The following is a 95589-nucleotide window of genomic DNA, read 5'->3' on the forward strand; positions in this document are numbered from 1 at the left end:
ACTGCGGATTTGATGGGGAAGATGGCTACCGGGCTGGCGAACGATCTGGCCTCGACCCTGTTGATGGCGACCGACACGCCGGTTCTGTGTGCCCCTGCGATGAATGTGCGCATGTGGGACCATCCGGCGACGCAGCGCAATTTAAAACAATTACAGGCCGACGGCGTCCGTTTTGTCGGCCCGAACGAGGGTGATATGGCTTGCGGCGAATACGGCCCCGGCCGTATGTCCGAACCGCTTGAGATCGTCGCAGCGATTGAGGCGGAACTGGGTCAGGGCCCGCTTAGCGGTAAGCGCGTGCTTGTGACCTCGGGGCCGACGCATGAACCGATTGACCCGGTGCGTTATATCGCCAATCGCTCGTCTGGGGCGCAGGGTACGGCGGTGGCCCGGGCGCTTGCTGCACTGGGCGCTGACGTGGTCTTTGTCACGGGCCCAGCGGATGTTCCGCCGCCCCCAGGGGTGCAGGTCGTGCAGGTCGAAACCGCGCTGCAAATGTCGGACGCCGTCAATGCCGCACTGCCGGTGGATGCAGGCGTGTTCGCTGCAGCTGTCGCGGATTGGCGGGTCGCCAGTGCCTCGGACAAAAAGCTGAAGAAAAGCCGCGATGGGATGCCAGCGCTGGAGTTTGCCGAAAATCCCGACATCCTAAAACGCGTATCGCATATGAAAACCGGTCGCCCGGCGCTGGTTGTGGGATTTGCCGCCGAGACGGACAATGTGATCGAACATGCCACCGCCAAACGGGGGCGTAAGGGCTGTGACTGGATCGTGGCAAATGATGTCAGCCCGGCAACCGGGATCATGGGCGGGTCCGAGAATGCGGTGATCCTGATCTCGGATGATGGGGCTGAGGAATGGCCGCGCATGGGCAAAGATGCAGTGGCCGAGCGTTTGGCGACCAAGATCGCCGACGCTTTGACGAGCTAGACAAGAGGAACGGTGATGGTTGCAATTCGTGTGATCCGCGAACAGGGCGCTGACCCCTCAGTACCCTTGCCGTCTTATGAAACCGCGGGGGCGGCTGGTGCGGATGTGCGGGCAAACCTGCCCGGCGGTGCGTCAATCACGCTTGAACCGGGCCAACGCGCCCTGGTGCCCACTGGTCTAAGGATCGAAATTCCGCAGGGGTTCGAAGTTCAGGTGCGCCCCCGTTCGGGTCTGGCGCTGAAACACGGGATCACTCTGCCCAATACGCCCGGTACGATCGACAGCGACTATCGCGGCCCATTGGGTGTGATCGTCCTGAACGCAGGTCAAGAGGCGTTCGAGATCACTCATGGCGAACGCATCGCGCAACTGGTCGTAGCCCCGGTCGTGCAAGCTGCGTTCGAAGCGGTTGATATGCTCAGCGACACGGCGCGCGGGGCGGGTGGTTTCGGCTCGACCGGGCGCGGCTGATGCTTCTGGTCGGGATTTTAGCGGCTGGTCTGTGGGGCATCGGTTATCTGGCTGGTGTATCGAGAACGGCCCGCACGACTTCGGTGGCCGTGCTGCTTCTGGGTGTGATTACGGCTCAATTGCTGCTGCCTGATGGGCATCCGTTGCGTCAGGCGACCGGCGGTTCTGCGGCGATGTGGCTGATACTGGCGGGTACGGTGCTGCTGGTACTGGTTTACGGACGTGTTCTGAAAGCGTTGCGAAACCGCGCCGCGCCAGCCTCAGCCAAGGAGCCCGCAATGCCATCCGACCAGTTTTCTGAGACCGAACTTGAGCGCTATGCCCGCCATATCGTCCTGCGTGAGCTGGGCGGGCCGGGACAGAAAAAGATGAAACAGGCACGGGTTCTGGTCATCGGTGCTGGCGGTCTTGGAGCACCTGCGTTGCAATATCTGGCTGCCGCCGGGGTGGGGACAATCGGCGTAATTGATGATGACGAGGTTGAAAACGCCAATCTGCAACGGCAGGTTATCCATCGCGACGCAGATATCGGCATGCCCAAGGTCTTTTCGGCCCAACAGGCGATGCTGGCGCAGAACCCCAATGTGGTTGTTCTGCCATATCACCGACGCCTGACGGATGAAATCGCCACTGAACTGTTTGCCGATTTTGACCTGATCCTTGATGGCACCGATAACTTTGACACCCGCTATCTGGCAAACCGTACTGCTGTCGCGCTGGGCAAGCCGCTGATCTCGGGCGCGCTGTCACAATGGGAAGGCCAGCTCAGCGTCTTCGACCCGGCCAATGGTGCGCCCTGCTATCAATGTATCTTCCCCCAGGCTCCGGCCCCCGGTCTCGCCCCCTCCTGCGCCGAGGCTGGTGTGATTGGCCCGTTGCCCGGCGTGGTAGGCTCGATGATGGCGGTCGAGGCGATCAAGGTAATCACCGGGGCGGGGCAAGCCCTGCGCGGTGAGATGCTGATCTACGACGCGCTATTTGGTGAAAGTCGCAAAATCACCCTATCACGCCGGGAAGATTGCCCCATTTGCGCAGGTTCCGAAAACTAGATGCAACCGCCGCGCGCGTCAGCGCGCGGTCCGGCCCAACGCCGCCAAGGCGCATCTTTGATGCGCGCTGCGGGGGCGGGAGCCCCTGAAACCGCGCCCTGTTTCTGGCGCGCGAAACTGGATTGTCGCGGAATTTGATACGCCACCTCTGGACCATTCCAGCCCGCCTCCCTAGCTTGACCAGCAAAGGAGATTTGCATGACCAACCCGATCCTGTCCAACTGGACCACGCCGTTTGAAATCGCTCCGTTCAACGCAATCTCAGACGACGATTTCGCCCCCGCGCTCGAGCAGGCCATGCAGGCGCATAACGCCGAGATCGACGCGATTGCCGATAACCCCGATGCGCCCACCTTTGCCAATACGGTCGAAGCGCTGGAAGCTGCTGGAGAGCAGATGGACAAGGTGTTGTCGGTCTTTTTTACGGTCGCAGGGGCAGACAGCAACCCGGCACGAGAGGAGCTGCAACGAGACTTCTCGCCCAAACTTGCGGCGCATTTCTCGGGTATTTCTTCGAATAAGGCTCTTTTTCAACGGTTGGCCGATCTGTGGTCTCGCAAGGAGGATCTGAACCTGACGGATGAACAGGCCCGCGTTCTCATGCTGACCCATCGCGGTTTTGTCCGCGCGGGTGGGGCGCTTGAGGGCGAACAGGACGCCCGGATGCAGGACATCAAGGCACGGCTGGCCTCGTTGGGAACGTCTTTCACGCAAAACCTTCTGGCCGACGAACGTGATTGGCACATGGAGCTATCCGAAAACGATCTTGAGGGGTTGCCTGCATTCGTGGTGGATACCGCCCGCGCTGCGGGGCAGGAAAAGGGAGTAAAGGGTCCGGTGGTCACCCTGTCGCGCTCGCTGATTGTGCCGTTCTTGCAATTCTCGCCCCGGCGCGACCTGCGGGAAAAGGCCTATCGTGCCTGGGCGGCGCGTGGTGCCAATGGCGGTGAGACCGACAATCGCAATATCTCAGCTGAAATCCTGCAACTGCGCGAAGAACGCGCCAAAATGCTGGGCTATGACAGTTTTGCCGATTTCAAGCTGGAAACTGAAATGGCCCGCACGCCTGACAAGGTGCGCGACCTGCTGATGCAAGTTTGGGGCCCCGCCAAGTCACGCGCCGATGCCGATGCTGAAATCCTGACGCAGATGATGCAGGAGGACGGCGTCAACGGCCCGCTGGAAGCGTGGGACTGGCGCTATTATGCCGAGAAACGCCGCAAGGCCGAGCATGATTTGGATGAGGCCGCGTTGAAGCCTTACCTGCAGTTGGATCGGATGATCGAGGCTGCCTTTGCCTGCGCAAACCGCCTGTTCGGGCTTGAATTCGCACCGTTGGATGTGCCGCTTTATCACTCCGATTGCCGCGCGTGGGAAGTCACGCGCAACGGGCAACATATAGCCGTATTCATAGGCGACTACTTCGCACGGGGGTCTAAACGGTCAGGGGCGTGGTGCAGTGCGATGCGGTCGCAGGCCAAGTTCCCCAAAGTGCAGGCGCCGGTCGTGATCAACGTCTGCAACTTTGCCAAGGGCGATCCTGCGTTGTTGTCTTACGACGATGCCCGGACCCTATTCCACGAGTTCGGTCACGCGCTGCATCAGATGCTGTCCGATGTGACCTATGAAAGCATTTCGGGCACCAGCGTGGCACGGGACTTTGTAGAGTTGCCCAGCCAGCTATATGAACACTGGCTGGAAGTGCCCGAGGTTCTGGCCGAATTTGCCACCCACGCCGAAACCGGCGAAGCGATGCCACAGGAAATGCTGGAAAAAGTGCTCATGGCCGCCAATTTCGATCAGGGGTTTCAGACGGTGGAATATGTCGCCTCGGCGCTGGTCGATCTGGCGTTCCACAATGGCGATGCCCCGGCTGATCCGATGGCGAAACAGGCTGAGGTTTTGTCCCAGATCGGCATGCCGCAAGCCATTGGGATGCGCCACGCCACCCCGCATTTCGCGCATGTCTTTGCGGGCGATGGCTATAGCGCGGGCTATTACAGCTATATGTGGTCCGAGGTCATGGACGCCGATGCCTTTGCCGCGTTTGAAGAGGCCGGAGGGGCCTTTGACCCGGAACGCGCTAAAGCGTTGGAAGAAAACATCCTGTCCACAGGCGGCTCACGCGAGGCCGAAGAGCTGTACCTCGCCTTTCGGGGTCGGTTGCCGGGGGTTGAGGCCTTGCTGAAAGGGCGCGGACTGATCGCGGCTTAGTACCCCAGAGACCGGTCAACGAGGTGCAGGAAGGGTTCACCTTCCTCACCCAGACGGATGTTCTCGCAGATCACCTGCGCTGCTGTTTCGGGCCGGGTTTCCGAGGCGATATGCGGGGTCACCGTCACATTCGGATGCGCCCAATAGGGGTGATCTGCAGGCAGGGGCTCAACCCGAAACACGTCCAGCGTCGCGTGGCCAACCTGACCCGCATTCAGTGCCGCCAGCAGGGCATCGTCGTCGATCAACGGGCCCCGACCGGGATTGATAATGCAAGCACCCTTTGGCAGCAGGGCCAGAGTGTCGGCGTTCAATATATTTATGGTGGCGGGTGTGTCGGGCAGCAACAGAACCACGATCTCGGCCCGCGACAAGGCTGTACGCAGCCCGTCGGGACCATGCAGGCAGGTGATACCGGGAATATCCTTGGCTGTGCGGCTCCAGCCGGTAACATCGAAATTAAGCGCCGCCAGCGCACGCGCCGCCGCTTCGCCCAACGCGCCTAGGCCCAGAACACAGACCTGACGTCCGGTTGCCAGCGGGGGCGGTGCAGGGGTCCAGACACCATCCTGCACAGTGATGTGCCGATCCATGCCGAGGTGATGGCGCAGCACGTGGCCCACCACCCATTCGATCATACCCTGCGTCAGGCCGTGATCTACCATCCGCGCCAGCGGCACGGTCAGGGTCGCATTCCCCGCGATTTTTTCTACCCCGGCCCACAGGCTAAGCACAGCCTTCAGCCGGGTGTATGGGGTGAAATCCAGTAACCCACCGCTTGGGGCATAGACAATATAGTCGACTTGATCCGGCTCAAACTCGGTGGCCAGGTGAAAGTTTACCCCGGCCTCGGTCAGGCCTTTGGTCAATAGAGGCTTATAGATCGACCATTGCGCTGGGCGCGCGGAAAACAGGACGTTCACGGGCATAAGGGGCCTTTCGGATCAGCGGGGGCGGTGGATATGGGCGCTTTGGACGATGCCGAAGGCGGCCATCAGAACCAGCATGGCGGAACCGCCATAGCTGACCATCGGCAACGGCACTCCCACCACCGGGGCAAGGCCCATCACCATCGACATGTTGACAGCAAAGAACAGGAAGAAATTCAGCGCGATGCCCAGCGTCACCAGTGATGAGAATCGATCTTTTGTCGAGAGCGCGGTGATTAGGCAGAACACCAGGATCAGGCCATACAGAGTCAGTAGGGTGATGCCACCGACAAAGCCGAACTCTTCGGCCAGCGTGGTAAAGATGAAGTCGGTGTGTTTTTCGGGTAAAAAGTTCAGACGCGACTGCGTACCCTGCATGAACCCGCGCCCGTTCCATCCTCCCGATCCCAAAGCGATCTTGGACTGGGTGATGTGATACCCTGCACCCAGCGGATCGGTAGACGGGTCCAGAAACGTGTCGATCCGTCGGAACTGATAATCCTTGAGCAACTGCCACTCGGTCCCGCGGCTGTTGAACACGGTGGCAATCAGGCCGACCACAGCGGCGATAACGGCGGCGAAATAGGCCCAGTGGACTCCAGCCAAAAACATCAGCCCGCCACCTGCCGCCAACAGCAGGATTGAGGTGCCCAGATCGGGCTGTTTCAGAACCATGAACGTGGGGATCAGGATCAACGCCACTGGGATCAGCACCCACAGCGGGCGTGACGTTTTATGAGACGGCAGCCAGTCGTAATAGGCGGCCAAAACCATAACCAGCGCAACTTTCATAACCTCAGACGGTTGCAGCCGCATGAAGCCCAGGTCGATCCAGCGCTGCGCGCCCATGCCGATGGTGCCAAAAAGCTCAACGAAAACAAGCAATACGATTGACCCGAGATAGGCCACGACAGACATGTTTCGCCAGAACCAGATCGGTACCAGCGCGATGATGAACATCGCTGTCAGACCCAACCCAAAGCGTTCCATCTGCGGTTCCGCCCAGGGCATCCACGATCCCCCCGCAACCGAATACAGCATCAGGAATCCGGCACTTGCCGTGCTGATCAGCAACAGGGTCAGTGGCCAGTTCATATACAGGAATTTGCGGAACCCCGACGGTGTGGATTTGACGGCATATTCAAGATAGCTCATGCGCGGTCCTTCTCGGTCGGACGCGCTTTGGGGCGGCGATCGCCCTCAAGCCGTTTTTGCTGTTCCTTGATGCGGTCGCGATCACCAGCCGGATAGGCCTCAAGCGGCGGTGTGCCGTTGTACAGCGCTTGCAACATGATGTCCCGTGCGACCGGGGCCGCTGCCTTGGAGCCACCGCCGCCATGTTCCACCACCACGGCCACGGCGAATTTCGGATTGTCATAGGGTGCAAAGCTGACGAACAGCGCGTGGTCGCGGCGTTCCCATGGCAGGTCTTCGTTGCGGATCACACCGGCGGCACGTTCCGCCTTGGTGATGTTGCGCACCTGGCTGGTGCCGGTTTTACCCGCCATGCGGAATTCATCCGCAATGATACGGCTGCGATAGGCGGTGCCGCCTCGTTCATTCGAAACCGAGAACATGGCCTTGCGGATCTGTTCCAGATTGTTCGGATTGACGGCCAGCGGCTTACCAGCGCCGGAAGGCTGCTCAATCCCATTCACGGACCGCACCAAACGCGGTTTGACCGCACGCCCTGTCGCAATTCGCGCTGTCATCACGGCAAGTTGCAGGGGGGAGGCCAGCATGAAACCCTGACCAATAGACGCGTTCGCGGTGTCACCAACCAACCAGCTTTCACCGTGAACACGTTCTTTCCATTCTTGGTTCGGGGCCAGTCCGGCAGCTACGGCCGACATCGGGATATCGTGCTTGACGCCCAGTCCGAAGATGCGGGCCATCTCTGATATATTGTCGATGCCGGTGCGCAGAGCTACGTCGTAGTAATAGACATCGCAGCTGCGTTTCAGCGATAGATTGAGATCAACGGTCCCATGCCCACCGCGTTTCCAGCAGTGAAAGCGGCGGCTGCCCACCTTCAGGTGGCCGGGACAATAGACTGTGTTCGATGGCCCGATCACCCCGGCCTCAAGCGCGGCCATGGCGGTGATCATCTTGAAGGTCGAGCCTGGTGGATAGGTGCCCTGCACCGTTTTGTTGGCCAGCGGGCGGTAATTGTCCTGTGTCAGTGTCCGGTAGTCGCCGACGGAGATACCGCGCACGAACAGGTTCGGATCAAAGCTGGGGGCTGAACTGATGGCACGGATATCGCCGGTCTCGCAATCGATCACCACGGCGGCGGCGCTTTCCCCGGCCAGACGTGCCTGGGCGTATTGCTGCAGATCCGCATCGACAGAAAGCTGCAAGTCGGCCCCGGTCTCACCTTCTTGCCGGTCCAGTTCACGCATCACGCGGCCGGTGGCGTTGACCTCGACCCGTTTCGCCCCGGCTTTGCCGCGCAGGGCAATCTCTTGCTTGGCCTCTAGCCCGACCTTGCCGATCTGGAACCGCGGAATTCGTAGGACCGGTTCAGGGTCTTCGATCTGGCTCAGGTCATAATCGCTGACCGGGCCGACATAGCCGACCACATGGGCAAAATCCTCATAGCGCGGGTACTGCCTTGTCTGTCCCACTTCGGGGATCACACCGGGCAGGGCGGGTGCGTTGACGGCAACCTTCGAGATATCCTCCCACGTGACCTGATCGGCCAGCGTGACCGGCAGGAACGGGGCCGAGCGGCGCATTTCGGTTTTGGCGCGTTCAATTTCATCTGCCGTCAGGGGGATCAGCTCTGAAAGCTTGGCGATAACCTGATCGACGTCACCGGCATCTTCGCGCACCATGACGATACGGTATGAGGGCGAGTTCTGGCCGATGATTTCGCCGTTCCGGTCGTAGATCCGTCCACGGGTTGGCGGGATCAGGCGGATATTAATCCGGTTTTCCTCGGCCAGCAGGCGGTATTCATCGGCCTGATCCACCTGCATATAGCGCATCCGGGCGGCGAGCCCGCCGATGAAGACGGCTTGTAACCCACCCAAAAGCAATGCTCGACGAGGCAGGCGTTTATAGGCAAGGCCCGGGGCTTTGGGTTTGCGCTGTTTCATCCCCGTGCCCCTACGGCATTGGTATTGGCCACGGTTGCGCGCCGCACGCCAAGCGCGTTCTGGCTAAGCAGAACGATCAAAGGATAAACCGCAATTGTCAGAACCACTTGTATCACTACAGGCCCCAATGCCGCTTGTTGTACAGACACAATAGCAAGAATGACGCGGTTCAGCATGAAAACTCCCGTGATCGCCACCGCAACGGTGGACCATTCGCTAACAAAACCTGAATCCCGCATTCCAAATGCAGCCGAGCGCAGATAAGCCGAGCCCAACACTACGAGCGCGGCCAACAAGCCGGGCGGGCGTTGTAACAACAGATCAGCCATCAGCATGACGAAGGCGATCAGCAGGGTCGGTACAAATTCGGGCCGCCGCAATACCCAGGCAAAAGTCAGTGCGATCAAAAAGTCGGGAAATGGCCAGCGGTCCGGTTTCGTGTCCAGTGGCAGCAAGTGCAGAAATAGCACAAGGGCGGCCAGTATAAGATACAGCCCACGCTTGGACCAAAGCTGTGAGGTTGCGTTATCCATCGCCGACCTCGGACGGGGTCAGGGCGGCCTCGGGGTTTCGTGGACCGACGACATCACCCGTATCGCGGATCTGAGGCGCTGATTGATAGCGCAGCACCCGCAGAAATTCGAGCCGTTCAAAATCTGCTGACAGGCGCACCCGCAGGCGACCGCCGGGATCAGCAGTGATCTGACCGATCAGCAAACCGCCGGGAAACACGCCACCATCGCCCGAGGTTACGACCCGGTCGCCGGGGCGGACCAGCTCTCGGTTCTCCAGAAACTCGACCGCCGGTGCGGATGTGTTGTCGCCGGTGATCAGGGCGGTCTGGCCAGAGGGCTGGATTGTGGCAGGGATCGCGCTGGAGGCATCAGTCATCAGGATCACCCGTGCCGTGTCCGGCCCCACGCCGGAAATGCGCCCGACCACACCAATCCCATCCATTGTGGCCCAGCCATCGGTGATACCGTCGCGCTCCCCCACATTCAGCAGAACCGACTGCCGGAAGGGTGACCCGCTATCGGCCATCACGACCCCGGTGATATAGGTCAGACGGGGATCGAGACGCACGTTGTTCAAATCCAACAGCCGGGCGTTTTCCTGTTCAAGCTGAAGTGCTGCTTCTTTCCAGGCGCGCATCAGGCGCAGCTCGCTGCGCAGCTCCTGGTTCTGTTCGCTCAGGCGTTGGTAACTTTGGAAATCGCGGACCAGGTTGACCACGGCGGTGACCGGGACCATTGCCCACTCCATCGAGGGCACCACCCGGTCCACGACCTGCGCGCGGAACCGTTCCACGCGCGGGCTGTCGATCCGCCATACCAGAAAGATGGCAAGCAGGCACAGCACCACAATCCCCAACAGCAGACGGCGCAGGGGGGTGGTGTATTCGTCGCGCTGTGATCGGTCCTTTGCCACAGGTTACCTTCCCGTGCTGCTCTTGCCCGAGTGTTGTCCCTTAAAGGGTGCGCGCCTTAGCTTTCGTAGTCAATCGCGTGGCGCAGCTGTTTTTCATATTCCAACGCTTTGCCGGTGCCCAAAGCCACACAATTCAGGCTTTCATCTGCAATCGACACGGCCAGCCCGGTTTGTTCGCGCAGGGCCAGATCCAGATCGCCCAGCAGCGCGCCACCTCCGGTCAGCATGACGCCTCGGTCCACGATGTCCGCAGCCAGATCGGGCGGAGTGGTTTCCAGCGCGGTCATGACGGCTTCGCAGATCGCCTGAACTGGCTCCGACAATGCCTCGGCCACTTGCGCCTGGCTGATTTCGATTTCCTTCGGCACGCCGTTCAGCAGGTCGCGGCCACGGATATGCATCGACTGACCGCGGCCGTCATCGGGCATACGGGCGGTGCCAATGGTGGTCTTGATCCGCTCGGCGGTCGATTCACCGACCAGCAGGTTCTGCTGGCGGCGCAGATACGAGATGATGGCTTCATCCATCCGGTCTCCGCCCACACGGACTGAACGGGCATAGACGATGTCGCCCAGCGACAGAACGGCCACCTCGGTGGTGCCGCCGCCGATATCAACGACCATGTTGCCGGTCGGGTCAGTAATTGGCATGCCAGCACCGATCGCGGCAGCAATAGGTTCCGCAATCAATCCGGCGCGACGCGCACCTGCGGACAGAACCGACTGACGGATCGCACGCTTTTCAACCGGAGTTGCGCCGTGTGGAACGCAGACGATGATTTTGGGTTTCGAAAAGGTCGAGCGCTTATGCACCTTGCGGATGAAGTGTTTAATCATCTCTTCGGCGGTGTCGAAATCGGCAATGACGCCTTCACGCATCGGGCGGATGGCTTCAATCGAACCCGGCGTCCGGCCCAACATCAGCTTGGCATCCTCGCCCACGGCCAGCACTTTTTTCACACCGTCTTTCACGTGGTAGGCGACAACGGACGGTTCCGACAGGATCACGCCGCGTCCTTTGACATAAACCAGCGTGTTCGCTGTCCCAAGGTCGATGGCCATGTCCGCTGTGAACAGGCCGCCTAGATTGCCAAAGATCCCCATGATTCCCCTGATCCTGTATGTCGGTTTTCTACTGCCCGCGACTCGACGGTTCCGGGACGGATGACTTATAGGGTGCCAATACGCCCGGTTAAAGGGCTGATTCCGCGACAATCAGCACCTTTCCGCCTTATTGAGAGGGACTTTAGAAGGCAATATGCTCTCTTATCAACACATTTACCACGCCGGGAATCTGGCTGATGTGCAAAAGCACGCATTATTGGCATGGGTGCTGAATTATTTGACCCGCAAAGACAAGCCGCTGACATACCTTGAAACCCACTCTGGACGGGGACTGTATAAGCTGGATGCGGTTGAGGCACTGCGCACGGGCGAGGCGGCGGCGGGTATCGGGCGAGCCCAAAGGGCCGACTGGTTCGATGCGGATCATCCCCTGGGCCGGGCAATTGCGGCGGTTCAGCAGCGACAGGGGAGCGTGACCTATCCCGGTTCTCCGATGATCGCGGCCAGTTTGCTGCGCGATCAGGACAGTTTGCACTTTGCGGAGCTACACCGGCAGGAACACGCGGCATTGGCTATGGCGATGTCACCCTATGGAGCCAAAGTGTATCAGCAGGATGGGTACGAATTGGCGCAATCCCTGCTGCCGCCGACGCCGCGGCGCGGGATGTTGCTGATCGACCCAAGCTACGAGGTGAAATCGGAATATGATCGTCTGCCCGGCATCATCGCCAAACTGCATCGCAAGTGGAATGTTGGCGTGATTGCCCTGTGGTATCCGCTTCTAACGGATGACCGTCACCGGGCCATGGTTTCGGCGCTGCAGGCGCAGAATCTGCCCAAGGCGTTTTGCCACGAGGTTCGGTTTGATCCGGTGCGAGAAGGGCACCGCATGGTCGGTTCAGGTATGTTTATCGTCAATGCACCATTCGGTCTGGAAAACGAAGCCGCCCGGTTGACTAAGTTGTTCAAGGCGCTCTGAACACAGTCTACAGTCAATTCCAGAATGCTCCCGCCTCGCTTGCCCGCATCAAAGATGCAGCCAACCGAGTTGGGCCCGGCAGCGCGCCTTTGGCGCGCTGCCGGGCCCAAAACCCAAGTAGGTTCGGCGAAGCCGGGCCGCCGCGGATGCGGGAGCCTTTGACCCTAGGTCAGATCTTTGTAGCTGATTTCCCGCGCGTCGGCACCGGGGCCGGTTTTTTCACGGCGTACTATCAGGCGGTTCAAGGCGTGAAGATAGGCTTTGGCCGAAGCCACAACCGTATCCGTGTTGGCCGATTGACCCGTTGCGATCATGCCGTCTTCTTCCAGACGGACTGACACCGTGGCCTGGGCATCGGTGCCCGCCGTTACTGCATGCACCTGATACAGCTGAAGATGGGCTTTGTTTGGAAAGATCGCTCGGATAGCCTTGAAGGTCGCATCCACCGGACCGTCGCCGTGTTCGGTTGCGATGATGTCCTTGCCGTCCACTTCCAACTCGACCGTCGATTCTGCCTGTCCGCCGGTGCCGCAGGTCACTTTCATCGACACCAATTGCAGATGATCGTCTTCGTCATCCAGCGTCATCAATGCGATAAGATCGTCGTCAAACACCTCTTTCTTGCGGTCAGCCAAATCCTTGAACCGCACGAAGATATCCTTGAGCTGATTGTCACCAACCTCATAGCCCAGCGTTTCCAGCTTGTCGCGCAACGCCGCACGGCCCGAGTGTTTTCCCAAAGGCAAGGACGTGCCCGAGAGGCCGATATCTTCGGGGCGCATGATCTCAAAGTTTTCGCGGTTCTTCAGCATGCCATCCTGGTGGATACCGCTTTCATGGGCAAAGGCGTTCTTGCCAACGATGGCCTTGTTGAACTGCACGTTGAAGCCCGACACCGTCGCAACGCGTCGCGAGATATGCATGATCTTGGTCGTATCAATGCCGGTGTTCCACGGCATAATGTCGTTGCGGGTGCGCAGCGCCATAACGACCTCTTCCAACGCCGTATTGCCAGCGCGTTCGCCAAGGCCGTTGATCGTGCATTCAATCTGACGTGCACCGCCCGCGACAGCGGCAAGCGAGTTCGCCGTCGCCATGCCAAGATCGTTGTGGCAGTGGGTGGCAAATACCACCTCATCTGCACCCGGCACCGTCTCGATCAGGCGCTTGATCAGGTCAGCCGATTCCATCGGGGCCGTATAGCCCACAGTGTCTGGGATATTGATCGTCGTGGCGCCGGCCTTGATCGCAATCTCGATCACGCGGCACAGATAGTCCCACTCGGTCCGCGTTGCATCCATCGGCGACCATTGCACGTTTTCACACAGGTTGCGCGCGTGACTGACAGTCTCGTGGATTTTCTCGGCCATTTCGTCCTGTGTCAGATTCGGAATGGCGCGGTGCAGTGGTGAGGTGCCGATAAACGTGTGAATTCGGTTCTTTCCGGCGTGCTTGACGGCTTCCCAACAGCGGTCGATATCCGCGAAATTGGCACGCGCCAGGCCGCAGATGCGGCTGTTTTTGGATCGCTCGGCGATCTCGGATACCGCTTTGAAATCGCCCTCGGACGCGATGGGGAAACCGGCCTCGATGATGTCGACGCCCATTTCATCCAGCAGTTCTGCGATTTCCAGCTTTTCGTCATGGGTCATGGTTGCGCCGGGGCTTTGCTCGCCGTCGCGCAAAGTGGTGTCAAAGATCAAGACGCGGTCTTGGTCGGTCACGTTGGTCATGGGATTCTCTTTCTTCTTCTGTCCTAAAGCCTATGGCGCGCGGGCGTCCTCCTCTGAGCGGGCGCGCCGGATGGCACGCTCAGAGGCGGATTAGGATCAGTAGGCCACGCAGAGACGCACCGCGCAGGGCGGTGTCGGCAAAAGGGATATCTGCGCGGTTGATCATGGGGCGGAATTTATACAGAGCCCGCCCAGAATGAAAAGACCCATTTGCGCCTTAACTGCTGTTGCAGGGGTTTCTTTTAAGAGTGGCGTTGATCCGCGTAACAGGACGTCTAGGTGGTTAGTGATGAAAACAGCGTTGATCATAGGCGCGTCAGGAGGAATCGGTCAGGCGGTATGTCACCGCCTGAGGCGGCAGGGCGTGGCGGTGACCACCTTGTCGCGGTCTACGGACGGATTTGATTTAACCGATCCCGCCGGTATTGAGAGCGTATTGGGCAAGTTGTCCGGCCCCTTCGATTTGATCCTCGTCGCTTCGGGCGCGTTAGAGATCAACGGGGCGGCCCCGGAAAAGACAATGCGTGCGGTCACAGCACAGACAATGATGGACCAGTTTGCGTTGAACGCTGTCGGACCTGCGCTGATTCTGGGCCATGCATCACGCCTGCTTCCGCGGGATCGCCGGGCGATTTTTGCTGTGCTATCGGCACGCGTCGGGTCCATCGGGGACAATAGGCTGGGTGGTTGGGTCAGCTATCGCGCAGCAAAAGCCGCGGTGAACCAGATCGTACATACGGGGGCGATCGAACTGCATCGTACCCACCAGCAAGCGATCTGCGTTGCCCTGCATCCCGGCACCGTGAAAACTGAATTCACTCGAAAATACCTGGGACGTCATCCCGCTGTTGCACCGGATGAAGCCGCCGAGAACCTGTTGACCGTGATGGCGCATTTAACCCCAGCCGAAACTGGAGGGTTTTTCGATTCGGCCGGAGACCCCGTGCCGTGGTGATGGTTCAGCCGTCCGAATCGGTGGTGTCTGTTGTATCCGTCTCAGGGGTTGTGCTGTTCGATGTCGCCAATGCGCCGTTTTCCCAGACACCGGTTTCCTCTTCGCCGTTGGCATAGCGCACTGTGCCGTTGCCGTGCCGTTTGGCGTCGACAAAGCTGCCCTCGTAAACATCGCCGCTTGGGTATGTGGCGATCCCGTCACCGGTGATCTTGCCTTCGGTCCATTGGCCAGAATAGCTGAACCCGTTGGCCATGACGATTTCACCTTGCCCGTGGCGTTTGCCTGCGTTGAACTCGCCGGAATAGGTGGTGCCATCGGGATACGTGGACAAGCCCTTGCCCTGACGCAGACCATCGGCCCAATCCCCGTCATAGCTGGACCCGTCAGCAGAAGTCAGAATGCCCTTGCCACTCGGTTTGGCGTTTTTGAACTGTCCCTTGTAGACCGTGCCGTTGGGATAGGTGGAAATACCCTGACCTTCAATCACGCCAGCGATCCAATCGCCATCATAGGTCGAGCCGTCGGGGTAGGTGATCAGGCCCTTGCCCTCGGCCAGATCAGCCTTGAAATCGCCGACATGGACCGAGCCATCCGGATAGGTCATCTCACCTAAACCCTCAAGCAGCCCGTCGGTCCATTCGCCGGTGTATGCAAATCCGTCAGTGCCGGTATAGGCCCCCTGACCATGGCGCAGATCGTTGGCATAGTCGCCTTCGTAGACGTCGCCATTGGCATAAATCATCTTGCCCTTGCCTTGCCGCCGACCCTCGATCAGTTCGCCTTCGTAGACGTCACCGTTGACAAGGGTCATGCGTCCGGAGCCTGTTATGCGGTCTTCGACCCAATCGCCGACGTAAGTCATCCCGTCGGGCAGGGTCAGGCTGCCTTGACCGTGGCGCTGACCATCCTTGATTTCGCCCTCGTAGATACCGCCTTCGGCATAGGTAATCTTGCCACTGCCCTGTTTGACACCATCAACCCAGTCCCCGTCATAGCTAAAGCCGCTGGGGTCCGTCATCACGCCCTTGCCGTGATAACGCGCGTTTTTGAAATTGCCCTCGTAGCGCGCGCCATTGGCATAGATCGCGATGCCAGCGCCATTGAGTGACCCGTCGGCCCATTCACCGTCATAGCTGCCGCCGTCGGCATAGATGATCTTGCCGAGCCCTTCGGGTTGCCCTTTGACAAACATGCCTTCGTAGATCGAGCCGTTGACATAACGGGCAATCCCTTTGCCCTGAATCTCACCCTCGGCCCATTCGCCGCTATATTCGAACCCGTTAGGCAGGCGATACGTGCCGGTCCCGTGACGCAGGCCGTTTTCGAACGTGCCTTCATAGACGCCGCCAACTTCATCGTCCGTGGTGATTACCTGACCGTTCTGCGCGGCGGCGCCAGCAGCGATCAGAGCGATTGCTGATGCGGCAATGGAAATGCGAAAAGCGTTCATAATCTGTCCTGCCTGCCCAGTGTTGATCCTTTTGCGCAAAACTAAGGTACCGGTGGGGGCAGAGCAACGGGTTTTGCCGCATTTGCCTTTTACTTGCGCAATGATCTGCTAAATGGCTGTAAGACTGACGAGGGCAAGAGGGCACAATGGCCGACCGTTTCCGTATCACTCTGGCGCAACTCAATCCCACTGTGGGGGATATCGACGGTAACGCTGCCAAGGCGTTGGCCGCGTGGAAGCAGGGGCGCGAGGCCGGGGCCGATCTGGTGGCGTTCCCCGAGATGTTCATCACCGGCTACAACACGCAGGACCTGGTGATGAAGCCTGCGTTCCACCGGGCGGCGATGGCGGCGGTCGTGGATCTGGCCAAACAATGCGCCGATGGCCCTGCGGTGGCGATTGGCGGACCTTGGGCAGAAGATGGCAATCTTTTTAACGCTTACCTGATCCTCAAGAACGGGCGGATCAGCAGCAAGTCGTTGAAACATCATTTGCCCAATGAAACTGTATTCGACGAAGTTCGCCTGTACGATGCCGGGCCTTTGGGCGGGCCTTATGCGGTTGGCAACACCCGCATCGGCAGCCCGATCTGCGAAGACAGCTGGCATCCGGACGTGGCCGAAACGCTTGAGGAAACCGGGGCCGAGTTTCTGCTGATCCCCAATGGTTCGCCGTATTTCCGCAACAAATACGACGTGCGCCTGAATCATATGGTGGCCCGCGTGGTCGAGACTGGCCTGCCGCTGATCTATCTGAACATGGTTGGCGGTCAGGACGATCAGGTTTTCGACGGGGCCACGTTTGGCCTGAACCCGGGCGGAGAGCTGGCGTTTCGGATGCCTGTTTTTGACGAGGCCGTGACGCAGATCGATCTGGAGCGTGGCGATGATGGCTGGCGCATCGTGCCCGCTGAAATCGTGCCGCAGCCCGACGAATGGGAGCAGGACTATCGCACCATGGTGCAATCCTTGCGCGACTATATGGGCAAGACCGGTTTCAAAAAAGCGCTGCTGGGTTTGTCGGGCGGCGTTGATTCTGCCTTGGTCGCGGCTATCGCAGTGGATGCCATGGGCGCTGAGAATGTTCGCTGTGTGATGTTGCCTTCGGAATACACCAGTCAGGCGTCGTTGGACGATGCCGAAGCCGTCGCCAAGGCGTTGGGCGTTCACTATGACTATGTGCCGATCTCGGACAGCAGGGCAGCCGTGACCGAGACCTTGGCCCCGCTGTTTACTGGGCGTGATGCGGATTTGACCGAAGAGAACATCCAATCCCGCTTGCGCGGATTGCTGTTGATGGCGATCTCGAACAAGTTTGGTGAGATGCTTTTGACCACAGGCAACAAATCCGAGGTCGCGGTGGGATATGCCACCATCTACGGCGACATGAACGGCGGCTATAACCCGATCAAGGATTTGTACAAAACCCGTGTGTTCGAGACCTGCCGCTGGCGCAATGCAAACCATCGCGACTGGATGATGGGGCCCGCAGGTGTGGTGATCCGCCCTTCGGTCATCGACAAACCGCCCAGTGCCGAACTGCGTGAGGACCAAAAGGACAGTGACAGCCTGCCCGACTATCCGGTTTTGGATGCCCTTCTGGATATTCTGGTCGATCGTGAAGGCTCGATCGCCGATTGTGTCGCGGCCGGGTTTGACGAGGCAGACGCGCGGCGGGTCGAGCATCTGATCTATATCAGCGAATACAAACGCTTTCAGTCCGCCCCCGGAACTCGCTTGACACATCGGGCTTTCTGGCTGGATCGCCGCTATCCGATTGTGAATCGCTGGCGGGACAAAGGCTGAACTGCTCTGGAACCAATTAAGGGATGAATGATTGTCTCCTTCGCTAGGCTAGTTTGTCCAGAGAGGTGAGTATTGTTTCAAATTTTCCGATAACACTCTAATTTTCCAGCCTCTCTTGGAATAGATGGCTTGAAATTGAGACTTTTTTTTGCCACATTTTAGCTTAATTTACGCCCCATCTGGGGCGGTGTGACCTTATTTCGAAAGTATCGAATTGTGGCGCACTTGGTGTTGGATGTCTGAGTTAACGATTTGGTGTTATTATGTATGAGGGATATGACAAACCGCTTCACCCGCCGTTGAGGTTCAAATCAATGGAGTCCGAGGCGCGGGTTCTGGACGAAGCTAAGTTGGATTCTGCCATCGCGGATCTTCTTCGCGAGGATGAGCCCGAAGACCCCGAGCCTGAGGTAAAATCCACAAAAGCGCCGACCGTCTTTCCTGAACTGCCTCAACAGGCCGAGATGGATGAAGAGGTCGAGACGAAAGACAGCGGGTTGGGGGCGACCCTGCGCCAGAAATTGGCAGAGTTGCGCGGCGCGGCTTAATTTCCAGGTGAATCCGGACGGGATGGCGCGTGTTTTCTCGCGCCTATTGGCGTGTTCGCCACAACTTTTGAAAATCATCACCCCTGCGGCACAAGGCACGTTGCCTGTGCGCTCGCTCTGGGTCTTCATGGCGGTTCGAGCCATGAAATAAGAGCGGTTGATGCCCGGCCCCAAGCCAACCCCCGTCGAACCTGATTTGCACTTGCCCAAAACCGTGGATGTCGTTGTCATTGGCGGCGGCATAATCGGCGCGTCCACCGCGTTGGAACTGTCTGAACGCGGTGCTTCGGTGCTGCTGTGTGAAAAGGGGCAGATCGCGGGCGAGCAAAGCTCGCGCAACTGGGGATGGGTGCGTCTGGGTATGCGCGACCCGCGGGAAATCCAGTTGATGGTCGAGGCGCTGCACCTGTGGCAAGGGCTGGATCAGCGGACCGGCCGCAAGACAGGTTATACCCGTGCAGGCATCCTGTTTGGCGCTTCGGGCAAACGCAGCAGCGGAAATCTGGAACGCTGGCTACGCCATGTCGACGGGTTGCAAACCGGTGCCAGATTGGTGGCCAGGGGTGAGTTGGACGCGATGCTGCCCGGTACTGCAGCGGAATTTGATTGCGCCCTTTTTATGCCGCAGGACGGTCGGGCCGAGCCGCAATGGGCCGCACCCGCCATTGCCGAGGCGGCGCGGGACCGTGGGGCGGTGCTGATGACCAATTGCGCAGTGCGCAGTGTCGATCTTAGGGATGGCCGCGTTTCTGGTGTGTTCACCGAGCGTGGTCGGGTGGCATGTAACTATGTGGTTCTGGCCGGTGGTGCGTGGTCACGTCTGTTTGCCGGGAATGCCGGGATTGATCTGCCGCAACTGAAGGTACTGAACACGGTTCTGCGCACGTCACCTGTCGAGGGTCCTGAAACAGCGCTTTGGGCGGATGAATTCGCAATGCGAAAGCGTGCCGATGGCGGCTATAGCATCGCGTCCGGTCGTGAGAATACGGTTGATATCGTGCCCGATAGCTTTCGTCTGGGCCGACAGTTCCTGCCTGCCTTTAAACAGGAATGGCGGTCTTTGCGCTTTCGATTGTCGGGCCGCTGGCGCACCGAGGCGCAGCAGGATCAGATCTGGCTGCCAACCGATGTGACGCCGTTCGAAAAATGCCGTGTGCTGGACCCCGAGCCGTCGTCAAAAGTGTTGCGCAAGGCATGGGCCAAAGCACGCAATGCGTTTCCGGCGCTTGAACAGGCCGAGATTGTACAAAGCTGGGCGGGGATGATCGATGTGACACCGGATGCGGTGCCGGTAATCTCGGGGGTGGATGAGATGGCGGGAATGTATATTGCAACCGGTTTTTCCGGTCACGGGTTTGGTATTGGCCCCGCAGCAGGTCGTCTGATGGCTGACCTGGTCGCCGAAACCACGCCTTGCGTCGATCCGGCCGCTTTTCGCCTGTCCCGTTTCACGGATGGCTCAATAGTGCGGCCGGACCCTGGATACTAGGGCTTAGCCCATCATCTGATAGCTGACCGGGACAAAGCGGAACCCGTCACCGCGCGTTTCGACAAAGCCGGCCGCCGGGAACGGCATGTGATAGCCGATCATAGGCACCTTGTCGGCGGCCAGCATGCCCAGCACATTGCGCCGGGATGCAGTGGCTGCCGCCTTGTCCATGTCAAAGCGCACCTCCCATTCCGGGTGGGCAAATGACCAGACATAGTGATTGGCCAAATCAGCGGTCAGCACCAGACGTTGCCCGTTGCTTTCCAAGTGGTAAACCGTGTGACCCGGAGTATGCCCATAGGCTGCGACTGCGGTGATGCCCGATGCAACCTCGCCCCCGTCTTCGACAAAGGTCATCTTTTCGGCCAGCGGTGTCACTTTGGCTGCGACCAGATCGCCAACGCGGTTGCCTGCGTCTTGCGCGGCCCAGAAATCATATTCAGGCGATGCAGTGACATAGCGCGCATTCGGGAAGGTCGGCGAGTCGTTCGTGGTCATACCGCCGATATGGTCGGGATGCATATGGGTGATCACAACGGTATTGATCTGATCTGGCGTCACGCCCGCATCCGCCAGCGCGGCCTGAATGCCGCCCTGACCCAGGCCAGTGTCGAACAGAACCAGCTCAGACCCGGTATTGACCAGTGTTGGGGTAAAAAAGAACTGCGCCACCTCGGGCGAGATGAAGTTGTCGGCTGAGACCTTGGCGAAATCCTCGTCCGAAGCGCCGCCGCCAAAGATATCCTTGGCGCCGTCACGGGGCAGGCTACCGTCCAACAATGTGGTGACGGTGAAGTCGCCCAACTTAAAGGATTTGGCGATGGTTGAATTGGCCTTGGTCTCGGTTCCGGCGGCCAAAACCGGGGCGGCGGCGGATGCGAATGGCAATGCTGCTGCGGCTCCCAGGGCCGCGCGGCGAGTCAATTTGATGGTCATTTCCGATCTCCCTGTCAGAATATCAGGATGTTAGGTAGGGCGGAGAGGGTCACTTGCCACTCTATACACCCAAGACATGGGCTGTGTGGTTGAACATTACGTGTTAAATTTTGTTCATGGCGCGATCTGTAAACAAAACCGTCCCCACAGGGCAAAGCGTTGAGAGTTTCCTTTCGGCGGTACAGCCAACGCGAAAAGCCGAGGAGGCACGGGTACTGGATGCAGTATTCCGTAATGCGACGGGATTTGCACCTGTTATGTGGGGGGCGTCGATGATCGGGTACGGACGATACCATTACCGATATAAATCCGGGCGCGAGGGTGATTTTCTGGCCACAGGGTTTTCCCCACGTAAATCCGCGCTGTCGATCTATATCATGCCCGGTTATGCGGATTTCGGGGATATCCTGACGCGCCTGGGCAAACACAAACTGGGCAAGTCCTGCCTCTATGTGAACAAGCTGGCGGATATTGATCTGGACGTTCTGTCCGAGCTGATCCGAGCCGGGTTGAAGGACCTTGATCAGCACTGGCCAATACAGCCGACCTGAACGCCTCTGCTGGACAATTGGCCCATCCTGTGACATGAGCCGCGCCAACAGGAGAACTCCATGACCACCACCCGTTTTGCCCCGTCGCCCACCGGTTATATCCATGTGGGCAACCTGCGCACCGCCCTGATGAACTATCTGATCGCCCGCAAGGCAGGCGGTACGTTTATCCTACGTATCGACGACACCGATCCCGAGCGTTCGAAAGAAGAATATGTCGATGCGATCAAGCAGGATCTGGAATGGTTGGGCCTGCATTGGGACCGGGTCGAGCGTCAGTCCGAACGGCTGGACCGCTATGCCGAAGCTGCGGACAAACTGCGTGAGATGGGCCGGTTTTATGAGGCGTTTGAAACGCCGACCGAGCTGGACCTGAAGCGCAAGAAACAGCTGAACATGGGCAAGCCGCCAGTTTATGACCGCGCCGCGCTGAACCTTTCTGAGGCTGAGAAAGACGCGTTGCGGGCCGAGCGTGGTAATGGTGTCTGGCGGTTCAAGCTGGATCATGAGCGGATCGAATGGACCGATGGTATTCTGGGCGACATCTCAATCGATGCGGCCTCGGTGTCTGACCCGGTGCTGATCCGGGGGGATGGTCAGGTTCTGTATACGATTGCGTCGGTGGTAGACGACACCGAAATGGGCGTTACTGACGTTGTGCGCGGCTCGGACCACGTGACCAACACCGCGACGCAGATTCAGATCATCGAGGCACTGGGCGGCACTTGCCCGCGCTTTGCGCACCACTCGCTACTGACCGGCCCGCAGGGCGAGGCTTTGTCCAAGCGTCTGGGCACGTTGGCCCTGCGCGATCTGCGTGAACAGGGTGTGCAACCAATGGCTCTGCTGAGCCTGATGGCGCGTCTGGGCTCGTCCGATCCGGTTGAGTTGCGATCGGACATGGCTGAACTGATCGAAGGATTCGATGTAAACCGTTTCGGGGCTGCACCAACCAAGTTCGACGTGCAGGACCTGTTCCCGCTGACGGCGAAGCACCTGCAATCGCTGCCGCTGGCCGATGTGGCCGACGCCGTTGCCGACGCAGGCGTTCCAGCTGACTTGGCCGAGCCGTTCTGGTCGATGGCGCGCGAAAACATCACCACCCTGGCCGATCTGAAAGGCTGGTGGGAGCTGTGCCGCGACGGGGCTGAGCCCTTGATCGCGGATGAGGACCGTGAGTTTATCGCCGAAGCCGTTGCGTTGCTACCCGAAGGGCCTTTCGATGGTGAAACATGGGGCGCATGGACCAAGGCGGTTAAAGAGGCCACCGGCCGCAAGGGCAAGGGCCTTTTCATGCCGCTGCGCAAGGCGCTGACCGGCATGGAGCGGGGCCCGGAAATGGCGACCTTGCTGCCGTTGCTGCAGGTGATCCGCGCGCGCGGGTGAATGTACCTGATCCGGTATTAATCAGCCTAGAACACGAATGAGGCAGGCAAACCGCCTGCCTTTTTTTGTTGGCCGGTCTGCAGCACTTGTGCCGAAACCTGTTGCAAACGATCATCCACCAATTCGGTCTCTGCCGGTTTTAGTTGCTGATGGCGCGGATACCGAGGTTCTGCGCGATCATTCAGGATTGGCGCGTCCCAACCATCGGTGGTTGCAAAAAACCGATCCACTCCATCGGGTCCGAAGGCACGCAGATAACCCTGCACAACCACGTCTATATAACTGAGCAGCAGCGGGTGGTGGTTGCTGGGTGCGGTATGACGGTCATGCGGCACCGCATAGACGGCAATTTCAACGTCATGGGTCAGGGGGTGTGTCACCGCCTGCGTGGCAGGCACCCGATCATAAGCCCATTCCCGTTCATCCAGCGCCGCCCAGTCGTTTTTCGGCACATGAGCTATCATCCCCTCAATCTCACAATCCGGGTCCGGCACTGCGGTCAGAAAGGCCACCGGGCGCAGATCGGTATGGCGCCAGGCGCGCCGCCATCCCTTTAACCGGGCCGGGTGCGGATCGGGGAAATCATGGGTCGAAAGGTTCACAAGGCTGCCATAGCCAAAGAAATAAGGGTCCGCCATGCGCCGTCATGTCCTTTGAAGCGATTGATGTATGTCAAACCGCTTTTTTGCCAGACATGCAATAAGGTCCCACCTTGAAATTTGGGAGGCCAACATGCGGATTACCAAACGGACAAACATAGCAGTGCGCCTTTTGATGTATTGTGCGGCGCATCAGGATCGATTGGTGACAAAGGCCGAGATTGCGGATGTGTGCAATATCTCGGAAAACCATCTGGCACAGGTGATCAATCAATTGAGCCAGCTAAAGTACCTGAGCACCCAGCGCGGTCGCAATGGCGGTATGTCTCTGGCGCGCCCAGCTGACGAAATTCGCGTCGGGTCGGTTTTTCGCCATGTCGAGGGCGCTTTGCCGATCGCCGAGTGTTTTGCCGATGCCGACAATACTTGTCCACTGACCGATGCGTGTCGCTTGCGGGTGGCGCTTAGCGACGCTGCCGAGGTTTTCTATGCCTCGCTGGACGAGATCACGCTGGATGCGCTGGTCTGTGACAACGAACAGCTGTTGCAAATCCTGCAACCGGTGGCCTGCGTGCGCTGATCCTAGTCAGCGGCGCGCAGAATGCTGGCCGGGCGTACCGCCAGTGGGCGCAGGGCAAAGACCAGACCTGCGCCCAGTGTCACAAGGATTCCAGCCAGCACGATACCCAAGGCTGAACTCCAGATGACCGTGAACCCGGTGTCAAAGATGTATGTGGCCACGGCCCAACCCCCTAATATCCCGGTCAGCAGGGCGACACATCCGGCGGCCGCACCCAGCAAGATCGAACGCAGCGCAAAGCTGAGCAAGATGCGCCGCCGGTCTGCGCCCAATGTCTTGAGGATCGCAGATTCGTAGCGGCGCGCGGTTTCGCCCGCTGCGGCGGCCCCGATCAGGACCAAGAAACCGGTCAGCAAAGACACACCCGCTCCATAGGAGGTCGCCGCCGCCAGCCCGGCCAGCAGGCCCGAGACACGATCAATTGCATCCCGCACCCGGATCGCGGTAATGTTCGGATATTGCCCGGCCAGGTCGCGCAGAATGGCAGCCTCGGCCTGTTCTTCGGCATAGACGGTGGCGATAAAGCTGTGTGGGGCTCCGGCCAGCGCCGAAGGGTTCATCGACATGATAAAGCCGATGCCGGCGGTTGAAAAATCGACCTCGCGTAGCGAGGTGATTTCGGCGGTGATGTCCCGGCCAAGGATATTTACGGTCAACTCGTCGCCTAGGGACAGGCCCATTTCCTCGGCCTCTTCTGCCGCGAAACTGACCTGCGGTGAACCGGAATAATCGTCCGGCCACCATTCGCCTGCCGTGACGCGGGTGTTTTGTGGCCGAGCGGCGGAATAGGTCACGCCCCGATCACCGTCTAGAACCCAGTGGTCGCCAGCTACCTCACGGGCAGGGCGGCCGTTGATCTGGGTGATGATCCCCCGCAGCATCGGTGCGCTTTCAACACGGGTGACAGCCGGGTCAGCGTTCAGCCGTTCGGTAAAACCGGGCATCTGGTCTTTTTGAATGTCGACGAAGAAATAGGATGGCGCCACGTCCGGCAAATTGCCTGCGATTGCATTGCGCAAGGTTCCGTCAATCTGGCCAACGGCGGCCAGTACCGAAAGCCCCAGCCCCAAGGACAGCACGACCGACGCAGCCCCTTCGCGCGGGTCCGAGATGGCCGATAAGGCCCATCGCAGGGCCGGGCGACCACGTGCTGGTTTGGCACCGAAACGGGCAAACTTGCGGATTGCCAAAGCCGACAGAGACAGCACAAACAGCGCGCCGACCAGCCCTCCGCTGGTCCAGAGTGTCAGACGTGCCGAACCGCTGAACCAGGATGCTGATGCGACCAGCAGGACCAGCCCGATGCCAGTCGCTAGGATGAATACCGGGCGCGGGAGGGCGCGGGCCGAAGACAACGCATCGCGGAACAGGGTCGCGGCACGCACTTCTTCGGTGCGGGCCAGGGGCCAGAGGGTGAATAGGAAGGCTGTCAGAACCCCGTATAGCGCGGCCTCGGCCAGCGGACGCGTATAAAGCGAGAAGACCGCCGGGACAGGTAATTGGCTTTCGATCAGCGGGGCCAGTAGCAGGGGAAGTAGCCCACCCAATGTTATGCCTATAAGGATGCCAATACCGGACAATACACCGATCTGGATCATGTAGATTTGTAAAATCGTCGCGCGATCCGCCCCTAAAGTGCGCAGCGTGGCGATGGTTTCGGTCTTTTGCCTCAGATAGGCCCGGACGGCGGCAGAGACGCCAATACCGCCAACCGCCAAACCCGACAGTCCCACAAGAACCAGAAAGGCGCTGAGGCGGGCGACGAATTCCGCGATCCCCGGAGCGCCATTGCGGGCATCGGTCCAGCGCATACCGGTACTGTCGAAACTTTGCTGTGCTGTGGTGGACAAGGCCGCAAGGTCAGTATCGGGTGGCAAAGCCAGCCGGTATTTGGTGGAAAACAACGTCCCCGGCGCCAAAAGGCCCGACGCCTGTAAATCTTCGGTTCGTACCAAAGTACGCGGCCCCAATCCGAACCCGTCGGCAGCCCCGTCCGGCTCGTGAATCAGGGCGGCGGTCAGGGCAAACTCTTGCGTACCAAGGGCAAAGCGGTCTCCGACGGACAGACCTAACCGATCCATCAGCACCGGATCCATGACCGCTCCGGGCAGGTTCTGATCACCATCCAGAGCGGCGGATAGCGTTTGGTCAGGGTCCAGCACGGGTGTGCCCAACAACGGATAAGCCGCATCCACCGATTTCACCTGGGTCAGCGCGCGCTGGGCTTCCTCGCCTTGCTGGACTACGGCCATCGAGCGGAAGTCGACCACCTCAGACACAGCCGTTGCGGTCTGTTCCATCCAGTCACGCTCATCCTCATTGGCGAAGCGGTAGGTGAATTCCAATTGGGCGTCTCCACCCAGAAGCGCAGCGCCTTCCTGGGCAAGTCCCGTCTGGATGGCCTGACGCACCGATCCAACGGCGGCGATGGCGGCAACACCCAACGCAAGACAGGCCAGAAACACCCGAAAACCGCGCAGGCCGCCGCGCAGCTCGCGTCGGGCCAGACGGCCAGCCAGCCGCAGGCTCATTCCGCGGCCTCCTGCTGAACGTCTTCGGCAATCGTTCCGTCTCGCAACCGCACGACCCTGTCGCACTTGCGCGCCAGACTGTGGCTGTGCGTGACCAGAACCAGTGTTGCGCCGTGTTTGTCACGCAGACCAAACAGAAGATCGACAATGGCGGCACCAGTTGCATCGTCCAGATTTCCCGTGGGTTCATCCGCCAGCAATATCTGCGGTCGCGGGGCTGACGCCCGGGCCAGCGCCACCCGTTGTTGTTCACCCCCCGACAATTGCGCCGGGTAATGATCGCGCCGATGGGACAGGCCGACCGCTTCCAGTTCGGCCTCGGCGCGGTCGAACGCATCCCTGTGCCCGGCTAGTTCCAGCGGCGTGGCCACGTTTTCCAGCGCGGTCATGGTCGGGATAAGGTGGAAGTTCTGAAACACCACCCCCATCGTGTCCCGCCGGAAACGGGCCAAGGCGTCTTCGTCCATTTCTGTCAGATCGTTGCCAAGGGCGGTGATCTTGCCCGCCGTCGCCAGTTCCAGCCCGCCCATCAGCATCAACAACGAGGATTTGCCCGACCCGGACGGCCCCACCAGCCCCAGTGTCTCACCTTTGGCCACGGTCAGGGAGATGTCATGCAGGATATTGACCCGCCCGGCATTGCCATCCAGCGACAAAGCGGCATTTTGGAGCGAAAGAACAGGTGTCGTCATAGGTCTTTCCAAATGAAGGCGGTCAAATGGGATATGGAGCGGTTCTGATGGTGCGCAAGGCTTTGTTGTCGGTGATATTTGTCTGCTGCGGTTTTGCAACCACAGCTGAACAGGTCGTAATCGCAGCCTTAGGCGATTCCCTGACACAAGGCTATGGGTTGCCGGAAGAGGACGGGTTTGTACCGCAGTTGGACCGGTGGTTGAGGGCACAAGGCGCGGATGTACGCCTGATCAACGCCGGTGTATCCGGCGATACCACAGCCGGAGGCGCCGCGCGCGTGGGCTGGACTTTGACACCGGAAGTGGACGGCATAATCGTGGCGCTGGGCGGCAATGATCTGCTGCGGGGGATCGATCCGGCAGTGTCGCTCAGTAATCTTGAGGCAATTGTAAAAGTGGCAGACAGCTCGGAGGTCGATATCCTGCTGGTCGGCATGCAAGCGCCGGGGAATTATGGGGCGGATTACAAAGAAGCGTTTGACGCGATCTATCCCGACTTGGCGACAGCGTATGAAACGGGTTATGCGCCCAGTTTCTTTGCTGGGCTGACAGCCGGGGGCGATCCGGGCGACGCCCGCAACTACATGCAATCAGATGGCATTCATCCGAACGCCGCAGGTGTGACCTTGATCGTTGAGAACCTAGGTCCTTACGTGTTGGAGCTTGTGAACGCTACCCGGCAGTGATCAGACGACAGTGACCACGGTGCCGATGGGCACACGTTCATACAGATCGACCACATGTGAATTCAGCATGCGAATACAGCCGTTGGATGCTGCCCGCCCAATGGTTTGCGGCTGCGTGGTGCCGTGAATGCGGAAATAGGTATCGACACCGTTCTGGAACAAATACAGCGCCCGCGCCCCCAATGGATTGTCGCCTCCACCGGGTTGGACATAGTCATTGTCCTTGAACTTGGCATATGTGACGGGTTCGCGTTCGATCATCTCATCAGTCGGGCGCCAGGTCGGCCACTCCTTCTTGACGTCGATCGTGGCGGTGCCGGTGAATTCCAACCCCGCTTTACCCACCCCGCACCCATAGCGGACCGCCTTGCGCGGTTCGGTAACGTAGTAGAGGTAGAAGGACCGGGGAACGACAAGCAACCGACCCGGCAAAAACTCTTTCTTGATCCGCACGTATTGCGGCGTGGGATCGTATTCGACAGCTTTTTGCTTTGCGATTGCAACACCGGGCAAAAGGCTGGTGGCAGCAGTTGCTGTCAGGAAAGTACGGCGCGTGAACATGGTAGCTCTCTTCAACAAAACACAAAAATCTTGACCCTAATGTCGGAATGATAGCCGATCTGGTCAATCACCGGAGAGAAGTAACCTGTTTGTGATGTATTCGCCGGGACACACTTGCGGACGGGGGTCAAACGCAAAAGTGGTCGTCCAGTAAGGAAAAGGGCAGAGAAATGCTCTGCCCTTTTATTGACTTACGCCAACTGAATGTCGTCGGCGCTTTCGCGGCCGTCACGACCCGAGCGCAGCTCGTACGTGACTTTCTGATTGTCGGCCAGGCCGGTCAGACCCGAACGCTCGACAGCTGAGATGTGTACGAAGATGTCTTTGCCGCCATCTTCGGGTGCGATAAAGCCATAGCCTTTGGTGGTGTTGAACCATTTTACGGTGCCTGCGGGCATATCCGTTGTCTCCTGTTTAGTGCTGCCCACGGGTTGCGGCAGCCCGGCGTCGTTGTCTGTATCGATAGACTGAGCGCCGTAGAAGGAGACAGTAGGTCGAAATAGAAAAACGTGTGCCCGTCAGATATGGCATTTGCACAAGCGCAGGGCAAGAGAGTGCTGAAGGCGATATCCTTCAGTAGGCAATTGGCCGTTCGGTTAAGGGCGAGTCAAATCTTGTAAATCTTGCTTTCCTCAGGAAACATTGTTCGGATCGCCTTCAGACTTTGGTCTGACAGAACAACGGGTCTTTGATCACTTGCGGCCTTTCCAACCCCATCCGATTGATTAACGTGTGGAAGCGCCTTTTGTTTGTTCTTGGCGCTTGAAAGTGGCTTAAGTCTGCGAGACCGCCAAGCCTCGGACAAAGCTGGGAATCTGCGATTTTCCAGCTTGCTGGTTAGCCACCTGTTCAGTTTCTCAGTGTTTTCAAGCTGAAACACGTTTTTGACGTGGTTGACGCCTGCGCGGTCGATGGCATGTGCTTCTAGGCTGAGCGGGGAAAGGTTCTGGGTCGAGATCCATTTGGGCGCAAGTTCCTGCCAGGCAGGGTTCATGCCAACTTTGCCGAATTGAATCCATTCTTCAAAGTCGATTGTCGAGTTTTCATTCCAATCGGATTGATAGTTGTAGAGACAATCAGCATCAGGTCGAAAAAACCGATAATATGACCAGAGCATATCAACCGGATTACGGATGGTCATGAAATAGGTCAGCTTTGGGTGATCCGGGTACAACTCTGCCAGCTTTGCTTTGACATAGGGCGCCGTATCATGCGGGTGAAAATGCTCGACCGTTTTGGCCACATCGACAGCAAAATCACCGTCATCCTTTGAAAGAAAAGGGCCCAGATGTCTGCGGATTGATGTGGAACCACAGCGTGGCTTGGATATGAAAACAAGCCCCTTTGAGAAAAGCACTCTCACAAATATTGTCCTTTTGTTACTCGTCTGCTGCGGCTGCGATGTGACCAACAGTTGCAACCTGACCCACTTTTTTCCAATTGCCAAGCTGGTCTGACCTGGGTGATGCATCGTCGGACATCCAGTCAGGGTGCTTTGATCTGCGGTCTTCAGTTGGAAATCGGTAGTTCTTCGACAGTCATTCGGTATTGTTTTGACGCAACAAAACACCGTGGCAGGTGTTCGATCACTTCGTCGATCGGATCGTAAACAAGATCGGCTGCAGCTTTGAGTCCTGCCGGAATGTCCTTTGGCACACGCTCGCGCCGTTCAGGGGGCTTGAAGTCCAATCCAGTAAAGCGCGAGATGGTTTCCTGATATTCCCAAAGCGCGTCATAGTGAACGCACAGAACAGGGACGTCTTCATATGTCACCCATTCCTTTATCTGCCGCGCCTGCTGCAGCACATCGCGCTGAAACAGTTCGTCATAGGTGCCGGTGGCATGCAGGTGATGAAAATGCAGGTCGATCCAATCTGCACCGTATCTGTCCAGCGCGGAATAGACGGAAAACGCGGAATCCTTAGCAGACCCAAAACAAAAAACGACCCGAGTGTTCTCGGGCCATGAAGAGAGGGGCTGAGGGTAATCGTGTGTCTTGTACACGCAAGGCGCGTGAAATGTTGCGTCGTCCAGCCGGGCGATGAAGTTCGATTTTTTCGCAGCTTCCCTATCAACGTCCCTTAGCGAATCCGCAAGGGCCAGAAAGGTCATTGTGCTACCTGACCGGCCATTGCTGGCGACGATGACGCAATTTTCCGGCGCGTTTTGCGGGATGCGCTTCAAACGCCGGGGGGCCAGCCTTTTGCGTACGCTGCGCATCCATTTTTCTATACGTGCTTCGATGAAACCGTTCATCGCGCAAACTTTTTGTGCTTCAACCGCTTGGGCTCCAGCGCATCTGGTCCCAAACGACGCTTCTTGTCCTCTTCGTAATCTTCGAAGTTGCCCTCGAACCATTCCACATGGGCATCACCTTCGAAGGCTAGGATATGCGTACAGATACGGTCCAGGAAGAAACGGTCGTGGCTGATGACCACCGCGCAGCCGGCGAAATCGACCAGGGCGTCTTCTAGCGCGCGCAGGGTTTCGACATCCAGATCGTTGGTCGGTTCGTCCAGCAGCAGGACGTTGCCACCCTCTTTCAACAGACGGGCCATGTGGACGCGGTTGCGCTCACCCCCGGACAGCAGCGAGACTTTCTTCTGCTGGTCGCCGCCCTTGAAGTTGAAGGACGAGCAATAGGCGCGGGAATTAACCTGCGCGTCGCCCAACTGGATGATCTCGGCACCGCCGGTGATCGCCTCCCACACGGTGTCGTTGTCTTTCAGGTCGTCGCGGGACTGGTCGACATAAGACAGCTCAACCGTGTCGCCTAGCGTGATGGTACCTGCATCGGGCTGTTCCTGACCGGTCAGCATCTTGAACAGGGTCGATTTACCGGCGCCGTTGGGGCCGATGACGCCGACGATGCCGCCCGGGGGCAGGGCAAAGTCCAGACCTTCGATCAGTTGCTTGTCGCCCATGTGTTTCGACAGGCCTTCGACCTCAATCACCTTGCCACCAAGGCGCTGGCCGTTGGGTATGACAATCTGGGCGCGGGTCAGCTTTTCGCGTTCGGACTGTTCGGCCAGCTCGTTATAGGCGTTGATCCGGGCCTTGGATTTGGCCTGACGGGCCTTCTGGCCCTGACGCATCCATTCCAGCTCGCGCTGCAGGGTTTTCTGCTTGGACTTGTCTTCGCGCGCTTCTTGCTCCAACCGTTTGGCCTTTTGTTCCAGCCACGCGGAATAGTTGCCTTCGTAAGGAATGCCGCGGCCACGGTCGAGTTCGAGGATCCAGCCGGTGATATCATCCAGAAAATACCGGTCGTGGGTGACGATCAGAATGGTGCCCTTGTAGTCGATCAGGTGCTGTTGCAACCATGCGATTGTCTCGGCGTCCAAGTGGTTGGTCGGTTCGTCGAGCAGCAGCATGTCGGGCGCTTCGAGCAGCAGTTTGCAGAGCGCCACGCGGCGTTTCTCACCACCCGAGAGGTTGGCGATGTTGGCGTCGTCCGGCGGGCAGCGCAGTGCCTCCATCGAGACGTCGATCTGGCTGTCGAGGTCCCACAGGTTTTCAGAATCAATAGAGTCCTGCAAGGCGGTCATTTCTTCCATCAGTTCATCGGAATAGTTTTCCGCCATCTCGATGGCTATTTCGTTGAAGCGATCGACCTTGGCCTTTTTCGCGGCGACGCCCAGCATGACGTTTTCGCGGACGGTTAGCGATTCATCCAGCTGCGGTTCCTGCGGCAGATAGCCGACCTTGGCGCCTTCGGCCGCCCATGCCTCGCCGGTGAAATCTGTATCGAGCCCCGCCATGATCTTCATCAGGGTCGACTTACCCGCGCCATTGACGCCGACAACACCGATTTTCACGCCAGGCAGAAAGCTCAGGTGGATGTTTTCAAAGCACTTCTTGCCACCGGGATAGGTCTTTGAGACACCCTGCATGTGGTAGACATATTGATAGGCGGCCATGTCGCGTCCTTTGGGTCGGGGAAATTGGGTTGAAACGCTAGATATCTAAGCGGGGCGGGCGGGGCAAGCTGGTGGTTTTGTGAATTTCTTATGGCGTCGAATTTAGTTAGATCTATTTGCTGAGTGGGAGCTAAAATGTCGAATTTGGCGGAATTGATAGCTGGCTGGGCCAAGCCGGGTTGTGTCGATTGGATTGGATTGCGACCTGAGCGCTGCAAAGAAATGCGCGCGGTTGATAATCTTATGATTTCAGCCGACGGCCTAGAGGGCGACCGGGGTCGCGCTGGCAAAAGGGCTGTGACTCTGATCCAGCAAGAACATCTGGCGGCGATAGGTTCCTACTTGGGGCAAGGGCCGATTGCCGCCGACATCCTACGGCGCAACTTGGTCGTGTCGGGGATCAATCTGGCGGCGCTCAAGGGGCGTGAGGTGCAGGTTGGCGGGGCTATATTGCGCTTTACAATCATCTGCGCGCCTTGCAGCCGGATGGAGGAGGCGCTGGGCAAGGGCGGCTATTCCGCCGTGCGTGGGCATGGTGGATGGTGCGCCGAGGTCATCAGGTCCGGACGGGTCCGGCAGGGCGATCTGGTGCAACCGGTTGATTGACAAGCCGCTTCAGTTCTGAACATCAGCAGAAGATGCAACGAAGCGCTATTCCATTTGCACGGCCCGGGCAGGTCGTTGGTCTGTTCGGCGGGTCTTTTGATCCGCCGCATCAGGGACATGTGCATGTCTCGCTTGAAGCGATGAAGGCGTTTGGGCTGGATCGGGTTTGGTGGCTGGTGTCTCCGGGCAATCCGTTAAAGGCGCGTGGACCTGCCCCGCTACAGCGGCGCATCAAGGCTGCACGGGACGTCATGCAGCACCCCAAGGTCGAGGTGACGGATATCGAGGCGCTGACCGGGACGCGGGCGACGGCGGATACGCTGGCAGCCTTGCAAAAACTTTATCCGCAGGTGCGGTTTGTCTGGCTTATGGGCGCGGATAATCTGGCGCAGTTTCATCGCTGGAAGGATTGGCGGCTGATCATGGACAGCGTGCCGGTGGGGGTTGTCGCACGGCCGGGGGATCGGATCTCGGCACGGATGTCGCCTGCGGCGCGGCTTTACGCTCAATATCGCATAGACGGCCAAGCGCGGCATTTGCTGGGGCGTGCGCAGGCACCGGCGTGGTGTTTCGTGAATGTACCGATGGTCGATGTCAGCTCGACGGAGATTCGCACACGCGGTGGCTGGGATGGAGGGGTGTTGCCTGAATAGCCCCCATGCGGGCATAATCACATTCAGTGGTTGTTTGCCTGTGATCTCTGGGATTTTAATTGACCCATGGTTGATCGTATTTCGCGTCGTTTGTTTCTTGCGGGCCTTGGGGCCTCGATTGCATCGGGCTCAGCGCTGGCCGATGCTCCTGTCCAATCCTTGCGACCGCAGCTGCGGGGGGACCTGCCCAGCGGGGCCGAGCGCCTTATCCAGTCCGCCGGGTTGCGCGGAGAGGTTGTGTTTGCAGTCGCTGATGCAGAGACCGGTACGCAGGTTGAGGCGTTCGGCGGCGATCAGGGCCTGCCGCCCGCCAGTGTCGCCAAAGCACTGACCGCGCTTTATGCGCTGGATGTTCTGGGCGCGGATTATCGGTTTGAAACCGCGTTGATGGCGGATGGGCCGATTGAGAATGGCGTGTTGAATGGTGACCTGATCCTTGTCGGGGGCGGCGACCCGTTGCTGGACACAGATGATCTGGCCACGATGGCCGCCAATCTGCGCGAGGCCGGAATCACCGAGGTGCGCGGGGCCTTCAAGGTCTATGACGGAGCGTTGCCCTATGTGTTTAGCATTGACCCCGGGCAGCCGGATCACCTGGGTTACAGCCCGGCCATCAGCGGCATCTCACTCAATTTCAATCGCGTCCATTTCGAATGGAAGCGCGCTGGTGCCAGTTATGACGTGAGTATGGATGCGCGCACCGCCCGATATACTCCGTCTGTGGATATGGCGTCGATGCTGGTCGAAAAGCGCAGTTTGCCGATATACACCTATCAGCCAAGTGCGCGGCAGGATCGCTGGACCGTTGCCCGCGGTGCGCTGGGCAATGGTGGCGCGCGTTGGCTGCCCGTTCGCAAACCTGCGCTTTATGCGGGGGATGTTTTCCGTACTCTGGCGCGGGCAAATGGCATTGTGCTGGGGCGCGTACAGATCACGCGGCAGACCCCGCAGGGCACTGTTTTGGTGGTGCATCAGAGTGATCCGCTGGAAAGTATTCTGCGCGGTATGCTCAAATATTCGACCAACATAACGGCCGAATTGGTCGGTATGATGGCTTCGAAAGCCCGTGGGGCAAATATGCAAAGCCTCGCCGATTCAGCCGCTGAAATGAATCGCTGGGCGGCCGAGACCTATGGTGTGACCGGGATTGCGATGGTGGATCATTCGGGGCTTGGCGATGCGTCGCGCGTGGCACCCGCGGATTTGGTTGCCGCGCTGGTGGTGGCGCGCAAAGATGGCGCGCTGCGGCCCTTGCTCAAGAAATTTACCCTGGCGGACCGTCAGGGACGGCCGGTCAAGGATCACCCGATCAAAGTAGACGCAAAGACCGGGACGCTGAATTTCGTGTCGGGATTGGGCGGCTTCATAACTGCACCGGATGGCTCCGAATTGGCCTTTGCCATCTTTACCGCTGACGTTGATCACCGCGCGACCATTCCCCGTGCGCTGCGCGAGCGTCCGGAAGGCGCGCGCAGCTGGAACAACAGGTCGCGCAAGCTGCAACGCGCGTTGATCGAACGTTGGGGAACGTTACAGGGCAGCTAGGATCAGGTCGTGTGGCGCGCCCGTGCGCCACGCTCGATCGCTGCGGCGTGCAGACGGTCAATGCTCAGCTCGTAGCGGATTTCTTCCAGCAGGCGCAGTTCGGTTTCCGCAAGCGACCCGTCCGCAGCGGCCACATCGCAAGCCAGCGCATAGGCCGTTTCATTCAGCCGCTCGGGAAGGTTATCGCGGATCAGGCCGAAAAGTGCATCCAGCCCGTCCTCTTGCTCGAACAGGTCGAACACCGTCTGAGATACACGGCGCGTGCGGTCGATATCGTATTCGGCAAAGACAGGTAACATGTTGACGGCGCCTTCGATCTTGACCAGCTCGGCCGTGCGAATGGTTTCATCCGATGCAGAGACCGCGACCATGATCGCAACCAGGCAATCCTGTGGGGACATCGGGTGGGGTACTTGTTCGGTCATGGTGTCGTCCTGATTGGGCTTTTGCGCTCGCACGATAGGAGGGCTGGCGGGCAGGTTCAACGGATTTTGCCCCTGACCGATCAGAGAATGGGCAACGGGCCGCGCGTTTTGGTCTGGCGCAGCACAAAATTACTGCGCGTGTCGCGGACAAGGCCGGATTTCAGCAGCCGTTGCATAATGAAATGTTCAAGGTCCTCGGGCGTCTTGGCATAAACCTTTAGGATAAAGTCGTGGTCCCCGGTGATTGAGGCGCATTCGACGATTTGCGGCTCGGTTTCGACCAACCGCAGGAATGAGGTGATGCTGTCCTCTTGATGATCGCGCAATGCGACGTGAACATAGGCAATGGCGTCCAGCCCAACCGATTTGGCCCGCACCTGCGCAATGTAGCCTGATACCACCCCGGATGCCTCAAGATCGCGTACGCGCCGCCAACATTGCGAGGCGGAAAGACCGGTTCGGTCGGCAAGCTCTTGCATAGACAGGCGGCCATTGGTCTGCAGCTCTTGCAGGATGGCGATATCAGCAGGTTGGAGGGTTTGTTTCACAAATTGTGACCTTTCGATATATATTTACCAAAATAATCAGAAACCATCGATTGTCCAAATCAAAACCTTCAAGTCGCGTGGCTATACTTTTCCTGCGGAGGGAATGCAGATGCAAAAGTCGACCAAATACATCGCCAAAGTGGCCGATGAACGCGGCCATATCGCCTATACAGAAGAAGAGGACGCCGTTTGGGCTGACCTCTATGCTGCGCAAGCAGAGAACGTGCAGCGTTTTATGGCGCGAGACTATCTTGAAGGGTTGGAAAGGCTGGACTTGCCAAAGACCCGCGTGCCTTCTTGCGCGGATATCTCGGAACGGCTGTTGGACATGACTGGCTGGCGGGTTCAGCCTGTGCCAGCGCTTATCGGGTTCAAGACATTCTTTGGCATGCTGGCAGATAAGGTGTTTCCCGCTGCGTCCTTTATTCGGTCACGCGAGGATTTCGATTACATTGAGGAACCGGATATTTTTCATGAAATTTTCGGTCATACCCCGCTGCTGAGCGATCCACGCTTTGCGGCGTTCAGCCATGCCATCGGCAAGGCAGGCGTGCAGGCTGATGACAAGGATTATGCCTGGCTGATCCGCCTGTATTGGTTTTCGATCGAATTTGGGTTGCGTCGTCAGGATGGTGTGATCAAGGCGTTGGGGTCGGGGTTGGCGTCCTCGCCGACAGAGCTTGTCTATGCCGTCGAAAGCGACATTCCTGATCGGGATCCGTTCGATGTGCTGACGATCCTGCGCACGCCTTATCGGATCGATATGCACCAGATGGGCTATTTCGTGCTAAACTCACCCGAGGAACTTTTTGCCGCCGCCGACCGCGATTTGCTGGCAGACGTGCGACAGGCACAATTCCTGGGATTGTTGCCAAACAAGTTCCCGGAAAAAGCAACCGCAGCGGAGTGAACGGATCATGACACTAACAGGAGAAACCTGCAGCCTATCGGACCGAGCCTGTGTGCCCTGTTCAGGTGGCGTACCAGCTTTGACGCGGGATGAGGCGAACACGCACATGGCGGAGCTTTCGCCCGATTGGAATCTGGACGCTGATTCGAAAGAACTGAGCCGTCACTACAAGTTCAAAGGGTTCGCCAAGGCGACCTATCTGGCCAATCTTTGCGCGTGGCTCGCCGATCAGCAGGGGCACCACCCGGATGTCACCTTTGGCTGGGGTTATGTGGATGTCAGGCTGACCACGCATGAAATTGGTGGTCTAAGCGAGAATGATTTCATCTGGGCGGCCAAACTGGACCAGTTGACCTTATAGATCAGCCTTCCATACAGGAAAAAACCAGCGCTTTATTGACTCATGCTGCACCGGCACAATAGGAGGGTCCGGTCGGTTGCATGGGGTGACCGGCGCTGTTTTCCCCGATGGAGCTTGTCTAAAAATGTCTGAACTGCGTGAAACCGCGATTGCGTCCAAGGCCTGGCCTTTCGAAGAGGCGCGCCGGGTACTCAAACGCTATCAGAAAGCGGCTCCGGAAAAGGGATACGTGCTGTTTCAGACCGGCTATGGCCCGTCGGGCCTGCCGCATATCGGTACATTTGGCGAGGTTGCACGGACCTCGATGGTCCGTCACGCCTTTGAACAAATCAGTGACATCCCGACCAAGCTGATCTGTTTCTCGGACGACATGGACGGTTTCCGCAAGGTGCCGACCAACGTGCCGATGCAGGAAGAGCTGAATGAAGACCTGCATTTGCCGCTGACCAAGGTGCGCGATCCGTTTGGCACCCATGCCGGGTTTGCCCAGCACAACAATGCGATGCTGTGCGATTTTTTGGACAGTTTCGGGTTCGAGTACGAGTTCGCCTCGGCCACGGATTACTACACCAGCGGTCGGTTTGATGAGATGCTGTTGATCGCGTTGGAGCGTTTCGACAAAATTCAAGAGATCATGCTGCCGACGCTTGGGCCGGAACGGCGCGAGACCTATTCGTGCTTCCTGCCGATCAGCCCGAAAACCGGGCACGTGCTGCAGGTGCCGACGCTGGAGCGCAATGTCACTAAGGGCACGATCGTCTATCAGGAACCGGACGGCGAGAAGGTCGAAATCCCGGTCACTGGCGGTAATGTCAAGATGCAGTGGAAGCCGGATTGGGCGATGCGCTGGGCTGCGCTGGGTGTGGACTATGAGATGTCGGGCAAGGACCTGATCGACTCGGTCACGCAGTCGTCCAAGATTTGCCGAGCGCTGGGCCAAAAGCCACCCGAGGCGCTGAGCTATGAGCTGTTCAACGACGAGCAGGGCCAGAAGATTTCCAAATCGAAGGGCAATGGCTTGTCGATGGAGGAATGGCTGACCTATGCCGCGCCTGAAAGCCTGTCGTATTTCATGTATCAAAAGCCCAAGACGGCAAAGCGCCTGTATTTTGACGTGATCCCAAAGGCAGTAGACGAATATCATCAGCAGCTGCGAGCCTATCCGGGGCAGGAGCTGAAGGCGCAGTTGAACAACCCCGTTTGGCATATCCATGGCGGCAATGTTCCTGCATCCACGCTGATGGTGCCGTTTGCGATGTTGTTGAACCTGGCGTCCGTTTCGGGAGCCGAAGACAAAGAGGCACTGTGGGGCTTTATCCGCCGCTATGCGCCTGAGGCGACGGCTGAAACGCATCCGGATTTGGATCAGGCGGCTGGCTTTGCCGTGCGCTATTTCAACGATTTCGTCAAACCAACACGTCAGCACCGCGCCCCGACGGATCAGGAACGCGAAGCGTTGGAGGCACTGAAAACTGCGTTGGAAGCTTATGACGGCCCCATTGAGGATGAAGCGCTGCAATCGGTTGTTTATTCGATCGGGCGAGAGCGGTTCGATCCCATGCGCGGGTGGTTTACTGCGCTGTATGAAGTGTTGTTGGGTGCCTCGCAGGGCCCACGTTTTGGCGGCTTTATCGCGCTGTACGGCGTGCCGGAAACGATCGCGCTGATCGATAAGGCGTTGGCGGGTGAGCTGGTCTGATTTGACCTGATACCGTGTGGGGCTACTCTTTCAACAGGAGGTGGCCCCATGCGTCGAATACTACTTGCACTATCCCTCAGCGCCGGTTTGGCCTCGGGCGCGTTTGCCCAAAGCGCCGAGATCGAGAAAAACATCGCGGCGCAGATTAAGGCGTTTGAGGCTGATGATTTTGCCACCGCCTTTACCTTTGCCAGCCCCAATATCCAGCAACTGTTTCAAACGCCCGAGAATTTCGGCGTCATGGTAAGGCGCGGCTATCCGATGGTCTGGCGTCCGGCGGAGGTTCGTTTTCTGGAATTGCGCGAGGTGGCCGGGGCGCTGTGGCAAAAGGTCATGATCACTGATGACACTGGCAGGGTGCATATCCTGGACTATCAGATGGTGCAGATGGACAACGGTTGGAAGATCAATGGCGTGCAACTGCTGGGCAATTCTGATCCGGCAGCTTGATGCAACACCACCGTCACGGTGATATGAGTGGCGGTTAATTCCTTTTCGGTACTCAGGCTTTTGCGTTCGGGGCGTGTGTCTCCGGGCACTGGGTTTATGCGCGCTGATGCTGCGCGATTGGGAAAGGGATTTCTATGAACAAGGCAATCACCGACGGTATCGTGTTCACGCCGCCTGCTTTCGCAAATGGTTTGAATGTGTGGTCCAGCGGCGACGGGACGCCCGGCTCACCTACCTATGACGGATCGGGCACCGGCGCATTTGTTCCGGCGGATGCGGATTTTGCGGGCTGTCTGGAAATCCTGAAAGTCAGCACCACCCAGCGCCTGCGTTACATGGGGCAGACGCCGTTGCTGCCGGGCTGTTACCTGCAAATCAAGGCTCGGGTCAAAGCCATCAGCGGCCCGTTGCCCGAGGTACGTATCGCCGGATGGGCTGGCGGTGCCGGGGATGTTCAGGTTACCGGTGTGGTCGAGCAAGGCCCGGCCACGCAGCTTTCGGGCTATGGCACAGTGCATGAGATCACCGCCATAGTCGGCACCGGCCAGCGTCCTGGTGTAGACATGCCGTGGGGTGTGGAGGCGCTGTACGGGCATTTCGGCTTGGACATCGACGGTGCGAACGGGGCTGTGATCCGAGTAGATGATATCGAGATTTCGGATGTCACCGGCGTGTTCCTGCGCAATCTGATCAGTCTGGTCGATGTCCGCGATTTCGGCGCGGTCGGGGATGGCGTGACGGATGACTCAGCTGCGTTCGAGGCTGCGGATCAGGCTGCGAATGGTCGTCGTATTTTCGTGCCCGAGGGGACCTATCTGCTGGCGCAAAACACGTCGGTGGCATCCGAGATCGAATTTGAAGGCACCGTAACGATGCCAGATGACAAGATGCTGCTGCTGACCAAGAATTTTGATCTGCCGACCTATATCAATGCGTTTGGTGATGAAATGCGGGCCTTTAAAAAGGCGTTTCAGGCGTTGTTGAACAATTCTGACCATGAATCGCTGGATATGGGTGGGCGCAAGGTATCGGTAACCGAGCCCATCGATATGGCCGCTGCTGTTCCGAACCGGCAAACCGGATTCTCGACGCGCCGTGTGATCCGCAACGGACAGTTCGACGTCAAAAGCAGTACGGCCTGGGATACCGAAACCTTTACATCGGTCGCGACCTACAACCTGAACGATCCCACCCGGTTGGTGAACGTGGCGAATGTGGCCAAAATTCCGGTTGGTTGTCTGGTACAGGGGAGCGGGGTCGGTCGCGAGATTTACGTGCGTTCGAAGAACGACGGCGCGGGTGAAATCACGCTCAGCGCGCCGCTCTACGATGCGTCTGGTACGCAGACATTCACGTTCCTGTCCTTCAAGTACCTGCTGGATTTCAGTGGTTTCAGCACGCTGCGCAAATTTGGATTGGAACAGATCGAATTCCAATGTAACGGCCGCAGCAGCGCGATCCGTCTGGCCCCGTCAGGCAGCACCTTTGCATTGGCGAACTGTTTTGTCAGCCGCCCCAAAGATCGCGGGATCACGTCTATCGGTACCGGTTGTCAGGGCATGTTGATCGATACGTGTCAATTCCTGTCCACCGAAGAATCCTTTAACGTCTTAGACCGTTCGTCGATCGCGCTAAACGCGACGGCCAACGACGTCAAACTGCGCCACAACCGGGCCGTACGGTTCCGCCATTTTGCGGTTCTGGGTGGCACCAACAACATGATCCTCGGCAATCACTTTTTTCAGGGCGATAGCATTCCACAAGGTGTACGCAGCCCTGGATTGGTCATGATCGGCACTTACAACAGCTCGACAATCTCGGGGAACTATATCGACAATTGCTCGATCCTGTGGACCAACGAACGGGACGCAGATCCGGTTTACACAACCGGGTTTTCCTTCAGCTCGATGGCCATTACCGACAATATTTTCTATTCTAGCGAGGCCCCGCCCTGGTTCACTTACCTCATTGTTCGTCCTCATGGTGCAGGACACTTCCTGAACGGTGTGGTCGTGACCGGAAATAAGTTCCGCGCAACAAGCGGTGGTATCACGCGGGTGGAACGGGTGGATACCTCATTTGCCAGTATGAACAACTTTGCGCATCGCAATGTGATGTTTGAAAACAATACCTTTCACGGCGTTGACCGAAAAGTTGCGAACCCATTGCGGGTCAAGCATACGCAAGGAACCGCCGCGCAAGCCTGGTCCGTTCAGACAGCCGGAGAGCTGCCTTTCGGGGGCTATGCGCGTAGTTGCGACGCGGTTACGGCATTGGGAGCTTTGAGAAATACATTCGGCGCGGTGACCTATGCCACCCCCTATGTGCAGTTAGAACAAGGTGCGTCGAGAAATGCGATCAACCTGCGCTGGCCCGAGGCGGTCCGCGGAGAAGTCTCGTCCCACATTCGTATGGAAAGCTGACAACTGGGATGGCCACCGTTTTGCAGGGTGGCCATTTCACCGGTCTCAAAACTCTTCCCAAAGCGCGATTTTCAAACCGGTATCGTTGCGGGCATCGTTGCGTTCAAGGCCCAGCACCCAGGTGGGCCCTTTGTCGCGCGCACGGATCATGACCGAGGGCCTGGCCCTCCAAATTAACGAGTGTCCAGAGGTATAAGCCGTTTCCACCTGGATCAGAGGATTGAGCAATCGATCTGACGAAAGGCCCGCCGTGATATCCAGTTTGCGATAAACCGCGTCATGTGTGCGAATTTCCAGGGCGGTGTCGACCGCAACCCAACCGTTGCCCCAACCGGTTTGAAACCCTTTGCCATAGGACAGGGTCAGTTTGTACATCGCCCAGGCGTCCAGTTGCTTGTGGTGGGCACCGGCCCCGAACTCGGCCGCGAAACGTCCCCATTTGTTGAAATCGGCCACGGGAACCCGGGCAAACAACAGGGCGTGTCCGTAGAAATCCCGGCTTTGTTCGAAATCTACCCCGATTGTGAAGTTCGGCCTGTATCCGAATTCAGCATAAAGCGCCGTTTTGTAATCATAGCTGCCGTCACGGTCTTTGAATGCAGTGACCGAGGCCGCGGTGAACGCTGCGTCATTCTCACGCAGCCATGCGCCGGACCAAGCCGGGGCTGCGGCAAGCGGCAATACCAGAAAAGCGAGAACCCGGAACATGCACGCAGTTTCCGCAAGCATGGTTAACGGTTGGTTAGTGTTTTGTTTATTTTCTGGAAACCAATCCAAGGCGGCGTGTCGTTTAAGGAAACACAAGACCTTTCCAAATCCTGTGTTAAGCTTGCAAAAGAAAAGGGAGATTCCAGATGCCGAAGATTTCCAAGACCGCGAGCGTCCAGACTGTCATCACCACTTTTGAGATGACACCGGGCACCTGCCACGATCTGTTGGATGCGTTGACCGACGCCTACGCCGAGTTTATCTCGAAACAGCCGGGATTTGTTTCCGCAGGGCTGCATGTGAACGATGCGCAGACGCGGATTGCCAACTATTCCCAATGGAACCGTCGTGAGGATTTTCTGGCAATGTTGCGAACGCCGGAAATGCGCGATCGCAATCGCAAGATCAACGAGATGTGTAAAAGCTTTGAGCCGGTGATGTATGACGTGGCCGAAACTTTTGGCAGTTCCTGACTTGTATCAAAACCCTAATCGATAAAATCAGGTATGGTGGCTGAAGAAAGTAGAGGCTTACCATGTATCACAACATTCTTGTTCCAATTTCATTTGATGCCGATCGGGATATCTCCGGCCCGCTGAAACTGGCCGAGATTTTGGCAACACCAGATGCTCAGGTGACACTGCTGCATGTGGTCGAGCATATTCCGAACTACGCGATTTCCTACATGCCGCCGGAATATCTGACCGCGGCCCGCAAGGCGGTCCAGGGCGAGCTGGATGAGTTGGCGGCCAAGCTGTCCAATGCGACGGGTGTGGTGATCGAAGGGCATTCTGGGCGCACCATTCTGGACTGGGCGGAATCCCACAAGCCTGACCTGATCATCATGGCCTCACACCGGCCTGGCATGCAGGATCTTTTGTTGGGCTCAACCACAAACCACGTGGTCCGTCACGCCGCCTGTGCGGTTCACGTGGTGCGCTGATCAGGCCGCAAATCGTTGGGGGCAAGGCGCCAGGCCTTACCGAACCCTCCGTTCAGAACGGCGTCTGAAATGGCGAAACGCACAAAGCTGAAATCGGTGAAATCGACATAGAGTTTCGATTTGGGTCGCAAGGTCAGATACCGCGACCGCAAGCTGGCATGTTCGGCGCTTTCACGGGCAACGAACGTCGCTGTGGCATGCAATGTCAATCGGGGATGGGTCAGCGGGTCGCCGGTGTTGCCGGGTTCTCCGATTAGCAACGCGCAGACCGGATTGGCACGCAAGGCGGCTGTATGATCCGCCAATGTCGAAATCAGGGTCATAGGGCTGCCCGCGTCATCCGTGGCCAGGGCGATGCGCGACACCGAAGGCACCCCTAAGTCCGGTCGCAAAGTGGCAAGCGCACCATAGGTTGCGCCCTCGATCAGATCACGAGTCAAACATCGGGCGGTCTCATCGACCGGGTGAAATGGGCTGGATTGGCTCATGATGTGCGTGGTTCTAGCTGTTTGAAACACGCAAAAGATACCCCCTATGCCCTCCCTGTGCGAGGGCTTGTTTCCGGGTCAATTGGGGTCTCGGTTTCGCCACAAATCGAGGGTAACAGAGGGACATGCAGTTTAGAAAACCCACCCCTGAAACGGAATCTTCTGTCCCCAAGGTTTCGCGGCGTCAAAAACGGGCTGAGGCGCAGCGGAAACGCGCATTATCCCCGGTTCGAATTTTCCTCATGGTCCTGATGCTGCCGGTGACGATTATGGGTATCGTCGTGGGGGTCTATCTGCGGACGTCTGAGTATAGGCACGAAGAAGCTTTGCTGCACCTGATTGCCCTGGCCGGGTGCGGCGCGATTGAAACCATTGTGCCGGGGCCATTCGTTGAGGGCGGCCCAGGGTATCACCCGCGCAATGACCCCGATGGCGATGGTGTGGCCTGCGGAACGCAAAGGTCGATTTCCGGGCAGAGCGCAGTGCCGCAACCAGCTGAAACGCCCAGATCGCGGACAGTCGGCAACGCCAAATTCCTGCGGCCTTGACCCCAATTCTAACAGAATCCCCGTGGCTGTGGTACACTCCGCCGGACGCGCCGTTTTGGCCGTCATTGGGGGATTTCGCCCAGATAGCGAGGAAAATCATGTTTGCACGTATTACTCAGTTCAAGATGAAGCCCGGAATGCGGGATGCGGCCGAGGCAAAGATGAACGAGCTTAAAGATCAGATTATGGGCATGGAAGGCATGCACAGCTTTACCAATGTCATGAATGAGGACGGTACCGGTTTTGTTGTGGCCGTGGTTCAAAGCGAGGAAACCTCGAACGCCAACGCCCCCAAAGTGGCGGCGCTTTGGGGACATTTTGCCGAATTCCTAGAAGGCCCGCCATCACCGGCCGGGTTCGACGTGGTTGTCCATTGGGATAAAGGATAGGTCCGCGTATTCAGGGCCAAATTTCTCAACTCTAGTACCAGACTTTTTCAGGAGGAATGTTCAATGAACTTTTCGAAATGCGCAGCTATGGCTTTGATCGCAACCCTGTTTTCCGGTGCGGCCATTGCCGACACATCCAAAGATTTCCTGACGGCGACCAAGGTGTCCCAGATTAAGGATATGGGCGCACAGCAAATGGACGGGGCGTCGATAGAAAAGATCGTCTCGGGGAACACTCTCAAGAGTTCCAACTGGACCTGGACTTTTGAAAAAGATGGAAAACAATCTTCGACGGCAAATGATGGGTCATGGACAGACAAAGGCGAACGCTGTTCGAAAGTCTATTTTATGGGCCGTGACCTGAGATTCACTGACGGCAAACGCAACTTACATGATTGGTGGGTCAGCTACTAAACGCATGGAAAGAAAGTAAGCGAGAGGATTGATCTTCTCGCTTGCTTTCAGTTGATCCTGCAAGCCAAGATCGGGCCATGACCCGTGATGAATTCAACACCTTCTGCGCCAACCTCAAAGCCACCAGCCATGTGGTGCAATGGGGCAATGCGGATGTGTGGAAGGTGGGCGGCAAGGTCTTTGCGATCTGCGGTTGGAACGACGGGCGTGATGCGTTTACCTTCAAGGCCACCGATCTGGCTTTTGAGGTGCTGGGTGATGAGCCCGGCATCCGCCCAGCGCCTTATCTGGCCTCGCGGGGGATGAAGTGGCTGCAGGTCTATGAGGAACGCGGAATGAGCGATGCTTCCCTGCGCGAGCATATTGTGACGTCCTATGATCTGGTCGTGGCCAAGCTGACCAAGAAGGCGCGGGCCGAATTGGGCGTCTAACCTTTCATCGCGTGCAGCAATTCCAGCAGACGTTTTCGGTCGTCATCATCGGCGTAATCTCCGATCGCCAGGCGCTGGGCGATGTTCAGGCGCAGGCGTTCGTGCTGGGTACGCACTTCTTCTCCGGCGGTTTCAGCTAGCGTCTTCATAATCGCCGCTACGGCCTGCTGGCGCTTGGTGGTTGGGTTGGCGATATAATCGACAAGGCTCTGCTGCCCGGAATCGAGGATGTTTTCGGCCAGATCGCGCAACTGCGCACCATTGGGCAGCAGCGGGGCAGGGGCATCTTCTGGTGGCAGGATTTCCGGCACGCTGCGCGGAGACTCGGCCAATGCGTTAGCGCCGTCAACAAAGGCCTCGGTGATCATCCGGGTGATCTTGATGGCGCGCGGGTCCTTGAACAGGGCCGAAGCGATGGCCACGCCGTAATCCGTATAGACCCACGGATTGACCCGCCGCCCGCCACGGCCCTTGGGTTTTGAAATCACATTCTGTGATTGCAAATCGGCGACCTCGGCATCGGTCAGCTGAAAGCGGTAGCCCTCGAACAGGTCCTTGTTGCGCGAGACGGCCTGATTGAAGGCGCTGACGGACTTTCCGTAGAACTGCGCCAGATCCTCGGCCAGCACCACGCGAGTGCCCCGCACCCGGTGAATGGCACTTTGGACTTCATGCGTGCTGGGCAGGGTGTTGGGGTTCGTCATGGCAACCGTTTGGAATCACAATTTGTGATCTCAAACGTGGAGGAGAGGGCGCTGGGCTGCAAGGGTGGAGTGTGGGGAGTATTGCGATGCCTGTTAAATCACATTGTGGAACCAAATAACAAAATCGGCGCCATACGCCGTTTGAAGCGTACCAACGGCGACCAAAAGCAGCTCCAAACGCCACATTAGGCTGCTCCAGCCTTCTTGAAACTGGGTCGAATGCCGGTATCGGTCTTGGAACTTAAGAAATTGCTCGTTGAATTGTTCTTGCTCGTGCCGAAAACTGTCGGCCTGCTCTTGGTCAATCTGAACACTTTCAGCAAATTCTCTAATAGCCTCGGGTGTGTTTTCCACGAATGGGTTTTCATAGCCGAGTTTGTGATTTATCTGAGCAATCTGCGAAGCATGAACGTTAAAGGTGTTCGTAATTGCTTTATCTCTAAACTCCATTGCTTTGGCCGCCTGATCAAACTGCCATTCAGCCCAAGACCGCTCCCAACTTTCCAACGCACGCGTAAATCGATTTCTTTGGAAAGCTATATTGAGAATGGCCCATGCGATAATCACGGCTCCGAACTTGGCAAACTTTTCAGGTTCATTGGCCCGCAGAAAGTAGGCGGAGTAACCTCCGAAAATGAGGATTTGGATTGCGGCATAAAGTGTCGGTCTAAGAGTTTTGTTCCAAAAATCTTTAATCGAAAAACTTAACTTCAACGTTTCCTCCGCTTCACATTCCCACCCCGCTGACCCGGCCTGCCAGCCGTCGACCGCCCGCGTGATTTCACCGCGTCTTCCGAGGCTTTCTCGACCGCCCATTGGCGCGCCATCGGGTCGTCGGCAACGGCCAGATCGACCGCTTCCAGACGTTTGATCTCATCCCGGATGTTGGCGGCCTCTTCGAATTCCAGGTTCTCGGCGGCTTTCCGCATTTGTTCGCGCAGACCGTCCAGATGGGCCTCGAGGTTGGCGCCGTGCATCGGTTTGTCGATGGTGGCGGTGACGCGGTTCATGTCGACGTCGCCCTCGTAGAGACCGGCCAGAACGTCTTCGACGTTCTTCTTCACCGTTTCAGGGGTGATGCCGTGTTCCTCGTTATACGCGAGTTGCTTGGCGCGGCGGCGGTTGGTCTCGTTCAGGGCGCGTTCCATGGAACCGGTAACCTTGTCGGCATACATGATCACCCGGCCATCGGCGTTCCGCGCGGCGCGGCCGATGGTTTGAACCAGAGAGGTCTCGGACCGCAAGAAACCCTCTTTATCCGCGTCCAGAATGGCGACCAGCCCGCATTCGGGGATGTCGAGGCCTTCACGCAGCAGGTTGATGCCGATCAGCACGTCGAACGCGCCCAGACGCAGGTCGCGCAGAATCTCGATACGTTCCAGCGTATCGATGTCCGAGTGCATGTAGCGGACCTTGATGCCCTGTTCGTGCAGGTATTCGGTCAGGTCCTCGGCCATGCGTTTGGTGAGCGTGGTGACCAGCGTGCGATAGCCATCGGCGGCCACCTTGCGCACCTCGTCCAGCAGGTCGTCGACCTGCATCGAAACGGGGCGGATTTCGACCTCAGGGTCCAGCAGACCGGTGGGGCGGATCACCTGTTCGGTGAAGACGCCGCCGGTCTGTTCAATCTCCCATTTTGCCGGGGTGGCCGAGACAAAGACGGATTGCGGGCGCATGGCGTCCCATTCCTCGAACTTCAGCGGTCGGTTGTCCATGCAGGAGGGCAGCCGGAACCCGTGTTCGGCCAGCGTGAACTTGCGGCGATAGTCACCCCGGTACATGCCGCCGATCTGCGGAACGCTGACGTGGGATTCGTCGGCAAAGACGATCGCGTTGTCGGGGATGAACTCGAACAGGGTTGGGGGCGGCTCGCCCGGTGCGCGACCGGTCAGATAGCGCGAGTAGTTCTCGATCCCATTGCAGACGCCGGTGGCCTCAAGCATTTCCAGATCGAAATTGGTGCGCTGTTCCAGTCGCTGCGCTTCAAGCAGTTTGCCCTCGCCCACCAGTTGATCCAGACGGATGCGGAGTTCTTTTTTGATGCCAATGATGGCCTGCTGCATGGTCGGTTTCGGCGTCACATAATGCGAGTTCGCATAGACACGCACCTGTTCCATCGTAGCGGCGCGTTCGCCGGTCAGCGGGTCGAATTCGGTAATGGTCTCCAGTTCCTCGCCAAAGAACGAGAATTTCCAGGCGCGATCCTCAAGGTGGGCGGGCCAGATTTCCAAGGAATCGCCGCGTACCCTGAAAGACCCACGCTGAAACGCCTGATCGTTGCGACGGTATTGCTGGGCGACCAGATCGGCCATCACCTGTCGTTGGTCGTATTCGTTGCCGACCTTTAGGTCTTGCGTCATCGCCCCATAGGTTTCGACCGAACCAATACCATAGATGCAGGAAACCGAGGCGACGATGATCACATCGTCCCGCTCTAACAGTGCCCGTGTGGCCGAGTGGCGCATCCGGTCGATCTGTTCATTAATCTGGGATTCTTTCTCGATGTAGGTGTCTGATCGCGCCACGTAGGCCTCGGGCTGGTAGTAGTCATAGTAGGACACGAAATACTCGACCGAGTTTTCGGGGAAGAAGCCTTTGAATTCGCCATACAACTGCGCCGCCAGTGTCTTGTTGGGGGCAAGGATGATGGCAGGGCGCTGGGTCTCCTCGATCACCTTGGCCATGGTGAAGGTCTTGCCCGTTCCGGTCGCACCCAGCAGGACCTGATCGCGTTCACCGTCCATCACACCCCCGGCCAGTTCCTTGATTGCCGTTGGTTGGTCACCCGCTGGTGCAAACTCGGTATGCATGACGAATTCCTTGCCGCCTTCCAGCTTCAGGCGGGCGCGGACATCCTCGGCATTCATCTGGGTCTTGTCGGAATGAGCATAGGCCATAGGGGGAGATTCCTTTCGCGCCTGATTTTGATCTGTTTTTGTTCTTGTTCAAGGGGGCATTTCCAATTGCCGAAATTGCGACAATTGCGGACTTGTCCGCGCCGCCTGCCTGACGCATAAACATCCCTAGCCAAGTGAGTACGGAGAGGCGACATGCGCGCACGGATTTACCAGCCCGCAAGAAATGCAATGACTTCGGGAATGGCCAAGACCCGCAAGTGGGTTTTGGAATACGCCCCCGCGTCATCGCGCGAGGTTGATCCGCTGATGGGCTGGACCTCGTCCAACGACACGCAGACCCAGGTGCGCCTGAAGTTCGACACCAAGGAAGAGGCGTTGGATTACGCCAAGGACAACGGGATTGATGCGCAGGTCAGCGAACCGCATAAGCGCAAGCCCAACGTACGCGCAGGTGGGTATGGTGAAAACTTCGCCCCGGGTCGTCGGGCACCCTGGACCCATTGACCGAAACCCTTGGAATGATCGACATCCGCGAAGTGGATCCCGGAGCGCAGGACATGCGCCCGATCATTCAAGCGCATTTGGCCCATAGCTGGGATGCCACGCCCCAGACCTCGAACCACACCCTGGACGTCGATGCATTGCGAGAGCCCGGCATTCGATTCTGGGCATTGTATGAAGCGGGTAAACCGCTGGGATGCGGAGCGCTTAAAGCCTTGCCCGATGGCACCTCTGAGGTGAAATCAGTGCATGTCGTGACCGCCGCCCGTGGCCGTGGTCTGGCGCGAGTGATCATGACTTACCTGGCCGATCTTGCCCGTTCCGAAGGTGTGACGGCGCTGGTGCTGGAAACCGGGGCGGCCCATCTGACGGAATATGATGCCGCGCGCAAACTCTATGAGGCGTTGGGATATACCTATTGCGGACCGATATTTGGGTATGAAGCCGACCCGAACAGCGCCTTCATGCGCTTGGGTCTTGAACCCCGCCCGTAAAAACCGCAAGAAGGGCGCAGCGGTCCCTTAGCTCAACTGGATAGAGCAGCTGACTTCTAATCAGCAGGTTGAGGGTTCGAGTCCTTCAGGGATCGCCATTTCACCAAATCATCGAAATACTAAAGAATGAAATCTCGAACACGTCCGTTGTCGCTGTACCAAGGTCGGTCGCAATTGTTGGGGATTAATTGGTTTTCAGTGAGGAAGGTGCTTTGCCATGATTTCGACCCGTGTTGCACTAGCGGGCAACGATAAGTTCCAGCTCCGAGCGATCAACTTTAGATGCGTGGCGTTTGTCCATGGGGATTTTGGGAACTGAAATCACATTGGCCACACCAAAATCCGACGCGAATTTACGCCAATCCTGAAGGTGATCACGCCGCCCTTCGACACATAGCGTCGGTCTGGTCCCAGTGTTGATCAACGCACAGCGCGCAACACCCGGCCATTGTCTTGCCGCGACTTCAATCGCAAAGGGAAAGAGCAGGCCCGATTTCACTTCTATTTCAGACCCCACCCGACCCCACAACCACAAGCGTCCCTCTTCATCCAACGTGCCGGCGTCTCCGGTGCGATGCCAGATGACGGCGCCTTCTTTGATTTTATTTTCGCCCGAATGTGCGGGATCAAGATAGCCGTCATTCACGTGCGCCCCAGCGACCTGTATCTCGTTGTCGCAGATACGGAGTATGATTTCAGGAACCGGATACCCCACAAGTAGACCTTTCCCTTCGGCCATCTGTCGGTGATCGTGTTCTGAGATATCTGTGGCATCAAGGTGGGCAATCGGTTCAGCCTCGGTCGATCCATAGACACAAACCACGGAAAGCCCGTTTCGGGTTCGCAACGTGTCAACAAGGTCCGGAAAAACCGGACCGCCACCCGTGAAGACCGTGTTCAACTGTCCGGTATTTTGGGTTTGGGTCAGTTTTTCGCAAATTGAGGGTGGAATGAGGGCGCGAGTAACTTGCTGCTTTTGAATCCAGTCCGCCAAGTGGGTGGGCGCAAGGCGGTCAAACTTGCTCAGCCGCCAGTTTGGCATAACGGTGGTGCGCCCTGCGGCCAGGTTGATCAGGGTGAACACCGGAAAGGCCACCAAATCCCTTTCGGCCTTGTCGCTTTCTAGAAGGGGCGCAATGGCGTCGTGTTGCGCCATTAAAAACGCATGCGAGCGCGGGATGGCCTTGGGCTGGCCTGTCGTTCCGGAGGTGAATGAGATCAAGGCTGTGTCATCCGCCCGAATCTGATGATTGGGCGGGGAGCCAGGGCCTTCATTGGGTGTCAGAAGACGCAGCCTCCAAAGCTCTGGAATTAGAAACTTGAGCAAAAAGTACGCGCCCGCTGCGCAGAACGCCTTGGGCGAAGTGGCCCGCGCAGCGTGGCGCAAACCGGCCAGTCCCATTGCCGGTTCCGGCAGCACAACGGTTGCACCCAACGACCACAGGGCCGCCAGGCTCGCATATAGGTCTGCGTCGACGGGCATTGCCAGCAATACGCGGTCGCCTGGCCTGATACCTTTTGCGTGCCATCGGCCTGCCAGTTTCTGCATGCGAGAGTGCAGTTGCTTAAAACTGATCTGGCGGCCTTTGCCGTCCACTATGGCGGTTCTGTTCGGAAACCGTTCAACCGCAGTAGCAAAATGTGCTATCAAATCAGCCATTCAGCTTACGTCCAAGCAGAGAGTATCGCCGGAATATAGTCGCCCCTTCTGCCGCACTGCGATCAGCGGACTTATTGTCGTCGTGGATCAGGGCATGGATGGCAGAGTTGCACCCCATCTCTGCAGCCGCTTTGTGAAACCTGTGGGCCAGATGCCGCCCTGCGCCCGGTTCCAGGCTTGCATAGGTTTTGAGGATCGCGGAACTGGGGGTGGGCCCTTCGGCATAGTTGGGAATGCCAAACAGAAAACCCGCCAAATTGCCATCGTGGCGACGCGCAAACAGGATCAGTTCACGCTTCATCATCGGCACGACAGGCAGGTACATGGCCAGAAACTCGGACTCGGAAATCGGTTTGTAAAACGCGTTTTCCGAAAACGCCTGTGCAGACAGCGCGAACACCTGGCGAAACAAGCCCTCGGGATCATTTCCATCCCACGCTTCCACCTCAAAACCATCGTTTTCAGGCGGTGCCACTGTGTCGGTATCCTCCAACTCTACACGGGCCGAGAAATACCGGCTGATTTCGCAAAAACCCGCGGACCGGAAGACTTCAGGTTCATGCGCTTTGTTGGTCGGCTCCATCAGGAACGGAGAGGAACCGTCGCTGTAGGAGACGAACCGGTAACTGTGCCAGGTGTCCCCCGACATCGGCCCAATGACCCGGTCGATGCCTGCGTTTCTGACCAGTTCTATACCCGTATCCAGAATTTCGGCACCGGCTTCGGGTGATTTGCATGAAAAGTCACCGAATGTTGCCGCTTGTACGCCCTCCCAATTGGGGCCGTTCAGGTAAACGGTCAGCTTCGCATCAGCGGTTTTGATTGTCTCTTTGGTCATGACGCGACTCCGGCAAAAAAACCTGCACCGATCGATCCCGCAACGGAGTACGCGTAATAGATCAACGGAAGGACAAGGGCCAATACTGTTAACCTCAGCACCCGATCTTTTTCAAACCACTGCGGTCTGATCCACGGTACGGCCGTCATGCAGATTAAGGAAAGCAGCGCCAGAATTGTCAGCGGTTCGGCCCAGCGTGCAGGTTCCGGGTTCAGCGCAGTAGCAAAGTGTCTGACTAAGAATAATGTTGTGGCCACCACAAGGATCGCAAGGATTTTGCCTCGCAGCGCCAGAACGCTGAACCCCATGGCCAGCCCCATCGCACTGAGGCCATAAAATGATACGGCATTCGACCCGGTCGCATTGCCAAGCGCTAGCCATCCGAAACTGAATAACCCCAGAGAAGCCACGACATCCAAATCCGGGTATTTGCTGTCACAGGGGGTCGATACCCGTGCCCAAAGATGCGTCGCCAGTACCAAAATAGGCAGGACCGCATTTTGAAGTGCAGTGACCGCCAGCAAGAGGAAAACGGTGATGACGTAAACCCGTGTGGCATGTTTGGTAAGACCCAGCCTTGCGCCCAGGATGCTGAAACCGCCGAGCGAGGCCAGAAAAACCAAGGCTATGGTCGCCAACTCAATCAAGGAACTGTCGAAGTGTACGCTCAAAAAAATCAGGAGGCCAAGTGGGAGGAACAGGTTGTCAAAACCCCGCCAGCTTTGGGCCTCGACCAGGGTTCCAAAAGCAGCAACCATAACGCAGAGCATAAGGGTGTTCGCCGGTGGCAAGGCGGCCATGAACAGAAAACAGACGATCGCGATCAGCATCGTAACCACGAAAAAAACGACCGATCCCTCGAGGCTTTTCTCACCATCCTCGACAATGAATCGCCGCGTTCCATACGCGGTTCCGGCCAACGCAGCGGCGGCATCTGCCAAGGTCAAAACCGCAATCGGTAGGATGTAAAACAACAGGTTGTCCCCGGCCAGCAGGAAGCATAGCCCTACTGACAACGCCAGCAGAAAATCACCATAAGATGTCCGCTCCACCCCATGCAGGGTCGCGCCAAGACCTTTGGAAAATCGGGGCAGACGCAAGACAAGCATCACAAGCATTGTGGCGGCGATCAGCATGTAAACCGGCCACCGGTCTGGAAAGATCCAGGGCAGCAGCAACGCAAAGAGCCCCGTGCTTACATGCATCAGTTTCCGCTGCACTTCGGCGTTCAGCCCTGCAGCTTTGGCCAGGTGGCGGATGACCATCATCACGCCGAGCAATGCCAAAACCGACCCTGCCGCCAGCAATATCTGCATGAGAACGGTCAAGGCCGAACCTCTTCGACCACGAAATCCGAATAGAAGAAGGCCAGATCGAGGGCCTTCTGCTGTGTTTCGATTTCGGTCAGGGTTTCAATCCTGTCCCGGTAATCCGCTGGTACACGGCGCGGCGCCATCATGTTCCAATAGACCAATCGTGCATTTGGCTCTGCCGCACTCAGGATCGCCCCATAGACCTGCTTGAACGTTTCAGGGGACATGTATTCGAAAATGTCGGACAGGTTGAACCCGCTGGCCTTTTCGCCCGTCGAGATGAAGGCCTCGAGCGAGCCAAGGCGAATATCCAGGCGATCCAATCGGGACCGGACAGTTTCATAATGTTCCGGACGCCACGCCATCGGCAATGCGTCGCCATGGGTGCCCTTTAGAATCCAGTGCAGATAGGGGTTTTGCGATGGATCGGTCGCGACCCCGGCATGGCGCAGTCGGCGAGCAACATGTTGGGCCGGGCTTCCATCCACGTGGTCGAAAAAAGCGCTGTCCCGCCCCATCCGCCCCATCACGAATCGCGAGAAGAAAGTGTTCAGCAACAACCGCCATCGGAATGTGTTGAACCGCGTGTCGAAAAAAACCTCGCGTGCGTCGGGGGTTCGGGGCGTGAACACGTCGTCGACGGTGCGGCGCGAATGGACCAGCGGTAACAGCCAGGTTCGAAAGATGCGAAAATACCGCTCGAACTTACCGACGCCGCCGATGCCGTGTCGGTCTACTTCGGACGCAAGGGTCTGCCAGAAGGCGTTTGTTTCTTCATCGGTTTCTTCCAACACCCGATTCAGCAAAGCAAGCCGCCGCTTGCTTGGGCGCGAGCCCGTTAACTCAATGAACTCTGAATGCGTCAGCACCTTATACGCCGCGATCCTGAGCTTGAGACAGGCGATCTGAGCCGGGGACAAATCCAGCACCACAACACGCGCGGGATCGAGTGTCAGCATGGCCAGCGCATTGTCTCCGGCCGAACATATCGACACCAGTGTCCGCCCCGTGCAATCACCCAATGCGGCGGTCAGGACGTCCGCATCCTCCCACAGTTGGGCGTACCGGATATGGTCGAAATCCGCCTTTTCTTCGATTTCACTGCAATGCATCGCACCGCTCCACTGCGCCGCTTGCCCCGTCGACAGACAGTACTTCTCCGTCTTTGATCCATTGTGTGGCCCCTTTTAGGCCAACAACGCAGGGGATACCCAATTCGCGCGCGACGATGGCCGAGTGGGACAGCAAAGAACCGCGTTCAACAACGATGGCAGAGGCGTTTGAGAAAACAGCGATCCACCCCGGATCGGTGTGGCGGGCGACCAATATCTCGCCGGGGTTCAGCGCCTCGGTCCGAGGATCGCGGATCACCCGCGCACGTGCTTTGACCTGACCCGCGGAACAGCCCGTCCCGTGCTTTGACCGTGTGGCATCTGCTTCGGCCTCAATCGAATTAGACCAAACAGGCGCGATGGCAGGGCCTTGGATTTCAATCCGTTCGGGCGGATCGGGGCGTTGGGATGAGGCCGCATCTTCGGCCTTGCGTTGTGCAACGATGCCTTTCAGGTCAGGCGACAGGCTGAACCCTTCGACCGCGCCAAGGACTTCATGCGTTGTCAGAAAGAACACATCTTTTGGTGTTTCAAGCAAGTCGCGCGCGGCAAATTCCCGACCGATCCCCAAAAACACACGGCGCGCATAGCCAAAGATGCGGGTGCGTTCAAAGCGCAGGTTTTCGCGGTCTCGCACGCGCGCCTTGGTCCAACCCAAAATCCATTTCGCAACATGTCGCTTGATCGGGCTCGCTGGGAACAGTTCCTTCCAATTCGGTTCACGGCCTTCCTGACGCCCGCCGGGAGGATGATCGGCGCTGGCGGCAATCGCCAGCAACAGGCTTGTCGGGTCGTCTTGCAGAGGGATGCTTTCCAGCTTTAGCTCTTCGGTGCATCGGTCTCCGAATTTCTCAAGATAGGATTCAACTTCAGCCTCGATCTGTGGGTGCGCGGACAAAACGGACGGCCGCGCGTCAGCTTTCAACTGCTCCGTGATACCGGCGGTGCGCACCAGATGGCCGATCCGGGCAATGCGCTGTGCAGGTTCGGCTGACACGATGTCACCCTGGCCGATCATCAGGTCATTATGCAGCGTCAGGCCGTCTTCACCAAGCCACCTTTGCAGCAGGTTGCGCGACCCGCCAAATGCAATCATGCACAGAAAATCATTGATCAATGGGGCATCCCACCGATCCAGCAGGGTGCTTTCGATGCGGCGGTATTCGGCTGCAAGCTGGGTCGCATTAGACGCATCTACGTCCAGCCCCGCCTGCAATACTCCGTTCAGCCTGTCATAAAAGTTTCGCCGCGTCCGTGGCAGGCAGATGGCCTGCCAGATCAGCCCGGCCGCGACCTTGCCCAGCTTTGCGTATTCCACAATCCTGCGCCAACCAACCGAGGGGGGTGGGGCAAGGGCATCCGTGACCTCTCGCTGCATGGGTTCCGACACGCCCATCATCGTTTCCATATAGTCGCGGTTCAGCGAAAACCCCGGCAACAGGGCCAAGGCCCGATACCAGTTGATCAGGTTGTAATAGACACGCCCATCCACGCGCCCGAGCAAATTGTCAAACACCGTTGGATTCTGGTCGACCGTACGCTTGGAGACACCCAACAACCCGACAAACGCGCGGTAGACCTGAGCATACACGTGCAGAGCAAAGGAATAGGTCAGCGGGCTAACGATACCGGGATAGCTTTCGACAATGTTCGAGTTGTCGAAAATCGTCAGCGTTGTGTCGGCCAAGGCCGCGGGGCGCAATGGCGTTGTGATTGGTCGGGCCTGCAGAATATGAAGCCCCTGTGCATCAATGGCCCATTCAATATCCTGGGGCGATCCGAAAAGCTCTTCGGCTTTACGCGCGAGGGCGGCAATGGACTGCGCGTCACTCACCGTTAAATACTCATGCTTATCCGGTGCGCTTTCAGGTGCGTCATCCGCGCCTATGATCCAATCTTCCCCGTCCGTCTCACCAGAAACCAACTGCTCAGCCAGACCAACAATTGCCGAAATTACGACCACACCGCGACGACCGCTAACCGGGTCGGCGGAAAATGCGACACCTGCAGATTTTGGATTAATCATGCGCTGTACGATGATCGCGGGTCCTTCGGCCTCGCCCCCGGATTTGACCGCGCGGTATGTCTCGACCGTCTCAGAGAAGCCGGAATGCCAGACCTTTTTGGCCGCTTTCAAAACAGAGCCGCCCGAAACGTTCAGAACCGTTTCATATTGTCCCGCATGGCTGTGTTCCACACCATCTTCGGCCTTACCAGAGCTACGAACCGCGTAAGGCCCGGTTCCGAGTGTTTTCAGCGCGGCAGTCAAAGCCGACTGCAGACCGTTTTGAGCAATGGGACCGGATTTCCCCATGCGGAATGCATCGCTGGTGATGACAAAAAATGCGGGCGGGGCAAAACCATGCTGCGTAAGATGCGATAAAGCAGCTGCCTTGCCCCCTACAACGGAAACATCGTTTGCATCCGATTGGGCGACGATGAAGGTCATGTAAACGCTCCGATCAGGTACGGAAGGAAACCAGCTGTGGCGTAGCAGAAAAACACCCATAGGCCGGCGATTGTGTCCATCCGGTCTTGGGCTTTCACTGTCGGCGCCTGAACATAGCGTTTTGCTGCCAGACAACAGGGGATCAGGGCCAACCCGCCGATCAAGGCGCTTAACCAACCAACGCCGGTTGCGGCACCTGTGCCCACAAGCAGCGCATAGGATATCAAAACGCAACCCACCCAGATGCGCCCTGCCTGAGGCGGGCCCCAAAACCCGGAATAGGTGTCCACGCCGGTGATCTCATTTTCGGGTGCCCACAATTTGCGGCCAATCTCAAGCACACACCCGTTCACGAAGGACAGCGCCAGAAACAACCACAGGAAGGGTGCCGCCTGACCTTTTGGCAGCCATTCGATGCCGGTCAGCAGCAAATCGATCAGAGGCATGATTGCCATATGGCTTAGCAGGTACAGGACCGGTCGTGCCTTCAACCAGGCGGGCGCGCCAAATTCGACGGTCATTGCCCCAAGCCAGATCCAGACTAAACCCAACAGCCACAAGACCGGCGGGTACCACAGCCAGGCGGCGGCAACAGACAAAGGCACGGTCAACAGGCCCCAGCCCAATACTTCGCGCTTGGATACCAGACCACGTGGAATTGGCCTGTCGGGCCGGTAACGTCGGTCATCCTCGGCGTCTTTGAATTCGTCACAGACCCGCATCTGGAAAAACAGCGCCATGGCAAGGACAAAACCGGCGGCAAATGCAGGCCATTCCGGCAGGGGGCGATCCGCCAGACGGGCGGACACACATATACTGGCCGCAGAAAACACAAGCAGCAGGGGCACGGTTTTCTTCAGCGGAAATCGCTCAGTCTGATAAATCCAGAAGCGGCTTTGAAAGCTCATCTTTGGCGGGCCAGACTTTCATGAGCGCGGGTAAAATGCCCTGCCGCGATCGCCGCGACGATGGATATTTCCCCACACAGGCAGGTTGCCGCGGCCACCTCAGCCAACGCTGTGCCACACCCGTTGCCCTTGAGGCCGAGTATGTTCAGGGCCGCAGTCTGGCTTGGCAACCCGGTGCCGCCCCCGACTGATCCAACCAAAATGTTTGGCAACGTCACCGAACAGAATAGATCATCACCCCTTGGCTCCATTCTTGTGACGCCCATCGCACTTTCGGCCACGCAAGCCGCGTCCTGGCCGATTGCTATGTAAAACGCGGCCAGCCCGTTGGCATAATGCGCCTGTGCGCCAAACTGACCCGACAAATGTGCACCCAGATTGGCGACACGCCCATAGGCCAACATTGCCTCGACCGTTGTGCCTAGCGTCTTTTCGACAATTTCAGCAGGAAGTGTGACCGAGGCGCTAACCTTTCGTCCGCGCCCTGTCACCAGCCCAAGCGCCGAAGCTTTCTTATCACCTGAGAAATTCCCTTCGACATACCAGTTCTCGAACTCGACCGGACAGTTATCTGCAATTTCATGGCACATCGCATCGGTGGCAATGGTCACCATGTTCTGTCCGGCTGCATCGCCGGTGGTGTATCGGCAGATCAGGAACACGACGTTGGTGTCTATGAACGGCTCCAGCGAAACTAGCTTGCCGTGGCCGGTGGTCGCCTCGGCTGCGGATTTGAGCATTTCGACATTTGAAACCACCCAATCCACGAATTGCCCGGCCTTTAGCAGGCTTTCAAACACAAAAGCCGGAGTGCGCAGCACCCCTTCGTACAAAACAGCCGTGCTGATACCACCAGACCGGGTGGCGGCATAGGCACCCCGGGCATATGAGGCGACCAACGCCGCCTCGGTTGTGGCGAGGGGAACGTGGAAATCCCCGTTTGCGTTCATTCCGTTCAAACGCAACGGCCCAATAACTCCAACAGGAAGCTTAACCGTCCCAATGAAATTTTCGATATTGGCACTGTAAATTTCTGCAGCGTCAAGCGTTGCAGGGTCCGCAATCTGCGCCTGATCTTCATCACCTGCGGTTGGTTTCAGCTTTTCCCAAAACCGCGCAACCATTTCAGGGGTTGTCTTGCGCGATGGTCGCAAGGTGGCAAATTCGGCGTCGTTTGACGCCATCTGCTGCGGTATCTGATCGGCATCAAATCGAGCCTTGATGCGATGAAGCATCTCACGAACGTGAAACGGAATTATCAAAAGTACGCTCCGGTATCTGTCCCGCAAAAACTATTGCAGATGCAAATCAATGTGTCTGCACGTTACCAAAAGGTCCGCCGATATCCAGCCATATCTCCTTGAATCGAAAGGACCCCAACCTTGCGGCAATGGATATGTTTGATTGCACTATGCGTGCTTACATGTGCATCGCCGCGTCGGGCGCGGGCCGAAAATCGACGCAACCGTGTCGCAAATTTCTATAGGATGTGCGCTTTGACCGACGGTGCGGTTCCCTAAAACTTGGTTTCTTCCGCGGATCATCACGGTTCTGGATTATTCCAACGGAGGAGACCCAAATGTCTGCGAATGAAGAACACATAAGACAGCCAAGTCTGGGGCTGGCGCTTGTACCAATTGTGCTGACCCTTTTCGTGCTTGGCCTGCAGCTTTTCTATTTTGGCGACTTTACCCCACATATTCCGCTGGCGTTTGGGATAGCGATTACTGGGGTTGTCGGCCTTATGCTTGGCCACAAATGGCCCAGCATCGAAGAGGGCGTATTCCACGTCATCAATATTTCACTACCGTCTGTTTCGATTCTGATTACGGTTGGCATGATCATTGGTGTGTGGATCGCAAGCGGCACGGTTCCGACACTGATCTATTATGGTCTGAAGATACTGTCGCCCGAGCTGTTTCTGGCTGCGGGCATGGTGTTGTGTTCCATCGTCTCTGTCTCGCTGGGCACCTCCTGGGGAACGACGGGCACTGTCGGGCTGGCCCTGATGGGCATCGGCGCCGGGTTTGGTATCCCGATGTATTGGACGGCTGGCGCGGTCGTCTCAGGCGCCTTCTTCGGCGACAAGATCTCACCTTTGTCAGACACGACGAACCTGGCACCCGCCGTGACAGGCACCAATCTGTTCGATCATATCCGTAACATGTTACCCACCACGGTTCCGTCCATGTTGATTGCGCTGGTGATCTATTTTGTTGTCGGTTTTACGTTGATCGACACATCGCAAGTGTCGTTTGACCGCATCCATGCCATCACAACCGCACTGGATGAGGCATTCTGGATTTCCCCGATCATGTTGTTCCCGGCGGTTCTGGTCATCGTTCTGGCGGTTATGAAACAGCCTCCGATCCCGTCGCTGTTTGCAGGGGCCGTCGTTGGTGGCATCATGGCCATCTTTTGCCAGGGTGCGGGTCTGCACGAAACGTTCACCTTCGCCAACAGCGGATATTCCATTGATACCGGCGTTCCCGAAATCGACCCGCTGCTGAACCGTGGCGGTATTCAGTCGATGATGTGGACGATCTCGCTGGTGCTGCTTGCGTTGGGGTTTGGCGGCGCGTTGGAGCGCGTTGGCTGCCTTCAGGCGATCATCAATGTGGTCATCTCGAAGGTGAAGACCTTCGCGGGCATTCAGACCTCGGCCATTTTGACTTCGGTGGCGACAAACACCGTTGCGGGTGACCCTTATCTTTCCATCGCCCTGCCGGGCCGCATGTATGCGCCTGTCTATCGGGCCATGGGGTATTCACCGTTGAACCTGTCACGCGCTGTCGAAGAAGGCGGTACCTTGGTCTCGCCCCTGATCCCCTGGAACGCCGGAGGCGCCTTTGTGATCACCGCACTTGGTCTTGGGATCACAGACGGGAATTTTGAAAACCTGCTATACATTCCCCTTGCGTTTGCTTGCTGGCTGTCACCTGTCATCGGTATCTTTTATGCTATGACTGGGCTTTTCTCGCCCAAAGCCAGTGACGAGGAAATCCACGCTTGGGAAGCCAGCGGCGAGCCTGTTGCTGAGTGGCACGCCTGATCGACCTGCACCAACACCTTCGGGTGTTGGTGCGTTTCACCCATCTCGGTTGGTATTGGGAGGAAATAGAATGAGCCCCAAGAACTTCATCCCAAAAGGGGCGGCCAGTTTTCGCATAGATCATGACGGGCCAGCCAAAGAGATCTATTTCCTGCTTCTGCCGAAACTAACCATGCTGGCCTTTAGCGCAGCTGTCGAGCCGTTGAGGATCGCCAATCAGGTCACGAACAGAGAGCTCTACAAATGGTATCTGATCACCGAAGATGGAAACCCGGTTCAATGCTCAAACGGAATTGAAATCACGCCGGACACTGCACTGCAAAACCTACCGCGACTATCAAGGATGTTCGTCTGCTCTGGCATAGAACCGGCAGAAAGCACCAATCCCAGGGTACTGTCGTGGATCAGTCGCCAGAAGGCCTTTGGCTGCAAGCTTGGTGGTATCTGCACCGGTGCATTTGCACTTGCCAAAGCCGGAGCGCTAACCGGAAAGCGGTTCACCTTACACTGGGAAAACCACCCCGCCTTTATCGAGCATTTTGAAGGGCTGGAACCTTCTGCAAACCTGTATGAAATCGACAATGAGCTTATGACATGCGGCGGCGGCAATGCCGCGACCGATATGATGCTGGATATGATCGAGTCTGATTTCGGAAAGGATCTGGCCGTCATCGTTTCCGACATGTGCATCCATTTTCGGTCGAACAACCGCAAAACCCTCCAGAAATCAGCCTTTTCGGTGGCTTTGGGTAGCCGCAACCAGTACCTGATCAACGCCATGCAGATCATGCATGAGAACCTGGAGGATCCGTTGGATATCTCGGAAATAGCAGAGGCCGTTCAGATATCACGCCGCCAATTGGAGCGCCTGTTCCAGAAATATGTCGAAGTTTCACCGGTGCAGTTTTACATCGAACTGCGCGTTGCGCGCGCTTATGCACTGCTCAGCGAAACCGAATTGCCCGTTACCGAAATTGCTGCGGCCACGGGGTTTGGCAGTGCGACCCAGCTTACGGTGCGTTTCAAAAAACGTTATGGCGAGGCGCCAACGTCCTTCAGACGAGGATGGTCGGAAAAGCGCGAATAATATCCGGTAGTTTCAGTCGATCCAGCCGGTCAAGTTTGTCCCTTGACCCTGGGCTGCGAACGCTCTAGGCCCTGTCGTCTTTGCTCAGACATCTCGGAGACATGCGCCATGGCCCCCAGCAGCCCGTGGATTGGCATTGATTTTGGCACGTCGAACTCGGCGGTGGCATATGTGGACGCGGGTGCACCCCGTTTAGTGCGGTTCGACGCCGCCGCCACGACCCTTCCCACAACCTTTTTCTTTGATTTCGAAACCCGCGAAACCCTGATCGGCGAGCCTGCTAATCAGGCATTGCTTGAAGGGTTGGAGGGGCGATTTATGCGCGCCCTCAAACGCGTGCTGGGCACCACGTTGATGCATGAAAAGCGCCAGATCCTGAACCAGAGGGTGACTTTCGTCGAGATTATCGGATCTTTCTTGCGCAGGCTTCGAGAGCGGGCCGAGGCCGAGCGTGGCGTGTCTTGCACCCGCGTGGTCTCGGGACGGCCCGTGGTATTTCATGGCTCGGGCGATCCGCGCGAGGCGCAGGCTGAGGCTGATTTGCACGCGTGTTATGAGGCCGCCGGATTTACCGACATCCGGTTCTGCCCTGAGCCCGCCGCGGCTGCCATTGCGAACGGTGCGGCCGGGCCAGATGACACGGTTGGATTGGTTGTGGATATCGGTGGCGGAACGTCAGATTTTTCGGTTTTCCGCACTAGATCCGCAGAGGTCGAGATTCTGGCCAACTACGGGGTACGAATTGGCGGTACGGATTTTGATCGTACAATAAGCATCAATCAGGTCATGCCCCTGTTGGGTAAAGGGTCGATGGTTCGAGATGTTTTTGGCAAAGGCGTGTCGCAGACGCCCAACGCGATCTTCAATGACCTTGCGACCTGGGAAATGGTCCCTTTTCTGTACACGGCCCAGAACCGCCGCATGGTGGGCGATATGCTGAAGCTGGCCGAGTCCCCCAAGCGGTTAGCGCGGCTTGCAACAGTGCTTGAACACGAATTGGGTCACGAACTGGCCTTTGCGGTGGAGCGCGGGAAAATAGCCGTGAACTCAGGGGCGAATGATCCGGCCATCACGCTGAACATGCTCGAGACGGGGTTGACCGCGCAACTCAGTGATGTGTTGGTGGCCGAAAGCCTTGCCGCTCATGCTGCGCAGTTGGACACGGGGGCACGCGAAGTTCTGCGCCAGGCTGATTTGACTGCACAGCAGATCGACCGCGTCGTCTATGTCGGGGGTTCTAGCCTGATGGGCGTCGTGCCTGAAACGATGCGTGGCGTTTTCCCTTCGGCCGAGCATTCCTTTGCCTCTGTCTTTACCGCCGTGGCCGAGGGGCTGGCCCTGGTGGCAGCGCAAGAGCGCGGGTAGGGCAAAGATCGCACCACTTGAAATGGACGGCGGTTTACTGGGCCCCGCTCACGTGGGGCAGAGCCCTTTAAGCTCATCGTACCAAGTAAGTTGAAAAATATCTTGCAACCGGTTGCAAAGAAAATCATGGTATCCTCGAAATAAAGAATCGGGAGGCCTGCATGCTCAGAATCGGATTGCTTGGTGCCGGACGCATTGGTCGCGTACATGCACAGGCCATCGCAGCGCATTCGCAAAGTCAGCTGTGCGCTGTCTCTGACGCGATTTCCGATGCGGCTGAAAGCCTTGCCACTGAACAGGGGGCAACCGCGCGCGACTCGATGGAGATCATCGCAGACCCGTCGATTGATGCCGTCCTGATCGCGACGCCGACTGACACCCATTCTGACCTGATCGAGGCCGCTACACGGGCGGGCAAGGCGGTTCTGTGTGAAAAACCCGTCGATCTCACCCTTGAACGGGCACTTGCCTGCCAGGCCGTTGCGGCGGAAACCGGCCAACCGGTGATGGTTGGGTTCAATCGCCGGTTCGATCCCAGTTTTTCGGCTCTGAAATCCGCAGCCGATCAGGGTGAAATTGGCGCGCCCGAGTTGTTGTCGATTACCTCTTTCGATCCGGCCCCTCCGCCCGTCAGCTATATCAAGGTCTCGGGCGGTCTGTTCCGGGACATGATGATCCATGATTTCGACATGGCGAACTATCTGATGGGGCAGTTGCCGGTGCAGATTTCGGCCTTCGGCACCTCGATTGTCGATCCCGAAATAGGACGGGCGGGCGACGTGGATACAGCTGTTGTAACAATGACTTATGCAAGCGGTCAGATTGCGGTGATCAAGAATTCGCGGCGTGCTGTCTACGGTTATGACCAGCGGATCGAAATGCTTGGGTCGGGCGGGCTGTTGCAGGCCCATAACATTCTGGAAAACGCGGTAGTCAAGTCAACAGCCGACGGCATCACTGGGGCGAAACCGACCTATTTTTTCCTGGAACGCTATATGCCTGCCTACCGCGCAGAATGGGATGCGTTTGTGCAGGCAGTGCAGTCCGGTTCGTCAATGCCAGTGACGCTGGAAGACGGGGTTGCTGCCCTGGCCATGGCCGAAGCTGCGAACCGTTCGGCCCAATCAGGGCAGCCTGTTGCAATGGCCGATGTTTTGAAACCGGTTGCAAAATGAGCGGATATCCGGAAACTGGGGAAAGCTCCGCCAGATTCCCGGAGCGGAGGAGATTCGGCCGGTCCGAATAACTGGGGCTGCTGCCCCGGCAATAAAGACAAACTGTTTTTATGGGAGGAAACCAAATGAATAAGTTCGTAAAAAGCGCCCTGGCTGCCAGCGCGCTGGCGCTGGTCACCGCTACCGGCGTTGCGGCTGAGGGTGAGAAATACATTCTGGTCAGCCACGCCCCTGACAGCGACAGCTGGTGGAACACAATCAAAAATGGCATCGCCCTGGCGGGCGAACAGATGGGTGTCGAGGTTGAATACCGCAACCCGCCCACAGGTGACCTGGCTGACATGGCACGGATCATCGACCAGGCAGCAGCGTCTGGCCCCAATGGCATCATTACCACGCTGGCCGACCCGGACATTCTGGAAGGTCCAATCAAGGCAGCGGTGGATTCCGGCATCGACGTGATCATCATGAACACTGGCACGCCCGAAAAGGCGCGTGAAGTTGGCGCTTTGATGTATGTGGGGCAGCCTGAATATGATGCGGGTCTGGCTGCCGGTCAGCGGGCCAAGGCGGACGGGATCGGGTCCTTCTTGTGTGTGAACCACTATATCGTTCAACCCTCAAGCCAAGAGCGGTGCCAAGGTTTTGCCGATGGTCTGGGTGTGGAACTGGGCGAGCAGATGATCGACGCCGGTCAGGACCCCGCTGAAATCAAGAACCGGGTTCTGGCCTATCTTTCCGCCAACCCTGAAACCGACGCTGTTCTGACGCTTGGTCCGACATCGGCGGACCCGACCATTCTGGCGCTGCAGGAAAATGGAATGGCTGGTGACATTTATTTCGGCACGTTCGATCTGGGCGGTGAAATCGTCAAAGGCATCAAGGACGGCACCATCCAGTGGGGTATCGACCAGCAGCCCTTCCTGCAGGCCTATCTGCCGGTTGTGGTTCTGGCCAATTACCACCGCTATGGCGTCCTGCCGGGCAACAACATCAACTCTGGTCCGGGCTTCGTGACGGCGGACGGCCTGACAAAAATCGAAGAGTTCGCGGGCGAATACCGCTGATTTAACAATACGGTGGGCGCAAAAGGACTGCGCCCGCCGCTCACTCCAACACTCGGAAACCCGCGCGAGGGAGGACCACAATGTCTGAGACAGTTCAATCCACGGCAGGCGGTGACGAACGGATCAAAGAGATCTCGCCACTGCGTCGCGCCCTGATCCGCCCCGAATTGGGCGGCATGGTCGGGACAGTTGCTGTTTTCACCTTTTTCCTGCTTTTTGCTTTTGACAGCGGCATGTTCAATAGTCAGGGCATCATGAACTGGTCCATTGTCTCGGCGCAATTCATGATCATCGCGGTAGGGGCCTGCCTGCTGATGATCGCGGGTGAATTTGACCTGTCCGTCGGTTCGATGATTGGTTTCGCGGGCATGATGATCGCAATCTTTTCGGTCACGCTTAGCTGGCCGGTCTGGATGGCGATCCTGGTGACATTTGCCCTGTGTGTCTCTATCGGCGCGCTGAACGGCTACATCGTCATACGAACGGGGCTGCCTAGTTTTATCGTCACGCTGGCATTTCTGTTCATCTTGCGCGGTTTCACGATCTACCTGCCGCAAACTATCGAACGCAAAACCATCATTGGCGGCATCAAGGACGTGGCCGAGGGCGATTGGTTGGCGTGGGTGTTTGGCGGCAAGGTGTTTCAAGGCTTCTTTGTCTGGCTGGGCAACAATGGCCTGATCGAAACGTTCTCGCGTGGTACACGTGAAGGGCAGCCGGTCGTCGATGGAATTCCCATGTTGCTGATCTGGGCAATCGGGCTGATCATCTTTGGCCATGTGCTGTTGACCAAGACTAAATTCGGGAACTGGATTTTTGCTGCCGGTGGTGACGCCGAAGCGGCCCGGAACTCAGGCGTGCCGGTGAATCGGGTCAAGGTGCTGATGTTCATGTTCACTGCCTTTTGCGCCACGGTTTTCGCCACCTGTCAGGTGATGGAGTTTGGTTCGGCCGGTGCGGATCGCGGATTGCTGAAAGAGTTCGAGGCGATCATCGCCGTGGTCATTGGCGGCGCATTGCTAACCGGTGGCTATGGCTCGGTCCTTGGGGCGGCGTTGGGCGCGTTGATCTTTGGCGTCGTGCAGCAGGGTCTGTTCTTTGCCGGTGTCGAAAGCTCTTTATTCCGGGTGTTCCTGGGTGTCATCCTTCTGGGTGCTGTGATCCTGAACACTTACATCCGTCGCATCATCACAGGAGAACGCTGAGATGACCGAAGACACCAAGTTCCACCACGGCGACGCGCAGGCCAAGAAACCGATTATTCGGATGGTCGACATTCAAAAGCATTTCGGTTCGGTGATTGCGCTGGCCGGTGTCAGCTTTGATCTGTGTTCCGGCGAATGCCACTGTTTGCTGGGCGACAATGGCGCGGGCAAGTCGACCTTCATCAAGACCATGTCGGGCGTACACAAGCCCACCGCCGGCGAGATCTTCTTTGAAGATAAGCCGATGCATTTCGAAGATCCGCGTGATGCGATTGCAGCGGGAATTGCCACCGTACACCAGCATCTGGCGATGATCCCACTAATGAGCGTCAGCCGGAACTTCTTTATGGGGAATGAACCAACGCGCAAAGTCGCGGGGATCAATTTCTTCGACAAGAAACTGGCCGATGAAATCACTATGGAAGAGATGCGAAAAATGGGCATCAACTTGCGTGGTCCCGATCAGGCCGTGGGTACCTTGTCGGGCGGTGAACGTCAGACGGTGGCCATTGCTCGGGCGGTTCATTTCGGCGCCAAGATTCTGATCCTGGACGAACCGACCTCGGCCCTTGGTGTACGCCAGACCTCGAACGTGTTGGCGACCATCGACAAGGTGCGCAGTCAAGGCGTAGGCGTTGTTTTCATCAGCCACAACGTGCGCCACGCGCTGGCTGTGGGCGACCGCTTTACCGTGTTGAATCGGGGCAAGACGCTGGGCACTGCACGGCGCGGGGAAATCACGCCAGAAGAGTTGCAGGACCTGATGGCAGGCGGTCAGGAACTGGCCGAACTGGAAGGGTCCTTGGGCGGAACGGTTTAACCCCGTTCCCCCATTTTGGGCCCGCGGCCCGACATCAAACAAAATTGCAGGCTTGGCCAAATCGGCCTTGTGTTGAAAGGGATCACAATGGGCAAAACAGTCCGACTGACCGCAGCGCAAGCTTTGGTGCGCTATCTGGGTGCGCAGATGAACGAGGCCGGAGAGCCGTTCATCGCTGGTGTCTGGGCCATTTTCGGCCACGGCAATGTGGCAGGTCTGGGTGAGGCGCTGCACGCTGTCAAAGACACCCTTCCCACCTATCGCGGCCATAACGAGCAGACCATGGCGCATTGCGCGATTGCCTATGCCAAGCAGATGCGGCGTACCCGGGCGATGGCAGTGACCTCGTCGATCGGGCCGGGCGCGACCAATATGGTGACAGCGGCCGCGCTGGCGCATGTGAACCGCCTGCCGGTTCTGATCGTCCCCGGTGATGTATTCGCCACGCGTGGACCCGATCCGGTATTGCAACAGATCGAAAGCTTTGGCGACGGCACCGTCAGCGCCAATGACTGTTTCCGCCCGGTCAGCCGCTATTATGACCGTATCTCGCGCCCCGAACATCTGCTGACCGCACTGCCGCGTGCCTTCCGCACAATGACGGACCCGGCCGATTGCGGACCGGCAACATTGGCCTTTTGTCAGGACGTGCAGGCCGAAGCTTATGACTATCCCGAAAGCTTTTTTGAGCCGCGGGTCTGGTACCAGCGCCGTATCCGCCCGGATGAAGGCGAACTGGCCCGTGCCGTCGCGGCCATCAAAGCGGCGAAGCGTCCGGTTATCGTTGCCGGGGGTGGGGTGCATTACTCGGGCGCGACCGATGCACTGCAAAGCTTTGCTGAGACGCACAACGTCCCCGTTGCCGAGACGCAGGCTGGTAAATCGGCACTGGCCTGGGATCACCCTTTGAATCTAGGGCCGGTTGGCGTCACTGGCGGTGAGCCCGCCAATGACGTTTGTGCCGCCGCCGATCTGGTTCTGGCAGTCGGCACGCGGTTGCAGGATTTCACCACAGGTTCATGGGGCCTGTTCTCGAACCCCGAACGTGAGACGATTTGCCTGAACACAGCTGCCTATGACGCCGAAAAACACGGCGCCATGCCACTGCAATCCGACGCGCAAGTCGGGCTGCAAGAGCTGGGCACGGCCTTGCAAGGATACCGTGTCGATCCGGTGGCCGACACGCTGAAGGCTGAATGGTTTGGCAAGGTCGATAAGCTGACCGATGCGCCGGGGGACGGCAACGCTCTGCCGACCGACATGCAGGTGGTGGGTGCGGTTCAACGCGCCTCGCACAACGACACCGTTGTGATGTGTGCGGCGGGCACCATGCCGGGTGAGTTGCACAAGCTGTGGAAAGCGCCGCGCCCGGGTTCGTATCACATGGAATACGGGTTCAGCTGTATGGGCTATGAAATCGCTGGTGCCATGGGGATCAAGATGGCTCAACCGGAACGTGATGTGATCTGCTTTACCGGCGACGGCACCTATATGATGGCGAATTCGGAAATGGCGACGGCAGCGATGATGGGAATTTCGTTTACGGTCGTCATCACCGACAATCGCGGGTTTGGCTGTATCAACCGGCTGCAGATGGGCACGGGCGGGGCTGAGTTTAACAACCTGCTGGATCATGCGGTGCACGAAACGCCATCTGCCATCGACTTTGCTGCCCATGCGGCGGCGATGGGGGCGACTTCGGTTAAGGTCAGCTCGATTGCCGAGCTTGAGGAGGCGCTGGCTAAACGCGGCGAGATCAAGGGGCCGAATGTGGTGGTTATCGACACTGATCCGTACCCCTCGACCGAACATGGCGGAACATGGTGGGAAGTGGCCGTTCCCGAGGTCAGCATCCGCCCCGAAGTGAATGAAAAACGGGCGGCCTACGAGGTTGCTATCAAGGAAAGAAACACGAAATGAGCGTAAAAATCGGAATCTCTCCGATCGCCTGGCAGAATGATGACCTGCCGGACATTACTGCGGCCTTCACCATGGAGCAGGCGCTGAAAGAGGCGCGTGAGATCGGCTATACAGGCGTCGAACGGGGCCAGCGAATGCCCAGCGATACCGAAGGTTTGCGCGCCTATCTCGACGGCAACGACATTGCGCTGTGCGGTGGCTGGTGCTCGGGCGCGTCGCTGGTCAATGACTTTGCAACTGAACGCGACGCTGTGCGCGCGCAGGTCGAGCAATTCGTGGCCCTGAACAGTCCGTGCATCGTTTACGCCGAGTGTTCGAACACCGTGCAGGGGCAGATTGGAACGCCGGTCAACCACCGCCCCAAACTGGCGAAAGATGAGGTGATGGCCTACGCGGCTAAGATCACCGATCTGGCCAAGTGGATGGGCGATCAGGGCATGACGATGGCCTATCACCATCACATGGGCACGATCATCGAAACCGAAGATGAGGTGAACTGGCTGATGGAGGGGGCGGGCCCCGAGGTGAAGCTGTGCTTTGACACCGGCCACCTGCTGTTTGGCGGCGGCGATGTGCTGGCCACCCTGAACCGCTGGGGCGACCGGGTGCATCATGTGCATTTCAAGGATATCCGGCCCGCCGTGGTGCAGGACACGCGCGAAAACAACCGCAGTTTTCTGGATGCCGTTATCGCCGGGGCTTTTACCGTGCCCAGCGACGGCTGCATTGATTTCCAGGCGATTGCAAACGCGCTGAAGGCGATGGACTACGACGGCTGGATCGTGGTCGAGGCGGAACAGGACCCAGCCAAGGCGCCACCTTATGAATACTCCAAGACGGGTTACGAACACATTGTGGACGTGTGCGGAAAGGCAGGGTTGAAGATCAAGGCGTAACACGCCGCCCAAGAGTGCAACACCAAAAGCCATGAGAAAGGAAAAAGTCATGGTAAATCAATGCCTTGGATATGTCGGCTATTTCGACCGGGAATCCTGTGATCTGGATGAGTTTAAGGTGTTGACCTCGCAAAGCCTTTTGGCCGATGCGGTGCCCCTTGCCGCGTCGGTTGAAAAGAACATTCCTGTCTATGACATGCAGGCGTTGCGCCCGGCATTGGAACGTCCCGATACACGCCGGGCAGTGCTGGCGGAATGGGCTTGGGTGCTGGACAAATCCGCTGGCGTGATCGCCCTCAAGGGGGCGTATGCGGATACTTCTATCATCGACCGCGCCACCGAAATCTTCCGAGAGCTTATCGACGAGGAACGCCAAAGCGGGGCGGGTGAGGGCGATCACTTTGCAGCCTCGGGCGCCAATGACCGGATCTGGAACGCATTGCAAAAGCAATGCCTGCGCGACCCCGAAGGCTTTGCGCTGTATTTCGGCAATACCGCGATTGCAGCGGCGTGCGAGGCTTGGCTGGGTCCGAATTATCAGGTCACCGCTCAGGTCAATCAGGTGCGTCCCGGTGGTAAGGCGCAGCAGGCGCATCGGGATTACCACCTTGGGTTTCAAAGCGCGGACAGTGCCGCCCAATATCCGGCCCATGCCCATCTTGTGACTGCGTCGCTGACGTTACAGGGGGCGATTGCCCATTGTGATATGCCATTGGAAAGTGGGCCGACAAAGCTGTTGCCGTTCTCACAGCTTTACCCATCAGGATATCTGGCGTTTCACGAGACCGCCCATCAGGATCATTTCGAAGACAATTATGTTCAACTGCCACTGGCAAAAGGTGATGCGGTGTTTTTCAACCCGGCGCTGTTTCATGCGGCGGGTGAAAACAGCAGCGCCGACATTCACAGGATGGCCAACCTGTTGCAAATCTCATCCGCGTTCGGGCGTGCGATGGAGGCGGTGGATCGCCGCGCCATGGCGCTGAAGGTTTTCCCGTCTCTCGTTGCCCTGAAACAGCGCGGCGAGCTGGCAGGAGCAGAACTGGACGCCGCCATCGCCGCCACAGCGGAAGGCTACCCGTTTCCGACAAATCTGGACACGGACCCTCCTATCGGAGGCAACGCGCCGGAAAGTCAGGCCGATATCCTGCGAAGGGCCGTGGTCGAGGGTTGGACCGAAACAATTCTGGCCGAGGCGCTATCCGCCCTGCACACTAGGCAAGCTGCCTGAAGCAAGAACATCAAGGAGGCTAAAATGGCAGACCTGCTTAAGAAACCCTTCGGTACCCATGGCAAGGTCCATGACATCACCCCGGCCAGTGCGAGTTGGCAGTATGTCGGGTTCGGCCTCTATCATCTGCGCGCAGGGGATAAGGCGGCTGAGGCCACTGGTGAGCGCGAGGTCATTTTGGTCATGGTCGAGGGCAAGGCGCAGATCACTGGTGGCGGCCAGGATTGGGGTGTTCTGGGAGACCGGATGAATGTCTTTGAGAAGACCCCGCCGCACTGCCTGTATCTGCCAAACGGAGCTGAGTGGCAGGCCATCGCCGAAACCGATTGCGTCATCGCCGTCTGCACCGCTCCGGGAAAAGGTGGGCACGCGGCGCGGCGGATCGGGCCCGACGGCATCACTCTGACCGAACGCGGCAAAGGGGTGAACACGCGTTATATTAACAACATCGCTATGGAGGCCGAAGACTATGCCGACAGTCTGCTGGTGACCGAGGTGTTTACGCCGAACGGGCACTGGTCATCTTATCCCAGCCACCGACATGACGAAGATGATTACCCGCGGATCACCTATTTGGAAGAGACCTACTACCATCGCCTGAACCCGGCCAACGGCTTTGGCATTCAGCGGGTCTATACCGATGACGGTCAATTGGATGAGACGATGGCAGTCTCAGACGGCGACGTCGTGACCGTCCCGCGCGGCCATCACCCGTGCGGCGCACCTTATGGGTTTGAGATGTACTATCTGAACGTCATGGCCGGACCTTTACGCAAGTGGCGTTTTGTACCCGCTCCCGAAGTTGAATGGATCATGGAGCGCGACGGGTAGGTCCGATCGGTCTACGTGGCGCGCTTTGAGTTACGTTTGCTTTGCGGAAATAAGGGTTTGAGGACCAGCTTCAGTGGCTTTTTGAACACGTCCACAACGAAAAAGAAAACCGGTCTCGACGCGCGGATCATGGACCGGGCATAGGCGTTGGCTTCCTCTTCTTGCTCGGCCACCTGTCCACCCTCACTGTGCCCAAGAACGTGATGGCCGACCTCGTGGTAAAAGGTGACTTCATTGTTGAGTGTTTCAATCCAACTAATCAAACCTTTGAGTTGGATTGTTGGTTGGGTCAGCACAATGCCAGAGAAGAACAGGTTGTACCTGCCCAGATAGTCTAGCTCAGGCCGCTCGGCGATAACGTCGATACGGGTTACGTCCTTCAACGACAATCCTTTGGTATTGCTCCAACGCAGAAGGTTACGATTGACGTGACGCGAATTTGCGACGTCATCGGCAATGAATACTGGAACGGTTTCGGCCAAATAGGCTGAAGGTGCATCTTCCAGCCGTTTTGCCAAAAGGTTCAGCGTTCTGCGATGAACTGGATGCAGTTTGATCGGTCCCGCCGCATGACTTCCTGCCGGAACGCGTCGCCGTCCATCTCGCTTAGCAGCGCCAACAGGATACCAAAGTACTTTGGTAAAGGACCCGGAGGATTGTTTTTCCAGGCATTGGAGTTGAGTTTTTTCTTTATGACCGGGACGGCCTCTTCCTGATCAGAGAGTAATGCCCGCCATGCATCCCTAACAGTTTCTATGTGGTCAGTTGAAATGCCCCGCAAGAGCTTATTGAGGAAGCGTTCGGCGTTTCGTTGCATACCTCACGAATAACAGGATTATTCCTGGAGTGTAAAATCCTCTTTTTAAAGCAATAAGTTAGATGTTCTGGTATTAGCTTTGCGGCGGCGCTCCGAAGGCCCGGATCACGAGCCGTGCGGCGGCTTCGACCGGGTCGTGGGTTTCTTTTAGAATGGTGACGCGGTCGAACCTTTCGGGGTCGCTGTTTACGGCTTCGCGCAGGGCGGCGCCAAAGGCCATGCGCAGCTCGGTCCCGATATTGAATTTGCAGATCGAGGTCTCGCGGGCCAGGCGGGTGCGCTGTTCAACCGGCACGCCGGAACCACCATGAATGACCAAGGGCACGTTGGTCACGGCGTCGATCTGGTGGATGCGGTCTTCGTCTAGGCCGCCTTCCTTGTTCTGCTGCAGATGGACGTTACCGACAGAAATCGCCATCGCATCCACACCGCTTTCACGTGCGAACTGCGCGGCCTCGGCCGGGTCGGTACCATTTGACCCTTCGCCACCGGAATAGCCGACAAAGCCGATCTCACCTTCGCATGAAATCCCCGCCGCGTGGGCCATTTCGGCAATCGCGGCCGTCTCGTCGATATTCTGCCGCAGTGGCTTGCGCGACCCGTCGAACATCAGCGATGTAAACCCGCTGTCCAGCGCGATTTTGCAGTCCTCATACGTATAGCCGTGGTCCAGATGCGCGACGACGGGGACCGAAGCGTTTTCGGCCAGATGGCGGAACATCTTGCCCAGCACAGGCAGCGGCGTGTGTTCGCGGCAGCTGGGCCCCGCTTGCAGGATTACCGGCGCGTTTTCAGCCTCGGCCGCGGCCACATAGGCGCGCATGTCTTCCCAGCCCAGCGTAACCAGGCCACCCACGGCATAACCTTGTTCATAAGCAGGGGACAGAACGTCTTTCAGCGTGACAAGGGTCATTTGAACTTTGCAATCATGTCTTTGATGCCCGGAATAGTCTCGATCTGGTAGGCATGGGTTGGTTGGAAGTACTGCACCAGAGACCTCTGGCTGAGACCGCCGAGAATGGTGAAATAGTACATCTCATACCCTGGCAGCACGCAGCAGGGGTGATAGCCCTTGTCGATGCAAATCGTGGACCCGTCGACGATGTGATAAGCATCGCCGGGCTCGTTATCTTCGCGTTGCAACATCTGCAGGCCCGAGCCCCAATTGGGCTTGAAGCGGAAGTTATAGGTCTCGTCATGGCGCGACTCTTCCGGCAGGCGGTTGGTGTCGTGCTTGTGACTGGGGAATCCGGACCAACCGCCTTGACCCACGGTGAACAGCTCACTGACCAACAGACGACCGACCTTGTCGTGCTGTTTCTGACCAAGGATGTGCTTGATCTTGCGATGGGTTTTGGTGTCATCGCTGCCGTATTGCACAAGGTCATGCTCGCGCACGTCGAACGGGTCCAGTACCTTGTCGTATTTGGCCCCGGCGATGAATATTTCGGCCTGGTCCGAGACGCAGACCATCTGAGCCTTGGCGCCGACGGGGACATAGACGCCCTCGGGCTCGCCATCCCAGACGTCTTCACCCCGGTTGCCGAGCTTGGGGAACTGTACGCCTTCAACGTCGACATCCACGCTGCCGGTGGCGGGGGCGATGCAGGTTTCATACCCCGGCACCTGGTATTCGAACACCTCACCTTTTTTCAGTTTGACGATGTTGAAATAGTTCAAAGGCACCGTAGGGTCGTCGGCATCGACGATGGGTTTGTTCTGATTGTCATAGGGCGCGATATGCATTGGGGTCTCCTATGTGGTCGGGCCGGGATGGGCGGAAAGGAATGCGTCCAGCTCGGGTGTTGTGGGCATGGCGGGGGCGCAACCGGGTTGCGAAACCACGATTGATGCGCAAGCTGAGCCGCGCATCACGGCGTCTTTCAGTGAGTGCCCCGCCGCGATCGAGGCCAGCAGGCCAGCCATAAAACTGTCGCCCGCGCCGTTGGGTTTAACGGCGGTGACGGGGTATATGCCGGTGGCAATTTCCTGACCGTCTACCAGCGTCACGGCACCTTTCTCGCCCATCTTGTAGATGACGATCCGGCCGGGTTTTTCGGCCAGTTCCTTGGCTTTTGCGAACCCTTTTTCGATACCGCCAGCCATGAAGCCGAATTCTTCGTCATTGCCGACGATCAGGTCGCTGGCGTCTCCCGCGCGCGACAGCACACCCGCGGCAACCTCAGCCGAAGGCCAGCTGTAGGGGCGATAGTCGATGTCGAAGATGATCGGCAGACCAGCCGCGCGGGCATTGTCAAAAGCTCGGAACGTGGCGCTGCGCGAGGGTTCGGCGGCAAAGACGGTTCCAGCCGAAATCACAGCAGAGAAAGCCGAGAAATCAACCCTGTCCATATCTTCGTCGGTGACCTGAAAATCGACTGCGCCATTGCGATAGATGACGTTCTGGAAATTCTCGATTCGGCTTTCATAGACGGCCAGCGACATGCGGTATTCACCGCCCAGAACGCGGATATAGGATGTGTCCACGCCGTAATCGCGCAGCTTGTTCAGGCAGAACCGCCCCACCGCATCATCCGAGACTGATGTGATCAGAGATGCCTGACTGCCCAGCTTGACCAGACCGGCGCAGATATTTGCGGAAGACCCGCCCAGATCGGCGTGAAAGGTATCAGCATCTTCGCTTTTGACACCGATGGGATCTGCGTACAGGTCCATGCCTGCACGCCCCAATACGGCAAAGCGGTTACCTTTGATACCGTCTATCAAAGCGCTCACGTCATGTCCTCCGGCGAAGTGGGGTCGGCAAAGTTTGGACCTTGCGTTGAATCGATTCACACGATACTCATTTTGCAACCGGTTGCAAATAGTATGTTCGGAGCCGTGACAGATGCCTGAAATCGGAATTGGAATTGTGGGTGGCGGCTATATGGGCAAGGCTCATTCCGTCGCGATGTCAGCAGTAGGTGCGGTGTTCAACACCGCATTGCGTCCGCGTCTGGAAATGATCTGTGCCTCAAGCCCTGAAAGTGCCGAACGCTATCGGGCGGCCTATGGATTCAAGCGCGCGACTGGGGATTGGCAGGCGCTGGTCAAGGACCCGGCGGTCGAGGCCGTGGTCATCGCCTCGCCTCAGGAAACCCACCGTCAGATTGCCGAGGCGGCCTTTGCATTGGGCAAGCCGGTTCTGTGCGAAAAACCCCTTGGCGCGTCGATGGCTGATGGAGATGCCATGGTTGCCGCAGCCGAGGCGGCTGGTGTCACAAACATGGTCGGTTTCAACTACGTCCGCACGCCTGCCACTCAATTTGCACGGAAACTGATTGCCGACGGTGAATTGGGCGAGGTCACCTGGTTTCGGGGTGAACATACCGAGGATTTCTACGCCGACCCCGATGCCCCGGCCACGTGGCGCACAACGGGTATGGCCAACGGAACCATTGGCGATTTAGCGCCTCATATGGTCAATGGGGCGCTGGCCTTGATGGGGCCGATTGCCGAAGTGATGGCCGAGGTTGAAACCGTCCACGAAACCCGTCCCGGCGGAAAAGTCACCAATGACGACCATGCTCAGATCATGTGCCGGTTCGAAAATGGCGCGATGGGCAATATCTATGTCAGCCGTATCTCAACCGGGCGTAAAATGGGCTATGCGTATGAGATTTCGGGCACCAAAGGCGCGCTGCGTTTCGATCAGGAAGACCAAAACGCCCTGTGGTTCTATCGTCGCGAAGGCCCCGAGGCGCATCGCGGTTTCACAAAGATCCTGACCGGTCCTGCTCATCCGGATTACGAACCCTTCTGTCAGGGCCCAGGCCATGGCACTGGATATCAGGATCAGATTATCATTGAGGCCAAGGATTTCCTTGAAGCCATTCATGCCGGCCAACCGATCTGGCCCACCTTCCGAGACGGGCATGAGGTCAACCGGGTGCTGGCTGCAGCGCTGGCCTCGTCCGAGCGGCGGCAATGGCAAAACATAAGCGATTTCTGATCGCGCAACCGTAAAACCTGAAGAGAGACAAGAACCATGGCAAAGCTGAGATGGGGCATGATCGGTGGTGGCGAAGGCAGCCAGATTGGGCCTGCGCACCGTTTGGGAGCGCTGGCGGACGGGATGTTCGAACTCGCCGCGGGCGCGCTGGATCACCGCCCCGATGTGGGTCGGGAATATGCGCAACGGCTGGGTGTTGCTGCGGACCGCGCCTATGGCGATTGGCAGGAAATGCTGGCGGGTGAAAAAGGGCGCGAGGACCGGATTGATCTGGTGACAATTGCCACGCCAAACTCAACCCATTTCGAGATTGCCAAGGCGTTTCTTGAAGCCGGATTCAATGTGCTGTGCGAAAAGCCGATGACCATGACCGTGGAAGAGGGCGAAGAGATTGTCCGCGTGGCCGAGGCTTCGGGCAAGATCTGTGCAGTGAATTATTGCTATTCCGCCTATCCGATGGTGCGGCAGGCCCGTGCAATGGTGCGGGCTGGCGACATTGGGAAAGTGCGACTAGTGGTGACCAATTTCAGCCACGGCCACCACGGAGACGCCACCGATGCCGACAACCCGCGCGTCCGTTGGCGGTATGATCCGGCCATGGCGGGGGTGTCCGGCCAATTCGCCGATTGCGGTATCCACGCGCTGCATATGGCCAGTTTCATCTGCGATGACGAGGTCAAAACACTGTCCGCCGATATGGCCTCGACCATCCCAAGCCGGGAACTGGAGGACGATGCCATGGTGAATTTCCGAATGGAGGGCGGCACAGTCGGCCGCCTGTGGACTTCATCCGTGGCAATCGGGCGGCAGCACGGGTTCGACATTCAGGTGTTTGGCGAAACCGGGGGAGTGCGATGGCACTCGGAACAGCCCAACCAGCTGATTTATACACCCGTGGGGGGGCGTACTCAGATCATTGAAAAGGGTGAGGGTGGATTGCATGATGAGGTGCAGCGCCTGTCCCGCGTGGCGATTGCGCATCCCGAAGGGTTCCCCCTGGCCGTTGCCAATATCTATTGCGATCTGGCCGATGCGATCCGCGGAGAAACCCGTGACGGCCTGCCCGGCGCTTCAGACGGCGTCCGCTCGATTGCTGCCGTCCACGCGGCAGTCGCATCAGGCAAAGAAGACGGCGCGTGGAAAGATGCGCGCCCGCCGATGTTCCGATAATCAGGGGCGGGGCCGCAATGTGCCCCGCTCGATCACCCGGCAAGGGAAAATCCGCGCTTCGGGATAGCGTTTGGGATCTTTCAGCATCTCTTCAACCAGATCGACGGACGAGGTGATGATCTGCTTGATCGGCTGATGAATGGTGGTCAGGTCAATGTTCTCCCAACGCGACATTTCCATGTCGTTCAGGCCGATGATGCCGATATCTTCGCCGGGTTTCAGCCCGTGGTCGCGCAGGGCGGACAGCGCCCCAACCGACAGAATGTCGTCACCGCAAAAATACCCATCAGCCGGGGCACCTGCCAGCAGTCGCAACATCTCGGCACGTCCAGCCTCGAACGAATAGGCCCCCGCGAATGAGTGGGACACATCAAGCTCGGGGTGCTTTTCGACCTCTTCCATAAAGCCGCGATATCGATCCATGGCCGAGGTCGCATCTTTTGGCCCCCCCAGATACCCCACACGCCGATACCCGCGCGCCAGCAATTCCCGCGCCGCCATGCGCCCGCATTCGACGTTGTCGATTCCGACCACATGCACTTCGGGCGACGTGGCTGAGCGGCCAAACGTATGCACCACCGGCACGCCAGCATCATGGAACGCCTTGGCAAAACTGGGCGGCAGGGTCGATGAGGCGACGATGGCGGCATCCACAGAATACTGCCGCAGCATCCGCACCGAATTGGCCGGTTCAGTCTCGTCCGTCAGGTTGACGATCAGGGGTCGTAGCCCGCGCTCCTGCAGGGCGCGGGTGAACTGGTCGAAAACCTCAAGGAAGATCGGGTTGTGAAAGTTGTTGGAAATTAGCCCGATTAGCTTGGTCCGCCCGGTTGTCAGCGACGATGCCAGCGCATTGGGGCTGTAGCCCAACTCTTTGGCGGCTTTTTCAACCTTGCTGCGGGTCTTTGCCGAAACCGAGGCACCTTCGGTAAAGGTCCGCGACACGGCCGAGCGTGACACACCCGCTAGGGCAGCAACATCTTTCAAGGTGACACTCATGACTGGCGCCCACGGTTAGGGGGGAAGCTGATCAGCAATTTCATGAAACAGATAGTATGCGCCAACAGCTATATTTTGCAATCGGTTGCAAGGCCGAGAGTCAAATAACACCGAGGCCGTGGTATTTGTGGAAGCAGTGGGAGAATGGTGGGTGATGAGAGACTCGAACTCCCGACATCTTCGGTGTAAACGAAGCGCTCTACCAACTGAGCTAATCACCCGTGACGCTGCATGTAGCCAAGCCTGCGCGCGGGTGCAAGAGGGTCCGGCACAATTTCTTTACCTCAATACCGGATAATCCGCCCCAGTGTATCGCAGGCCCCGGTAGTCTTGTTCATTTTCCGCAGGCTGGCCCTGATCGTATGGGAAAGACGCTTGCGTGCCCCCGGTTGCCTCAGATATCTCCGAAGGGACGCAACCTTCCTGACGCGAGAGCATATGATCCTGTCCCTTGCCCGCCGATGCGCAATCGCGGCCCTGGTGCTTGGCACTGTAACGCTGGCACCGCTCCGGGTCAGCGCGGCAGAAGTTTTGGTGTTTGCGGCTGCCAGTCTGAAAACCGCGTTGGATGAGATCGCACCGATATTCGAGCAGCAAACAGGGCATCAGGTGACGGTGTCCTATGCGGCCTCGTCAGTGTTGGCGCGGCAGATTCAGTTGGGCGCGCCCGCAGATGTGTTCATTTTCGCCAATGTGGATTGGATGGATGTTCTGCAGGATCAGGGATTGATCGACGTGGCCTCGCGCGTGGATCTGTTGAGCAATGGGCTGGTTCTGATCGGTGGGTCGGATCAGGCGCAGATCGGGCATATTCAGGGTGACACCGATTTGATTGCAAGGCTGGGCAGCGGGCATCTGGCCATGGCGCTGGTCGATGCGGTGCCTGCGGGTATCTACGGCAAGGCGGCCCTGCAAAACCTGGGGCTGTGGGAGGGCGTGCAACCTCGGATCGCTCAGACTGACAACGTGCGCGCGGCGCTCGCGCTGGTCGCGGCAGGGGCGGCGCCACTGGGGATCGTTTACCAATCCGATGCGCAGGTTGAAGATCGGGTGAAGGTCGTGGCCTCGTTCCCGTCAGAGCTTCACCCGCCGATCATTTACCCCGCTGCCGTAACCACTTCGGCGCGGCCTGAGGCACGGGCGTTTCTGGACCACCTGCAATCGGATACGTCCCAAACCATCTTTACAGAACAGGGTTTTACCCTGCCGGGCAGTTGACACATGGGATGGTTGGGGCCCGCAGAAATTGAAGCGCTGAGATTGTCGCTGCGCGTTTCCTTCTGGGCGACGTTGGTGACATTGCCCTTTGGCATTTTCGTGGCTTATGCGCTGGCGCGCTGGCGGTTTCCAGGTCGTCAATTGCTGAATGGGTTGGTGCATCTGCCGCTGATCCTGCCGCCGGTTGTAACCGGGTATCTGCTGCTGCTGACATTCGGGATTCAGGGGCCGATGGGCAGGCTACTGGGGGAGTTCGGCATCGTGGTCGCCTTCCGCTGGACCGGGGCGGCGCTGGCGGCGGGGATTATGGCCTTTCCATTGATGGTGCGCGCTATTCGTCTGTCGATCGAGGCGGTAGACCCCAAGTTGGAACAGGCCGGAGCGACCTTGGGCGCGTCGCGGCCCTTTGTGTTTGCGACCGTGACCCTGCCGATGATCCTGCCCGGTGTGATCGCCGGAAGTATTCTCGCTTTCGCCAAGGCAATGGGCGAATTTGGCGCCACGATCACCTTTGTCTCAAACATTCCCGGCCAGACACAGACCTTGCCGTCAGCCGTCTATGCCTTCCTGCAGGTGCCCGGCGGTGAGGGGGCAGCGACCCGACTGGTTGTGATTTCAATCATCATTGCCATGGGCGCGCTGCTACTGTCGGAATATATTGGTCGTCGCGCCGCCGCTCGGGTGTCGGGGTCATGAGGCTGTCTGTCCGCCTGCAGCATGACCTGCCCGATATCAAGCTGGACCTCAGCTTTGACGCGCCCTTGGGGGTGACGGTTCTGTTCGGGCGGTCGGGGTCGGGCAAGACCACCGTGGTCAATGCCGTGGCGGGACTTCTGCGGCCCAAAGCCGGGCGTGTTGCCGTTGATGGGTGGGAACTGTTTGATACCGAACAGGACCTCTGGTTACCGCCGCATCGTAGGCGATTAGGTTACATCTTTCAGGAAGGTCGCCTGTTCCCGCATCTGACAGTGCGCCAAAATCTGGCCTATGGTCGCTGGTTCGCACCAAAGCGCGCGCGCCGCGAGAACCCGGACAAGGTGATCGAAATGCTGGGCATTGGGCATCTGCTGGATCGCCGTCCAGCGGGTTTGTCGGGCGGAGAAAAGCAGCGAGTCGCCATTGGGCGTGCGCTATTGGCCAGCCCGCGCCTGATCCTTGCCGACGAGCCGCTGGCCGCGCTGGACGAGGCGCGCAAGGCTGAGATCCTGCCCTATTTCGAACGGCTGCGGGATGAGGTTTCAGTGCCCATTCTGTACGTCACCCATTCCGCGGCCGAGGTCGCACGGCTGGCCACCTCTGTCGTCGCTTTGCAGGATGGCAAAGTGGTGCGGCATGGCCCTGCCTCAGAAGTTATGGCTGACCCGTCCGTGGCTCCGGCCGGGGTTCGCGCTGTGGGCGCGGTGCTGAATGTGCGGGTTCAGGAACATCATGCGGATGGGTTGACCGAGCTGGAGGCCGGCGGTGCACGCCTGTTCTTGCCACGTATCCCGCATCAAGTAGGGGAAGACCTTCGAATCCGTATTCCCGCGCAAGAGGTGATCCTGTCCAGCAAGCGGCCTGATGGATTGTCGGCGTTGAACATGTTGGAAGGGACGGTTGACACCATCCGCGCGGGCGGCGGGCCGGGCGCCATCGTCTCATTGCAAACGTCCGCAGGGCCGATCTTGGCGCGCGTGACCCGCCGTTCTGTCGCGGCTTTGGGGTTGGAACCGGGCAAGTCCTGTTTTGCGGTAATCAAGACCGTTGCCCTGGCTCCGCAGGATGTGGGCGGCAGGCTGACCCCGTCTTAAATCAGCGCGCGCGCTTCGAATTCACGCAGAACCAAACGGGCGGCGCGACCGAAGCCATTCCCATCAGGGGTCGCGGTATCGGGGAATATCGCCGCCAATTCCTGCAATGCCTCGGATGACAGCGTGTACAAGGATTCCTCACCCAGAAACAGGCTTTCAGCCGATGCGCCTTCGGCGGTCAGGATTTCATGTTCGTCCAGCAGAATGTGGAAATACTCGACGGCCGCGTCAGAGGTTTCAATATCGATCCCTGGCCAGGAACACAGATGTTTGGCCGCGACCAGCGCCTCGGGCGTGCCGAACAGCAAATCGACCTTGGGACCGCGGATCAGAACGCGGTGCTGTTGCGACACCAGCAAATCCCGGTTGGGCGTTTTGGGGCCAAGGCTGCCCGCACTGATCCTGACAGGCCGCATGGCGGGATTTTCACGTAATCGCTCGGGTGGCAGTACGCTGCTTTCGATCCATCGGATCGGTTGCGGGCCGTGATCTGCGGTCAGAACCTGATCTCCAACGGATAAGGCCTCGATTAGTTGCGCACCACCCGGGGTTTCGATCAGCGTACCAGCCGTAAAACACACCCCTTCGATGGTGATCGTGATCTCTTGCTGCAGGTCGAAAGGGAACGGCCCAAGAAATGTGCCGAACTCACCAGTCACTTGAATGGTGAAGGTGTCGGTGACGATTTGATTGTCGTCCAGGCTGTCAAAAAAAGTCGGGTCAACTGTATAAGTCCATTCCCCTGTATTTGGGTCGACGCTGGCTGTTCCAAAAGCCGGAGGCGAAGAGATGACCCATGTTTCCGACAAAATGGGGACGTTGCTGTCCAGATCCAGATCGCCCATAGCCTGGTTCGGAGGGTTGCCGGTCACATCGCCGATTATTTCACCCGTAATTGCTATCGAAACCATGTCACGTGCCCTCTGCCGCCAGAACCTGTGCGAACTCCTGCTTACGGTACAGCTGCATATGAATCGCGCCCGTGTCATCACGCGTCCATTCCACGATCCGGTTTTGAGACATATCACTGTCCATGCGGTTCGTACGAACCCTAGGATGGGGGATGCTCTTTTTCAGCATCTCTACAATCTGATTGGTCTGCCCGAACGGGGCGACAAGATCGACGATCCAGAACGACGACCCGCTGGTGAAATCGGCCTCGGTCAACGGAGTTTCCTGAATGGCGTATCGGTGTTCGGCCTCGGGGCTAAGGCCAGCGAAAGTCACAAATCCGCGCGGAAAGCCATTTTGCCGAAAGATGTGATACTGGCCCAACCGGAATGGTGTTTCAAAGGCATAAAGCACCTGCGCCAGACTGCGATCCCTATGCGGTGTTGTCAGCGACGCCAGATAGAACATCGCGCCGAAGTCCGCGTATTTTTCGGGCGGAATGTCGAACCAGTCCTTTGGGAATGCCTTGCTCAACCCGTGCCTCGTGCAAATGACCGACGATCTGAGTTTACCCTCTAACGCCCTGAAATGATACCGTTTCAGTCACAGCGGCTTGTTTCCGTTGCGGAACGGTGAGAATTGCGTTGCATATCGCAAACTTTACTCAACGGGCCTGATCCCTATCATTTCAACCAAAGCCGAATTTTGGTCAGAGGAGATTTACTATGCAATTATTCAAATTATTCAGCATAGGTGTTCTAGTGTTGGTGCCAGCCCTGGCGCAAGCGACCGGGTTTGGGTTTAGGTATGGCTTCAATCCCGGCTTTCGCACGACAGTGACGCCATTGGACAATGGCAACTATCAAGTGGCCACGCATGGCACGTCAAAGGCAATTGCCTATTGGTGCGGTATCGGTGATTTCGCCATCCGCACCCTTGGCCTGCCGACAACGCAGCAGATTTATGTCTCGAGACCTTATGAAAAGCAAACACGGACGGTGGAGTTTTCGCTGACTAAGCCCGAAGGGGGCAGCACAAAAAAGAGTTATTCGATCAGCGTCAGCCGCGTGGGCGAAAGTATGTCGGCATCCGGGGCGCAAAGCCGTTGCTACGATAACTTTATGGATTTCGATTTCTGAGGGTAGATCAGACCCATTTGGCCATCGGCGGCAAGCTCATCAGCACGGCGTCGGGATCGTGGCCGGTTTCCAGCCCGAACTTGGTGCCCCGGTCGTAAACCAGGTTGTATTCGGCATAGAGGCCCCGATGCACAAGCTGAGCGTTCTTGTCGGCATCGTTGAATCCTTGCACGCGGCGCTGTTCGACCAGGGGTAAAAAGGCCGGAAGAAAGGCACGGCCGATATCTTGTGTCAGCGCAAAATCCGCAGCCCAATCGCCGGTGCAGTAATCATCCATGAAGATACCGCCAACCCCGCGGGCGCGTTTGCGGTGCGGGATATAGAAATATTCGTCCGCCCATTCTTTCAGGCGTGGGTAATGACCTGGCCCGTGCGGGTCCAGATGCGCCTTTTGCGTGGCGTGGAAATGGGCCGTGTCCTCGTCATATTCTATGCAAGGGTTCAGGTCGGACCCACCGCCGAACCACCATGCATGTGGGGTCCAGAACATGCGAGTGTTCATATGCACCGCCGGAACATGCGGATTTTGCATATGCGCGACCAGCGAAATGCCCGAGGCCCAAAAGCGCGGGTCTTCGGTCATGCCCGGAATGCCTTTGCGCGCTGCCATCGCCTGCTGCGCGCGCGCGCCAAGTGTCCCGTAGACGGTTGAGATATTGACGCCGACCTTTTCGAACACGCGGCCACCGCGCATCACCGACATCAATCCGCCGCCCGCATCCGTGCCATCTTCGGACTGGCGCGTGGTTTCCTTGATTTCGAAACGTCCAGGTCTGGCGTCCGAAAACGGCCCGGTGTCGTGGCTGTCCTCAAGAGCCTCAAAGGCGGTGACGATTTGGTCCCGCAATTGGCGGAACCATGCAGAAGCGGTGGATTTCTCGGTGTCGAACATATGTGTCAGTGCGCTGGGGCTGCAACGGGGTCCAGCAGGGTGCGGCCGCCGTCAATGGTTAGAATTTGTCCGGTGATGAAACCTGCGGCGTCCGAGGCCAGAAACTGTGCTGTTTCGGTCAGTTCGGTCGGCGCAGCAATGCGGGCCAGCGGAGTGTGTTTTTCTATATCGTCCCGAAAGTCGCGGTTCTCTTTCAGTGTGGAGCGCAATGAGGCGCTCATCACGGATCCCAATGCGATGGAATTTACCCGAATACGGTTGGGGGCCAGCGCGACAGCCAAGGATCGGGTCATCTGATCCAGCGCGGCGGTCGAGACGGAATAGGCCATCAGGTCAGGGTGGGTTCGTCGCGCTGCAATCGAAGACAGGTTGATGATCGAGCCTGCAATGTTTTCCTCGTCATCTCCGGCTTGTTTGATCATGCGTTTGGCGACCAACTGGCTTAACCGCAGGGCGGGCATTAGGTTCTGATTCAGAAGGGTGCGGACTGAATCGTCTTCGGCATCCAGCGGATCAGAAGGGATCACCTGACGGGCGCCGTTGATCAGGATATCCACCTGATCGAAGGCGTCGATTGTGGCCGACAGCAGGTTGGCAATTGTCAGCTTTTCCCGCAGGTCGCCAGCAAAGAAGCGGATATTGCTGTCATCGGCCTGCTCGCCCAGTTCTTCGGCCAGCCGCTTTTCGTCCATGTCGGCGAACATCACATTGGCCCCGGCATCGGCAAAGTGGCGCCCGATGGCCAGGCCGACTCCGTTGGCGCCGCCGGTCACGATTGCGGTTTTGCCTGCTATGGAAAAGGACATGCGCTTCCTCCTGAATTGCGTCGCAGGTTAACTGGGATCACCGCCGAGGGCGAGAGGCATGGAACACCTTGAACCGATTGTCGCCGGTCACTTCTTCGACATGCGCAAATGTGTCGGTCAATGTAGGCTCATAGGGGAGGTGGCGGTTGGCCACCATCCACAATGTGCCATTGCGGGTCAGGTTCTTTGCCGCGGATGTGATAAAGCCTTGCCCCAGCGCCGGATCGGCGTTGCGCGTGGTGTGGAACGGTGGGTTCATCACCACGGTGTCGATGGGTTCGTCGGCACGCCATGTCACCGCATCGGCCCAGTGAAACTGAGCGCGGGGATCAGTCACATTGGTGCGGGCACAGGTCAGCGCAATATGGTCGGCCTCGACCAGGTGCAAGGATTTCAGGCCCGGCGCCTGCAGCAGCCCGGCCGAAAGATACCCCCAACCGGCCCCCAGATCGGCGACCCGAGCGCCCAGCCTGTCCGGCAGCGCAGCCTGCAACAGGGCCGAGGCCGGATCAATGCCGTCTGCCGAGAATACGCCTGGCGCGGTTTTAAAACCGTCCGCGGTCTGATGGGCGGGCGCGGCCCAATCCGCAAAAGCATGCGGATCGGACTGGAACCAGAAGATCTTGCCATGCGCCTTTGAAATCGGCCCCTCAACCGCGACCCGCTTGCGGATGTCCTTCAATAAACTGTCCACACCGTCGGTCTTGGCGCCGTCAACGACAATCACGCCATTCGCGCGGGTGCAGGCCTGCTGCACCATCGACCGGGCCAATGCCTTGGCGCGTGGCAGGATTACGATGGCGTCCTGACAGGGATCTTGCGCCACAGGTACAACCGCGAAGCCCAGTTGGGTGAAATGGTCGTGAAAGGGTTTAAACGGCTGCACCACTTGCGTTTCACGCGGCAAATCAGACAGGTCACTGGCCGATGTTGGCCCCAGTACAGTCAGTGGTTGCGACAAGGTCAGACCGCTTTGCAGCGCAATATCAAGGCGAGGGGACATAAGCGATTCCGTAAGACCGGTCTGGTCTTACTCTTCCCGTTCCATGGTGCATTGCAAGGGGTGCTGGTGCCTGCGGGCGAAATCCATGACCTGGCCCACTTTGGTCTCGGCGATCTCGTGGCTGAACACGCCAACGACGGCCACGCCTTTTTTATGCACCGTCAGCATGATCTCGAACGCCTGCGCGTGGGTCATGCCAAAGAACCGTTCCAGTACATGCACAACGAATTCCATCGGCGTGTAATCGTCATTCAGCAGCAGAACCTTGTACAGCGGCGGACGCTTGGTCTTGGTGCGCGTCTGTACCAGGACAGACGCGTCGGCATCGTCGTCGTCCGACTTGTCAGACATCATCCATTGGTGTTCAAGCATCGCGTTCTACTGTCCGATTCAGGCTTCGGTTTGTCTTTGCGCTTATATAACGTCGAACCAGCCAGAGAAAAGAGCCAGCAGGACGTAATAGCCATGGGCCAAAATCTTACCACAATCGGCTTCGATGCGGATGATACATTGTGGCACAATGAGCGGTTTTTTCAGCTGACGCAGGCTTATTTCGCCGATCTTCTGGCGGATCACGCCGAAAGGGATCACCTGATGGAGCGTCTGCTGGCCGCAGAAAAACGCAATATCCGGCACTATGGATATGGAATCAAAGGTTTCACCCTATCGATGATCGAAACTGCGATTGAGGTGACGGATGACCGGGTTCCCGCCTCGGTCATTCGGCAATTGATAGAAGCCGGGCAAGAGATGCTGGCCCATCCGATCGAGCTGTTGCCCCATGCACGCGCGGCGATTGAAAGCGTGGCGGCGACTCATCAGGTGGTGCTGATCACCAAGGGCGATCTGATTGATCAAGAGAGGAAACTGGCCCAGTCGGGATTGGGTGAGCTATTCGACGGGGTCGAGATTGTGTCCGAGAAAACGCCCCAGACCTATCGGCTCATCTTTGGCCAATACGGTGACGGGCCTGCATCGGCGATGATGGTTGGCAATTCGATGCGCTCGGACGTGGTGGCCCCGATACAGGCCGGGTGCTGGGGCGTGTATGTGCCGCACGGTCTGGTTTGGGAAATCGAACAGGCCGAAACCCCGGCGGATAACCCGCGATACCGCGAGCTTCAGGATTTGGGTCAGCTTGCCAATCTTGTTCAGCGACTCAGCTGATGTGGCCGAATGGTCTCAGTCCTGAAAAATCGACGCCCAGCGTCGGCAAATTCTGGTCATATTCATGGATTTGGTGGTGACAAGGGTGCGCATGACCACATGTGGTGTGTCCGTGGCAAGCTCAAGAAACCGCGAATTCACGAGCTTTTTGTTTCTTTCACTTGGTCTCTGTGTTAGCCTGATCAATAATAAAATAATTATTTAGCCGACCGGGAAAACCCGGCGGCCCGAGGTAGACAGAGGCAAAGATCGTGCAGGTTCGGCGGACAGTTCCGGCCCGAATGGGCTTATTCCTTATAGCATTCTTGTGGCTGCTCTCCTTTGCGCCGTTGCAAGGGGTGGCTGCTCCTTATGCGGCGATGGTGATTGATGCACGCACTGGCGAGGTGCTGCATTCGCGCAATGCCGACACACGGCTGCATCCGGCTTCGCTGACAAAGATGATGACGCTTTATATTGCGTTCGAAGCGGTGCGGAACGGTGAGATCGATCTGGATACCCAGGTGCGCATCACCAAAAAGGCCGCGTCCGAGCCGCCGTCAAAGCTGGGCTTGCGGTCCGGTCAGCGAATTGCATTCCGCTATCTGATCCGTGCCGCGGCGGTTAAATCGGCGAACGACGCTGCTACCGCCATCGGTATTGCGATCAGCGGGTCCGAGGCCGCCTTTGCCCGCCGCATGACCCGTACTGCTAAGGCGATGGGCATGAGCCGCACAACCTTCAAGAACGCGCATGGTTTGACGGAATCAGGCCACCTGTCGACCGCGCGCGATATGACCACTTTGGGCCGTCATCTGCTGTATGATTACCCGCAATACTACAATCTGTTCTCGCGCCAATCGACACATGCGGGGATCAAGACCGTTCCCAACACCAACCGCCGCCTGCTGGCCGCCTATAAGGGCGCTGATGGGATCAAGACAGGCTACACCCGGGCTGCGGGCTTCAATCTTGTGGCCTCGGCCAAGCGCAAAGATGAACGTATCATCGCCACCGTCTTTGGCGGCAAGTCGGGTGCATCGCGCAACGCCAAAGTGGCCGAGCTGTTGGACATGGGCTTCCGCCGCGCCCCGTCTCGGGCACCGATCCGTAAACCGGCGCGCCCGGCCTATGCCGGGAATGCCGGATTGGGCGCGACGGTTGCAGCTCTGACCGGTGCACCAAATTCCAGTCTCCGTCCGGTACTGCGTCCAACGGCAGGGTCTGCAGTACAGGTTGCGGGCACGGTTGCTGCGACAGCGGCCAAGAACGGCGCGCGTATTCAGGACGGTATTGCAGCCGCCATGGCCGCTGCGGATATCCAAACCCCAACCGGCGACACAGCGCGCCCCGCTGCGCGTCCGGATGATCTGGTTCTGGCGTCGGCCGATCCGGCCGTGCAGCCGGAACCCGAACCGGAAATTGTCACCCGCCTTTCCACGTCCGGCGGGCATCTGTGGGGCGTCAACGTGGGCCGCTATACCACCCGATACGAGGCGGAAAAGGTTTTGCTGAAAACTGCCCTGTCGGAAATGACCACTCTGGAAGGCACGCTGCGCAAGGTGAACCAAAGCTCGCGCGGCTTTGACGCGACATTCCAGGGCATGACCCGCGAACAGGCCGATTTGGCCTGCCGCAGGCTTCAGGCCCGGAATGTCACCTGTTTCATGATCGGGCCGTCATAAGATCCGACATATACTCTCCTGGATGGATCTGGGCTGCGAGGAAACTCGCAGCCCTTTTTTGTCAGGGCGTTTTAGTCGAACACGTGGCCATGCTGGTATTGTTCGTCCTGCCCGGCGGCGGCTGTCAGGGCCGCCACGTTGTCCTTGGTGAAGAACCCGTCATAGTGGTGGCAGCGTTCGATATATTCCGTGATCAGCAGCGTATTCTTCGAGTGTTTCGAGAAAATCTGCTTGAGGTTCGGATCGTCTTTGCATTCACCCACCACATGGGCCAGAAACGGCACGCCTTTATCCTTGAGCGTATTAACCACGAAATCGACGTTTTTCTCACCGGCGTTGTGATCACCGTCCTGAATTTCGATGGCCATGTGATGCAGGCGACGGCCAAAATTTCGGACGAAATCCTCGGTCGGCATCGGCAGTTGCTCGAATGAATTGATGAAGGACGGGGTGTTGTTGGCTGTGAAGACCTTGGCAGGCGATTTCTTGTCATCATCCACATTCGGGTTTCGGTTCACGTTGGTCGACGAGTTCATGTCAAAGATGTTGTACGCACCCCAGAAGTAATAGGGCACCATGGTCAGAAATTCGAGGATCGCGTCCTCACGCTCACCGGCCAGAATGCGGGTGGCAAGGTGGTCGACCCCCAGCATCAAGGGTGAGATTTTGCTGTCAGAGCCAAAAGCCGCAGCTTGATCTAGCTGCGCCTGCTCGGCATCACTTAGCAACACGCGGTCACCCAGACCCAGGCTGTCGGGGTCATTGAAATCCAGCGTGGAATAACCGACCCGGTTGCAAGTGAAATCCGACGGGGTGGTGAACCGGAACCCATCCAGCGTGTAGAACGGGTTTTCGGTATCGCCTTCATACTCAAAGCGGATATTCTGATCCTCAAGCGTCTTGCTAAGGGTATTCAAGTCTGTCACGCCGTAAATCTCTCCGACGTAACGTGTTTGCGGAGTGCCGCGCGCCAGCGGATACATGCGGTTGATGCGGGGAATGAAATCCTCAAAGCTGGGGCTGAGCGGCGCCATCACGATCAACGCCGGGTAGTCGGCATGCGAATGCAGGACCGAAAACTTATGCGTTTGCCCCAAATATGTGGCCGTGTGGCGATAAGGGGTCATCACATACAATTCGATCAGCGTATCGAACAGCGCCGTGGTTTCCACTTGCTGGACAATCGCCCGCATCGGCCCGACCTGATCGGCAACACCAGAGCTGCTGCGCCGCTCATAAATTTTGGGTAGATACTCGCCGAAGAAGTCAGAGTTCTTCTTGTCCCCGCGCGGTTCATAAGACATCAAATCGAAAGACATAAATTTCCCTCCTTGCGTGGGCCCAGAGAGTTCTGGGTCCGGCGTTGCCTGGATTTCCAATAATCAGAACATGCACTTGCAGGCATGCTAGGGTCAGAAATCCAACTGGGCAACAGTAAGAAGGTGGGGTGCAAACCTTACACCCAGATGTCTATCGGGTGAATTTTGTCACCTCGACGCCACCTGCGATAAGGTTCTCGCGAACAGACCGGGCGATCTGTACCGCGGTCGGCCCATCCCCATGCAGGCAGATCGTGTCGATTGAGGTTTCCAACCGCTTGCCGGTTTCGGTGATGATTGCACCTTTGCGGACCATGTTCAGCATGCGTGGTCCTGCCAGTTCGGGGTCGTGGATGACCGCGCCGGGCAGGCTGCGATCAACAAGCGTACCGTCATCGTTATAGGCGCGGTCGGCAAAAATTTCTCCCACCCATTTGCAACCCAATTCGCGCACGGCCTCTTCCTGCTTGGTAACAGCTAGCACCATGACAATAATGTCCGGGTCCACGTCCAGCGCGCCCTGATAACAAGCTCGTGCCATGTCGATATCGACCGAACACATATTGGCCAAAGCACCGTGCAGCTTCAGATGCCGGACCTTCGTACCAACCGCCTTGGCCATGCCTATCGCCGCGCCAAGTTGAAAACGGACCAGATTGCGCAGGGTTTCGTGGGGCACCTTCATATTGCGGCGGCCAAATCCCTGCAGATCGGGAAAGCCGGGATGCGCGCCGATGCCGACATCGTTCTGGGCAGCCGACGTCATCGTTTTCGCCATGACATCGGGATCGCCCGCATGAAAACCACACGCGATATTGGCCGAGGTGATGATCTTCAGCAGGCTTTCATCATCGCCCATATTCCAAGGGCCAAAGCTTTCCCCCATATCGGCATTCAAATCGACGCTGGGCATCGGCAAACTCCTTATTCGGTGCCAGAGATCATTCCGCTGATCAATTGATAGGATAACAGGTCGGGGATGTCGTGCGGATCGTGGACCAAGGGCTCGACCCGCGCGCGCAATCGCGACAGATCGGACAGGTAAGTGGCGTGCAGGGCGACGGCCTCGTCCATGGACACAAATGTAAACTTTATCTGCCCGCCGGCCGGGGTTTGCGCCGCCCGGGGCAGATCGCAGGGCAGGACAGTGGCGATACGAGGGTAACCACCGGTCGTCTGGCACTCGGGCAGCAGAATAAAGGGGTTTCCGGTGCCGGTCATCTGGATGTCGCCCGGGGTGATCACATCTGACAGAATGTTCAATTGACCCTTTGCGGCAAAGCCTTCGCCATCGTTTTCCAATTGCATACCCATTCGGTTGGCCCGCGCACCGCGCCGAAACGCGGTTTCGGTAAAACGGTCCAGCGTTTCTGGATCGAAAAGGGGGGTCTGGAAGCTTGCCAACACGCGCAGGGTGCCCCCGGAAAATCGGTCATCGGGGCGCAGTTTCATACCGGTGTTGCCTGAATAGGGACCGACGGGCAGTCGGTCGCCGGCCTGCACGGCACGCCCGACATTCGCTGTCAGGTGGGCGGAACGTGAACCCAGAAACAGCGGTACTTCAAATCCGCCACCAACATGCAAATAGCCATAGTTGCCCTGATTGGCGGCGCCGATCGTCAGCTTCTGACCCGCCTCCATAGAGAAAGAGGCATTCCAGACAATCGGGACGCCATCGATACTGGCCTGCATTGGCGCGCCGGTCAGGGCGATGCTGACCGGTTGCGTGGCCTCGAACGTGCCGCCCATTCCCGCCATTTCCAGGGCTGCGCAGTCCGGGCTTTGACCCAGCAGCGCGGCACCCTCATGCAACGCCAGTTGATCTGCCGCCCCTGACCGTGAAAGTCCCTGATCCAGATATCCCGAACGCCCCTGATCCTGAATGGTGCAGGCCGGGCCAATCTGATGTACCAGCAGGCTCATGCCGGGATCTCCTCTCGGGTCGCCCCGCCTAGACCATCATTGGTTTCGCGTATCTGTTCCAGTTCTGCGCGTGAGACCGGCAGAAATTGCATCTCGTCGCCGGGGCGCAGGACAAAGCTCTGTTCGGCTTCGGGGCGGAAACAGCGAAAAGCGGTTTGGCCGACATGTCTCCATCCTGTCGGATTGGGCCTGGAAAACAGCACAAGTTGCGATATCGCCAGGATCAGCGCTCCTTCCGGCACCATAGGGGTGAGCTTCTTGAGGCGTGGAATGTTGAACTCTGGCCCTAGCGGTCCAAGATATGGCAGGCCGGGTGCAAAGCCGATGGTTAGAACGCGAACACGGGTTTCACTCAGGCGTCGTATGGCTTCGGTTGGTGTCAGCCCAGCTGCCGCTGCGGTTTCGTCCAATTGCGGCGCTAATTCACCTCCGTACACAGTGGGTACCTGCCACAAGCGGCGACCTGCAGGAAGCGGTGCCCGATACCAGTCTTGTTGATGCAGCATCTCTTCGATCCGCCCGTGGATTTCCTTGTGCGGCAGGGCAAGGGGATCGAACCGAACATAGGCCGAGGCCAGAGACGCCGATGTCTCAATCACACCTTCCCATCCAAGAAGGTCGACTGCATTGCGAAATGCAAGCGCCGCCCGGTTCGAGGATTCAGCCATCGTGTCAGCAAACGAGACCAATAGACCGTCCTGACCAACCGTCCGTATACAAGGAAAGGGATGCGCGTGCGTAGCTGTCATATTACTGTGCGTTTGGCTGTCTCTTTCCGACGAGGTGACAGTATCCGAGGGTAATGCGCAAGACCCGGCGCGCGCGTTGTGCCTTTTTCAGTGCCCTGTTTGGTGGCGAGTCGGGGAAACGGGCTCAAAATTGACTCGGATCAGATGATGCGACTCGGTTGGGTCTTGTGGATGTCGGCTGGGAACTCACTATATATAGGGTATGCGGGTGGTTGACCGACTGCGTTTGGTGGGGCAACTGCGTGTGCCTACTGCGTGAGCGGTGTATGTGGCTTAGTTGAGTGTATCTCAATCATTTGAAAAATAAGTGAAAAATATCAATTCGCAAAAAAAACGCGCAAGATGCAATTTTCCACTTGCGGGTTGTTTGGGTAAACCTTAGAACCCCCTTCACCGGCGCTGCTGAGGCGGTGTTGGGACGCTGGAGACGGCGGAGACGCTCAGGAGAGACTGGGGGCATCTTGAGGGATTTGTTA

The 95589-nt window shown here is 58.0% G+C and carries 96 protein-coding genes and 2 tRNA genes (1 of these 98 only partly in view); 49 read left to right on the forward strand and 49 right to left on the reverse strand.

Annotated features, from left to right (window positions below; translation table 11 throughout):
- The 4 genes from coaBC to ACR0M2_RS14830 form a co-directional block, all read left to right on the forward strand.
- A protein-coding gene (gene coaBC / locus ACR0M2_RS14815) for a bifunctional phosphopantothenoylcysteine decarboxylase/phosphopantothenate--cysteine ligase CoaBC (protein ID WP_170377690.1) crosses the window boundary here: on the forward strand, nucleotides 1-930 show its 3' portion. Its footprint begins 267 nt before the window's first position; only the last 930 of its 1197 coding nucleotides appear in the window; its start codon lies beyond the left edge, outside the window; the stop codon is at nucleotides 928-930.
- A 15-nt stretch (nucleotides 931-945) separates the two neighbouring features.
- A complete protein-coding gene (gene dut, locus ACR0M2_RS14820; RefSeq protein ID WP_170350570.1) occupies nucleotides 946-1401 on the forward strand; it encodes a dUTP diphosphatase in 456 nt (151 codons plus the stop codon).
- Nucleotides 1401-2450, forward strand: coding sequence for a HesA/MoeB/ThiF family protein (locus tag ACR0M2_RS14825; protein ID WP_480705739.1), 1050 nt, complete (start codon nucleotides 1401-1403; stop codon nucleotides 2448-2450). Before dut ends, ACR0M2_RS14825 begins: the two co-directional genes overlap by 1 nt.
- Before the next feature lie 198 nt (nucleotides 2451-2648).
- Nucleotides 2649-4664, forward strand: coding sequence for a M3 family metallopeptidase (locus ACR0M2_RS14830; protein WP_480705741.1), 2016 nt, complete (start codon nucleotides 2649-2651; stop codon nucleotides 4662-4664).
- Here the strand turns inward: ACR0M2_RS14830 and ACR0M2_RS14835 are convergent.
- Genes ACR0M2_RS14835 through ACR0M2_RS14860 form a run of 6 tightly spaced genes read right to left on the reverse strand, consistent with a single transcriptional unit; the run spans nucleotide 4661 to nucleotide 11225 of the window.
- Nucleotides 4661-5593, reverse strand: a complete 933-nt coding sequence (locus tag ACR0M2_RS14835) for a 2-hydroxyacid dehydrogenase (protein ID WP_480705743.1) — start codon at nucleotides 5591-5593, stop codon at nucleotides 4661-4663. The genes ACR0M2_RS14830 and ACR0M2_RS14835 overlap by 4 nt on opposite strands.
- Nucleotides 5594-5608: 15 nt before the next feature.
- The gene (gene rodA, locus ACR0M2_RS14840) at nucleotides 5609-6748 is read right to left on the reverse strand and encodes a rod shape-determining protein RodA (protein ID WP_170350566.1); all 1140 of its coding nucleotides are present in this window, start codon (nucleotides 6746-6748) and stop codon (nucleotides 5609-5611) included.
- The gene (gene mrdA, locus ACR0M2_RS14845; protein ID WP_480705745.1) at nucleotides 6745-8694 is read right to left on the reverse strand and encodes a penicillin-binding protein 2; all 1950 of its coding nucleotides are present in this window, start codon (nucleotides 8692-8694) and stop codon (nucleotides 6745-6747) included. The genes rodA and mrdA overlap by 4 nt, the downstream gene beginning before the upstream one ends.
- Nucleotides 8691-9227 carry a rod shape-determining protein MreD gene (locus ACR0M2_RS14850; RefSeq protein WP_480638753.1) on the reverse strand — a complete coding sequence of 179 codons (537 nt, stop codon included), beginning with the start codon at nucleotides 9225-9227 and terminating at the stop codon, nucleotides 8691-8693. The genes mrdA and ACR0M2_RS14850 overlap by 4 nt, the downstream gene beginning before the upstream one ends.
- Nucleotides 9220-10122 (reverse strand): rod shape-determining protein MreC, encoded by a 903-nt coding sequence (mreC, locus tag ACR0M2_RS14855; RefSeq protein ID WP_480705747.1) that lies wholly within the window; start codon nucleotides 10120-10122, stop codon nucleotides 9220-9222. The genes ACR0M2_RS14850 and mreC overlap by 8 nt, the downstream gene beginning before the upstream one ends.
- A 56-nt stretch (nucleotides 10123-10178) precedes the next feature.
- Nucleotides 10179-11225, reverse strand: coding sequence for a rod shape-determining protein (locus ACR0M2_RS14860; RefSeq protein ID WP_008756832.1), 1047 nt, complete (start codon nucleotides 11223-11225; stop codon nucleotides 10179-10181).
- A gap of 154 nt (nucleotides 11226-11379) precedes the next feature.
- Here ACR0M2_RS14860 and ACR0M2_RS14865 point away from each other — a divergent pair, with 154 nt between their 5' ends.
- Nucleotides 11380-12165 carry a 23S rRNA (adenine(2030)-N(6))-methyltransferase RlmJ gene (locus ACR0M2_RS14865; RefSeq protein ID WP_480705749.1) on the forward strand — a complete coding sequence of 262 codons (786 nt, stop codon included), beginning with the start codon at nucleotides 11380-11382 and terminating at the stop codon, nucleotides 12163-12165.
- A gap of 164 nt (nucleotides 12166-12329) precedes the next feature.
- On the opposite strand, the gene ACR0M2_RS14870 is transcribed toward ACR0M2_RS14865, so the two are convergent.
- The gene (locus ACR0M2_RS14870; protein WP_170350561.1) at nucleotides 12330-13898 is read right to left on the reverse strand and encodes a 2-isopropylmalate synthase; all 1569 of its coding nucleotides are present in this window, start codon (nucleotides 13896-13898) and stop codon (nucleotides 12330-12332) included.
- A 289-nt stretch (nucleotides 13899-14187) separates the two neighbouring features.
- On the opposite strand from ACR0M2_RS14870, the gene ACR0M2_RS14875 reads away from it, so the two are divergent.
- Complete coding sequence (locus ACR0M2_RS14875) at nucleotides 14188-14853, forward strand: SDR family NAD(P)-dependent oxidoreductase (protein WP_480705751.1); 666 nt, start codon at nucleotides 14188-14190, stop codon at nucleotides 14851-14853.
- 4 nt (nucleotides 14854-14857) lie between these two features.
- On the opposite strand, the gene ACR0M2_RS14880 is transcribed toward ACR0M2_RS14875, so the two are convergent.
- Nucleotides 14858-16303 (reverse strand): MORN repeat-containing protein, encoded by a 1446-nt coding sequence (locus ACR0M2_RS14880; protein ID WP_480705753.1) that lies wholly within the window; start codon nucleotides 16301-16303, stop codon nucleotides 14858-14860.
- A gap of 146 nt (nucleotides 16304-16449) precedes the next feature.
- On the opposite strand from ACR0M2_RS14880, the gene ACR0M2_RS14885 reads away from it, so the two are divergent.
- The 3 genes from ACR0M2_RS14885 (at nucleotide 16450) to ACR0M2_RS14895 (ending at nucleotide 20145) form a co-directional block, all read left to right on the forward strand.
- Complete coding sequence (locus ACR0M2_RS14885) at nucleotides 16450-18108, forward strand: NAD+ synthase (RefSeq protein ID WP_480705755.1); 1659 nt, start codon at nucleotides 16450-16452, stop codon at nucleotides 18106-18108.
- 314 nt (nucleotides 18109-18422) lie between these two features.
- The gene (locus ACR0M2_RS14890; RefSeq protein WP_170361474.1) at nucleotides 18423-18656 is read left to right on the forward strand and encodes a hypothetical protein; all 234 of its coding nucleotides are present in this window, start codon (nucleotides 18423-18425) and stop codon (nucleotides 18654-18656) included.
- Nucleotides 18657-18816: 160 nt separating this feature from the next.
- Nucleotides 18817-20145 carry an NAD(P)/FAD-dependent oxidoreductase gene (locus ACR0M2_RS14895; protein WP_480705757.1) on the forward strand — a complete coding sequence of 443 codons (1329 nt, stop codon included), beginning with the start codon at nucleotides 18817-18819 and terminating at the stop codon, nucleotides 20143-20145.
- A gap of 3 nt (nucleotides 20146-20148) precedes the next feature.
- Here the strand turns inward: ACR0M2_RS14895 and ACR0M2_RS14900 are convergent, their stop codons facing one another.
- Nucleotides 20149-21081 carry an MBL fold metallo-hydrolase gene (locus tag ACR0M2_RS14900; protein ID WP_170377672.1) on the reverse strand — a complete coding sequence of 311 codons (933 nt, stop codon included), beginning with the start codon at nucleotides 21079-21081 and terminating at the stop codon, nucleotides 20149-20151.
- A gap of 116 nt (nucleotides 21082-21197) precedes the next feature.
- Here ACR0M2_RS14900 and ACR0M2_RS14905 point away from each other — a divergent pair, with 116 nt between their 5' ends.
- Nucleotides 21198-21632 carry a DUF1801 domain-containing protein gene (locus ACR0M2_RS14905; protein ID WP_480705759.1) on the forward strand — a complete coding sequence of 145 codons (435 nt, stop codon included), beginning with the start codon at nucleotides 21198-21200 and terminating at the stop codon, nucleotides 21630-21632.
- Between the two features lie 60 nt (nucleotides 21633-21692).
- Nucleotides 21693-23018 (forward strand): glutamate--tRNA ligase, encoded by a 1326-nt coding sequence (gene gltX / locus ACR0M2_RS14910; RefSeq protein ID WP_170350553.1) that lies wholly within the window; start codon nucleotides 21693-21695, stop codon nucleotides 23016-23018.
- Between the two features lie 26 nt (nucleotides 23019-23044).
- Here gltX and ACR0M2_RS14915 read toward each other — a convergent pair whose 3' ends face one another.
- Nucleotides 23045-23656, reverse strand: coding sequence for a gamma-glutamylcyclotransferase family protein (locus tag ACR0M2_RS14915; RefSeq protein WP_170350552.1), 612 nt, complete (start codon nucleotides 23654-23656; stop codon nucleotides 23045-23047).
- 94 nt (nucleotides 23657-23750) lie between these two features.
- Here ACR0M2_RS14915 and ACR0M2_RS14920 point away from each other — a divergent pair, with 94 nt between their 5' ends.
- On the forward strand, nucleotides 23751-24197 hold the full coding sequence (locus ACR0M2_RS14920) for an RrF2 family transcriptional regulator (protein WP_480705761.1): 447 nt from the start codon (nucleotides 23751-23753) through the stop codon (nucleotides 24195-24197).
- 2 nt (nucleotides 24198-24199) lie between these two features.
- On the opposite strand, the gene ACR0M2_RS14925 is transcribed toward ACR0M2_RS14920, so the two are convergent.
- Together ACR0M2_RS14925 and ACR0M2_RS14930 are read right to left on the reverse strand one after the other, a co-directional pair.
- Nucleotides 24200-26728 carry an ABC transporter permease gene (locus ACR0M2_RS14925; protein ID WP_226689349.1) on the reverse strand — a complete coding sequence of 843 codons (2529 nt, stop codon included), beginning with the start codon at nucleotides 26726-26728 and terminating at the stop codon, nucleotides 24200-24202.
- A complete protein-coding gene (locus tag ACR0M2_RS14930) occupies nucleotides 26725-27420 on the reverse strand; it encodes an ABC transporter ATP-binding protein (RefSeq protein WP_170350549.1) in 696 nt (231 codons plus the stop codon). Before ACR0M2_RS14930 ends, ACR0M2_RS14925 begins: the two co-directional genes overlap by 4 nt.
- A gap of 26 nt (nucleotides 27421-27446) precedes the next feature.
- Here ACR0M2_RS14930 and ACR0M2_RS14935 point away from each other — a divergent pair, with 26 nt between their 5' ends.
- Nucleotides 27447-28106, forward strand: coding sequence for an arylesterase (locus tag ACR0M2_RS14935; protein WP_480705763.1), 660 nt, complete (start codon nucleotides 27447-27449; stop codon nucleotides 28104-28106).
- Here the strand turns inward: ACR0M2_RS14935 and ACR0M2_RS14940 are convergent, their stop codons facing one another.
- The 5 genes from ACR0M2_RS14940 to ettA form a co-directional block, all read right to left on the reverse strand.
- Nucleotides 28107-28667, reverse strand: a complete 561-nt coding sequence (locus ACR0M2_RS14940) for a L,D-transpeptidase (RefSeq protein WP_480705765.1) — start codon at nucleotides 28665-28667, stop codon at nucleotides 28107-28109.
- A 191-nt stretch (nucleotides 28668-28858) separates the two neighbouring features.
- Nucleotides 28859-29065, reverse strand: coding sequence for a cold-shock protein (locus ACR0M2_RS14945; protein WP_170350547.1), 207 nt, complete (start codon nucleotides 29063-29065; stop codon nucleotides 28859-28861).
- 209 nt (nucleotides 29066-29274) lie between these two features.
- Nucleotides 29275-30138: a sulfotransferase family protein gene (locus tag ACR0M2_RS14950; RefSeq protein ID WP_170350546.1), complete on the reverse strand. Its 864-nt coding sequence runs from the start codon at nucleotides 30136-30138 to the stop codon at nucleotides 29275-29277.
- A gap of 38 nt (nucleotides 30139-30176) precedes the next feature.
- The gene (locus ACR0M2_RS14955; protein ID WP_480705766.1) at nucleotides 30177-30887 is read right to left on the reverse strand and encodes a hypothetical protein; all 711 of its coding nucleotides are present in this window, start codon (nucleotides 30885-30887) and stop codon (nucleotides 30177-30179) included.
- Nucleotides 30888-30919: 32 nt separating this feature from the next.
- Complete coding sequence (ettA, locus tag ACR0M2_RS14960) at nucleotides 30920-32587, reverse strand: energy-dependent translational throttle protein EttA (RefSeq protein WP_170551498.1); 1668 nt, start codon at nucleotides 32585-32587, stop codon at nucleotides 30920-30922.
- Between the two features lie 135 nt (nucleotides 32588-32722).
- On the opposite strand from ettA, the gene ACR0M2_RS14965 reads away from it, so the two are divergent.
- The 3 genes from ACR0M2_RS14965 (at nucleotide 32723) to dacB (ending at nucleotide 35391) form a co-directional block, all read left to right on the forward strand.
- The gene (locus tag ACR0M2_RS14965; protein ID WP_480705767.1) at nucleotides 32723-33193 is read left to right on the forward strand and encodes an MOSC domain-containing protein; all 471 of its coding nucleotides are present in this window, start codon (nucleotides 32723-32725) and stop codon (nucleotides 33191-33193) included.
- A gap of 32 nt (nucleotides 33194-33225) precedes the next feature.
- A complete protein-coding gene (locus ACR0M2_RS14970; protein ID WP_480705768.1) occupies nucleotides 33226-33846 on the forward strand; it encodes a nicotinate-nucleotide adenylyltransferase in 621 nt (206 codons plus the stop codon).
- A 66-nt stretch (nucleotides 33847-33912) separates the two neighbouring features.
- Complete coding sequence (gene dacB / locus ACR0M2_RS14975) at nucleotides 33913-35391, forward strand: D-alanyl-D-alanine carboxypeptidase/D-alanyl-D-alanine endopeptidase (RefSeq protein WP_480705769.1); 1479 nt, start codon at nucleotides 33913-33915, stop codon at nucleotides 35389-35391.
- Between the two features lie 2 nt (nucleotides 35392-35393).
- Here dacB and ACR0M2_RS14980 read toward each other — a convergent pair whose 3' ends face one another.
- Together ACR0M2_RS14980 and ACR0M2_RS14985 are read right to left on the reverse strand one after the other, a co-directional pair.
- Nucleotides 35394-35816, reverse strand: a complete 423-nt coding sequence (locus ACR0M2_RS14980) for a tellurite resistance TerB family protein (RefSeq protein WP_170350540.1) — start codon at nucleotides 35814-35816, stop codon at nucleotides 35394-35396.
- 80 nt (nucleotides 35817-35896) lie between these two features.
- Nucleotides 35897-36364 (reverse strand): Lrp/AsnC family transcriptional regulator, encoded by a 468-nt coding sequence (locus ACR0M2_RS14985; RefSeq protein ID WP_367647946.1) that lies wholly within the window; start codon nucleotides 36362-36364, stop codon nucleotides 35897-35899.
- Nucleotides 36365-36473: 109 nt separating this feature from the next.
- On the opposite strand from ACR0M2_RS14985, the gene phhA reads away from it, so the two are divergent.
- The 5 genes from phhA to ACR0M2_RS15010 all read left to right on the forward strand — a co-directional run bounded on the left by phhA (nucleotide 36474) and on the right by ACR0M2_RS15010 (nucleotide 42207).
- On the forward strand, nucleotides 36474-37274 hold the full coding sequence (gene phhA / locus ACR0M2_RS14990) for a phenylalanine 4-monooxygenase (RefSeq protein ID WP_480705771.1): 801 nt from the start codon (nucleotides 36474-36476) through the stop codon (nucleotides 37272-37274).
- A gap of 7 nt (nucleotides 37275-37281) precedes the next feature.
- Nucleotides 37282-37635, forward strand: coding sequence for a 4a-hydroxytetrahydrobiopterin dehydratase (locus ACR0M2_RS14995; protein WP_480705773.1), 354 nt, complete (start codon nucleotides 37282-37284; stop codon nucleotides 37633-37635).
- Between the two features lie 124 nt (nucleotides 37636-37759).
- A complete protein-coding gene (locus ACR0M2_RS15000; protein ID WP_480705774.1) occupies nucleotides 37760-39334 on the forward strand; it encodes a lysine--tRNA ligase in 1575 nt (524 codons plus the stop codon).
- A 48-nt stretch (nucleotides 39335-39382) separates the two neighbouring features.
- The gene (locus ACR0M2_RS15005) at nucleotides 39383-39784 is read left to right on the forward strand and encodes a DUF4864 domain-containing protein (protein ID WP_480705776.1); all 402 of its coding nucleotides are present in this window, start codon (nucleotides 39383-39385) and stop codon (nucleotides 39782-39784) included.
- A 134-nt stretch (nucleotides 39785-39918) separates the two neighbouring features.
- Nucleotides 39919-42207 (forward strand): glycosyl hydrolase family 28-related protein, encoded by a 2289-nt coding sequence (locus tag ACR0M2_RS15010; protein ID WP_480705778.1) that lies wholly within the window; start codon nucleotides 39919-39921, stop codon nucleotides 42205-42207.
- Between the two features lie 45 nt (nucleotides 42208-42252).
- Here ACR0M2_RS15010 and ACR0M2_RS15015 read toward each other — a convergent pair whose 3' ends face one another.
- Nucleotides 42253-42915 carry a hypothetical protein gene (locus tag ACR0M2_RS15015; protein ID WP_480705780.1) on the reverse strand — a complete coding sequence of 221 codons (663 nt, stop codon included), beginning with the start codon at nucleotides 42913-42915 and terminating at the stop codon, nucleotides 42253-42255.
- A gap of 146 nt (nucleotides 42916-43061) precedes the next feature.
- Between ACR0M2_RS15015 and ACR0M2_RS15020 the strand changes: the two genes are divergently transcribed.
- Both ACR0M2_RS15020 and ACR0M2_RS15025 read left to right on the forward strand, forming a co-directional pair.
- On the forward strand, nucleotides 43062-43388 hold the full coding sequence (locus tag ACR0M2_RS15020) for an antibiotic biosynthesis monooxygenase family protein (RefSeq protein WP_170350533.1): 327 nt from the start codon (nucleotides 43062-43064) through the stop codon (nucleotides 43386-43388).
- Between the two features lie 62 nt (nucleotides 43389-43450).
- Nucleotides 43451-43858, forward strand: a complete 408-nt coding sequence (locus ACR0M2_RS15025; protein WP_170350532.1) for a universal stress protein — start codon at nucleotides 43451-43453, stop codon at nucleotides 43856-43858.
- Here ACR0M2_RS15025 and ACR0M2_RS15030 read toward each other — a convergent pair.
- Nucleotides 43843-44346: a HugZ family pyridoxamine 5'-phosphate oxidase gene (locus ACR0M2_RS15030; protein ID WP_170350531.1), complete on the reverse strand. Its 504-nt coding sequence runs from the start codon at nucleotides 44344-44346 to the stop codon at nucleotides 43843-43845. The two genes, ACR0M2_RS15025 and ACR0M2_RS15030, sit on opposite strands and share 16 nt — an antisense overlap.
- A gap of 242 nt (nucleotides 44347-44588) precedes the next feature.
- Here ACR0M2_RS15030 and ACR0M2_RS15035 point away from each other — a divergent pair, with 242 nt between their 5' ends.
- The 4 genes from ACR0M2_RS15035 to ACR0M2_RS15050 all read left to right on the forward strand — a co-directional run bounded on the left by ACR0M2_RS15035 (nucleotide 44589) and on the right by ACR0M2_RS15050 (nucleotide 46128).
- Nucleotides 44589-44894 carry an excalibur calcium-binding domain-containing protein gene (locus tag ACR0M2_RS15035; protein WP_226689361.1) on the forward strand — a complete coding sequence of 102 codons (306 nt, stop codon included), beginning with the start codon at nucleotides 44589-44591 and terminating at the stop codon, nucleotides 44892-44894.
- Nucleotides 44895-44992: 98 nt separating this feature from the next.
- A complete protein-coding gene (locus ACR0M2_RS15040; RefSeq protein WP_170350529.1) occupies nucleotides 44993-45283 on the forward strand; it encodes an antibiotic biosynthesis monooxygenase family protein in 291 nt (96 codons plus the stop codon).
- Nucleotides 45284-45346: 63 nt separating this feature from the next.
- The gene (locus ACR0M2_RS15045; RefSeq protein ID WP_480705782.1) at nucleotides 45347-45697 is read left to right on the forward strand and encodes a hypothetical protein; all 351 of its coding nucleotides are present in this window, start codon (nucleotides 45347-45349) and stop codon (nucleotides 45695-45697) included.
- 77 nt (nucleotides 45698-45774) lie between these two features.
- The gene (locus ACR0M2_RS15050; protein WP_480705783.1) at nucleotides 45775-46128 is read left to right on the forward strand and encodes an MmcQ/YjbR family DNA-binding protein; all 354 of its coding nucleotides are present in this window, start codon (nucleotides 45775-45777) and stop codon (nucleotides 46126-46128) included.
- Here ACR0M2_RS15050 and ACR0M2_RS15055 read toward each other — a convergent pair.
- The 3 genes from ACR0M2_RS15055 to uvrB form a co-directional block, all read right to left on the reverse strand.
- The gene (locus ACR0M2_RS15055) at nucleotides 46125-46832 is read right to left on the reverse strand and encodes an ORF6N domain-containing protein (protein WP_480705785.1); all 708 of its coding nucleotides are present in this window, start codon (nucleotides 46830-46832) and stop codon (nucleotides 46125-46127) included. The genes ACR0M2_RS15050 and ACR0M2_RS15055 overlap by 4 nt on opposite strands.
- A gap of 93 nt (nucleotides 46833-46925) precedes the next feature.
- Nucleotides 46926-47546 carry a hypothetical protein gene (locus ACR0M2_RS15060; protein WP_480705786.1) on the reverse strand — a complete coding sequence of 207 codons (621 nt, stop codon included), beginning with the start codon at nucleotides 47544-47546 and terminating at the stop codon, nucleotides 46926-46928.
- Nucleotides 47543-49729: an excinuclease ABC subunit UvrB gene (gene uvrB, locus ACR0M2_RS15065; protein ID WP_226689363.1), complete on the reverse strand. Its 2187-nt coding sequence runs from the start codon at nucleotides 49727-49729 to the stop codon at nucleotides 47543-47545. Before uvrB ends, ACR0M2_RS15060 begins: the two co-directional genes overlap by 4 nt.
- 153 nt (nucleotides 49730-49882) lie before the next feature.
- Here uvrB and ACR0M2_RS15070 point away from each other — a divergent pair, with 153 nt between their 5' ends.
- The 3 genes from ACR0M2_RS15070 to ACR0M2_RS15080 all read left to right on the forward strand — a co-directional run bounded on the left by ACR0M2_RS15070 (nucleotide 49883) and on the right by ACR0M2_RS15080 (nucleotide 50783).
- Complete coding sequence (locus ACR0M2_RS15070; RefSeq protein WP_170361525.1) at nucleotides 49883-50194, forward strand: ETC complex I subunit; 312 nt, start codon at nucleotides 49883-49885, stop codon at nucleotides 50192-50194.
- Nucleotides 50191-50685: a GNAT family N-acetyltransferase gene (locus ACR0M2_RS15075; RefSeq protein ID WP_480705788.1), complete on the forward strand. Its 495-nt coding sequence runs from the start codon at nucleotides 50191-50193 to the stop codon at nucleotides 50683-50685. Before ACR0M2_RS15070 ends, ACR0M2_RS15075 begins: the two co-directional genes overlap by 4 nt.
- A gap of 21 nt (nucleotides 50686-50706) precedes the next feature.
- Nucleotides 50707-50783: transfer RNA gene (locus ACR0M2_RS15080), tRNA-Arg, on the forward strand.
- A 140-nt stretch (nucleotides 50784-50923) separates the two neighbouring features.
- On the opposite strand, the gene ACR0M2_RS15085 is transcribed toward ACR0M2_RS15080, so the two are convergent.
- From ACR0M2_RS15085 to ACR0M2_RS15115, 7 genes are read right to left on the reverse strand one after another with little or no spacing between them, the layout of a single operon-like run.
- Nucleotides 50924-52345, reverse strand: a complete 1422-nt coding sequence (locus tag ACR0M2_RS15085; RefSeq protein WP_480705790.1) for an AMP-binding protein — start codon at nucleotides 52343-52345, stop codon at nucleotides 50924-50926.
- Nucleotides 52338-53183 carry a hypothetical protein gene (locus ACR0M2_RS15090; protein WP_480705792.1) on the reverse strand — a complete coding sequence of 282 codons (846 nt, stop codon included), beginning with the start codon at nucleotides 53181-53183 and terminating at the stop codon, nucleotides 52338-52340. The genes ACR0M2_RS15085 and ACR0M2_RS15090 overlap by 8 nt, the downstream gene beginning before the upstream one ends.
- Complete coding sequence (locus tag ACR0M2_RS15095) at nucleotides 53180-54511, reverse strand: hypothetical protein (RefSeq protein WP_480705794.1); 1332 nt, start codon at nucleotides 54509-54511, stop codon at nucleotides 53180-53182. Before ACR0M2_RS15095 ends, ACR0M2_RS15090 begins: the two co-directional genes overlap by 4 nt.
- Nucleotides 54508-55608 carry a BtaA family protein gene (locus tag ACR0M2_RS15100; RefSeq protein ID WP_480705796.1) on the reverse strand — a complete coding sequence of 367 codons (1101 nt, stop codon included), beginning with the start codon at nucleotides 55606-55608 and terminating at the stop codon, nucleotides 54508-54510. The genes ACR0M2_RS15095 and ACR0M2_RS15100 overlap by 4 nt, the downstream gene beginning before the upstream one ends.
- Nucleotides 55595-58057 (reverse strand): PEP/pyruvate-binding domain-containing protein, encoded by a 2463-nt coding sequence (locus ACR0M2_RS15105; protein WP_480705798.1) that lies wholly within the window; start codon nucleotides 58055-58057, stop codon nucleotides 55595-55597. The genes ACR0M2_RS15100 and ACR0M2_RS15105 overlap by 14 nt, the downstream gene beginning before the upstream one ends.
- A complete protein-coding gene (locus ACR0M2_RS15110; RefSeq protein WP_480705800.1) occupies nucleotides 58054-58905 on the reverse strand; it encodes a UbiA family prenyltransferase in 852 nt (283 codons plus the stop codon). The genes ACR0M2_RS15105 and ACR0M2_RS15110 overlap by 4 nt, the downstream gene beginning before the upstream one ends.
- A 56-nt stretch (nucleotides 58906-58961) precedes the next feature.
- A complete protein-coding gene (locus tag ACR0M2_RS15115) occupies nucleotides 58962-60200 on the reverse strand; it encodes a hydroxymethylglutaryl-CoA reductase (protein WP_480705802.1) in 1239 nt (412 codons plus the stop codon).
- A 344-nt stretch (nucleotides 60201-60544) separates the two neighbouring features.
- Here ACR0M2_RS15115 and nhaC point away from each other — a divergent pair, with 344 nt between their 5' ends.
- The 11 genes from nhaC (at nucleotide 60545) to iolB (ending at nucleotide 73614) form a co-directional block, all read left to right on the forward strand.
- Complete coding sequence (gene nhaC, locus ACR0M2_RS15120; RefSeq protein WP_480705803.1) at nucleotides 60545-62017, forward strand: Na+/H+ antiporter NhaC; 1473 nt, start codon at nucleotides 60545-60547, stop codon at nucleotides 62015-62017.
- Nucleotides 62018-62087: 70 nt separating this feature from the next.
- Nucleotides 62088-63104, forward strand: coding sequence for a GlxA family transcriptional regulator (locus tag ACR0M2_RS15125; RefSeq protein ID WP_170412863.1), 1017 nt, complete (start codon nucleotides 62088-62090; stop codon nucleotides 63102-63104).
- Between the two features lie 108 nt (nucleotides 63105-63212).
- Nucleotides 63213-64469 (forward strand): Hsp70 family protein, encoded by a 1257-nt coding sequence (locus ACR0M2_RS15130; RefSeq protein ID WP_480705805.1) that lies wholly within the window; start codon nucleotides 63213-63215, stop codon nucleotides 64467-64469.
- Nucleotides 64470-64630: 161 nt separating this feature from the next.
- Nucleotides 64631-65644: an inositol 2-dehydrogenase gene (gene iolG, locus ACR0M2_RS15135; protein ID WP_480705806.1), complete on the forward strand. Its 1014-nt coding sequence runs from the start codon at nucleotides 64631-64633 to the stop codon at nucleotides 65642-65644.
- A gap of 125 nt (nucleotides 65645-65769) precedes the next feature.
- Nucleotides 65770-66711, forward strand: coding sequence for a sugar ABC transporter substrate-binding protein (locus ACR0M2_RS15140; RefSeq protein ID WP_170350497.1), 942 nt, complete (start codon nucleotides 65770-65772; stop codon nucleotides 66709-66711).
- A gap of 80 nt (nucleotides 66712-66791) precedes the next feature.
- A complete protein-coding gene (locus ACR0M2_RS15145) occupies nucleotides 66792-67916 on the forward strand; it encodes an ABC transporter permease (protein WP_170350495.1) in 1125 nt (374 codons plus the stop codon).
- Nucleotide 67917: 1 nt separating this feature from the next.
- Complete coding sequence (locus ACR0M2_RS15150; protein WP_170350493.1) at nucleotides 67918-68736, forward strand: ATP-binding cassette domain-containing protein; 819 nt, start codon at nucleotides 67918-67920, stop codon at nucleotides 68734-68736.
- An 87-nt stretch (nucleotides 68737-68823) separates the two neighbouring features.
- Nucleotides 68824-70656 (forward strand): 3D-(3,5/4)-trihydroxycyclohexane-1,2-dione acylhydrolase (decyclizing), encoded by a 1833-nt coding sequence (iolD, locus tag ACR0M2_RS15155; RefSeq protein ID WP_170350491.1) that lies wholly within the window; start codon nucleotides 68824-68826, stop codon nucleotides 70654-70656.
- Nucleotides 70653-71552: a myo-inosose-2 dehydratase gene (gene iolE / locus ACR0M2_RS15160; RefSeq protein ID WP_480705809.1), complete on the forward strand. Its 900-nt coding sequence runs from the start codon at nucleotides 70653-70655 to the stop codon at nucleotides 71550-71552. The genes iolD and iolE overlap by 4 nt, the downstream gene beginning before the upstream one ends.
- 49 nt (nucleotides 71553-71601) lie before the next feature.
- On the forward strand, nucleotides 71602-72783 hold the full coding sequence (locus tag ACR0M2_RS15165) for a phytanoyl-CoA dioxygenase family protein (RefSeq protein ID WP_480705811.1): 1182 nt from the start codon (nucleotides 71602-71604) through the stop codon (nucleotides 72781-72783).
- A 24-nt stretch (nucleotides 72784-72807) separates the two neighbouring features.
- On the forward strand, nucleotides 72808-73614 hold the full coding sequence (gene iolB, locus ACR0M2_RS15170) for a 5-deoxy-glucuronate isomerase (RefSeq protein ID WP_480705813.1): 807 nt from the start codon (nucleotides 72808-72810) through the stop codon (nucleotides 73612-73614).
- Nucleotides 73615-73625: 11 nt separating this feature from the next.
- On the opposite strand, the gene ACR0M2_RS15175 is transcribed toward iolB, so the two are convergent.
- The 5 genes from ACR0M2_RS15175 to iolC all read right to left on the reverse strand — a co-directional run bounded on the left by ACR0M2_RS15175 (nucleotide 73626) and on the right by iolC (nucleotide 77167).
- On the reverse strand, nucleotides 73626-74132 hold the full coding sequence (locus ACR0M2_RS15175; RefSeq protein ID WP_480705815.1) for a hypothetical protein: 507 nt from the start codon (nucleotides 74130-74132) through the stop codon (nucleotides 73626-73628).
- A 5-nt stretch (nucleotides 74133-74137) separates the two neighbouring features.
- Entirely contained in the window at nucleotides 74138-74431 is a 294-nt protein-coding gene (locus ACR0M2_RS15180; RefSeq protein ID WP_480705817.1) for a hypothetical protein, read from the reverse strand.
- Nucleotides 74432-74504: 73 nt separating this feature from the next.
- Nucleotides 74505-75344 (reverse strand): class II fructose-bisphosphate aldolase, encoded by an 840-nt coding sequence (locus tag ACR0M2_RS15185; protein ID WP_480705818.1) that lies wholly within the window; start codon nucleotides 75342-75344, stop codon nucleotides 74505-74507.
- Nucleotides 75341-76177 (reverse strand): 5-deoxy-glucuronate isomerase, encoded by an 837-nt coding sequence (locus ACR0M2_RS15190; RefSeq protein ID WP_480705820.1) that lies wholly within the window; start codon nucleotides 76175-76177, stop codon nucleotides 75341-75343. Before ACR0M2_RS15190 ends, ACR0M2_RS15185 begins: the two co-directional genes overlap by 4 nt.
- 9 nt (nucleotides 76178-76186) lie before the next feature.
- Complete coding sequence (iolC, locus tag ACR0M2_RS15195) at nucleotides 76187-77167, reverse strand: 5-dehydro-2-deoxygluconokinase (protein WP_170377601.1); 981 nt, start codon at nucleotides 77165-77167, stop codon at nucleotides 76187-76189.
- A 112-nt stretch (nucleotides 77168-77279) separates the two neighbouring features.
- Here iolC and ACR0M2_RS15200 point away from each other — a divergent pair, with 112 nt between their 5' ends.
- A complete protein-coding gene (locus ACR0M2_RS15200; RefSeq protein WP_170533427.1) occupies nucleotides 77280-78383 on the forward strand; it encodes a Gfo/Idh/MocA family protein in 1104 nt (367 codons plus the stop codon).
- Nucleotides 78384-78419: 36 nt separating this feature from the next.
- Nucleotides 78420-79553, forward strand: coding sequence for a Gfo/Idh/MocA family protein (locus ACR0M2_RS15205; protein ID WP_170361577.1), 1134 nt, complete (start codon nucleotides 78420-78422; stop codon nucleotides 79551-79553).
- Here ACR0M2_RS15205 and ACR0M2_RS15210 read toward each other — a convergent pair whose 3' ends face one another.
- Both ACR0M2_RS15210 and ACR0M2_RS15215 read right to left on the reverse strand, forming a co-directional pair.
- Nucleotides 79554-80552, reverse strand: coding sequence for a LacI family DNA-binding transcriptional regulator (locus tag ACR0M2_RS15210; protein WP_170350473.1), 999 nt, complete (start codon nucleotides 80550-80552; stop codon nucleotides 79554-79556).
- A gap of 145 nt (nucleotides 80553-80697) precedes the next feature.
- Nucleotides 80698-80773, reverse strand: a tRNA-Val gene (locus ACR0M2_RS15215).
- Between the two features lie 217 nt (nucleotides 80774-80990).
- Here ACR0M2_RS15215 and modA point away from each other — a divergent pair.
- From modA to modC, 3 genes are read left to right on the forward strand one after another with little or no spacing between them, the layout of a single operon-like run.
- A complete protein-coding gene (modA, locus tag ACR0M2_RS15220) occupies nucleotides 80991-81770 on the forward strand; it encodes a molybdate ABC transporter substrate-binding protein (RefSeq protein ID WP_170551414.1) in 780 nt (259 codons plus the stop codon).
- A gap of 3 nt (nucleotides 81771-81773) precedes the next feature.
- Complete coding sequence (gene modB / locus ACR0M2_RS15225; protein WP_170350469.1) at nucleotides 81774-82466, forward strand: molybdate ABC transporter permease subunit; 693 nt, start codon at nucleotides 81774-81776, stop codon at nucleotides 82464-82466.
- Nucleotides 82463-83560, forward strand: a complete 1098-nt coding sequence (gene modC / locus ACR0M2_RS15230) for a molybdenum ABC transporter ATP-binding protein (RefSeq protein ID WP_170506829.1) — start codon at nucleotides 82463-82465, stop codon at nucleotides 83558-83560. The genes modB and modC overlap by 4 nt, the downstream gene beginning before the upstream one ends.
- On the opposite strand, the gene ACR0M2_RS15235 is transcribed toward modC, so the two are convergent.
- Both ACR0M2_RS15235 and ACR0M2_RS15240 read right to left on the reverse strand, forming a co-directional pair.
- Nucleotides 83557-84471, reverse strand: coding sequence for a Hint domain-containing protein (locus tag ACR0M2_RS15235; RefSeq protein WP_480705823.1), 915 nt, complete (start codon nucleotides 84469-84471; stop codon nucleotides 83557-83559). The genes modC and ACR0M2_RS15235 overlap by 4 nt on opposite strands.
- A 1-nt stretch (nucleotide 84472) precedes the next feature.
- Nucleotides 84473-84985 carry a toxin-activating lysine-acyltransferase gene (locus ACR0M2_RS15240; protein ID WP_480705825.1) on the reverse strand — a complete coding sequence of 171 codons (513 nt, stop codon included), beginning with the start codon at nucleotides 84983-84985 and terminating at the stop codon, nucleotides 84473-84475.
- 191 nt (nucleotides 84986-85176) lie between these two features.
- Between ACR0M2_RS15240 and ACR0M2_RS15245 the strand changes: the two genes are divergently transcribed.
- Complete coding sequence (locus ACR0M2_RS15245; protein ID WP_170361589.1) at nucleotides 85177-85590, forward strand: hypothetical protein; 414 nt, start codon at nucleotides 85177-85179, stop codon at nucleotides 85588-85590.
- Nucleotides 85591-85597: 7 nt separating this feature from the next.
- On the opposite strand, the gene hemF is transcribed toward ACR0M2_RS15245, so the two are convergent.
- From hemF to clpS, 4 genes are read right to left on the reverse strand one after another with little or no spacing between them, the layout of a single operon-like run.
- Entirely contained in the window at nucleotides 85598-86482 is an 885-nt protein-coding gene (gene hemF / locus ACR0M2_RS15250) for an oxygen-dependent coproporphyrinogen oxidase (RefSeq protein ID WP_170377575.1), read from the reverse strand.
- Between the two features lie 5 nt (nucleotides 86483-86487).
- Nucleotides 86488-87288, reverse strand: a complete 801-nt coding sequence (locus tag ACR0M2_RS15255; protein ID WP_170350457.1) for an SDR family NAD(P)-dependent oxidoreductase — start codon at nucleotides 87286-87288, stop codon at nucleotides 86488-86490.
- Nucleotides 87289-87325: 37 nt separating this feature from the next.
- Complete coding sequence (locus ACR0M2_RS15260; protein WP_480705827.1) at nucleotides 87326-88291, reverse strand: class I SAM-dependent methyltransferase; 966 nt, start codon at nucleotides 88289-88291, stop codon at nucleotides 87326-87328.
- Nucleotides 88292-88318: 27 nt separating this feature from the next.
- Nucleotides 88319-88663: an ATP-dependent Clp protease adapter ClpS gene (gene clpS, locus ACR0M2_RS15265; RefSeq protein WP_170350453.1), complete on the reverse strand. Its 345-nt coding sequence runs from the start codon at nucleotides 88661-88663 to the stop codon at nucleotides 88319-88321.
- Nucleotides 88664-88756: 93 nt separating this feature from the next.
- On the opposite strand from clpS, the gene ACR0M2_RS15270 reads away from it, so the two are divergent.
- Nucleotides 88757-89458 (forward strand): HAD family hydrolase, encoded by a 702-nt coding sequence (locus ACR0M2_RS15270; protein WP_170361593.1) that lies wholly within the window; start codon nucleotides 88757-88759, stop codon nucleotides 89456-89458.
- A gap of 281 nt (nucleotides 89459-89739) precedes the next feature.
- On the forward strand, nucleotides 89740-91122 hold the full coding sequence (locus tag ACR0M2_RS15275; RefSeq protein ID WP_170412917.1) for a D-alanyl-D-alanine carboxypeptidase family protein: 1383 nt from the start codon (nucleotides 89740-89742) through the stop codon (nucleotides 91120-91122).
- Between the two features lie 71 nt (nucleotides 91123-91193).
- On the opposite strand, the gene ACR0M2_RS15280 is transcribed toward ACR0M2_RS15275, so the two are convergent.
- The 5 genes from ACR0M2_RS15280 to ACR0M2_RS15300 all read right to left on the reverse strand — a co-directional run.
- Complete coding sequence (locus tag ACR0M2_RS15280; protein WP_170412920.1) at nucleotides 91194-92441, reverse strand: hypothetical protein; 1248 nt, start codon at nucleotides 92439-92441, stop codon at nucleotides 91194-91196.
- A gap of 151 nt (nucleotides 92442-92592) precedes the next feature.
- Nucleotides 92593-93354 carry a LamB/YcsF family protein gene (locus ACR0M2_RS15285; RefSeq protein WP_480705830.1) on the reverse strand — a complete coding sequence of 254 codons (762 nt, stop codon included), beginning with the start codon at nucleotides 93352-93354 and terminating at the stop codon, nucleotides 92593-92595.
- Nucleotides 93355-93365: 11 nt separating this feature from the next.
- Nucleotides 93366-94364: a 5-oxoprolinase subunit C family protein gene (locus ACR0M2_RS15290; protein WP_480705832.1), complete on the reverse strand. Its 999-nt coding sequence runs from the start codon at nucleotides 94362-94364 to the stop codon at nucleotides 93366-93368.
- The gene (locus tag ACR0M2_RS15295; protein WP_170412930.1) at nucleotides 94361-95113 is read right to left on the reverse strand and encodes a 5-oxoprolinase subunit B family protein; all 753 of its coding nucleotides are present in this window, start codon (nucleotides 95111-95113) and stop codon (nucleotides 94361-94363) included. Before ACR0M2_RS15295 ends, ACR0M2_RS15290 begins: the two co-directional genes overlap by 4 nt.
- A 292-nt stretch (nucleotides 95114-95405) precedes the next feature.
- A partial coding sequence (locus ACR0M2_RS15300; RefSeq protein ID WP_480705834.1) for a hypothetical protein occupies nucleotides 95406-95589 on the reverse strand: 184 nt, incomplete at its 5' end.

The sequence above is a fragment of the Ruegeria sp. BE10 genome, from assembly GCF_056538905.1.

Excerpts from the sequence above, each read along its gene's own strand:
- ACR0M2_RS15055 (WP_480705785.1), bottom strand. The coding sequence starts at position 46,832 with ATGACGAACCCCAACACCCTGCCCAGCACGCATGAAGTCCAAAGTGCC.
- iolE (WP_480705809.1), top strand. The coding sequence starts at position 70,653 with ATGAGCGTAAAAATCGGAATCTCTCCGATCGCCTGGCAGAATGATGAC.
- ACR0M2_RS15185 (WP_480705818.1), bottom strand. The coding sequence starts at position 75,344 with ATGACCCTTGTCACGCTGAAAGACGTTCTGTCCCCTGCTTATGAACAA.
- ACR0M2_RS15115 (WP_480705802.1), bottom strand. The coding sequence starts at position 60,200 with ATGCTTCATCGCATCAAGGCTCGATTTGATGCCGATCAGATACCGCAG.
- ACR0M2_RS15295 (WP_170412930.1), bottom strand. The coding sequence starts at position 95,113 with ATGACAGCTACGCACGCGCATCCCTTTCCTTGTATACGGACGGTTGGT.
- ACR0M2_RS15255 (WP_170350457.1), bottom strand. The coding sequence starts at position 87,288 with ATGTCCTTTTCCATAGCAGGCAAAACCGCAATCGTGACCGGCGGCGCC.
- ACR0M2_RS15235 (WP_480705823.1), bottom strand. The coding sequence starts at position 84,471 with ATGGTTTCGATAGCAATTACGGGTGAAATAATCGGCGATGTGACCGGC.
- hemF (WP_170377575.1), bottom strand. The coding sequence starts at position 86,482 with ATGTTCGACACCGAGAAATCCACCGCTTCTGCATGGTTCCGCCAATTG.
- ACR0M2_RS15290 (WP_480705832.1), bottom strand. The coding sequence starts at position 94,364 with ATGAGCCTGCTGGTACATCAGATTGGCCCGGCCTGCACCATTCAGGAT.
- ACR0M2_RS14955 (WP_480705766.1), bottom strand. The coding sequence starts at position 30,887 with ATGCGCAGCGTACGCAAAAGGCTGGCCCCCCGGCGTTTGAAGCGCATC.
- ACR0M2_RS15005 (WP_480705776.1), top strand. The coding sequence starts at position 39,383 with ATGCGTCGAATACTACTTGCACTATCCCTCAGCGCCGGTTTGGCCTCG.
- ACR0M2_RS15020 (WP_170350533.1), top strand. The coding sequence starts at position 43,062 with ATGCCGAAGATTTCCAAGACCGCGAGCGTCCAGACTGTCATCACCACT.
- ACR0M2_RS15275 (WP_170412917.1), top strand. The coding sequence starts at position 89,740 with ATGGGCTTATTCCTTATAGCATTCTTGTGGCTGCTCTCCTTTGCGCCG.
- ACR0M2_RS15070 (WP_170361525.1), top strand. The coding sequence starts at position 49,883 with ATGCGCGCACGGATTTACCAGCCCGCAAGAAATGCAATGACTTCGGGA.
- ACR0M2_RS14905 (WP_480705759.1), top strand. The coding sequence starts at position 21,198 with ATGGCGCGATCTGTAAACAAAACCGTCCCCACAGGGCAAAGCGTTGAG.
- ACR0M2_RS15210 (WP_170350473.1), bottom strand. The coding sequence starts at position 80,552 with ATGAGTGTCACCTTGAAAGATGTTGCTGCCCTAGCGGGTGTGTCACGC.
- ACR0M2_RS15165 (WP_480705811.1), top strand. The coding sequence starts at position 71,602 with ATGGTAAATCAATGCCTTGGATATGTCGGCTATTTCGACCGGGAATCC.
- ACR0M2_RS14980 (WP_170350540.1), bottom strand. The coding sequence starts at position 35,816 with ATGACCGAACAAGTACCCCACCCGATGTCCCCACAGGATTGCCTGGTT.
- ACR0M2_RS14995 (WP_480705773.1), top strand. The coding sequence starts at position 37,282 with ATGACACTAACAGGAGAAACCTGCAGCCTATCGGACCGAGCCTGTGTG.
- ACR0M2_RS15100 (WP_480705796.1), bottom strand. The coding sequence starts at position 55,608 with ATGCATTGCAGTGAAATCGAAGAAAAGGCGGATTTCGACCATATCCGG.
- ACR0M2_RS14965 (WP_480705767.1), top strand. The coding sequence starts at position 32,723 with ATGTCGAATTTGGCGGAATTGATAGCTGGCTGGGCCAAGCCGGGTTGT.
- ACR0M2_RS14835 (WP_480705743.1), bottom strand. The coding sequence starts at position 5,593 with ATGCCCGTGAACGTCCTGTTTTCCGCGCGCCCAGCGCAATGGTCGATC.
- ACR0M2_RS14945 (WP_170350547.1), bottom strand. The coding sequence starts at position 29,065 with ATGCCCGCAGGCACCGTAAAATGGTTCAACACCACCAAAGGCTATGGC.
- nhaC (WP_480705803.1), top strand. The coding sequence starts at position 60,545 with ATGTCTGCGAATGAAGAACACATAAGACAGCCAAGTCTGGGGCTGGCG.
- ACR0M2_RS15050 (WP_480705783.1), top strand. The coding sequence starts at position 45,775 with ATGACCCGTGATGAATTCAACACCTTCTGCGCCAACCTCAAAGCCACC.
- ACR0M2_RS15105 (WP_480705798.1), bottom strand. The coding sequence starts at position 58,057 with ATGACCTTCATCGTCGCCCAATCGGATGCAAACGATGTTTCCGTTGTA.
- ACR0M2_RS14930 (WP_170350549.1), bottom strand. The coding sequence starts at position 27,420 with ATGACGACACCTGTTCTTTCGCTCCAAAATGCCGCTTTGTCGCTGGAT.
- ACR0M2_RS15130 (WP_480705805.1), top strand. The coding sequence starts at position 63,213 with ATGGCCCCCAGCAGCCCGTGGATTGGCATTGATTTTGGCACGTCGAAC.
- ACR0M2_RS14935 (WP_480705763.1), top strand. The coding sequence starts at position 27,447 with ATGGGATATGGAGCGGTTCTGATGGTGCGCAAGGCTTTGTTGTCGGTG.
- ACR0M2_RS14830 (WP_480705741.1), top strand. The coding sequence starts at position 2,649 with ATGACCAACCCGATCCTGTCCAACTGGACCACGCCGTTTGAAATCGCT.
- ACR0M2_RS15280 (WP_170412920.1), bottom strand. The coding sequence starts at position 92,441 with ATGTCTTTCGATTTGATGTCTTATGAACCGCGCGGGGACAAGAAGAAC.
- rodA (WP_170350566.1), bottom strand. The coding sequence starts at position 6,748 with ATGAGCTATCTTGAATATGCCGTCAAATCCACACCGTCGGGGTTCCGC.
- ACR0M2_RS14885 (WP_480705755.1), top strand. The coding sequence starts at position 16,450 with ATGGCCGACCGTTTCCGTATCACTCTGGCGCAACTCAATCCCACTGTG.
- ACR0M2_RS15285 (WP_480705830.1), bottom strand. The coding sequence starts at position 93,354 with ATGCCCAGCGTCGATTTGAATGCCGATATGGGGGAAAGCTTTGGCCCT.
- ACR0M2_RS15125 (WP_170412863.1), top strand. The coding sequence starts at position 62,088 with ATGAGCCCCAAGAACTTCATCCCAAAAGGGGCGGCCAGTTTTCGCATA.
- mrdA (WP_480705745.1), bottom strand. The coding sequence starts at position 8,694 with ATGAAACAGCGCAAACCCAAAGCCCCGGGCCTTGCCTATAAACGCCTG.
- dut (WP_170350570.1), top strand. The coding sequence starts at position 946 with ATGGTTGCAATTCGTGTGATCCGCGAACAGGGCGCTGACCCCTCAGTA.
- clpS (WP_170350453.1), bottom strand. The coding sequence starts at position 88,663 with ATGCTTGAACACCAATGGATGATGTCTGACAAGTCGGACGACGACGAT.
- ACR0M2_RS15140 (WP_170350497.1), top strand. The coding sequence starts at position 65,770 with ATGAATAAGTTCGTAAAAAGCGCCCTGGCTGCCAGCGCGCTGGCGCTG.
- ACR0M2_RS14870 (WP_170350561.1), bottom strand. The coding sequence starts at position 13,898 with ATGACCAACGTGACCGACCAAGACCGCGTCTTGATCTTTGACACCACT.
- modB (WP_170350469.1), top strand. The coding sequence starts at position 81,774 with ATGGGATGGTTGGGGCCCGCAGAAATTGAAGCGCTGAGATTGTCGCTG.
- ACR0M2_RS14970 (WP_480705768.1), top strand. The coding sequence starts at position 33,226 with ATGCAACGAAGCGCTATTCCATTTGCACGGCCCGGGCAGGTCGTTGGT.
- ACR0M2_RS15205 (WP_170361577.1), top strand. The coding sequence starts at position 78,420 with ATGGCAAAGCTGAGATGGGGCATGATCGGTGGTGGCGAAGGCAGCCAG.
- ACR0M2_RS14940 (WP_480705765.1), bottom strand. The coding sequence starts at position 28,667 with ATGTTCACGCGCCGTACTTTCCTGACAGCAACTGCTGCCACCAGCCTT.
- ACR0M2_RS15015 (WP_480705780.1), bottom strand. The coding sequence starts at position 42,915 with ATGTTCCGGGTTCTCGCTTTTCTGGTATTGCCGCTTGCCGCAGCCCCG.
- ACR0M2_RS15010 (WP_480705778.1), top strand. The coding sequence starts at position 39,919 with ATGAACAAGGCAATCACCGACGGTATCGTGTTCACGCCGCCTGCTTTC.
- ACR0M2_RS14875 (WP_480705751.1), top strand. The coding sequence starts at position 14,188 with ATGAAAACAGCGTTGATCATAGGCGCGTCAGGAGGAATCGGTCAGGCG.
- ACR0M2_RS15270 (WP_170361593.1), top strand. The coding sequence starts at position 88,757 with ATGGGCCAAAATCTTACCACAATCGGCTTCGATGCGGATGATACATTG.
- ACR0M2_RS15150 (WP_170350493.1), top strand. The coding sequence starts at position 67,918 with ATGACCGAAGACACCAAGTTCCACCACGGCGACGCGCAGGCCAAGAAA.
- ACR0M2_RS14880 (WP_480705753.1), bottom strand. The coding sequence starts at position 16,303 with ATGAACGCTTTTCGCATTTCCATTGCCGCATCAGCAATCGCTCTGATC.
- ACR0M2_RS14825 (WP_480705739.1), top strand. The coding sequence starts at position 1,401 with ATGCTTCTGGTCGGGATTTTAGCGGCTGGTCTGTGGGGCATCGGTTAT.
- ACR0M2_RS14890 (WP_170361474.1), top strand. The coding sequence starts at position 18,423 with ATGGAGTCCGAGGCGCGGGTTCTGGACGAAGCTAAGTTGGATTCTGCC.
- ACR0M2_RS15035 (WP_226689361.1), top strand. The coding sequence starts at position 44,589 with ATGGTCCTGATGCTGCCGGTGACGATTATGGGTATCGTCGTGGGGGTC.
- iolD (WP_170350491.1), top strand. The coding sequence starts at position 68,824 with ATGGGCAAAACAGTCCGACTGACCGCAGCGCAAGCTTTGGTGCGCTAT.
- ACR0M2_RS14920 (WP_480705761.1), top strand. The coding sequence starts at position 23,751 with ATGCGGATTACCAAACGGACAAACATAGCAGTGCGCCTTTTGATGTAT.
- phhA (WP_480705771.1), top strand. The coding sequence starts at position 36,474 with ATGCAAAAGTCGACCAAATACATCGCCAAAGTGGCCGATGAACGCGGC.
- ACR0M2_RS15190 (WP_480705820.1), bottom strand. The coding sequence starts at position 76,177 with ATGCATATCGCGCCCTATGACAATCAGAACAAACCCATCGTCGATGCC.
- ACR0M2_RS15090 (WP_480705792.1), bottom strand. The coding sequence starts at position 53,183 with ATGACCAAAGAGACAATCAAAACCGCTGATGCGAAGCTGACCGTTTAC.
- ACR0M2_RS15045 (WP_480705782.1), top strand. The coding sequence starts at position 45,347 with ATGAACTTTTCGAAATGCGCAGCTATGGCTTTGATCGCAACCCTGTTT.
- ACR0M2_RS15025 (WP_170350532.1), top strand. The coding sequence starts at position 43,451 with ATGTATCACAACATTCTTGTTCCAATTTCATTTGATGCCGATCGGGAT.
- ACR0M2_RS15180 (WP_480705817.1), bottom strand. The coding sequence starts at position 74,431 with ATGCAACGAAACGCCGAACGCTTCCTCAATAAGCTCTTGCGGGGCATT.
- modA (WP_170551414.1), top strand. The coding sequence starts at position 80,991 with ATGATCCTGTCCCTTGCCCGCCGATGCGCAATCGCGGCCCTGGTGCTT.
- ACR0M2_RS15260 (WP_480705827.1), bottom strand. The coding sequence starts at position 88,291 with ATGTCCCCTCGCCTTGATATTGCGCTGCAAAGCGGTCTGACCTTGTCG.
- ACR0M2_RS15200 (WP_170533427.1), top strand. The coding sequence starts at position 77,280 with ATGCCTGAAATCGGAATTGGAATTGTGGGTGGCGGCTATATGGGCAAG.
- ACR0M2_RS14850 (WP_480638753.1), bottom strand. The coding sequence starts at position 9,227 with ATGGATAACGCAACCTCACAGCTTTGGTCCAAGCGTGGGCTGTATCTT.
- ACR0M2_RS14865 (WP_480705749.1), top strand. The coding sequence starts at position 11,380 with ATGCTCTCTTATCAACACATTTACCACGCCGGGAATCTGGCTGATGTG.
- ACR0M2_RS15000 (WP_480705774.1), top strand. The coding sequence starts at position 37,760 with ATGTCTGAACTGCGTGAAACCGCGATTGCGTCCAAGGCCTGGCCTTTC.
- ACR0M2_RS14895 (WP_480705757.1), top strand. The coding sequence starts at position 18,817 with ATGCCCGGCCCCAAGCCAACCCCCGTCGAACCTGATTTGCACTTGCCC.
- ACR0M2_RS15030 (WP_170350531.1), bottom strand. The coding sequence starts at position 44,346 with ATGAGCCAATCCAGCCCATTTCACCCGGTCGATGAGACCGCCCGATGT.
- ACR0M2_RS14925 (WP_226689349.1), bottom strand. The coding sequence starts at position 26,728 with ATGAGCCTGCGGCTGGCTGGCCGTCTGGCCCGACGCGAGCTGCGCGGC.
- ACR0M2_RS14900 (WP_170377672.1), bottom strand. The coding sequence starts at position 21,081 with ATGACCATCAAATTGACTCGCCGCGCGGCCCTGGGAGCCGCAGCAGCA.
- ACR0M2_RS14915 (WP_170350552.1), bottom strand. The coding sequence starts at position 23,656 with ATGGCGGACCCTTATTTCTTTGGCTATGGCAGCCTTGTGAACCTTTCG.
- ettA (WP_170551498.1), bottom strand. The coding sequence starts at position 32,587 with ATGGCCGCCTATCAATATGTCTACCACATGCAGGGTGTCTCAAAGACC.
- dacB (WP_480705769.1), top strand. The coding sequence starts at position 33,913 with ATGGTTGATCGTATTTCGCGTCGTTTGTTTCTTGCGGGCCTTGGGGCC.
- ACR0M2_RS15040 (WP_170350529.1), top strand. The coding sequence starts at position 44,993 with ATGTTTGCACGTATTACTCAGTTCAAGATGAAGCCCGGAATGCGGGAT.
- iolB (WP_480705813.1), top strand. The coding sequence starts at position 72,808 with ATGGCAGACCTGCTTAAGAAACCCTTCGGTACCCATGGCAAGGTCCAT.
- gltX (WP_170350553.1), top strand. The coding sequence starts at position 21,693 with ATGACCACCACCCGTTTTGCCCCGTCGCCCACCGGTTATATCCATGTG.
- ACR0M2_RS15085 (WP_480705790.1), bottom strand. The coding sequence starts at position 52,345 with ATGGCTGATTTGATAGCACATTTTGCTACTGCGGTTGAACGGTTTCCG.
- modC (WP_170506829.1), top strand. The coding sequence starts at position 82,463 with ATGAGGCTGTCTGTCCGCCTGCAGCATGACCTGCCCGATATCAAGCTG.
- ACR0M2_RS15145 (WP_170350495.1), top strand. The coding sequence starts at position 66,792 with ATGTCTGAGACAGTTCAATCCACGGCAGGCGGTGACGAACGGATCAAA.
- ACR0M2_RS14950 (WP_170350546.1), bottom strand. The coding sequence starts at position 30,138 with ATGCATCACCCAGGTCAGACCAGCTTGGCAATTGGAAAAAAGTGGGTC.
- iolG (WP_480705806.1), top strand. The coding sequence starts at position 64,631 with ATGCTCAGAATCGGATTGCTTGGTGCCGGACGCATTGGTCGCGTACAT.
- ACR0M2_RS15245 (WP_170361589.1), top strand. The coding sequence starts at position 85,177 with ATGCAATTATTCAAATTATTCAGCATAGGTGTTCTAGTGTTGGTGCCA.
- uvrB (WP_226689363.1), bottom strand. The coding sequence starts at position 49,729 with ATGGCCTATGCTCATTCCGACAAGACCCAGATGAATGCCGAGGATGTC.
- ACR0M2_RS14860 (WP_008756832.1), bottom strand. The coding sequence starts at position 11,225 with ATGGGGATCTTTGGCAATCTAGGCGGCCTGTTCACAGCGGACATGGCC.